We start from the raw sequence: 111,658 nt of genomic DNA on the forward strand, positions 1-111,658 counted from the left end.
GCGTCTCCACCGAGGTCGATGCCGATCTCTCCTTCGACACGCAGGCGAGCATTGAGAAGGCTCGCGCCATTATCGCGGCCTACAAGGAGCGCGGCGTCGGCAAGGATCGCATCCTGATCAAGATCGCCTCGACCTGGGAAGGGCTGCAGGCGGCCAAGGTGCTGCAGGCGGAAGGCATCGACTGCAACCTGACCCTGTTGTTCGCCTTGCCGCAGGCGGTTGCGGCCGCCGATGCCAAGGCCTTCCTGATCTCGCCCTTCGTCGGGCGCATCCTCGACTGGCACGTCAAGGCGGGCGGCGGCCCCTACACGGCCGAGACCGATCCCGGCGTCGTCTCGGTGAAGAGCATCTACGCCTACTACAAGACGTTCGGCATCAAGACCGTGGTCATGGGGGCGTCCTTCCGCAATATCGGGGAGATCGAGGCGCTGGCTGGCTGCGACCGGCTGACCATCGGCCCCAGCCTGCTGGACGAACTCGCCGCTGCGACCGGAGATCTCCCGCGCAAGCTGTCGCCGGCGGCGTCCCCGCAGTCGGTATCGAGCTACACCAAGCCGATCGTGCTCGACGAGAAGGCCTTCCGCTTCGCGATGAACGAGGATGCGATGGGCACCGAGAAGCTGGCGGAAGGCATCCGCGGCTTCGTCAAGGACCTGCGCGGCCTGCGCAGGCTCGTCGCCGAAAAGCTCGGCTGAAGCCGACGGAGCGGAAGCGCGATTTCCGAGGGGAGCGACGTCTCGCGCGCCAGGCTTGCGGCAAATCATTGACGCAACCGCCGCGCGGGGTTCTCATGCGCAGCAGTCCAACGAAGCGGTTCCCGCTATCGCGGCCCGCCCGGAACGGAGTCGGCCGACATGAGCACACCGTCGCAGGTTTCCAGCCCGCCCTCCCTGGGCACGCATCTCATTCCGCTCCGGCGGAACTGGGGCTGGCTGATGGCCGCGGGCATCGCGCTCGTCATTCTCGGCGTGCTCGGGCTCGGCGCGGTGGCGCTGCTCAGCGTCGCCAGCGCGATCTGGTTCGGCGCGATGATCTTCGTCGGCGGCATCGTCGTGCTGATCGACGCCTTCCGCCATCAGGCCTGGAAAAGCCGCCTGCTGCATATCCTGATCGGCGTGCTCTATGTCGCGGTCGGCGTAGTCACCTTCGTCAACCCGCTGGTCGCCACCGCCTCGCTGACGCTGCTGGCTGGCGCCGCGCTGGTCGCGACCGGCGTGCTGCGCCTCGTCGTCGCCTTCCAGAATCGGCAACTGCCCTATTGGGGCTGGATCGCCTTTTCGGGAGCCTTGTCCCTGCTGCTCGGCGGGATGATCCTGGCGCAATGGCCCGGCTCGAGCCTGTGGGTGCTCGGCACCTTCTTCGCGATCGAGCTCATCTTCCAGGGCTGGGCGGCGATCGCGCTGGCCCGCGCCATACGCTCGACCTTCGACGGTGTCAGTCCGCGGAAGCCGTAGCGCTGGCGGTCGCCTCGGTGCGCTTCCCTGTCGATGGGACGACAGCCTGCCCATTGTCGAACATGTTGCGTCCGCCGGCCGCGGCAGCCTGCAACTGCTGCTTCCAGCCCTTCGAATCGCCGCCGCCCAGCGCCACGAAATCGGCGGCGTGCAGCGCGTCGGCATCACGCCCCTGATAGACCAGCACGCCGCCCGCGGTGACGACGATATCGCCACGCCGCAGCGTCGGGTCCTTGAGATACCATTGGCGGTCGGTCTGGGGATCGAGCTGGACGACCGGCGGCTTCGGCTTGGAGGCGGCTTCCGGGGCGCGCGGCCGCGGCGCACGCATCCGCGGCGCCTCGTCCATTTCATAGATCGGTGAAGCCCGCAGGCGCGGCCCGCCACCGAAGATCGCACGCGCCAGTTCGTCGAACAGGCCGGCCGCTTGCGCGCCGGGAGCAGCCGAGACGACGAGCGCCGCGGCCATTGCCCATCGCATCATCCTTGCCCGTGCCATCGCCTTGTCCTCCGCATCGTCGCCGTATCAACGACGAGTGGTCGCAAAAGGTTCGGTTCGGGTTCACCGATGCGGCTAAGAATCTTTGCCGCCGATCACGCGCCTTACTCACAACCGCGTGTTCGCCACTGCTCCGCCGCGAAGTCGCGCCTAAGATGCCGGCGCATCGGCAGCGAAGGATCTCATGCCATGACGAAGCGTGCGCTCCTTTCATTGGCCTTCCTCGGACCGCTCTCCGCCATGGCCACCGCGCAGGAAAGCTGGTCATTGTCGAAAGGGGCTGGCGAGGTCGCCTTTGTGGCGCGGCGCTTCGGCGTGCAGACCGCGACCGGCCTCTTCGACCGTGTCGACGGCGCTATCGCGCTCGACTTCGACCGGCCCGAACGCAGCCGCATCCGGATGACGATCCAGACGGCGTCGCTGCATACGGGTACCGATCTCGTCGACGGCTTCATCAAGGGGCAAAGCATGCTCGATGTCGCCCGCTATCCGGTGGCGAGCTTCGTCTCGCAGGAGGTCGTGCGGACCGGTGAGCGCGGCCTCTCCATCCGGGGACAACTGACGATCCGGGGGACATCGCAGCCGGTCACGGTGAACGCCATTGCCGACCGCGATCCGGCTGCGGCACGTGGCAGCGGTAATCTTCCCTTCCGCGCCACCGCAACCTTTTCGCGCGCTGCTTTCGAGATCGGCCGCGACGTGAACATCATCGACGATCAGGTCGAGATCGACATCAAGGGCGTGATCTCGCGCTAGGATACGCAGCGATGCGGCCTCGCAACTGGCATCCGCTCCTCATCCTGCTGCATTGGGCCACCGTGGGGCTCATCGGGGTGCAGTACGGGCTTTCCCGCCTGATGGGCGACGAGACGCGCGACCTGCTCAGTCGTTTCGCCCTCTATCAGTGGCACAAGTCGTTCGGGCTGACCCTCGGCGGGCTCGTTCTGCTGCGGCTTGCCGCTCGGTTCGTGCTGCCGACGCCGGAACCCGTCCCGATGCCGCGCTGGCAGCGCGCCACGGCCGCCGCAGTGCAGGCCGCGCTCTATCTCTGCCTGCTGGCGCTGCCGGTCACCGGCTTCCTGATGACGGCGGCGGCGCCGATCCAGATTCCAACGCTGTTCTTCGGGGCCTTCTCAGTGCCCCATCCGATCGGCCCGGACCCGAAGATCTACCAGGCGATGCTGCAGGCGCATGCGACGCTTTTCGACGTCATGGCCGCGCTCGCCTTCATCCATGCGGGCGCGGCTTTGCTGCACCAGTTCGTCCTGAAGGACGGACTGCTGCGGCGGATCTGGTTTGGCCGCCCTCAGTCCTTGCGTTGAGCAGCGAAAGCCTCGGCTCGGATCGTCGAAAGCGACTTGGCGGGAGTGATCGCCTCGGGATCGAGCAGGCAGTGGATGATCGCGGGCTTGCCGCTCTTCACCGCGCGCTCGAAGGCCGGCGCGAACTCGGCCGTTGTCTCGACGCGCTCGCCATGGCCGCCGAAGGCCTTGGCGTAAGCAGCGAAATCCGGGTTCTTCAGCGTCGTCGCCGAGACACGGCCGGGATATTCGCGCTCCTGGTGCATGCGGATCGTGCCGTACATGCCGTTATCGACCACGACGACGATGACGGGCAGGTCGTATTGCACGGCCGTCGCGAAATCCTGGCCGTTCATCAGGAAGCAGCCGTCGCCGGCGAAGGCGATGACCGTGCGCTCGGGAAAGATCCGCTTGGCGCCGATCGCCGCGGGCACACCATAGCCCATCGAGCCGCAGGTCGGCGCGAGCTGCGTCGCAAACTTGTTGAAGCGGTGGAAGCGGTGCACCCAGGTGGCGTAGTTGCCGGCGCCGTTGCACAGGATGGCATCATCAGGCAGCTGGCTGCGCAGCCAGCGCACCATCTCGCCGGGATGGAATTCGCCCGGCACCGGCGCCGGCTGCTCGCTCCAGGCGATATAATTCTCATGCGCAGCCGCAGCCGCAGCCGCTCCAGCCCAGGCCGGCGCCTGCGGCGGCTCGATCGCTTTCAGCGCGGCACAGAAGCCGGCCGGCGAAGCGTTGATCGAAAGCGCCGGGCGATAGACCCGGCCGAGCTCTTCCGGATCGGCATGGACATGCACCAGCGGCCGGCCCGGATTGGGAATGCCGAACAGGGTGTAGGACTGGCTCGGCATCTCCGAGAGGCGCCCGCCAACCAACAGGACGAGATCGCTCTCCTTGATGCGGGCGAGCAGCTTCGGGTTCGGGCCGATGCCGAGATCGCCGGCGAAATTCGGGTGGTCGGCCGGGAACAGCATCTGCCGGCGGAACGAGACCGCCACCGGCAGGTCGAAACGCTCGGCGAAAGCCTGGAACTGCGCGATCGTCTCCGGGCTCCAGCGCGAACCGCCGAGGATGGCGATCGGCGCCTTGGCCGCGGCGAAGCGCTTGGCGAGCTCGTCGATCTGGACCGCCGAGGGGTGTTGCTCGGTGACCTGATAGGGCTCGGCGTCGGCGACATCCGCGAGATCGGTCAGCACGTCCTCGGGCAGCGCGATCACCACCGGGCCGGGGCGGCCCGAGGTCGCGACATGAAAGGCGCGGCTGATGATTTCGGGGATGCGCGCGGCATCATCGATCTCGGTCGCCCATTTCGTCATGGTGCCGAAGACGGCGCGGTAGTCGAGCTCCTGAAAGGCCTCGCGCTCGCGCATGCTGCCGTCGATCTGGCCGACGAAGAGGATCAGCGGCGTCGAATCCTGGTCCGCGATATGGACGCCGGGCGAGGCATTGGTGGCGCCGGGGCCGCGCGTGACGAAGCAGATGCCGGGCTTGCCGGTGAGCTTGCCGGCAGCTTCCGCCATCATGCAGGCGCCGCCTTCGGCCCGGCAGATGGTGACCTTCATCGAGGCGTCGTGCAGCGCGTCGAGCACGGCGAGATAGCTCTCGCCCGGCACGCAGAAGGCGTCTGTGGCGCCATGGAGGATAAGCTGGTCGACGAGGATCTGCCCGCCAGTGCGATTAGCCATGCTGCGGCCCTCCCCAGGCCGGATCGTTCAAAACTTCGTCTGCGTGCTCGCCTAGCCCGGGACTCGGCCGCCCGGCCACCTGCCGCACGCCGTTCATGACGATCGGCGAGGCGACGGTCGGGATCGCGCCCGCCTTCGCCGCCGCGCTCGGCAGGTCGACCTTGACGCCGCGCGCGATGACCTGCGGGTCGTCGAAGACCTCGCCGATGTCGTTGATCGGCCCGGCGGGAACGCCGACCTTTTCCAAAGCCGCCAACAGATCGAGCTTGGCGTAGCGCTGGCAGAGCAGGTGCAGCCTGGCCGTCAGGGCGACGCGGTTCTTCACGCGCGACTTGTTGTCGAAATAGTCCGGCTGCTCGGCCAGCCCCGGCTCACCGAGCACCTCGCAGAGCTTGCGCCACTGCCCGTCATTGCCGGTGGCGATGATGATATGGCCGTCCGCGACCGGGAAGACGTCATAGGGCACGATGTTGGGGTGCGCGTTGCCGAGCCTCGGCGGCGGATTGCCCGAGACGAGGTAGTTCATCGCCTGGTTGCCGAGAACCGCGACCTGCGAATCGAGCAAGGCAAGATCGAGCGTCGCGCCTTCGCCGGTCGTGTCGCGCTGGCGCAGCGCAGAGAGGATGCCGACCGACGCATAGAGCCCGGTGTAGATGTCGGCGACCGCATAGCCAGCCTTCATCGGTGCGCCCGCAGGCTCGCCGGTGATCGACATCGCCCCGCCCATGCCCTGGACCAGGAAGTCGTAGCCGGCGCGCGGCGCATAGGGTCCGTCCTGCCCGAAGCCGGTGACGGAGCAGTAGACGAGGCGCGGGAATTCCCGGCGCAGCGAGGCGGAGTCGAGCCCGTATTTGCTGAGGCCGCCGACCTTGAAGTTCTCGATGACGACATCGGCATGGGCTGCGAGCCGCTTCACCAGCGCCTGCCCCTCCGCGGTGCGGAAATCGGCCGTGATCGAGCGCTTGCCGCGATTGGCGGCGTGGAAATAGGCGGCGGAGAGATGCTCGTCGCCAATACCCTCGACGAAGGGCGGGCCCCATTTGCGGGTGTCGTCGCCCTCGGGCGCCTCGACCTTGACGACATCGGCGCCGAGATCGGCCAGGAGCTGGCCGATCCAGGGACCTGCGAGGATGCGCGCCAGTTCGAGGACGCGCAGGCCGGCGAGGGGAGGGGTGGGGGGCGTGGGAAGGGACATGGACACAGCCTGAGCGCCGTCATTCCGGGCTTGTTCCGGGATCCATCGTAAGGCGACGAGCTCTACGATGGATCCCGGCGCTTCGCTTCGCTGCGGCCGGGATGACGGGCGGGTTTCAGAAGAACGCCTGCAGGCCGGTGATCGCCCGGCCGAGGATCAGCGCATGAACGTCATGCGTGCCCTCATAGGTGTTCACCGTCTCGAGGTTCGCCGCATGGCGCATCACATGGTACTCGATCTGGATGCCGTTGCCGCCGTGCATGTCGCGGGCCTGGCGAGCGATGTCGAGCGCCTTGCCGCAATTGTTGCGCTTGACGAGGCTGATCATCTCCGGGGCCATCTTGCCGTCGTCGAGCAGGCGCCCGACGCGCAAGCTGCCCTGCAGGCCGAGCGTGATCTCGGTCAGCATGTCCGCCAGCTTCTTCTGGTAGAGCTGTGTCTGGGCGAGCGGCTTGTTGAACTGCTTGCGGTCGAGCCCGTACTGGCGGGCACGGTGGAAGCAGTCCTCGGCGGCGCCCATCACGCCCCAGGAGATGCCGTAGCGGGCGCGGTTGAGGCAGCCGAAAGGACCCGACAGGCCCGAGACGTTCGGCAGCAGATTCTCTTCCGGAACGATGACGCCGTCCATCACGACCTCGCCGGTGATCGAGGCGCGCAGCGAAAGCTTGCCGCCGATCTTCGGCGCGGAGAGGCCCTTCATGCCCTTTTCGAGGATGAAGCCGCGAATCTGGTTGTCATGCGCGGCCGATTTCGCCCAGACGACGAAGACGTCGGCGATCGGCGAGTTCGAGATCCACATCTTCGAACCGGTCAGCCTGTAGCCATCGGCGACCTTCTCGGCGCGGGTCTTCATGCCGCCGGGGTCGGAGCCGGCATCCGGCTCGGTCAGGCCGAAGCAGCCGACCCATTCGCCGGAGCCCAGTTTCGGCAGGTACTTCTTGCGCTGCTCCTCGCTGCCATAGGCGAAGATCGGATACATCACGAGCGAGGACTGCACCGACATCATCGAGCGGTAGCCGGAGTCGATGCGCTCGACCTCACGCGCGACGAGGCCGTAGGAGACGTAGTTGGCGCCAGCGCAGCCATATTCCTCCGGCACGGTGACGCCGAGCAGGCCGAGCTCGCCCATCTCGTTGAAGATCGAGCGGTCGGTCTTCTCGTCGAGATAGGCGTCGTGGATGCGGGGAGCGAGCTTCTCCTGCGCATAGGCGCGGGCCGTGTCGCGGATCAGCCGCTCGTCCTCGTTCAGCTGCTCGTCGAGCAGATAGGCATCGTCCCAGGTGAACTGCGCGAGCTTGTGGCTGCCGGCCATGGTTTTCGTCTCCCTCAGATTCCAGAGCCGTCATTCCGGGGCTTCGCGGAGCGAAGAGCCCGGAATCCAGAGCCGCGGAACAGAATCCAGATCAGTGGAACGGTTCGACCCTCTTGGAGAGGGCATCGGTTCTGGGTTCCGGGCTCGCCGCTCACGCGGCGCCCCGGAATGACGGTGGTGTTTCCTTATCTATCGATCACGCATCCACGTCGAAGCTGACGCCCTGCGCCAGCGGCAGCGTGGTGCCGTAGTTCACGGTGTTGGTGGCGCGGCGCATATAGGCCTTCCAGGCGTCCGAGCCGGCCTCGCGGCCGCCGCCCGTTTCCTTCTCGCCGCCGAACGCGCCGCCGATCTCGGCGCCCGAGGGGCCGATATTGACGTTGGCGATGCCGCAATCCGAGCCCTCATCGGAGACGAAGAGTTCGGCCTCGCGCATGTTCAGCGTGAAGATCGAGGAGGACAGGCCGGCGCCGACCGCGTTCTGCAGCGCGATCGCCTGCTCGATGGTCTGGTACTTCATGACGTAGAGGATCGGGGCGAAGGTCTCGCGCTCGACCGGGCCGCACTGCTTGGGCATCTCGACGAGCGCCGGACGGACATAGAAACCGCCCGAGCCGACATCGACCTTCTCGCCGCCATGGACCTTGCCGCCCTCGGCCTTGGCCTCGGACAGCGCCTTCTGCATGCCGTGATAGGCGGCTTCGTCGACCAGCGGGCCGACCAACACGCCGGCTTCGCGGGGATCGCCGATCTTCACCGAGCCGTAGACCTTGGCGAGCTTCGGCACGAGCGCGTCATAGACGCTCTCATGAACGATCAGGCGGCGCAGCGTGGTGCAGCGCTGGCCGGCCGTGCCCATCGCGGCGAAGGCGATGCCGCGCAGCGCGATGTCGAGGTCGGCAGAGGGGGCGACGATCGCGGCATTGTTGCCGCCGAGCTCGAGAATGGCGCGGGCGAAACGCGCGGCGAGCTTCTGGCCGACTTCCTTGCCCATGCGGGTCGAGCCGGTGGCCGAGACGACCGGGACGCGATGGTCCTGGACAAGGATGTCGCCGAGCTCGCGGCCACCGATCAGGATTTCCGAGAGGCCGATCGGCGCTTCCGGGCCGAAGCGCTTCATCGTCTTCTCGACGATGGCCTGCACGGCGAGCGCGGTCAGTGGGGTCTTCTCGGAAGGCTTCCAGACGACGCTGTCGCCGCAGACGAAGGCGAGCGCGGCGTTCCACGACCAGACGGCGACCGGGAAGTTGAACGCCGAGATCACGCCGCAGATGCCAATCGGGTGCCAGGTCTCCATCATGCGATGGTTCGGGCGCTCGGTGGCGATGGTCAGGCCGTAGAGCTGGCGCGACAGGCCGACCGCGAAGTCGCAGATGTCGATCATCTCCTGCACTTCGCCGAGGCCCTCGGAGGTCACCTTGCCGGCTTCCAGCGTCACCAGCAGGCCGAGATCGGCCTTGGCGGCGCGCAGCTCCTCGCCGAGCAGGCGGACGAACTCGCCGCGCCGCGGCGCCGGCACCTTGCGCCAGGCCAGGAAGGCCGACTGCGCCCGGCCGATCGCGGCCTCCGCTTCCGCCGGTGACGTCTCGCGCAGGGTCGTCACGGTCTCGCCGGTGATCGGCGAGCGGGCAGACAGGCCGGCATCGGCATAGGCCGAGTTGGAGACGCCGAGGCGCTTGAGCAGGGCGAGCGTGTCTTTCGGCAGGGATGTGGCCATCTTTGTCTTCCAGCGGTCGCGAGCGGATGCCCTGGGGGCGCATGACAGAAGGGCGCGGAAACCAGGTCGCCACGCTTTGGGGCGGGAGAATGCCCTCTTTCATGGGCGGACGGCAACCGATATGTTCTCACCACTTGGTGAGTAATTGTCATGGATGATGCACTGGTTCCCGGCCGCCTCTCGGTCCCCTCCCTCTCGGCGCTCGCAGCTTTCGAGGCTGCTGCCCGGCATGGCAGCTTCACCCGCGCGGCTGAGGAACTCAGCCTGACGCAGGGCGCGGTCAGCCGTCAGGTGGCCCATCTGGAAAAGACGCTCGGCGTCAGCCTGTTCGAGCGTGTGAAGAAGCGCGTCAGCCTGACCGCCGCGGGCGCTGCCTATGCCGCCGATATCCGCGACGGCCTGTCCCGACTCGCCGCGGCGACCGTCTCCGCCATGGCCTTCCGCGGGGCCGCCGGCGTGCTCCACCTCGCCACCTTGCCGACCTTCGGCACGCGCTGGCTGATTCCGCGCCTGCCGCGTTTCACCGAGGCGCATCCCGGCATCACCATCAACTTCACCACGCGGCTCGTCCCCTTCGACTTCGCCCGCGAGCAGGTCGATGCCGCCGTGCATTTCGGCGCCGAGAATTGGCCCGGCGCGCGGCTGCACCGGCTGATGGGAGAAGAGGTCGTGCCCGTCGCCGCGCCGTCCCTGATAGCGCGCGCCGGCATCGTCGCCCCGGCCGACATGCTGCGCGTGCCGCTGCTCCAGCAATCGACGCGGCCGCGCGCCTGGGCGAACTGGCTGGAGCAGCAGGGGTTGGCGCCCGAGCGGGCGTTGATGGGGCCGCGCTTCGAGCAGTTCGCCATGATCGCGCAGGCGGCGGTGGCGGGGCTCGGGCTCGCCATCGTGCCGCGTTTCCTCGTCGAGGAGGAACTGCGCTCGGGCTCGCTGGTCATCCCCATCGATCGGCCGGTGACGGGCAGGGACGGCTATTATCTCGTCTATCCCGAAGAGAAGGCGAACCTGCCGACCGTGGTGGCTTTCCGCGACTGGCTGCTCGGAGAATGTGCTCCGGCGACTTAGAGCACCTCTCGACAAGCGCGCGAGCCTCAGTCATTCATGCGCGAAATTCACCAACCCGGCTTTCCGTCACGGAGCCGGTCCGCGCGAGGCCTGCCATGCCGCCCGTCTCCGAAAGCGCCGATGTCGTGATCTGCGGCGGTGCCGCGATCGGCTCCTCCGTCGCCTATCATCTCGCAGCCGATCCCGGCTTCACAGGCCGTGTCGTGGTGATCGAGAAGGACCCGACCTACCGTTTCTCGGCGTCCGCGCTCTCGGCCGCCTCGATCCGCCAGCAGTTTTCCAGCGCGGTGAACATCCGCATCTCGCTCTTCGGCATCGATTTCCTGCGCAGGATCGGCAGCCATCTGGCTGTTGACGGCGACGTGCCGGCGATCGACCTGCATGAGGGCGGTTATCTCTATCTCGCGAGCGAAGCCGGCGCGCCGATCCTCACGGCCAACCAGAAGCTGCAGGCGGCAGAGGGGGCCGACATCGCTCTCTACGATCCCACTGTCCTGAAGCAGCGCTTCCCCTGGCTCAATGTCGATGATCTCGCCTGCGGCACCTTCGGCGTCAGCGGCGAGGGCTGGTTCGACGGCTGGGCCCTGCTCCAGGCCTTCCGCAAGAAGGCGCGCAGCCTCGGCGTCGAATATCGGCAAGGCGAAGTAGCCCGCTACATCAGCGAAGCTGGGCGCGTCACCGCGGTCGAACTCGCGGATGGCAGCCGCATCGCCTGCGGCGCTGTGGTCAACGCCAGCGGTACCCATGGCGCTCTGCTTGCTGCCACCGCCGGCGTCGACATCCCCGTGAAGTCGATGAAGCGCTACGTCTTCACTTTCACCTGTAGGGGCGATGTGGGGAACTGCCCGCTGCTGATCGACGCGACCGGCGCGTGGTGCCGGCCTGAGGGTCAGCGCGGCAGCGACGGCCAGCTCTTCATCGGCAGTTGCTCGCCGCTGACACCGGAGCAGGACGTCGAATGGATCGAGACCGATCCCGGCGCCGAGGACATAGACTGGGCCTTCTTCGAGGAGGTGGTCTGGCCATCGCTCGCTCATCGCATTCCGGCTTTCGAGCAGATCAAGCCCGGCCGCGCCTGGGCCGGCCCCTATGACATGTGCGGGCTCGACCATAACGCCATCGTCGGCCCTGCCGTCGGCCTGCCGAATCTTTACCTCGCCAACGGCTTCTCGGGGCACGGCCTGCAGCAGTCGCCGGCCGTCGGGCGCGGCCTCGCCGAGCATATCGCGCATGGCCGCTATCGCTCGCTCGACCTTGCCGATCTCGGCCACGAGCGCATCGTTGCGGGCAGGCCGCTGAAGGAGGCCAACGTCATCTGACGAGGAGGCAGCCATGGTCGACCCCGCTTTTGTCCAGACCTTGGCCCGCTACAATGCCTGGCAGAACCGGAGCCTGACGACCGCGGCCGACGGGCTGAGCGACGAGGCGCGCAAGCTCGACCGCGGCGCCTTCTTCAAGTCGATCCACGGCACCTTCAATCATCTGCTCTGGGCCGACGAGACCTGGCTCAGCCGTCTGACGGGCAGCGAGAAGCCGGCCGTTGGCGGGCGCGATTCCGCTGCCTATTTCGAGGACTGAACCCAGTTCTGCGCGCGTCGCCGCCAGCGCGACGAGGCGATCCTCTCCTGGGCGGAGAGCATCGAGGCCGATTGGCTGCGCGGCACGCTGATCTGGTACTCGGGTGCCGCCGGCCGCGAGATGGGCAAGCCACGCGCCTTCGCGATCGCCCATCTGTTCAATCACCAGACCCATCACCGCGGCCAGATCCACGCGATGCTAACCGCCGCCGGCGCCAAGCCGGATGATACCGACCTCTTCCTCGTCGATGAGCCGCGGTGAGGGCGTTTCGTTTCAGGCGCGCGTCATCCCGGGCGACCTCAGGGAGACCCGGGATTCATGCCTGAACGCCTATCGGATGGGCTCAGGCATGGATCCCGGCTCTGCGCTTCGCTTCGGCTGGGATGACCCGCGTTTGGGGCCTTGCGTCGAGAGCCTCGATTCAACGCTCTCGGCTTCGCCCTCGCTCTCCTCGCGATCCGGCGGCACGGCAGCCGTCGCATTCTGGCTGAGCCTCTGGAACAGACCCAGCCCCACAAGCGCCAGCACGGCGAGCAACACCAAGAGGCCGGGATAGACGAGGTCGCGCATGGTTTCGCGCGAAGTCTTGGCGATCAGCACCAGCGATTCCAGCGAGAGCGCCACAATCATGATCGACATGAACTTGGTCAGCGATCCCCGCGCTTCCGCCGGTTGGCGCATCTCGCGATCGGCGATCACCTCTTCCTCGAACAGGAACTTGCCGACATCGGCGACGGCGACCGCGATGATCACGAGGCCGATCGCGTCGAGCATGGTGTCGAGCGCGCCGTCGCCGGTCCAGAAGCCGTTGGACGTCCGCCAGACCGCGACGCCGATCAATATGATCGACGCGCCAAGCAGCGCGAAGGAGATGATCGTGTAGAGCAGCCGGCTGAACAGCGTCATGTTTCCCCCCAATCCGCTTGCAGGCGACAACCGCTGGCACCTTCTCCGGTTCCGCCACGGCGCTTCAGGCCGCTGCCCAAATCCATCGAAAGGCTGCATGGCCGCTCCTGCGGCGATGCCGATTGTCGGTCTTTCCGATCCATGCTCCAAGCGCTCGACATCGCAGGAGCGTTTCGCCATGCCTGAGACGACGACACTCGTCACCTTCGCCCTGATCGCTCTCGGCATGGTGCTCACGCCCGGCCCCAACATGATCTACCTGATCTCGCGCTCGATCGCGCAGGGCAGGGGCGCCGGGCTGATCTCCCTCTGCGGCGTGATCCTGGGTTTCTTCGTCTACATGTTCTGCGCCGCCTTCGGCATCACGGCGCTGCTTTTCGCCGTCCCCTACGCCTATGACGCGCTCAGGCTGGGCGGCGCGGCCTATCTGCTCTGGCTCGCCTGGCAGGCGGTGCGGCCGGGCGCACGCTCGCCCTTCCATGTCCGCGATCTGCCGCATGACGGGCCGCGCAAGCTCTTCGCCATGGGCTTCCTGACCAGCCTGCTCAACCCGAAGATCGCGATGTTCTACCTCGCGCTTCTCCCGCAGTTCATCGACCCGGCCGCTGGCCATGTGCTCGGCCAGTCGCTGGTGCTCGGTCTCGTCCAGATCCTGATCAGCGGCAGCGTCAACGCACTGATCGCGACGGCGGCGGGCAGCATCGCGCTCTTCCTGCGCACCCGGCCGTTCTGGTCTCTGGTGCAGCGCTGGCTGATGGGCACGGTGCTCGCTGGTTTCGCCCTGCGCATGGCGATGGAATCGCGGCGCTAGCAACCGTCGATGTCAGCCCTCGAAACCGCGACGGACGCGCCTCCGCCCTCCCTGTCGGCGCTGTTCACCGGTTTTCTCAAGATCGGATTGATGGGCTTCGGCGGCGTCGGGCCGGTGGCGCGCCATATCATCGTAGCCGAGCGCAACTGGCTGGATGATCGCGGCTATGCCGAGTTGATGGGCATCTGCCAGGCGCTGCCCGGCGCCAACACCGTCAATGCCGCCGTAATGCTCGGCGACCGCTTTCGCGGGACGATGGGGGCGCTGACCTGCGTCTTCGCCCTGATGGCGATGCCGCTGCTCTCGCTGGTCGCGATCGCGAACATCTACGACGCCGTTTCCGATCACCCGCTGGCGCAGGTGGCGTTGACGGGCGCGGCGGCGAGCGCCGCCGGGCTCATCCTCGGCACGGCCTTGCGCCTTCTGACGAAGGCCGGCCTCGCGCGCTGGGCCTGGGTGATGGCGGCTGCGGCCTTTCTCGCCATCGGCGTGCTGCGGCTGCCGATGCTGCCGACTTTGCTGGTGCTGGTGCCGCTCGGCCTCGCCGCGGCCTCATTGGGAGCGCGGCGGGTCTGATGGAACGCAGCGTCTTCGGCCAGCTCGTCATCACCTTCGGCACGATCTCGCTGATGGCGATCGGCGGCGCCAATGCCGTCGTGCCGGAAATCCATCGCCAGATCGTCGACATCCTCGGCTGGATGGACGCGCCGACCTTCGCCCGCCTCTTCGCCATCGCCCAGACGGCGCCGGGGCCGAACGTGATGCTCGCGAGCATCGTCGGCTGGCATGTCGCCGGGACGAGCGGCCTGCTGGTCGCGACGGCCGCCATGTTGATCCCATCCTCGCTGCTGGCGCTCGCCAGCAGCCGCGGGCTGCAGCGCTTCAGCGACAACCGCATCGTCCGGATCGTCACGCTGGCGCTGGTGCCGATTGCGCTCGGCCTGATGCTCGCGAGCGGCGCTGTCGCGACGATCGCCGCCGATGCCGGCCTCTTCGGTTTCGTCATCACGGCGGCGACCGCGTTCGTGACGTATCGCTCGAAAATCAACCCGCTCGTGCCGATGGCGGCGGGCACGGCCGTCTACGTTGCAGCCTGGTATGCCGGTCTGGTCTGAGCCGGGCGACTAGGCGCGATCAGCTTGATCGTGCCGGGTTCGGCGGCTGGCAGCCGGTCGCCGGTGAGCGTGGTGCCGACCTCCGCCAGGATCGCGCCGAGCGCTTCGAAATCGGCCTTGCGCGGCGAGGTCCGGCGCCAGGCGAGGCCGATCGAGCGGCTCGGCCCCGGGGCCGCGAAGCGGAAGAGCCTGACCGGCATGTCCGGCCTGAATTCGATCGGCAGGGCCATCGCCGGCATCAGCGTGGTGCCGAAGCCGTTGGCCACCATCTGCATGATGGTCGAGAGGCTGGAGGCGCCGTATTGCCGGCGCGAGCCGCCGGGCGTGGTGCGGCAGAAGCTCAGCGCCTGGTCGCGCAGGCAGTGGCCTTCCTCGAGCAGCAGCAGGTTCTCGCCGGCAAACGGCGCATCCGGCCGGAAGGGGGCGGCGTTGGGCTGGGCTTCAGCCGGCACGGCCAGCAGGAAGGGATCGTCGAACAGCGGCAGGGTTTCGATACCGGCGCGTTCGATCGGTAGCGAGAGCAGGGCGACGTCGAGCCCACCCTCTATCAGGTCATCGAGCAGGGTCGCCGTCTGTGTCTCGCGGAGTCTCAGGTCCAGGGCCGGGTAGCGCCGCTGCAGCAGGGGCAGCGTCGCCGGCAGCAGGTAGGGCGCGATCGAGGGAATGACGCCGAGATCGAGCTCGCCGCCGAGCAGGCTGCGGCGATGGCGGGCATGGTCGACGAGATCGCTCGTCTCCAGCAGGATTCGGCGGCCGCGCTCGGCGATCTCCGTGCCCATTTCGGTCAACGCGATGGCGCCGCGCCGCCGCTCGACGAGCTGGCAGCCGAGAAAGGCTTCGAGCTCCTGAATCTGGAGCGACAATGCCGGCTGGCTGACATGGCACTCCTGCGCAGCGCGGCCGAAATGGCGGTAGCGCGCGAGAGCGGCGAAATAGCGAAGCTGCTTCAGTGTGATCATGGAGATTTGATAAACTTATCGTGGACCGCCGTAAACGGTATTGGACATTGTCGTCACAAAGCGCTGTTACTTCCTCCAATTCCAAACCGCCGCGCGTGCTGTGCGGCGGCTGAATGCTCGTCAGGAGGGAAATGAGCCATGTCCGCCAATGATCCGAGGAACCCGAAGACCGGCGTCACCATGACGACGACGGCTGGCGCGCCGATTCCCGACAACCAGAATTCGATCACGGCCGGCGAGCGCGGCCCGGTTCTCCTCCAGGATTATCAGCTCATCGAGAAGCTGGCGCATCAGAACCGCGAGCGCATTCCGGAGCGTGCCGTCCATGCCAAGGGCTGGGGCGCGCATGGCACGCTGAAGATCACCGGCGACATCTCGAAATACACCAAGGCCAAGGCTCTGCAGCCGGGCACCGAGACCCCGCTGATCCTGCGCTTCTCCACGGTGGCGGGCGAGATGGGTGCGGCCGACGCCGAGCGCGACGTGCGCGGCTTCGCGATCAAGTTCTACACGCCGGAAGGCAACTGGGATCTCGTCGGCAACAACACGCCGGTCTTCTTCGTGCGCGATCCCGTGAAGTTCCCCGACTTCATCCACACCCAGAAGCGCCATCCCAAGACCAACATGCGCTCGCCCACCGCGATGTGGGATTTCTGGTCGCTGAGCCCTGAGAGCCTGCATCAGGTCACCATCCTGATGTCGGATCGCGGCCTGCCGACCGATGTGCGCCACATCAACGGCTACGGCTCGCACACCTATTCGTTCTGGAACGACAATGGCGAGCGCTATTGGGTGAAGTTCCACTTCAAGACCCTGCAGGGCCACAGGCACTGGACGAACGAGGAAGCCGAGAAGGTCATCGGCAAGACGCGTGAATCCACCCAGGAGGACCTGTTCAACGCGCTGGAGCGCGGCGAGTTTCCGAAGTGGAAGGTCCAGGTCCAGATCATGCCGGAGCTGGATGCCGAGAAGACCTCCTACAACCCCTTCGATCTCACCAAGGTCTGGCCGCATGCGGAGTATCCGCCGATCGACATCGGCGTGATGGAGCTCAACCGCAACCCGGAGAACTATTTCGCCGAGATCGAGAACGCGGCCTTTTCGCCGTCGAACATCGTGCCCGGCATCGGCTTCTCCCCCGACAAGATGCTGCAGGCCCGCGTCTTCTCCTATGCCGACGCCCATCGCCACCGGCTCGGCACGCATTACGAGAACATCCCGGTCAACCAGCCGCAATGCCCGGTGCATCACTATCACCGCGACGGCCAGATGAACACGTATGGCGGTATCCGCACCGGCCATCCGAATGCCTATTACGAGCCGAACTCCTTCAGCGGCCCGGTCGAGCAGCCCTCCGCCAAGGAGCCGCCGCTGAAGATCTCGGGTGATGCCGACCGCTACAACCACCGCATCGGCAACGACGATTACGGCCAGCCGCGCGCGCTGTTCAACCTGTTCGACGCCGGCCAGAAGGAGCGCCTGTTCTCCAACATCGCCGCGGCGATGGGCGGCATCCCGCAGGAAATCGAGGAGCGCCAGCTCGCGCATTTCGACAGGGTCCACCCGGATTACGGCAACGGCGTGCGCCGCGCGCTCGCCAGATCGGATGGCCGGGCTCGTCCGGCGATCTCGGTGACCGAGAACACGCCGCAGGAAGCGGCGGAGTAATTCGCTAACGCCGACCGAAAAAAGGGGCCGCGCTTTCTGCGCGGCCCCTTTTTGTTGCCCGCAATTGCTCGGAGCGGGCGGCATGCGCGGCATGAATGGCATCGCCGCGGCCATCTGCCATTGCCCATGTGGCCGCAGCCAGTAAGCTCGCTGCATTGTCCCATGCGGAACGACTGCGAGTGAGCCGATGAGCGCTTTGACCCCCGAGGAACAGAAAGTCACCGAGTGGCTGGCGAGCCGCAAGGAAGGGATGGTCGCGCTGCTGCGCGAGATGGTCGATACCGACTCGGGCTCCTACGACAAGGCCGGCGTCGACAGGGCCGGCGAGGTCGTCGCGCGCTTCCACAAGGCGAACGGGCTCGATGTCGAGATCGTGCCGGATACCCGCTTCGGCGACGCGGTGAAGGCGCGCCTGCCCAACCCCACCGCCAACGACCAGCGGCCGGTACTGCTGCTCGGCCATCGCGACACCGTCTTCCCGCAGGGCGAGCCGACGCGCCGGCCCTTCACCATCAAGGGCTCGCGCGCCTATGGGCCCGGCGTCGCCGACATGAAGGGCGGCATCGTCATCTCGGCCTTCGTCGCAGCTGCCTTCGCTGAATGCGGCGGAATTGCCGCGCCGATCCTGATGCTGACCACCAGCGACGAGGAGATCGGCTCGCCATCCTCGCGGCCGGTGATCGAGGCGGCGGCGCGCGAGTCGCGCTGCGTCTTCAACGCCGAGCCCAGCCGTCTGCCGGCGGGCACCGATTTCGCCAGGGATCACAAGCAGTCGGTGACCAGCGGTCGCAAGGGCGGCGTCTTCATGCGGGCCGAATTCACCGGCAAGCCGGCCCATTCCGGCGCGAACTACGAGAAGGGCGCCTCGGCCATCGTTGATCTCGGCCACAAGATCCCGAAGCTTCAGGGCCTCACCGATCTGGAAAAGGGCGTCACCGTCAATGTCGGCCTGATCGGCGGCGGCCAGACCGTCAACACCATCGCGCCTCACGCCTGGTGCGAGATCGACCTGCGCTATGTCACCGCCGCCCAGCGCGACGAGATGGTCGGCAAGATCAAGGCGATCGTCGAGGCACCCGAGGTTGCGGGCACCAGCGCCGTCCTTTCGATCAAGGGCGAATTCCTGCCGCTCGAGCGCTCGCCGGAATCGGCCGCGCTCTATGACACCTATCGCGAGGCGGCCGCCGCCTTCGGCATTGGCGTCACGGCGGAGTTCACCGGCGGCTGCGCCGATTCCGGCTTCACCGCCGCGCAGGGCACTCCGACGCTGTGCAGCGTCGGCCCGATCGGCGGCATGGCCCATACGCCCGACGAGTTCCTCGAGGTCGAGAGCCTCGTGCCGGCGGCGCAGGTGCTGGCACTCGCCGTGATGCGGGCTGCCGCCAGGGTGGAATAAGCGGCGCTCAGCGGCAGAGCAGGGCGATCTTGCGCGGGAGCGAGGGCTCGTCCTCGCTCAGCCGGTCGGTCAGCACATGCAGCCAGTTGAAGCCGACCCAGAGTTCGAGCCGGTCGTCGATCTCCTCAGCAGCGAACGCGCCGCGCTCGGCGGCGCGGACGAACATCTTGCGGGGTGAAGCCAACCTCTCCGGCATGAACTTGAAGCGCAGAGCGGCGAGGGCGGTCTCGCTGGTCTGGGCTTCGGCGATCAGCCCCCGGAAGACACGGCCCGCCGTATCCTCGCGCCAGAAGCGCCAGAGGTCCTTCGTGTAGCGTAAGAGATCGTCGCGAAGCGATCCCGTGTCCGGCACCGGGATCGCCGCGTCCTTGTCCGCTCCGTAGATCGCGATGAAGAGCTCGGCCTTGTTCGGCCACCAGCGATAGATCGTCGGCTTGCCGGCACCGGCGCGGCGGGCGACCTCCTCGATCGAGAAACCCGCATAGCCCTTCTCCGAGAGAAGGGCCCGCGCCGCCGCCTTCACGGCGGCCTCCGTCTCCGGGCTGCGTCGTGCGCCGATCGAGGCGCGGCGCTTCGTATTCGGCTCCGTCATGCTTTCCACCATTCCGGGCTTCGGTGCAGCCCGCTTCTTGACATAACGAAACGGGCCGTTTAATTCAATCAAATAGAAACGATACGTTTCGTTCCAGACAAGGTCACTCTCATGGGCACGCCTTCTTCTCTGTCGCGATTTCTCGCTCGGCTGCGCTTTCTGGTCGTCGCCACCCTCGGCGCCTATGCCGCGATCAACGTGCTGCTGATGGCGATCATGCCGTTCACGCAGGGCTGGCCGACATTGGGCGTCACGGCGCTGGCCGTGCCGCCGATGGTGCTGGTGATGGTCTATGCCGTGATCCCGGTGGCTTTCCGCGTCGGTTCGCCACGCTGATCCCTGCGCCAGCCGGGGCTCAGAAGGCCTCTTCCCAATTGCGGCTGAGGCGCATCGCCGAATTGATCAGCCCGACCATCGAATAGGTCTGCGGGAAATTGCCCCAGAGCTCGCCGGTCTTGAGATCGGCATCCTCGGATAGCAGGCCGAAGCTGTTGCGCCGCTTGAGGATGCGATCGAACAGCTCCTTGGCCTCCTCGCTGCGGCCGATGGCGTTCAGCGCATCGACATACCAGAAGGCGCAGATCAGGAAGCCGGTATGCATGAAGCCGAAATCGTCCTGCGTGGCGTAGCGCAACATCAGGTCGCCCCGCTTCAGATCGCGCCCGATCGCCTCGACGGTCGCGATGAAACGGGCGTCGTCCGGTTTGACGAAGCCGAGCTCGGCCAGCAGCAGCAGCGTCGCATCGAGCTCGGATCCGCCGAAGGTCGAGACGAAATGCCCCTTCTCCTCGTTCCAGATCTGCTCGGCGATGATGTTCTTGAGCCGTCTTGCCTCTCCCTTCCAGTACTCCTTCCGGTCGGCGCGCCCGAGCGTGCCGGCGATGCGGGCGAGCCGGTCGCAGGCGGCCCAGCACATCACACTGGAGAAGGAATGCACGGCCTCCTTCTCGCGCAGCTCCCAGGGGCCGGCATCGGGCTTGTCGAAGACGGCGATGGCGATCTCGCCCATGCGCTCGAGTTGGCCGAACAATGTATCCTTGCCCGGCTGGATCAGGCGCCGGTCGAAGAATGAATGCGTCGCCGCCAGCACGACCGCGCCGTAGCCGTCGTTCTGGATCTGCGTCGCCGCGCCGTTGCCGAAGCGCACCGGCTGGTGCCCGCGATAGCCCGCCAGGTTCGAGGCTTCGAATTCGAGCAGCGTCCCACCGCGCGTGATCGGGTAGAGCGGCGGCAGATGCTCGGCGCCGCTCTCCGAGAAGGTGTCGACGATGTTGGTGATGAAGCCGAGATAGTCCTCCATCGTCCGCGTCGTGCCGAGCCGGTTCAGCGCATGCACGACGAAATAGGCGTCGCGCAGCCAGCAATAGCGGTAATCCCAGTTGCGCTGCGTGCCCGGTGCTTCCGGGATCGAGGTCGTCAGCGCCGCCACGATCGCGCCGGTTTCCTCGAAGGAGCAGAGCTTGAGCGTGATCGCCGCGCGGATCACCTCGCGCTGATATTCGAAGGGGATCGAGAGCGAACGGACCCAATCGCGCCAGTAGTCGGTGGTCTTGTCGAGGAACTCGCGGGACGTGGTCTCGATCTCGGCGCGCAGCGCCTCGTCGGAGCCGATAAAGAAGGAATAGGACTGGTCGACGGCGAAGGGCGTGCTCTCCACGACATAGGAGAGCGGTGCGTTCGTGGTCAGCCGGATGGTCTGGTCGGCACCGACGAAGCGGACATGGTTGGAGCCGCGCGTGAATTCGTCCGGCTCCTCGCCGATGCCGAGGCAGGGCTTGACCAGGACGCGGATGCGCGGGCGGCCCGAAATCCGCCGCACGCGGCGCACGAGCTGCGGCGGACGGAAGGAGCGCTCGTAGCGCACGAAGCGCGGCGCGAAGTCGAGAATCTCGATGGCGTTGCCCTGGTCGTCCGAGAGCACCGAGGAGAGGATCGCGGTGTTGTCGAGATAGCCCTGCTCGCAGCGGGTCATGCCGACGAGTTCGATGCCGAAAAAGCCTTTCTCGGGCTCGGCGTTGCCGTCATCGGCCTGGTTGTCGATCAGCGAGCAGAACACCGGGTCGCGGTCGAAGCGCGGAAAGCAGCCCCACACGATGCGGGCGCGCCGGTCGATGAGCGCGGCGATCGAGCAGTTGCCGATCACGCCAAGGTCGAGCGAGGCGGAGTGCTGCCCCGCAGCCGAAGTCGTTACGGTCATGATCAGTCCTGGGAAAAGCTGGAGGCAGTGAGGCCGCCGTTCTCGGCAGCCTCGAGAAGGATATGCCGCAAGGCGGTGGGCGAAGCGAGCCGGATTGCCGCGAGGCTTTCCCGGTCGGCGCCGATCCGGATCGAGAGGCCGCCCATGGCGTTGACAGCCTCGAAGCCGTCCTCGTCGGTGATGTCGTCGCCAATGAAGACGGGGCGCCGCCCCGCATAAGCCGGCGTCGCCATCAGCCAGGCGATGGCGTTGCCCTTGCTCGCCCCGGCCGGAACCAGCTCCGCCACGGACTTGCCTTCCTGCAGGCGCACGCCCGGTCCGAGCTTGGCCGCGGCCTTGCGCATCAGATCGAGCGCCTCGTCCTTCAGTTCCGGCGCGAGCCGCCAATGCAGCGCAGCCGAGATGCGCTTGTCTTCGACGATGATGCCGACATGGCTGTTGGCGAACCGGACGAGGTCGCGCACGGCCTCGCGCATATTCTCCGGGACATCGGATTGGGAGCGGATCTCGTCGCCCTGCCTTATCTGCGCCCCGTGCAGGCCGGCGATGTCGAACCGATACGGCGTGAGCATCTCGTCGAGGAAGGCGATGGGGCGCCCGGAGACGAGCGCGAGCGCTCCGCCGAGCTGCTGGCGCAAGGCTTCGAGCGCCGGAGCAACGCGCCGATCGAGCTGAACGTCCTCCGGCGACGGCGCGATTTCGACGAGCGTTCCGTCGAAGTCCAAAAACAGAGCGATCTGCTGCGCCCCCGCATCGATATCGCGGGTGCCGGGAACAGTTTCCGTTTCGATCAATATCGTCATCGTTCTCTATCTGGACAGGGAAGACGGCAGAAGAACGGCTGCCTTCGCTGGCAATCCTTTCGCTCTGCGCCGTGCGGGCCCACGGCGCGGAAAAAACGTCCTTGGGGTTGCCTCGCTCTACTCATCGCCTGATAGTGGCGACCACGATTTCACCGCAGGGCTGCCCCCGCTTCGCCATGCGGCCAGCTCTGCACCCCGGAAACATTACGCCTTTGCGGGCGTTCTGTTCCTGCCGCCGATGGCGAAAATCGGGCGGCCCCCCTGGAGAAATTCGTCGCTATGCGCCTGATCGTCGTTTCGAACCGCGTCACCATCCCTGATCGTCACGAAAAGGCAACGGCAGGCGGGCTCGCGGTGGCGTTGCGCGAGGCTCTCGAGCAGCGCGGAGGGCTGTGGTTCGGCTGGAGCGGCAACATCAGCGAAACGGCGACGAACGAGATCAAGCAGGTCCAGCGCGGCAACGTGACCTACGCCGTGACCGATCTCAGCGAGGCGGAGCGGCAGAGCTATTATCTCGGCTTCTCGAACCGGGCCCTCTGGCCCCTGATGCACTACCGGCTCGGGCTGACGGATTTCCGGCGCAGCGATTACATGGGTTATCTCGGCGTCAACCGCCGCTTCGGCAAGGCGCTGGCGGCCATGATCCAGCCCGATGACATCATCTGGATCCACGACTATCACCTCATCCCGCTGGCCGCCGAGTTGCGCCGGCGCGGCGTCAACAATCGGATCGGCTATTTCCATCACATCCCCTGGCCGTCGGCAGACGTGATCGGGGCCTTGCCGTTCAGCGCGACGCTGATCCGCACGCTCGCCGCCTACGATCTGGTCGGCATGCAGACGGAGGTCGATGCCCGCAACCTGATCGGCGGGCTGGTGTCGTTGTGCGGCGGCCGCACCGACGGGCAGCGCGTCCGGCTCGGCACACGCGAAACTGCGGTGCAGGCGTTCCCGATCGGCATCGATGTCGAATCGTTTCGCCGCCTCGCCGCCGCCTCGACGCGGCAGGCGCCGACTCCGCTGCGCGCCACGCGGGAATCGCTCGGCGAGCGCAAGCTCGTCGTCGGCGTCGACCGGCTCGACTATTCGAAGGGCATCGTGCAGCGCCTCGAAGCCTTCGGCGATTTCATGCGCAGCCATCCCGAGCATCGTGGCAGGGTCAGCCTGTTGCAGATCGCCCCGCCTTCGCGCAGCGACGTGCCCGAATATGCCGAGCTCGACCGACTTTCGGACGAGGTCGCGGGCCGTTTGAACGCGCAGCTCGGCGAGTTCGACTGGACGCCGATCCGCGTCGTCAAGAAGGCCTATTCGCGCAGTGCGCTCGCCGGTTTCTATCGCCGCGCTCAGGTCGGGCTGGTCACGCCGATGCGCGACGGCATGAATCTCGTGGCGAAGGAGTATATCGCGGCGCAGGACCCAGCCGATCCGGGCGTGCTCGTGCTCTCGCGCTTCGCCGGCGCTGCTCATCAGATGCGCGAGGCGCTGATCGTCAATCCCTACGACACCCATGAGGTGGCGGAAGCGATCCGCACGGCCCTCGCTATGCCGAAATCGGAGCGCATACGCCGTTTCGAGGCGCTCTACGCGACGATCGCCGCCACGGATATCGATTGGTGGACGCAGCGCTATCTGGCCGTATTGGCGGGAGACGGCAACGTGCCGATTGAGGAAGCCGAGCCCAGGAAAGCGAAGGCGGGCGTGCGGCGGGGCGTGCGCGGCGACGCGGCCATTGTCCAGCGGCCGCCGCAAGTGGCCAAGGGGCGCAAGGTCTCGGCAGCATCACGGCGGAAAGGAACGGCGGCCGCCGCTCCTCATCTGGCGCTGGTGCAGTCATGAGACCTTTGCCCAACCATCGCAAAAGCGGTCGAAATCTTGGGGTGATGTTTCACAGCCTGCTCGCGGCTCTTGCCGAATAAGGTCTTTGGTCGCTAGAAGGCAGCAGGACCGGGTTGGGCGACTCAGGTCTGGACAGGCATCGTATCGTCGATGGCTGAGGAGGCGGGCGGAGGGCTGAGATCGATGCGAGGTGCTCTCGGAGGACCGGGCGTTCTGTTGCGCCGCCTCCGCGAGGTCATGGCGGCATCGATCAGCCCGCAGGAGCGGCTCGACAGGCTCGTCGTCCTGATCGCCGGCAATCTCGTCGCGGAAGTCTGCTCAGTCTATGTCCTGCGTGAGGACGGCTCGCTCGAGCTCTACGCCACCGAAGGCCTCAATCGCGAAGCCGTTCACCTCACAACCATGCGCGCCGGCGAGGGCCTCGTCGGCCTGATCGCGAGCGAGGCGGAGCCGCTGGCGCTCTCGGACGCGCAGGCGCATCCCTCCTTCTCCTACCGGCCGGAGACGGGCGAAGAGGTCTATCGCTCCTTCCTCGGCGTGCCGATCCTGCGCGGCGGCGCCGTCATGGGCGTGCTCGTCATCCAGAACCGGGCCACGCGGATCTACTCGGAAGAGGAGATCGAGACCCTCCAGACCACCGCCATGCTGATGGCGGAAATGATCGCGGCCGGCGGGCTGAAGTCCCTGGCCGCGCCCGGTGCCTCCATCGGCCTCGACCGGCCGATCCATGGCGTTGGCGTCGCGCTGGCGGATGGCGTCGGCCTTGGCCATGCCGTGCTGCACGAGCCGCGCGTCGCCATCACCAACCTCATCGCCGAGAATCCGGCCGCCGAGATCGGGCGCCTGGAAGCCGCGATCGGCGAGATGCGCGCCTCGATCGACGAACTGGTGGAGCGCGGCGACGTCGCCCATACCGGCGAGCACCGCGACGTGCTCGAGACCTTCCGCATGTTCGCTCACGACCAGGGCTGGCTGCGCCGCATGCGCGAGGTCGTGGTGACCGGCCTGACCGCCGAGGCCGCCGTCGAGCGCGTCCAATCCGACACCCGCGCCAAGATGCTGCGCCAGACCGATCCCTATCTGCGGGAGCGGCTGCATGATCTCGACGACCTCGCCAACCGGTTGCTGCGCACCCTCGTCGGCAAAGCGAACGGTGTCGCGCGCGAGAATCTGCCGGAAAATGCCATTCTCGTCGCCCGTTCGATGGGGCCTGCGGCGCTGCTCGACTATGACCGGTCGCATCTGCGCGGCCTCGTGCTGGAGGAGGGCGGCCCCACCAGCCATATCGCGATCGTCGCGCGGGCGCTCGGCATTCCGGCGGTCGGCGAGGTCGTGAACGCCACCGCCCTCGTCCAGGTGGGTGATGCCATCATCGTCGACGGCCAGGCCGGCGAGGTGCAGATCCGTCCCCAGCCGGACGTCGAGAACGCCTACAAGGACAAGGCCCGGCTGCGCGCCCGCAAGCAGAAGCAGTACGAGAAGCTGAAGCAGCTGCCGTCCGCCACCAGGGATGGCATCGAGATCACGCTGCAGATCAATGCCGGGCTGATCGTCGACATGCCGAACATTGAGGCGACCGCCGCCTCCGGCATCGGCCTCTTCCGCACCGAGCTGCAGTTCATGGTGGCGCAGCACATGCCGACCACCGCCGAGCAGCAGGCCCTCTACGCCGCGGTGCTGAACGCGGCGGGGGAACTGCCCGTGACCTTCCGCACGCTCGACATCGGCGGCGACAAGGTGCTGCCCTATATGGAGCGCGTCGAGGAGGAGAACCCGGCGCTGGGCTGGCGGGCGATCCGCATCGGCCTCGACAAGCCGCGGCTGCTACGCGCACAGCTCCGCGCGATGCTGCGCGCCGGCGCCGGGCGCGATCTCAAGATCATGCTGCCGATGGTGGCGACGACGGACGAGTTTCGCCGCGCCCGCATGATCATCCGCCGCGAGCAGGCGATGCTGGAGAAGCAGGGCGTTGCCCCGCCGCGCGACCTGCGCGTCGGCGTGATGGTCGAGGTTCCCTCGCTGTTGTTCGAGTTGCCGGAGATCGCGCGCGAGGCCGATTTCCTGTCGATCGGCACCAACGACCTCATGCAGTTCCTGTTTGCGGCCGATCGCGAGAACAAGCGCGTCGCGGATCGTTTCGATCCGCTCGGCGTCGGAGCGCTGAGGGCTCTGCGGCGGATCGTCGAAGCCGCTTCGGAAACCGGCTGCCCGGTGACCGTCTGCGGCGAGATGGGCGGCAAGCCGCTCGAGACCATGGCCCTGATAGGGCTGGGCTATCGCGGCTTCTCGATGTCGGCCGCGTCGATCGGCCCGGTCAAGGCGATGCTGCGCGTGCTCGATGTCGGCAAGCTGCGTGAGCGCATGGACTGGATGCTCGCTTCGCCCGAGGGCGCCACCAGCCTGCGCCCGCATCTCGCCGCCTTCGCTGCCGAGTTCAAGGTCCCGGTCTAGCGACGCTTGTTCTCGCTCCGCGGCCTTTTCCCCATCGTTTCAAGAGTTCTCCATGTCCCTTCAGCTTCCCCAGGATCGTCTCGACGGCATCGTGGCGCGCCATGCCGCTGCGACCGAGGAGATCAATCACGCGAGCGATCCCGTGCGGACCGTCGAACTCGCCAAGGAACTCTCCGAGCTCGATCCGGTCGTCGCGGCGATCGCCGCCTGGCGGCAGGCTCAGCTCTCGCTCGACGAAGCGGAGTCCCTGATCGCCGACCCCGCCACCGACGCCGAGTTCCGCGATCTAGCCTATGAGGAGCGCGACGCCGCCCGAGTCGAAATCGAGGCGCGCGCCCGCGAAATCCTGATCGCGCTGCTGCCGAAGGACGCCGCCGACGAGCGCGGCGTCATCCTCGAGATCCGCGCCGGCACGGGTGGGGACGAAGCCTCGCTCTTTGCGGGTGATCTGCTGCGCATGTACCAGCGCTACGCCGCCCAGAAGGGCTGGAGCGTCGATGTGCTGTCCGAGAGCGAAGGTACGGTCGGCGGTTACAAGGAAGTCATCGCCGAGATCAACGGCCGCGGCGTCTATGCCCGCCTCAAATTCGAATCCGGCGTCCATCGCGTCCAGCGCGTGCCGGACACCGAAACGAGCGGGCGCATCCATACCTCGGCTGCGACGGTGGCGACCCTGCCGCTCGCGAGCGAAGTCGATGTCACGCTCAACGACGCCGATATCCGCATCGACACGCTGCGTTCGGGCGGTGCCGGCGGCCAGCACGTCAACAAGACGGAATCGGCGGTACGCCTGACCCACATCCCGACCAACACCGTCGTGCTGGTCCAGGACGAGCGCTCGCAGCACAAGAACAAGGCAAGGGCCTATGAGTTGCTGCGCGCGAAGCTCTTCGACATGGAGCGCATGCGGATCGATGCCGAGCGGTCGGCGGACCGGCGCTCGCAGGTCGGCTCGGGCGATCGCTCGGAACGCATCCGGACCTATAATTTCCCGCAGGGGCGGGTCACCGACCATCGCATCAACCTGACGCTCTACAAGCTCGACGAGATGATGCAGGGTCTTGTTCTCGACGAGGTCGTCGATGCGCTGACCGCCGAGCATCAGGCAAGGCTGCTGGCGGAAGAAGGGTCGTCGTGAAAGCGTGGCGATGAAACCAAATCGCCCTGCCGGCGTTGATGTCGTATTGACACCAGCAAAGGGGGGACCCTCCCATGATCAAGACGATTTCGACAGTCGCGATGGCCGGCATGATGGCGCTCGCGATGAGCGGCGCCTCGCAGGCTCAGGAAAAGACCTTTCAGAAGATGACCTCCGGCCAGCCGGCAGCGATACAGGGTGCTATGACCCAGTCGCAGGCACGCAAGGCTTGCCAGATGGAGATGAAGGGTGCCCGCGAAAGCAAGGCTTCCATCAACACCAAGATGAAGCTGTGCGTCGACCAGAAGATGCAGGGCAACAGCTAATAGGCGATTCGGATCCGGCGCGCGGTTCGCCCGCCGGCATCGATTGGTCAGGGGAGGGCGCCGTGCCGACCGTAAGGGAGGCGCGGCGTCTTCTTGTGCAACGTCTCCTGCGGGCCGGCTCGGCGACGCCGGGACTGGACGCTCGTCTTCTCGTCGAAGGCAGCCTTGCCACCGAGAACCCCGATCCCGACATGCACCTGCCGGTTGAGGCACTTGCGCGGCTGGATGGCTTCGCAAGCCGGCGCCTCGCAGGCGAGCCGGTCTGGCGGATTCTCGGCGAGCGCGAATTCTGGGGCCTGCCGTTCCGACTCTCGCCCGCGACGCTGGAGCCGCGGCCCGATAGCGAAACAATCGTCGAAGCGACTTTGAAGCAGCTGGTCGACCGCCGCCACGAACCCCTGTCGCTTCTCGACCTTGGCACCGGCACGGGCTGCCTCCTCATTGCGCTCCTGAGCGAGTTGCCGCGTGCGACAGGGCTCGGCGTCGATCTGTCGGAGGAGGCCGCGCTTACGGCCGCCGGCAATGCGGCCCTCAATAGCATGGCGGAGCGTGCGACGTTCAGGCAAGGCGACTGGACGGAGGGTCTGGCCGGTCGCTTCGATGTGATTCTTTCCAATCCGCCCTATATCCCGTCGGCCGAGATCGCCACCTTGTCCGTCGAGGTGCGCGAGCACGACCCGCTTCTGGCGCTCGACGGCGGAAGTGACGGTCTGAAGCCCTATCGAATCTTCGCCCGGACCTTGCCTGCGTTGCTTGCGCCGGGCGGCATCATCGTCTTCGAGATCGGGGCCGGGCAGGGCACGGACGTCGTCGCTCTGATGCGCGAAGGCGGGCTCGAATTCCTGGGCAGCAGGAGCGATCTCGGTGGGCATGAAAGGGCGCTGATCTTCACGGTCGCTTGAGAATGCACAGGCTTTTGGTCGATTTCGCTTGGAGAGGCCGCCAAAAGCAGCTATGCAGCATTCAGCCGAAGCTGGTGGCGTCAGAGCCGAGCCTCTGGGCAGTTCCCGATCGTACAGGATTTGCTCGAACTCGGCATCGTTTGCAGGCGTCTTCCTGGAACGATGTAGCTGACAAGCCGGATGGAGCCCCGAAGGCGTTGTGGCGCCGATCGGCTCATGGGGTTAAGGCCCCTTTTTTGGAAAAGAGCGCGTGAAGACCAGAAACGGCGTATCGCCCCTTCGGGTCAACTCAAGCCGACGCAGCGTCGCAACCCGCTGTGTGTCGCAACGCGCATGACGGCACCACGGTTGCTTTGAGCAAAGAGCGCGAGACAGACGCGAATGAGACCAGGTCAGAACCGGCGTATGCGCGGCCGTAACAATAATAGTGGCAACAACAATAACGGTAACCGCAAATCTCCAAATCCACTGCAGCGTAGCTATGAGTCGAACGGTCCGGACGTAAAGGTCCGGGGCACGGCACAGCATGTCGCAGAGAAATATCTGCAGCTTGCGCGTGACGCCCAGTCTTCGGGCGATACGGTCGCGGCCGAAGGCTATTTCCAGCACGCCGAGCATTATTATCGCATCCTGCTCGCCGCGCAGGAGCAGATGGCCCAGCAGTTCGGCCATTCGTTCCCGCCGAACCGCGCCTTCAACGAGGATGCGGAAGAGGGCGACGAGGAAGGCGACGATGACGGCCAGTCCTTCCAGCCAGGCGCGTTCCAGCCCGGCAGCGGGCCGCAGCCTGATTTCCGCGCGCCGAACGGGCATAACGGCCAGAATGGCTACAACGGCCACAGCCAGCGTGTCGAAGGCGAGGCCGGCGACGGTCAGCAGCAGGGCGGCCAGCGTTTCGACCGGCCGAACCGCCGCGAGCGCTTCAATAACAACGACCGCAACAACACCAACACCAACAACAATAACGACCGTCGCTTCGATCGTCAGGATCGTGGCGAGCGCCGCTTCGATCGCAATGCCGAAGCGGGGCAGGGTGGTGTTCCCGGCGGTTACGCGCCACGTCCCGATGCGCCGCGTTCCGATATCCCTGTCGGTGGCGACGCTCCGGCCGAGGCTGCTCCCGAGCAGATCCAGAGCGAACGACGCCCCGAGCGTCCCCAGCGCGAGCGCCGTCCGCGTCGCGAGCGTGAGGTCGAGAGCGATGCGGGCGATGACGTCGCCGCCGCGCTGCCGTCCTTCCTGACCAACCCTGTGCGGGTCGCGGCGCCGGTCGAGACTGCTCCGGCCGAGCCGGTTGCTGCTCCGGCAGAACCTGCGACGGACGTTGCGGGGGAGGCGGCGCCCAAGCGCACGCGTCGCCGCCGTTCGCCGCGCGAGGTCATGGATGCACTCGGTTCCGAGACGGATGGTTCGGCCGAGTAAGCCGGAACGACTGATCGATACGTTTGGAAAGGGGCCCGCGAGGGCCCTTTTCTGTTGGGCTCTTGCTCAGGCGATGCCGAGTTCGGCCGGCACTTGTGCCGGCGCCAGCACGTCGCCTTCCTGCAGCGTCCCGCCGGCGACGATGCGGCAGTAGATGCCGCAATCGACATGGCCGTAATTCTTCATCAGCGCCTTCGGGATCTGCATGTCGCGCGCGCCGGTTTCGGGGTCGACATTGGTGGCGGCGCAGCGTTCGATCCGCTTGATCACATGCAGTTGCAGGCCGCCCGGGCCGGAGAGGTCGCGGCCGACGAGATCGTTCTCGGCCCAGGGTGCGAGCCCGCTCACCATCAGGTTGCCGCGAAAGCGCAGCGGATCGACGGGTCGACCGAGGCGCTGTTCGAGATCGGCGACGCTGGCGAGGTTGATGATCGAGACGAAGCCCGAACGGGAATCCGTGAAGCGGTAGGTCGGCGGCGCCGTCAGCAGCTTCGGCTCCCCGCGCAACTCGTCTGGCATGAAGCCCTCGAAGAAACGGGTGATGGCCGTGTGGCCGGCCTCGCTTCCCGTCGCGGCACGCAGGACCTCCTCGCCGTCCTGACTGATGACGAGATCGGCGCTCGCATCGTCATAGCGGCTGCGCAGCCGGGCCAGCGACTCGTTGCGCATCAGCATGAGGTACTTGATCTTCGGCTGGTGCACCGGCTCGGCAGGATCGAAGCCCGACACTCCGTTCTCGATGGCGAACAGCCTGTCGCCGGGGAAATACCCCTCCGTCGGCAGCTCGGCGCGCTGGAGTCGTTCCGGAGAGAGCCCCTTCACGGGGTAGCGATAGAGCGTTTCGATGCGCATGGTCCGGTCCGAGCGAAAAGATGGCGGACCATAGCCTCGCCGGCCGGCCCTGACAGATCAATTCTTGTATCCGTTTCGATCAATCCGGCTCGTCCTCTGCGTCGCTGACCGAGCGCTGGCAGCCCCAGCCGGCAAGCGCTGCATCGGTCTCGTCGGCGACGAAGAAGCGGGCGGCGTCGCGATCGTAGCCTTCCGCCAGCAGGCGCTCGTAGTCGGTATGGACGTGGCGGACATGGCTGCCCAGCGCGAGCCAGAGCGCGGTGGAAGGAGGCAGGCCCTTCATGTGCCGCCGTTCCGCCAGCGTGACCACCGCCTCGGCGTCGGACAACGGGATGCCGGGCGCCAGCGCCCTCAACGCCCGACGAATCGCCTGCTGTCGCTTGGTCCCGGCCATGCCCGATCTGTGCCTGCCGCATGCGCCAGGTCAATTGTGCGGAGGCCCTCTTCCGTTGCGCCAATGTCACACTATCTTGGAGGGCGAAGGGCGGCCCATCGCGGCGCCCTATCCTGATGAAAGGCAGCAGGTTCGCGTCGCCACGGGGCGCAGCCTGCGGGCGGAGTGATCTGAATGAATATCGAGAAATATACCGACCGGGCGAAAGGCTTCCTGCAGGCGGCCCAGACCATCGCGTTGCGCGAGGGGCACCAGCAGTTCACGCCCGAGCATTTGCTGAAGGCGCTGCTCGACGACAACGAAGGCATGGCGGCGGGTCTGATCGACCGGGCCGGCGGTCAGTCGCGTGTCGCGCTTCAACTCGTTGATCAGGCGCTGGCGAAGCTGCCGAAGGTTTCCGGCGGCTCGGGCGGACTCAACCTGACGCCGGGCCTCGCCCGCGTCTTCGACACCGCCGAGAAGGCGGCAGAGAAGGCCGGCGACAGCTTCGTCACGGTCGAGCGGTTGCTGCTTGCTCTGGCGATCGAGAAGGACACCGAGGCTGGCAAAGCGCTCTCCAAGGCCGGCGTCACGCCGCAGGCGCTCAACGCCGCAATCGAGGCGATCCGTAAGGGCCGTACCGCCGATTCCGCGTCGGCCGAGCAGGCCTATGATGCGCTGAAGAAATACGCGCGTGACCTGACCGCAGCGGCCCGCGACGGCAAGCTCGACCCGGTCATCGGCCGCGACGAGGAGATTCGCCGCACCATCCAGGTTCTCTCGCGCCGGACCAAGAACAACCCGGTCTTGATCGGCGAGCCCGGCGTCGGCAAGACCGCCATCGCCGAGGGCCTCGCGCTGCGCATCGTCAATGGCGACGTGCCCGAGAGCCTGAAGGACAAGGAACTGCTCGCGCTCGACATGGGCTCGCTGATCGCCGGCGCGAAATATCGCGGCGAGTTCGAGGAGCGGCTGAAGGCCGTGCTGACCGAGGTCTCCTCCTCGGATGGCGGCGTCATCCTGTTCATCGACGAGATGCACACCCTCGTCGGCGCCGGTAAGACCGACGGCGCGATGGATGCGTCGAACCTGCTGAAGCCGGCGCTGGCGCGCGGCGACCTGCATTGCGTCGGCGCGACCACGCTCGACGAGTACCGCAAATACGTCGAGAAGGACGCCGCATTGGCGCGGCGCTTCCAGCCCGTCTTCGTCGACGAGCCGACGGTCGAGGACACCATCTCGATCCTGCGCGGCCTGAAGGAGAAGTACGAGCAGCACCATCGCGTCCGCATCACCGACTCGGCGCTGGTCTCGGCCGCGACGCTGTCGAACCGCTACATCACCGACCGCTTCCTGCCCGACAAGGCGATCGACCTTGTCGACGAGGCCTCGGCCCGGCTGCGCATGCAGGTCGATTCCAAGCCCGAGGAGCTGGATTCGATCGACCGCGAGATCGTCCGGCTCAAGATCGAGCAGGAGGCGCTGAAGAAGGAAAGCGACGCGGGCTCGAAAGAGCGGCTGAAGCGGCTCGAATCCGAGCTGGCCGATCTGGAGACGCGCTCCGACACGATCACCACCAAGTGGAAGGCCGAGAAGGACAAGCTCGGCAAGGCCGCGGAGATCAAGACGAAGCTCGACAATGCCCGCAACGAGCTCGCCCAGGCCCAGCGCAAGGGTGAGTACCAGCGCGCCGGCGAGCTCGCCTATGGCGAGATCCCCGGGCTCGAAAAGCAGCTCGCGGAGGTCGAGGCGAAGGGCGACGATGCCGGCATGGTCGAGGAGGCCGTAACGCCGGACCATGTTGCGCAGGTCGTCAGTCGCTGGACCGGTGTGCCGGTCGACCGCATGCTCGAAGGCGAGAAGGAGAAGCTGCTGCGCATGGAGGAGGTTCTGGCCTCCCGCGTCGTCGGCCAGCGCGAGGCGGTGGAAGCGGTCTCGACCGCCGTCCGCAGGGCGCGTGCCGGCCTGCAGGATCCTAACCGCCCGATCGGTTCCTTCATGTTCCTCGGCCCCACCGGCGTCGGCAAGACCGAGCTGACCAAGGCGCTGGCTTCGTTCCTGTTCGACGACGACACGGCGCTCGTGCGCATCGACATGTCCGAATACATGGAGAAGCACTCGGTCGCCCGGCTGATCGGCGCGCCTCCCGGCTATGTCGGCTATGAGGAGGGCGGGGCGTTGACCGAGGCGGTGCGCCGCCGGCCCTATCAGGTCGTGCTCTTCGACGAGGTCGAGAAGGCGCATCCGGACGTGTTCAACGTCCTGTTGCAGGTCCTCGACGACGGGCGCCTGACCGACGGGCAGGGTCGCACGGTCGATTTCCGCAACGTGCTGATCATCATGACCTCGAACCTCGGTTCGGAGTATCTGGTGAACCAGCCCGAGGGGCAGGACAGCGACGCGGTTCGCGACGAGGTCATGGGCGTGGTCCGCCATGCTTTCCGGCCGGAATTCCTGAACCGGATCGACGACATCATCCTGTTCCACCGCCTGCGGCGGCAGGACATGGGCGCGATCGTCGATATCCAGATGGCGCGCCTCGCGAAGCTGCTGACCGATCGCAAGATCACGCTCGAGCTCTCCAAGGAAGCGCGCGAGTGGCTGGCGGAGAAGGGCTACGACCCGGCCTATGGCGCGCGCCCGCTGAAGCGCGTGATCCAGAAGTCGGTCCAGGACCCGCTGGCGGAAGCGATCCTCGCTGGCGACATAGTGGACGGCGAGACGGTCCCTGTCACCGTCGGTCCGGGCTCGCTGATGCTGGGCTCGGTCCCGGCCGTGAAGGAGAAGCGGCCCGTCGGCGTCGCGCTGAACTGAGGATCACGGCGCCGGGGCGGATACGCTTCGGCGCATCCCGCTCGTCGGGCTCGCGGCTGTGAGCGCCGCCGGCCCGGAGCTTGGCGGCGGCGGCCCTTCTCTGCTAACGCCTTGCGGCGGCTTTGAGCGCGAAGGGGAGAGTTCTTGCTGCGGGAAACCTTGAAACGGCTGGAAATGCGGGTGCGTACGCGCCTGCCGGCTCCGGTGCGCCGTGCCTATCGCGTCGCGCGAAGCCTCGGCGATGTGCCGTGCTCCGGGCCGTTGCCGGACGCACTGCTCGCCGATTGCCGTTTCTGTGCCTCGCGTCAGGCGATCCTCGACCTTTTGCCGAAGGGAGGGCGGATCGCCGAGCTCGGCACTTATCGCGGCGATTTCGCCCGCGATATCCTGGCCCGCAGCAACCCCGCTGAGTTGCATCTCATCGACATCGATGATTCCTGGTTCGATCCGCGAGGCTTGGCCGGGCCCGAGGTCGTCCGCCACCTGGGCTTGACCAACGAGGTGATCGCGACCTTTCCGGACGGGCATTTCGATTTCATCTACATCGACGCCGACCATTCCTACGAAGGCTGCCACCGCGATGCGCTCGCCGCGGCACCCAAGGTCAAGCCGGGCGGCTATCTGGCCTTCAACGACTTCGCCCATATCGACCCGTGGCTCGGCCGATACGGCGTCCACCGAGCGGCGACCGATTTCGCCCGCGCGGCGAATTGGCCCATGGCCTTCTTCGCCTTTCAGCCGGCCGGGCTGTACGATGTCGCGTTCCGGCGTCCGTCTCAGGCTTGACGGGAGCGCTTCAGCAGGAACACCGCCTGCGCGCCGAACAGGTTCCAGAACCACCAGGGCGCGTTGACGCCGACCTTGCCGCCGGCGGCATCAAGCGCCACGGCGCGCTCCTTCTTGGCGCCGATCACGTCGCAGAGCGTAACGAAATCGCGGATCGTGCAGAAATGGATGTTGGGCGTGTCCCACCACGTATAGGGCAGGGCGTCCGTCACCGGCATCCGCCCCTGGAAGAACACCTGGCTGCGCATCCGCCAATGCCCGAAATTCGGGAAGGAGATGATGGCGTGCCGGCCGATCCGCAGCATCTGCTCCAGCACTAGCCGCGGATTGCGCGTCGCCTGGATCGTCTGGGAGAGGATGACGTAGTCGAAGCTGTCGTCCGGGTAGTCGGCGAGGTCGGTATCGGCATCGCCCTGGATCACCGAGAGTCCGCGCGTCACGCAATCGGCCACGCCTTCGCGCGACAGTTCGATGCCGCGCGCATCGACGTTGCGGGTCTCGGCCAGCAGGGCGAGCAGCGCGCCGTCGCCGCAGCCGACATCGAGCACGCGTGTGCCTGGCTGCACCATCTCGGCGACGAGCTTAAGGTCGATTCGGTTGGTCTGGGTGTCGGGGAGAGTCATCCGGAAAGGCTTTCTTGCGCGCGGGATCCGCCGCCGTCATTCCGGGGCGCCCCGCCGGGGCGAGCCCGGAACCCAGAACCGCGGTTTTCGGTCATCAAGCCGCCTGCCGGCCGACGCCCTCTGAATGAACGGCATCGGTTCTGGGTTCCGGGCTCATCGCTGCGCGATGCCCCGGAATGACGGAGTTTCCGCATCCTCACAGTCCGCGTGCCCGTGCCGCCGCGCCGATGAAGCCGCGTGTCGTCGCGAAAAGATTGGGCTCTTCCAGCAGGAAGGCGTCGTGTCCCTTGTCGCTTTCCAGTTCGACGAAGGAGACCGAGGCGCCGGCCGCATTGAGCGCATGCACGATCGCGCGCGAGTCGGCAGTGGGGAACAGCCAGTCCGACGTGAAGGACGCCACACAGAAGCGCGTCTTGATGCCGGCGAAGGCGCGTGCGAGCACGCCGTCATGGTCGGCGGCGAGATCGAAATAATCCATCGCCCGCGTGACGTAGAGATAGGAGTTGGCGTCGAAGCGCTCGACGAAGCTCAAGCCCTGATGGCGCAGATAGCTCTCCACCTGGAAGTCCGCGTCGAAGGAGAAGGTCGGTGCCTCCCGGTCCTGCAGCTTGCGGCCGAACTTGCGGTGCAGCGCCTGCTCCGAGAGATAGGTGATGTGCGCGCCCATCCGCGCCACCGAGAGGCCTTTGGAGGGTCGCGTGCCCTCTTCGAGATAGCGCCCCTGCCGCCAGTCGGGATCGGCCATCACCGCCTGCCGGCCGACCTCGTGGAAGGCGATGTTCTGGGCCGAATGCTTGGCGCCGGTCGCCAGCGGCAGCGCCGAAAACACGCGGCTCGGATAGCTCGCCGCCCATTGCAGCACCTGCATGCCGCCCATCGAGCCGCCGGCGACGCAGAACAGCGTCTCGATGCCGAAGGAGTCGACCAGCGCCGCCTGCGCCCGCACCATGTCGCGAATGGTGACGACCGGGAAGGAGAGGCCCCAGGGCTGGCCGGTCTCTGGGTTCGTAGAGGCCGGCCCGGTCGTGCCGGTGCAGCCGCCGACGACATTGGCGCAGATCACGAAGAAACGGTCGGTGTCGATCGGCTTGCCCGGACCGATCATCGCGGTCCACCAGCCGCCCTTGCCGGTGATCGGATTGCGGCTCGCGACATACTGGTCGCCGGTCAGGGCGTGGCAGACCAGGACCGCGTTCGTTTTGTCGGCATTCAATTCGCCATAGGTCTGGTAGGCGATCTGCCACTGGTCGAGCACGACACCGCAATCCATCAGCAGCGGCGTGTCTGAACCGAAACGAGCGACCGGGCTCGAAGGCTCGTTGGCCTCCTTTTGCGGATCGGCCAGGCTGGGGGAGAGATCGCTCATTTCGTCCGCATCGACAGTCTGATTTGTCTTGCCGGTCCAGGCGTTCGGAAAATCGAACTCTAGCGATGCCGCGCCGGCGCGCCGCTGTCAACGCGGGACTGTGCAGCCGGCTTTGCCAAGGCCGCGCCGGGGCGCTAAGGAGCGTGGCCTTGCCGGAAAGCGCGTCCTTGCCCATGACCGAAGCCGCCCCCACGACCCTCGCCGACCTGCGCGCCGGGATCGACCGTATCGACAGCGAGATGCATGCGCTGCTGATGGAGCGCTCGCAGATCATCGAGACGCTGATTTCGGTCAAGAAGACCCAGGCCTCCGGCTCCGCCTTCCGCCCCGGCCGCGAGGCCGACATGATGAAGCGTCTCGCCTTGAGGCATAAGGGGTTGCTGCCGCTCGACACGGTCGAGAGTATCTGGCGCATCATCATCGCGACCTTCACCTATGTGCAGGCGAATTACTCCGTCCACGCCGATGTCTCCGGCGGCGATGCGGCGATGCGGGATTCCGCCCGCTTCCATTTCGGCTTCACCGTGCCCTTCGTCCCGCATGAGGATGCGCGTGCGGTCATCCGCACCGTGGCGGAGTCGGCCGGCGATCTCGGTATCTTCCGCATGGACCAGGGCGCCAGCGCCGGCATCTGGTGGCGCGACCTGATCGGGCCTGACCGCCCGAAGATCATCGCGCGCCTGCCCTTCATCGAGCGGCCGGACCATCCGGCCGGCACGCCGGTCTACTGCATCGCCAAGCCGCTGACCGATGCCGCCGTGCGCGAGATCGTGCTCTACGCCGCCCGCGTCGAGCGCTGGTCGGAGGCATTGCGCCATGGCCTCGCCGAACATCTGGCCGAGGTCTCGGCCTCGGCCGCCGATGGTTCGCATCTCTCGCTGCTGGTGGCCGCCTCCGGTGAGGTCGATCAAGCCGTGATCCGCAATGCGCTGGCGCCGGCCGGTCTCAGCGACTTCTCCGAGGTTGGCAGCCACGCCGCCCGCTTCGCCGTCAAATCCGCCCGCTGAGCGGGCTCGGTACTGCTTTCCGCTGCAAGGTCCATCACCATGACGAGCGCTTCCCGCCCCGTTCCCCGTACCGGCGTCCTCGACATCGAGGCCTATGTTCCCGGCAAGTCGGCCGCGCCTGCCGGCGTGAAGCTGCACAAGCTTTCCTCCAATGAGACCCCGCTCGGCCCGAGCCCGAAGGCGATTGCCGCTTTTGAGGGCCTCGCCGCCAAGCTGGAGCTCTATCCCGACGGCACGTCGAGCAAGCTCAAGCAGGCGATCGCCGGCCGCTACGGCCTCGACCCCGCGCGGATCATCTGCGGCAATGGCTCGGATGAACTGCTGGAGCTCGTCACCAAGGCCTATCTCGGCGCGGGCGACGAGGGCATCTACAGCCAGTACGGCTTCCTGGTTTATCGCATCGCCATCCTTGCCATGGGCGGCAAGGCGGTCGTCGTGCCCGAGAAGAACTACACGGCCGATGTCGACGGCATCCTCGCGGCGATAACACCGAAGACGAAGATCGTCTTCCTCGCCAACCCCAACAACCCGACCGGCACCTATCTGCCCTTCGACGAGGTCAAGCGCCTGCAGGCCGGCCTGCCGCCGCATGTCCTGCTCGTTCTCGACGCTGCCTATGCCGAATATGTCCGCCGCAACGACTACGCCTCCGGCATCGAGCTCGTGGCCGAGAGCGAGAATGTCGTGATGACCCGCACCTTCTCGAAGATCTACGGCCTCGCCAATCTCCGCATCGGCTGGATCTATGCCCCGGCCCATATCATCGACGCACTCGAGCGCATCCGCGGCCCCTTCAACGTCAACGGCGCCGCTATCGAGGCGGGAGCCGCCGCCGTCGCCGACGAGGCCCATGTCGCCGCCGCGCTCGAGCACAACGAGAAGTGGCTGGCCTGGACGACGGCCGAGCTGGAGAAGCTCGGCCTCACCGTCACCCCCTCGGTCGGCAATTTCGTCCTGGTCCATTTCACCAAGACGCCCGGCAAGACCGCGAAGGAGGCCGACGCCTTCTTGACCCAACGCGGCCTCATCCTGCGCGCCGTCGGCGGCTATGGCCTGCCGGACGCGCTGCGCATGACCATCGGCTCCGAGGAGGCGAACCGCCTCGTCGTCGCCGCGCTCGCCGATTTCCTCAAGGCTTGATCGAAATGGCGGAAAGCTTCGCGCCGCGTCGCTCCGAACCGGTCTTCGCCCGTCTCGCCATCATCGGCATCGGGCTGATCGGCTCCTCGATCGCGCGCGCGGCGAAGGAGCTGAACCTCGCCGCCACGATCGTGCTGGCCGATCGCGACGAGGCCGTCCGCAAGCGGGCGCGCGAGCTCGGCCTTGGCCATGCCGTCGCTGACACAGCGGCGGAGGCAGCCCGCGATGCCGATCACATCATTCTCTCCGTGCCGGTCGGCGCTTGCGGAGCGATCGCGGCCGAGATCGCTCCGGAGCTGAAGCCGGGCGCGGTCCTGTCCGATGTCGGGTCGGTCAAGGGCTCGGTCGTCGACGCCGTGCTGCCGCATCTGCCGGAAGGCGTCTCCTTCGTCCCGGCCCATCCTGTCGCGGGCACGGAAAATTCCGGCCCCGATGCCGGCTTCCCCAGCCTCTTCCTCAACCGCTGGTGCATCCTGACCCCGCCCGAGGGAACCGACCCCGCGGCAATCGCCAGAACGCGCCAGTTTTGGGAGGGGATGGGCGCGCTCGTGGAGGTGATGAGCGCCCAGCATCATGATCTGGTGCTCGCCGTCACCAGCCACCTGCCGCATCTCATCGCCTACAACATCGTCGGCACGGCCGAGGATCTGGAGGCAGTGACGCAATCCGAGGTGATCAAGTTCTCGGCCGGCGGCTTCCGTGATTTCACCCGCATCGCCGCTTCTGACCCGACGATGTGGCGCGACGTTTTCCTGCACAACAAGGAAGCCGTGCTGGAGATGCTCGGCCGCTTCAACGAGGACCTGGCGCTGCTGACCCGCGCGATACGCTACGGCGACGGCGAGACGCTGCACAAGCACTTCACCCGCACCCGCGCCATCCGCCGCGGCATCGTCGCGCTCGGCCAGGAGAAGCCGGAGACGGAGAAGCTGCGCAAGGATTGACGGCTGCTGTGCGCAGCCACGTCGAGACGGTGTGCATGACGGTGAGTTTGGCTTGCCAAGCCCCCCGCCTGCTGGTACAGCGCCACCCGTTGCCGCTTTAGCTCAGCTGGTAGAGCACCTCATTCGTAATGAGGGGGTCGGGGGTTCGAATCCCTCAAGCGGCACCATTTACCCCTCCGAGAATGTGCGAAATAGCTGAACCATCCGATCAAGTCGGATGACCGGTTCGTGTGCTTGGCTGTCCGGGCCGGCCCATTGGCCTCCCAACCCATCGTCGGTAAATTGCGTCGACCGCATGGCTCGGCAGAGAACCTTGCCTGGTTGGTTCATGAGCGTGGGATCCAGCCGCAAATCCCGGCCTTCGACAAAACGCAGCGCAGCGATGGCACCTTCAGGCGCTCCGAGTTTGCCAACGGCGGCGACCGCGATCTCCACACCTGCGCAAGGGGAGCTTCGGCAGTTCCGCCGCCCGTTCGGCGCGCCGCGCGACGGCGTCGATCGCGAAGGCCCGATGCGCTGCCAAGCGTCCGCCCTGTCCCTAAGGTCAATTGTCGCCCGGATTGATCGCTGCTCTGATCACGCGCTGAATGGCCCCTTTGTTTGGGTCGCTGCCGGCGGCAGTTCCTCCCAAAGAAATCCTCGCCGGCAGTGCGCTTGGCCCTGCGGGCATTTGGAGGTGTCCGTGTCGGCTCAGCTTCCGTCTCGATCCATTCGCTCCGGTTTCCCGCCGGCCCACCTCGGCGGCGACCATCTGGGCCGCCTCGCTCGTGAGATACTGAAAAGCGATTGATTGACCAGGCGGCGGCCGCGGAGTCGGTCAGCCCATTGAAGCGGGAGCAGGCCTATGTGGATTCTGATGTATGTCTTCTCTTACTCGGTCAATCCTGCGGCTTCGAACGACAGGGCGGAATGGAGGTTGATGCCGACTGTCGTATTTCAGGAATTCTCGAGCGAAGATCGATGCAAAGTGGCCAAGTCAAAGCTGGAAGAAAGCTTGAAAGAAGCAGGCACCAAACTGAAGAGCGGCTTGGAAGACCTGAGAAGCATCGGCAAGGGCGGTCCCGGCGAAATCATCATCGCCTATAATGTCGACTGCCTTCCCAAGTAGCGTGGGTTCAGCAGCTCGCCGCCCGGCGGATTCCCCCGGATGCGGTGGGCCTCATGACGACGCTCGGGCTGGCGGCCTTCGTGGGGCTCACCGGAATCCAGGCGGGACCCAGTTTCGTTTCGGCGCTGCGTGAAGCGGGGATAGGTCTGCTGCGCTTCGCCCCGCAGCCTGCCGGCCAATATCGTTTTGACTTGGGGTAACGCGCGTTGACGAAAAAGATCAGCAACTTCGACGGGATGAGAATTTCTGAGACGACAGTTGGGTGGCACATGATCGAAATCGAACTGCGACGCGACGAGGGAATTGCCATTCTGTCGCCGCATGGACCGCTCGGACAATCCGATTTTGAGAGACTATCGGAGGAGATCGACCCGTATATCGCAGCCAGTGGTCGACTTACCGGGCTGATGCTGCTCGCGAAGGCTTTCCCGGGTTGGGAAAGCTTCGGCGCATTGGTATCGCACCTTCGTTTCGTAAAGGATCATCACCGCAAAATCGCTCGTATCGCCATAGTTACGGACAGCGAGCTCCTTCAAATCATGCCGCATATAGCGAAGCACTTCGTAGCGGCAGAAATTCGGCAATTCCCGTCTGGCGAAAAAGCGCAGGCCTTGGTGTGGTTGGCGGCCGGCTAGATAAAGTGGCCCCGCAACGCCATCGTTTGTCGCCTGACCTTTCGTCAATCTCACGCGATCAGGAACTCAGATCAAGACTCATCAAAGTAAACACTCTATAACGAGGCGTTAAGGATTTCATCGAGATGCCGCGCGGATCAGGTCCGTCAGCCGCGCGACAGCGATCTGGTGGCGGGCTTTGTAAAGGTGAAGCTATGACCAAGCTGCTTCCCATACATGTCGCCGCCTTAATCGGCCTTGGTTGTTTTGCCCTCACATCGAGTGACGCCGAAGCCCAATACCGACGTGGTATCGGGGTAGGTTATTACGGAGGTTACCGAGGCGGGTACTACGGCGGATACCGAGGTGGTTACTATGGCGGCCGGGCCGTCGCAGCCGGGATCGGGTTCGTGGCGGGGGCGCTCGCAACAGCGCCTGCCTATGGTTATGGCTACGCAGCACAGCCTACCTACGGCTACTATGGCAATGGCGGCTACAGCACCACCTCCTACCGCACCATCTATAGCGGCAGCGAATACTGCCAACCCGCAACCGTCACCGGCTATCCGCAAGCCGTCTACTACAACACCTCGGCCCCCACCTATTATGGAGGTGGCGGCTACTATGGCCGCGGCTACTACGGCCGAGGCTATTATGGCCGGCCGGTCGTTCGGCACTACGCCTATCAGAATCGGCGTGCCGCCATCGGTCGCGCCGCATATTACAATAACCGACCAGTTGTCGGGCATTATGGTCGGCGCTGGTAAACCTCCCATCCGTGCAGGGCTGCTCGGCACGCTCGCAGCCGATACCATCGGCGGAGCAGCGTCAGCATTGTTTCGGGAGATGGGGCGCTGGTCGTCTGCATCGCGCATGTGAGCGCTGTAGCAGTTCGATGGCGGTCCCGAGCCACTGCTGCCGCCCGTCTTTTCGCGAGCCGCCGATCGAGCAGCCTTTTTTGACTTTGGCTCTGACATTGGTGCGCTGGGCGAAAGGCGAGGGCATCTGCCGATAGGAAAAACGGGGCTGACGGGACCACTCCTCGGAAGCCGGTTTGGGTCTGAGCCCATTGCCGGACACTGTCCTTCAAATGCCTTGGATGGACCCGCTCACGTCCTGCCCCGGTCGCGCAGCGCAGGTCTGCTTTTGGGCGGCGCTCCAAGTGCCGCTTATGGCGCATTGTGCTGACTTCAAGCAGCCGACCGATCCGGTAGCTGCCTTCGACGGGGAACAGAGGCGGATCCGCCGTTCGTAAGCCCGGTTCAGGTTGCCAATCTGAGCGCTGGCGCAAAGGCGTCTTGCATCGTCGCCATTATGTCGATAAGTCTCGACATATGGAAAATGAATACGTCATCCTTTCGCTGGCCGCCCTGGCGCAGGGCACCCGCCTCGATGTTTTTCGCCTGTTGGTAACGGCCGAGCCTGAGGGCCTGCCTGCCGGCGAGGTCGCCCGGCGCCTGAATGTTCCGCACAACACGATGTCGTCGCATCTCGGCATTCTCAGCCGAGCGGGGCTTATCCGTTCAGAGCGCTTCAGCCGCTCCGTCGTCTACCGGGCCAACCTCGACGGTCTGCGTTCCGTCGTCGCGTTCCTCCTCAAGGATTGCTGCGGCGGCCGCGCGGAGATCTGCGCGCCACTGCTGGCCGAACTCAGCCCTTGCTGCCCTACAAAGGTCACAACCGATGCCTGACCGCGTTCACAACGTGCTCTTTCTCTGCACTCACAACTCCGCGCGCTCGATCATGGCGGAAGCTCTGCTCAATCATCTTGGCGAGGGTCGCTTTCGCGCCTTTTCCGCCGGCAGCGAAGGTGGTCCCGGTCCAAAGCCGTTGGCGCTCAAGGTACTCGAGGCCGAGGGCATCGGGACCATGGGCCTGTCTTCGAAGACCTGGGACGTGTTTGCGGCGGCTGACGCACCGGTCATGGATATGGTCATCACGGTTTGCGACCAGGCGGCCGGCGAAGCCTGCCCTTTCTGGCCGGGGCAGCCGATCACCGCACACTGGGGCATCGAAGACCCCTCGAATGTCGAAGGCACCGAGATCGAGCGCGAGCGCGCCTTCGTGACGGCGCTGCGCTACCTGCGCAATCGCATCAATGTGCTTCTCGCACTGCCGGTCGCCAGCCTCGACGCGATGGCGTTGGCACAGCGCATTCGGCAGATCGGCGCGCTGGAAGGCGCCAGCAACCGCGCAAACGGCGCCTGAGGCCACATGTCTACTTTCGAACGCTACCTCACGGTGTGGGTCGCACTGTGCATCGTCGTCGGCATCGCGCTCGGGCATGTCATGCCCGGCTTGTTTCATGCGATCGGTGCGGCCGAGATCGCCAGGGTCAACCTGCCGGTCGCCGTGCTCATCTGGTTGATGGTCATTCCCATGCTGCTGAAGATCGACTTCGCGGCACTTGGACAAGTTGGCAGGCATTGGCGCGGGATCGGCGTCACGCTCTTCATCAACTGGGCGGTGAAGCCGTTCTCGATGGCTGCGCTGGGCTGGCTCTTCATCGCCTGGCTGTTCCGGCCCTGGCTGCCGGCCGACCAGATCAACAGCTATATTGCCGGGCTCATCATCCTGGCGGCGGCGCCTTGCACCGCCATGGTCTTCGTCTGGTCGAATCTGACGAAAGGCGAGCCGCATTTCACCCTCAGCCAGGTCGCGCTCAATGACGCGATCATGGTCGTCGCCTTCGCCCCGATCGTCGGACTGCTGCTCGGCCTGTCGGCGATCACGGTGCCGTGGGGGACGCTCATTCTCTCCGTCATCCTCTACATCGTCATCCCGGTGATGGTCGCACAAGTCGTCCGCAGCCGTGTTCTGGCGGGTGGCGGACAGGCGGCGCTGGATCGCCTGCTCGGTTGGCTTGGCCCGGCCTCGCTCGTGGCGCTGCTCGCCACCCTCGTCTTGCTCTTCGGTTTTCAGGGCGAGCAGATCCTGGCGCAGCCGATGGTGATCGCGCTCCTGGCGGTGCCGATCCTGATCCAGGTCTATTTCAATGCCGGTCTCGCCTACCTGCTGAACCGGGTTGCCGGCGAGCAGCACTGCGTCGCCGGTCCATCGGCGCTGATCGGCGCGTCGAACTTCTTTGAGCTGGCGGTCGCTGCCGCGATCAGCCTCTTTGGCTTCAACTCCGGCGCGGCGCTCGCCACCGTCGTCGGCGTGCTGATCGAGGTCCCCGCCATGCTCACCGTGGTCTGGATCGTGAACGGGTCGAAAGGCTGGTACGAGCGCGGAAGCAGAGTTCGAAAGGCGCAGGCCGCCGAATGATTCGACAATTGTCGAAATATGGCTTGACGGCTTCTCAAGAGCGGCGCAGTCTACTTCCATGAAAGTCGAAGAAGCAGCAAAGCAGCTTGAGGCGCTCGGCAATCCGACCCGCCTTGAACTCTACCGGGTCCTCGTCCGTGCCGGTCATGGCGGCCTGCCGGTCAACCAGGTGCAGGAGCGTTTGGGCATTCCCGCCTCGACCCTCTCGCACCATCTTCAGCGCCTCGTGCACAACGGATTGGTCTCACAGGAGCGGCAGGCCACGACACTGATCTGCCGAGCCGAATACCCTGCAATGACCGCCTTGCTGGGCTTCCTCGCGGACGAATGCTGCGCCGATGAAGCCTGCTCGGCCTCCGATCGGGCCGCGTGAGCCGCTTTTTATTTGTCTTATAATTCCATCATTCTAGAATAACGGGATATAGTGTCATGATGAAACTGCCTGTGGCCGTCATCGGTGCCGGCCCTGTCGGCCTTGCCGCTGCGGCCAACCTCATCGCGCGCGGCCTTTCCGTGAAGGTCTACGAAGCCGGCGCTGCGGCTGGCGCGAGCGTCAGCGATTGGGGTCATGTTCGGCTCTTCTCGCCGTGGGCCTACAATGTCGATCCGGCTGCGCGTTCGCTGCTGGACAAGGCAGGATGGCGGGAGCCTGACGCAACGGTCTATCCGACGGGCGCCGACCTCGTCGGCGAATACCTTGCTCCGCTTTGGCAGACGCCTGAGCTGGCGCCGGTCATCGAATATGGAGCGCGCGTCAAGGGCATCGGGCGGCGCGGCGTCGATAAGGTGGTCAGCCGTGACCGTGAGCTGCGCCCCTTCCAGCTGACGATCGTCGACGCCGAAGGGCGCGTCCGCCGCGAGCTCGCGAGGGCGGTGATCGACGCCTCGGGGACCTGGACGTCACCAAACCCGCTCGGAGCAGGTGGCATCGCTGCTGAAGGCGAGGAGACCTTTGCCGATCGGATCGCCTACAGCATCCCGGATGTGTTCGGCCGCGACCGGGCACGCTATGCCGGGCGCACCACGGTCGTCGTCGGCGCCGGGCATTCCGCCGCAAACGTCTTGCTCGACCTGACCGCGCTCGCGGCCACCGAACCTGCCACCAAAGCGATCTGGCTGACTCGCAGCAACAACCTGTCCCGTGTCTATGGCGGCGGCGCCAACGATCAGCTCGCCGCGCGAGGCGACCTGGGGCAAAGGCTGCGGCAGCTCGTCGAAGGGCGCAGCATCGAGCTCGTCGCCAGTTTCGCAGTCACCGCGGTGCGCGAGGCGAGCGGCCAACTCGTTCTCGATGGCGAGACGCCTGATGGCCTTCGCACGGTCGGGTCCGTCGACCAGATCGTGGTGTGTACGGGGCAGCGTCCCGATCTGGCATTGACCCGTGAATTGCGCATCGAGCTCGATCCGTGGCTGGAGAGCGCAAAGGCGCTCGGCCCGATGATCGATCCAAACCTGCACTCTTGCGGTTCGGTGCCCCCGCACGGGCATCGCGAGCTGTCCCACCCGGAGCCGGGCTTCTACACCGTGGGGATCAAAAGCTATGGCCGCGCGCCGACGTTCCTGATGCTGACCGGCTATGAGCAGGTCCGGTCGGTCGTTGCCGCGATCGCCGGCGACATGGCGGCGGCCGACGATGTCCAGCTCGTTCTGCCGGAAACGGGCGTATGCGCGGCTGCGCCTGAAAGCACCGGCGGTTGCTGCGGAGGTCCGGCTCCGGACGGTGCGGACGCCTGCTGCGTCGACGACGCTTCCGCCAAAACGCAGGGCAAGGCGGGTTGCGGCTGTGACAGCTCGTCGAAGATCGGCGAGGCCGTTCAAACGCAATAACGACACTTGCCGATTGGGAAACGAGCCCGGTCCCTGCTGCAAGGATCGGGCTCATCCTCGCTCTGGGCGTTACCCAGGTTCTTTGCGCTACGGCAGGATCAGGAGGCCGGCCCTTCCGCTACGACATCGTCGAACAGCGGCCGAAGCTCTCCTTCAGCAAGTTGCGGCCCATCATCAAGGCGCTCAGGCTGATAGCGGCTGCCAGCATCACGTACCAGGCCGGCGCGAGGGCGCTTCCCGTCTGGACGATCAGCCAGGTGGTGATGAAAGGCGCGAATCCGTCGAAAACGGTGACAGCGAGATTGTAGGCGATGGACACGCCCGTCGAGCGCATGGCGTGCGGGTAGAGTTCGGCCTCGTCGGAGACGAACACCACTTGCTCGTGATCGGCGAAGGACTCATGGGAGAAGACGGTCATGACTTGAGGGCTCCGGAGGGGCGGGAGGCGGAAGGCCGGACGCTGGTCGCCGCGAGGCCGAAGCCGCACAGGATCAGCGCGGCGCCGACGAAGTGGAACGGACGCACGGGCTCGCCCAGCAGCAGGAAGGCAAGCACGGCGGTGAACAGGGCGACGAGGTGGAAGGAGGCCCCGGTGACGCTCGGCCCCAGCGTTGCGACGCAGCGGTTCCAGATGACGAAGGCCAGCAGCGAGGCGAAGACGCCGATATAGAGCACGGCGGCGAGCGGGCCGGGCGCGGTCGGGATCGTCGCGCCCCGCGCCAGTTCCCAGATCCAGAACGGCAGCAGCACGAAAAGCCCCGCCACCATCGTCGCCGCCAGGAAGACGAGCGGATCGAGATCGGGGGCGCGGCGGCGCAGCAGCACCGAGTACACCGCGTAATTGGCGACCGCGACCAGAACCAGCGGCTCGCCGCCGCTGATACCCAGCCGCGACAGGGTCGACGGCTCGCCGCGCGCGACGATCCACGCCACACCCGCGAAGGAGATGGCGACGCCGGCGAGCGTGCGGGCCGAGACGCGCTCGACCCCGAGCGCGAAAGCCGCCAGCGGCACCATCAGCGGCAGGGTCGAGTTGAGGAAGGCGACACTGGCAGCGGGAGCGCTCTGCAAGGCGAGATAGCCGAGCGCATTGTAGCCGGCGATGCCGAAGGCGCCGCAGGCCAGGACAAGCCAGCGGGCGCGAAAGAGCGCCTGCCGCTGCGCACTGAGCGCGCCGAGCACGAAGGGCGCCAGGCAGGCGAGCGCGACGAGCCAGCGTCCGACCGCGAGCGAGACCGGCGGGAACGAGTCTGCGAGCGCCCGTCCGAGCACGAGGTTGCCGGCCCAGAACAGGGGCGGCAGGGGAAGCAGCAACAGCGGCTGGCCCCAGAGGCGCCTGAGGATCGACATCGCCGGCCTCACGGAGTGCCTGCGAGGCCAATCCGCAGGCGGCGGTTGTGGCGGCCTTTGTTGTCGATCTTCAGGATGCGGATCGGCGGCGAGCCGCCGGTCGTGGCGAGATGGGTGCCGCCGCAGGCCTGACGGTCGAGCCCGACGATCTCGACGATGCGCACCTGCCCGTCCGCGGTCGGCGGCGGGGCGACCGAGCGCGAGCGGATCAGCCCCGGTTCAGCGAAGGCCGCAGCCTCGGGGAGATAGTCCTGCCGGACGGCGAGGTCTTGCCGGATGAGCGCGTTGACCGGCTCCTCAATCGCGCGCAGGCGGTCGTTTTCGGCATCCGGCAGGTCGAAATCGATGCGCGCCGTGCCGTCCTCGTTCATCTGGACGCCGGTGACGAGCGCGCCGTCGAAACCCTGGAAGACCACCGCGTTGACGATGTGCAGATCCGTGTGGAGCGCACGCATCAGCTTGCGAAAAGCCGGGTCGACCCGGGCTTCCACGGGGCCGGCCGGCAGTTCGACGGGGTCGGCGAGCAGGTGCCGAAACCGGCCTCCCTCGTTCTCGAAGCCGGCGACCGCCACCTCGCCGCCGGCCCACGCCAGCGCGCCGCGATCGGGCAATTGCCCGCCGCCGCCCGGATAGAACGGGCTTTCCGCGAGAACCGCCCAGCCCGGCCCCGCCTCGACGACATGAGTCGCGAGTGTCAGGACCTCCGGATTGTCGAGGCAGAAATGGCGGGACATGCGTCTCATCCTTTCCGCAGTGCCGACAGGGCATCTGCTCGAGGACGAGATTGGCGCGTTGAACCGCGCGGCTATTGGCGAAAATTGAGAAAGGGGATCAGCCGGCGGTCGCGCGCACCCATTGCAGCGGGGTGATGCCGTAGCTGCGCTTGAAATGCCGCGTCAGCGCGCTCTGGTCGTAGAAGCCGGCATCGAGGGCCGCGGCGGCGATGTTCGTGCCGCGGCCAAGCGCGGCGATCGCAGCCCTCAGGCGCAGTTGTGTCAGATATGAGTGCGGCGTCAGGCCCGTGGTGCGCTTGAACACCGCGATCAACTGGAACGGAGTGAGGCCGACCGAGGCGCCGAGCTCCTCCAGGGTGAGCTCCTCCATGTGACGTTCGCGCATGACATCGCGGACATGGGTCACCTTGCTGGCATCGCGCGCCGGCAGCGAAAGACTGGGCTCGCCTGCGGCGTGGCGCCGGATCAGGGTTCCGAAACTGCGCAGCAGCAACTCGCGCTCCTCGAAAGGATCGTTGCCGTCGTCGAGAACGCGGTGCAATCCGAGGAAGGCCTCGATCAGATCGGCGTCGTGAAAGGTGTTGCGGCAGAAATAGGCCGTCGCGTCGAGCCCGAGCGCGGCATTGAGCGTCTCGATCGCGGATGGTGTCAGATAGAGCCCGCGATAGAGCCAGCGTTCGCTCCGGCCCATCCGTCCGGAATGAGGCTCGTCAGGGTTGAACACGAGCAGCGTCGAAGTTCGGGCTTCGTCGCTCCGTCCCCGGCTCTTGAACTCGGCGCCGCCGACCTCTGTCACCGCAACGACGAAGGCCTCGTGGCTGTGGGGCGCGTAGTCGTGGCTGGTGAAGTCGGCGACGAGACAACTCAGGCCCGGAACCCGAGGGTCGCGCCAGTAGCGGGACGAATTGCGCAGGTCCGTACGGGCCAAGATCCGATCCGGTCGTCAGGAGAGCCTCGATCGTGCAACGATCGTGCCGAGATCGCAACGCCGGAGGATAACCAAGGGCACGATGGGCAGGGCTTCGGGCGTTGGGTGCTGAACGCACTGGCATCGTTCTCGCAGTGGCAACGAGATCATCAAGGGCGCCTCGTGCGATCGCGACCGAACGCGCTTGGTTCCCGATTCCATCTTGCGCGACATTTCACATTTGCAGCGTCGGCGCCTCGATCGGCTGTCCGATGTCAGGGGTTGATCATCGAGGCAGCGTCCTTTCGATCCGCGCGAACCGGCGTCTGCTAATAGACATCGGCCTGGTAGCGCCCCAGTTTCCGCAGGGACGCGACATAGGCGACGGCCTCGTCGCTCGAGCGCCCGCCATGCTCGGCGACGATATCCACCAGGGCGCGCTCGACATCCTTGGCCATGCGCTTGGCATCGCCGCAGACATAGAAATGCGCGCCCTGTTCCAACCAGGCGAAGAGTTCCGCCCCGCGCTCGCGCATGCGATCCTGGACGTAGATCTTGTCGGTGCCGTCGCGCGACCAGGCAAGGGTGAGGTTGGTCAGCACTCCCTCCTGCTTCATTGCGTTGAGCTCCTCCTCGTAGAAGAAATCGCTGGCGCGGCGCTGATGGCCGAAGAACAGCCAATTCCTGCCAGAGGCTTTCGTCGCCTTGCGGTCATGCAGGAAGGCGCGGAACGGCGCGACGCCGGTGCCCGGGCCGCACATGATGACCGGCGTCTCGGGGCTGGCCGGCAGGCCGAAGCCATGCGCCCGCTGGACATAGACCGGCACCTTGTCGCCGGGACGCACGCGCTCGCCCAGGAAGGTGGACGCCACGCCCCAGCGCGGGCGGGTGCCGATCTTGTAGCGCACCGTGTCCACCGTCAGCGAGATGCGGCCGGGCGTCGCGACATGCGAGGATGAGATCGAATAGAGCCGCGGCTGCAGGAGATCGAGCGCCTCGACGAAGGCTTCCGCAGAGAGCCTGGCTTGCGAGAATTTGTGCAGCGTGCCGAGCACGTCGAGGCGGTCGAGATCGCCATCGGGATCCTCGCCGGCCGCGAGGCGCTTGGCCTTGGTGCGGGTCTCTCCGCCGGTGACATAGGAGATCAGCTGGAACAGCGCGTCGGGCGCGGGGCCGAGAGCACGGTCGGCGATCAGGATGTCGCGCAGGCTCTTGCCGTCGATGATCGCGTCTGGCCGGGCGCCGAGCAGCGCGATGACCGCATCCGCCAGACGCGGATCGTTCTGCGCGACGATGCCAAAGGCGTCGCCGACGATGTAGTCGAGCCCGCATTCGGTGAGATCGAACTCGACATGCCAGGTCTCCTTCTCGGAACCCTCGCCATTGAGCTTGCGGCGCGACAGGAAGGTGGCGAAGGCCGGGTTCTCGCGGCAGCGGCCGAGCGGGCCAAGCGGCGCCGCCGGAGCATCCTCGGCCGGAGCGGCGGCAGGCGCGGAACCCGCCTCCTCCGTCAGCGTCTTCAGCATCCGCAGCGTGTCCTTGCCGCCGGGCGCGCAGAGGTTCAGCCGCCGCTCCTTGCCGTCTGCGATCGCAGCCGAATAGGTCTCGCAGACATAGCCACACTGGCCGCAATCCTGCTGCGCCATCGCGGCAAAGAGCTTGCGTGGGAATGGCTTGCCCTCGGCCAGCTTCATGCGCTCGGCCATCTCCATCGACGGATCGTGCCAGGGCGCGCCGTCATCGGCCTCGCCCATCACGGCGGCATTCTCGGCCGGCGACAGCGCGGTGACGCCGGCATTGTCGAGCGAGAGCAGGCCGGCGAAGAAGCCATTCAGCCAGGAGCGCTGTTCCTCGCTGAAGGGCGCGGTCTCCGGCAGGACCTGGACGATCGGATTGGCAGTCTGGACGGTCATGCCGCTTCTCCCGTCTGCGCGACCAGCGCCTGTAGCGCCTCGATCTCGTGGCGGCGGGCGAAGGCGACGAAGCTCTCGTCGGGCGCGGCACGATGCGTCTGCCAGGCACGCAGGATCGACTCGACCAGCGCCGGCGCGTCTTCCGCCTTCACATCGGTGCGGAATTCGCGGCCGATGCCGCCCTCGACGCCGAAGCCGCCACCGACGAAGACGTGATAGCCCGGCACCGTGTCGCCCTCGTCGCTGACCGGCACCTTGGCACCGATCAGCCCGAGATCGCCGATGTAATGCTGGGCGCAGGAGTTGTGGCAGCCGGTCAGGTGGATGTTGACGGGCGTATCCAGCGTGATCCGCGGCTCGCAATGGGCGGCGATCGCCAGCGCATCCTCCTTGGTGTGGGCACCGGCGAATTTGCACCCCGTGGCGCCGGTGCAGGCAATCAGCCCGGCACGCAGGATCGAGGTCTCCGCCGAGAGGCCGATCGCCTGGAGATTGGCGATGACGTCCTCGACCTTGCTGTCCGGCACGCCCGAGATCAGCAGGTTCTGCCAGACGGTGAGGCGGATATCGCCATCGCCGCAGGCTTGCGAGATCGAGGCGATGACACGCATCTGCTGGACGGTGAGCTTGCCGACCGGCAGCGCCACGCCGATCCAGTTGCGGCCGGCTTGCGCCTGCGCATGCACGCCGATATGGCCGAGCCGATCATAGACCGGGCGCGGCTTGACGAAGGCCGTATCGAGCCGGACCAGCTTGCGGCCGAGCTTCTCCTCGACCGCCTTCAGGAAGGTCTCGAAGCCCCAGGCGTCGAGCACATATTTCAGACGTGACTTGTTGCGGTCGGTGCGGTTGCCGTTGGCGATGAAGACGCGGACGATCGCGTCCGAGACCGCGATCGCGTCGGACGGGGCGACGATGACGCCGGTATCGCGGGCGAGGTCCTTGTGGCCGGTGATGCCGCCGAGCGCGAGGCGATACCAGATGCCGGGCTCGACCGGCTGGCCCTCGAAGACGGCGCCCTCGCCGACCTCGATCGCCTGGAAGCCGATGTCGTTGGTGTCCTCCAGCGTCGCGATCGAGCCGGCGCCGTCGAAGGCGACGTTGAACTTGCGCGGCAGCCCGTAGAGCGAGCGGTCGTTCAGGATGTGGTGGTGCCAGGCGCGGGCATGCGGCCGGGTATCCAGCAGTTCGAGCGGGTCGATGCCGGCCGTGGCCGAGCCCGTGACGTTGCGGATGTTGTCGGCGCCGGAGCCCTTGGCGGTCAGCCCGAGATCGGCGAGGCCTTCCAGGAGCGCAGCCGCGCTCTCGGCCGGGATCTCGCGCACCTGCAGATTGGCGCGGGTGGTGACATGGGAGTACGGGCCGCAAAGCGTCTCGGCGAGATCGGCGACGCCCGCAAACTGCCAGGCCTTGAGGATGCCGTTGGGGATGCGCAGGCGGCACATATAGCTGTTCTGCGCCGGGGCGACATAGAACAGGCCGTGATAGCGCCAGCGGAAATTGTCCTCAGGCTTCGGATAGATGCCGGCATTCGCCTGGTCCTTGAAGCGGGCATAGGCATCAAAGGGATGCTCGGCCGCCTTCCACTTCTCCTGATCGACGAGCTTCCCGCCGGCCGCGACGGTCTTTGCCTGCGCTTCCTGATGCTCCTTATCCGGCCCCGAGGGCGCGGCCTTGCCGCCCGCGCCGGGCGTACCGCCGAGCGGCCCCAGCCCGCGCGCCGTGCGGGCCGACTGCATGCCGCTCGTGAAACCTTCGAGATAGCGCTTCTGGTCGGGGGTGAAATCGTCACTCATCATTGTGCTCCGGCTGACGGATCAGGCCGTTGTGTTCTGGCCGGCAGCCGCGATCATCGCGCCGGACAGGGTGCCGTAAGCATTCGTCCAGGCGTCCCTGACGGCAGGGGTGAAGCCCTCGCCGAGCCCCTGCTCCAGCGTCCAGAGCAGCGCCGCGCCGACCGGCGCGTAATGGGCCGCGGTCACGCCATAGCCGTTGTGCTTGACCGCCAGCGCATTCACCGCCGGCATCAGGGCGGGCAGGTCGTCGAGCCCCTTCACCACGACGGCGAGCGTGCCCATGAGCTTGCGGCCCTGCTCCTTCATGTCGCTCGCTTTGAACAGCGGGCGGACTTCGGGCGCGATCTCGAACAGGCGGCCGTAGAACAAGGCGGCGGCCTGTTCGGCAATGGGGGCGACCTTGGAGAAGCTCGCCCTGATCTCGGAAACCTGGTCGGGGGTCATGACTGGCTTCCTCAGGCGGCTTCGACGAAGCGGTGGCGCTCGTAGAGGAACCTCAGCACCGCCTCGCGAGCGGCGATGTAGGTGCGGTCGGAGACAAGCTCGAGGCGCTTGCGCGGCCGGGCGAGGCGCACGTCGAGCACCTCGCCGATGCGGGCGGAGGGGCCGTTGGTCATCATCACGATCCGGTCGGAGAGCAGCACTGCCTCGTCGACGTCATGGGTGATCATGATCATCGTGTTTCCCAGCGCGGCATGGATCTGCATCACCGAATCCTGCAGATGCGCGCGGGTCAGCGCGTCCAGCGCGCCGAAGGGCTCGTCGAGCAGCAGGATCTTCGGCTCCATGGAAAGTCCGCGTGCGATGCCGACGCGCTGCTTCATGCCGCCGGAGATTTCGCCGGGCCGCTTGTCCTTCGCATGGGCCATCTGGACGAGATCGAGATTGTGCATGATCCAGTCATGCCGCTCGGCCCGGTTCTTCACGCGGCCGAAGACCTTGTTCACGGCGAGCGCGATGTTGTCGTAGACGGTGAGCCAGGGCAGCAGCGAATGGTTCTGGAAGACCACGGCCCGGTCCGGCCCCGGCGAATTGACCTCCTTGCCTTCCAGCAGGATGCCGCCGGTGCTCGCGGGGGTGAGCCCCGCGATGATGTTCAGCAAGGTCGACTTGCCGCAGCCGGAATGGCCGATGATCGAGACGAACTCGCCCTTGTCGATGACGAGGCTGATGTCCTTCAGGACCTCCGTCGTGGCGGTGCCGCGCTGGAAGCGTTTGTCGACATGGTCGATCTTGAGATAGCTCATCGTTTCGCCCTCAATTCGTCGCGGTGCCGCGGGTGACGACATGGCCGACGAGAGCGACGAGGCGGTCGAGCAGGAAGCCGACCACGCCGATATAGACGAGGGCCACGATGATGTCGGACAGGCGCGAGGAGTTCCACGCATCCCAGATGAAGAAGCCGATGCCGACGCCGCCGGTCAGCATCTCCGCGGCGACGATGGCGAGCCAGGACAGGCCGGCGCCGATCCTCAGGCCCGTGAAGATGTAGGGCGCGGCCGAGGGCACCATGATCTTGTAGAAGAACTCGATCTGGTTCAGCCGCAGAACCTTGGCGACGTTCCGGTAGTCCTGCGGGATGTTGCGGATGCCGACTGCCGTGTTGATGATCACCGGCCAGATCGCGGTGATGAAGATCACGAAGATCGCCGAGGGCTGGCTGTCGCGGAAGGCGGCCAGCGAAAGCGGCAGCCAGGCGAGCGGCGGCACGGTGCGCAGCACCTGGAAGACCGGATCGAGGCCACGCATCGCCCAGACGGATTGACCGACCAGCGTGCCGAGCAGCACGCCGACCACGGCTGCCAGGCTGAAGCCGATGGCGACACGCTGCAGCGAGACGAGGATGCGCCAGCCCAACCCGATATCCTGCGAGCCCGCCCAGTAGAACGGCTCGGTGATCAGGTCCTTCGCCTCCTCCCAGATCTTCGTAGGCGGCGGCAGCGAGGATTGCGGCCCGTGCGCGGCGAGCTGCCAGAACAGCAGGATCAGCGCGACCGTGATCAGGGGCGGCAGCAGGTTGACGAGGGCGCTTTTTCCCCATGGAAGAAGCTTCGCCGCGAAGGGCTGTGAGCGCCCGGCCGGCAAGGCCACCACGTCCGGCGTCTTGCCCGGGAGCGCGACCACCGTCGCGCCCGCGATCGTGCTTTTCAAGGCAGGCTGAGCCATGTTCCAGTCTCTCCTCTGACCGAGCTGTTCCGTCGCGTGCGTCATGCCGCTTCGCTCGCGCGTGCCTGCGCGCCGATGCGGCCGATTTCGGGAAGGCAGGACCCGCAATTGGTCCCCGCTTTGAGCTGAATTCCGATCTCTTCGGCTGTCGCGGCGCCGGCCTCGAAGGCAGCGCGGATCGCATTCAGGCCCACGCCGAAGCAGGCACAGACGGTCGGTCCGGGGTCAGGCCCGCCGGGGCGGCGCCCGGAGAGCAGGGCGAACCGGCTCTCCACGGTCGCTGTCGGATCGGCGAAGGCGGTCTTGACCGTGTCCCAGAGCGGTGCGCAGCCCGTGGGCGCAAGGAAAAGCGCGGCCGCGAGCCGGCCCTCGCGCAGCACGGCGCAGCGATAGCTGCCGCCGTCACGGTCGATCAGCTCGGTCAGCCCCTCGGCGCCGAAACGGTCGCGTATGAGCGCCATTATCGTGTCGATGGCGGCGTCGGTGGCGAAAAGCCGGCCTTCGCCGCCTTGCACGGCAAGCCGTGCCCACCAGCTCCCGGCCGGCAGGGCAAAGGGTTCGCGCGACAGGACGAAGCCCTCGGAGCGATAGGTGACCGGCGCCATGGAAACCGGGGTCGCCTTCATCTCGGGCTGGCCGGAGAAGGGATCGCAGAGCGGCTGCGTCAATGCCCCGATCCGGGCGTTGGAGGCTGTTTCCCCGGACCAATGGATCGGCGCGAAAAGTGATCCCTGGGCGACGCCCTTGTCCGCGACCACTTTTAGCACTGCGTTGCCCTGCACTCCGGCGATGCGCGCGAAACCGCCCTCATTCAACCCGAAGCGGGCGATGTCGGCCGGATGGACCGAGACGGAGGGCTCGGCGATATGGGCACTGAGCCGGGGGCTCAGGCCCGTGCGGGTCATCGTGTGCCAGTGGTCGCGGACGCGGCCGGTGTTGAGCAACAGCGGGAAGGCCTCGCTGGTTTCGGAGGCGAGCTTCGGTACCGCGAGCCTGCGCATCTGCGCGCGGCGTGCGGGGCCGAAGAAGCCTCCCTCAGCGAAGAGCCTTGCCGTGCCTTTGGGTCGATGCGCCGGCACGGGCCATTGTACCGGCTGGAGCGCATCGTAATCCGCGTGATCGAGGCTGGCATGGGCGCCGATGTCGAAGTCGCGCGTACCGTCGTTTTCGAAGGCTGAGAGGGCCGCGTGCTCGGCATAGATTTCGTGAGGCCCTGCGTAAGCGAACGCCTCGCCGAAACCCAGCCGTTTCGCGACCTCGCAGACGATCCACCAATCCGGCTTCACCTCACCCGGCAGCGGCAGGAAGGCACGCTGACGGGAGATGCGGCGTTCGGAATTGGTGACGGTGCCGTCCTTCTCGCCCCAGGCCGCCGCCGGCAGGATGTAGTGCGGCCTGGCTGATAGCGTGTCGTTCGAGAGCACGTTCTCGGAGACGATGAAGAGGTCGAGCCCGGCGAGCGCGGCGCGCACCTTGTCGGCCTGCGGCAGGGAGACGGCGGGGTTCGTCGCCATCACCCACATCCCGCGGATGCGGCCTTCCGCGACGGCATCCAGCATCTGGACGGCTTTCAGCCCCTCGCGGCGGGCCATGTTCGGCCCCCTCCAGAAGCGGCGGATGCGGTCGATCTCCTCGGGCGCGTAGCCCATATGGGCGGCCAGCATGTTCGCGAGCCCACCGACCTCGCGCCCACCCATCGCATTGGGCTGACCGGTCAGCGAGAAGGGGCCGCAGCCGGGGCGGCCGATCCGGCCGGTGGCGAGATGGCAGTGCAGGATTGCCGCGACTTTGTCGGTGCCCTGTGCCGACTGGTTGACGCCCTGGCTCCAGGCGGTGACGACATGCGGCGTGCTGGCCCAGAGGTCGTAGAAAGCTGCGATCCGCTCCTCGGAGAGGCCGGTGGCGGCGGAAACGGCGGCGATGTCGGGCGCGATTTCTTGCGCATTGGCTAGCGCCTCGTCGAAGCCCGCGACATGGCGCGTGACGTAAGTGCGGTCGATGAGGCCGCGATCGGCGAGATGGACAAGGAGCCCCGCGAAGAGCGCGGCGTCGGAGCCGGGCTTCAACGCCAGCACCATGTCGGAGTCATCAGCCGTGGCGGTGACGCGCGGATCGAGCACGACGAGGCGTGCGCCGCGCTGCCGCCGATTGTCCTGCATGCGGCGGAACAGGATCGGATGGCACCAGGCGGTGTTGGAACCGACGAGGACGATCAGGTCGGCGCTGTCGAAATCCTCATAGGCGCCGGGCACCGTGTCCGAGCCGAAGACCCGGCGCTGCGCGGCGACGGTCGAGGCCATGCACAGGCGCGAATTGGTGTCGACATGGGGCGAGCCGATGAAGCCCTTCATCAGCTTGTTGGCGACGTAATAGTCCTCGGTCAGGAGCTGGCCGGAGAGATAGAAGGCGATCGCCTCGGGGCCATGCGAGGCGGCGATGGTCCGAAGACCAGCGGCGACCGCGTCGAGCGCCTCGTCCCAACCGACCCGATCGTACTCCCCGGCGGCATTGCGCTTCAGCGGATGTAGCACCCGGCTGCCGAGCCCCAGCGTCTCGCCGAGGGCCGAGCCCTTGGAGCAGAGCCGCCCCCGATTGGCCGGATGATCCGTGTCTCCCGCGATGGCTGCGCCTCCCAGCCCATCCGGAGTCGCCAGCACGCCGCAGCCGACCCCGCAATAGGGGCAGGTCGTGCGTACGGCGGTTGGGGAGAGGGGGGCGTCGTGGCGCATCAGGCGGCTTCCCCGATGCAGTAGCCTTCTCCGAAGGGCAGTTCGGCGCGGATCGCGCTGATGTCCTGCCCCGAGCGGATCAGGCCGAGATAGAACAGCGCGCCCTGCGTATCGCCGACGAGCACGCAGCCGGCGAGCCTGTCATCGCGCAGCACGAACTTGCGATAGACCCCGGCAGCGGGATCGCGCAGCACCACCGTCTCGGTGCCCACGCCACCCTCGAATTCGCCGGCGGAGAAGACGCCAACGCCGGACACCTTGAGATTGGTCGAGAGCAGCGAACCCCGATAGGCGCCCTCGCGGCCGGCAAGCCGCAAGGCGAGCGCCCGCGCCTGCTCATAGGCCGGCTCGACCAGCCCGTAGGCGAGGCCGCGATGCTCCGCGCATTCACCGATGGCGAAGATGGCGGGGTCGTCGGTGGCGAGGCCGTCATCGACGAGGATGCCGCGATTGGTGCCGAGACCGGCAGCGCGGGCGAGCCCGGTATTCGGCCGCACGCCGATGGCGATCACGACGAGATCGGCGGCGATCGTCGTGCCGTCAGCTAGCTCGACCGCCTCGACATGGCCGTTGCCGGCAAAGCCCTTCGTCTCCGCCTGCAGGCGTACATCGATGCCCCGCGCCGCCATCGCGGCGGCGAGCAGCCCAGCGCCCTCATGGTCGAGCTGGCGTTCCATCAGCCGATCGACGAGGTGCAGCAGCGTGACCTCGCCTCCGGCCTGCGCCAGACCATAGGCGGCTTCGAGCCCGAGCAGTCCGCCGCCGATGACGACGATGCGCGCGCCGCGTTCGGCATAGGTCCGCATCATCCCGACATCGGCGGTGTCGCGAAAGGTGACGACGCCCTTGAGTTCGCCCCCCGGGAACGGCGGTCGCAACGGTGTCGAGCCGGTTGCGAGCACGAGCTTGCCATAGGGCAGCGTCGGCCCGCCCTGGAGCGTGACCGTCCGCGCCGCGCGATCGATCGCCTCGACTGGCCGGCCGTAGAAGGTCGACACCCCCCGCGCCCGCCACCATGCGGCCGGTTTCAGCTCGATGTCCGGCTCGCCGATCTCGCCCGCCAGCAGCGGTGAGAGCAGGACCCGGTTATAGGCAAGCCGCGGCTCGTCCCCGATCACCGCGACGGAATAGCGGCCGAGCGCGCGCTGGCTGAGCTCGTCGACCAGCCGCGTCGCGGCCATACCGTTGCCGACGATGATCAGGGGCTCGGCCATGGTTCAGGCCACCCGCTTGATCTTGAGTGCCTTGAGGTATTCGAGCGGTGCGGCGGGATCGAATGTCACGCCGTCGAAGAAGGTCTCCACGCCGCGGGAGTCTGCGGTCGGCGCGCCGGCGATGCCGAGCGTCTTCGCGGCCTCCCGCCAGAGATCGGCGCGGTTGGTCTTGTCGACCAGCGCCTTGATGTCGATCGTCGGCTCGAACTTGCCCCAGCGGATGTTCTCGGTGACGAACCAGGTGTCGAGGCTCTTCCAGGGATAGGAGGTCGAGCCGCCTTCGCCCCAGAACTTCATGTAGAGATTGGTGCCCTTCGCCTCGCGGCCGTTGCCGTAGTTGATGTCGCCGAGCAGGCGCTTGTTGATGTCGCCGGTGGGGACGTTGAACCACTGGCGCCGGCCGACGATCTCGGCGAGCTCCTGACGGTTCTCCATCTTGTCGGCCCACATCTGGGCCTCCATCACGGCCATCAGGATCGCCTGCGTCGCCCTGGGGTTGGCATCGACGAAGTCGGCGCGCATGCCGAGGATCTTCTCGGGATGGCGGGCCCAGAGCTCGCCGGTCGTCAGCGCGGTGTAGCCGATGTTCTGGTTGACGAGCTGTTCGTTCCAGGGCTCGCCGACGCAGAAACAGTCCATGGTGCCGACCTTCATGTTCGCCACCATCTGCGGCGGCGGCACGGTGATGACCTTGATGTCGGTGTCGGGGTCGATGCCGCCGGCGGCGAGCCAGTAGCGGATCCAGAGGTCGTGGGTGCCGCCCGGGAAGGTCATCGCGGCGGTGAGTTCCTTGCCGGCAGCCTTCTTGCGTTCGAAGGCCTGCTTCAGCGGCGAGGAATCCTTCTGGACGTTGAGGTCCTTGTACTCGTTGGAGACCGAGATCGCCTGGCCGTCCTCGTTGAGGTTCAGCAGCGTGTACATGGGCAGGGGCTGGCCGTTCTGCATCACCTTGCCGGTCGAATAGAGATGCGTCTTCGGCCGCAGGATGTGGCCGCCGTCGATGCCGTTGTTCTTGAAGCCGAGCGCCATGTTGTCGCGCGTCGCACCCCAGGAGGCCTGCTTGGAGATGTCCATGTCGGGCAGGCCGTATTTGGCGAAGAGGCCCTTCTCCTTCGCGATGATCAGCGGCGAGGCATCGGTGAGGGCGATGTAGCCGAGGCGCGTGCCCTTGACCTCGGGGCCGGCTCCCTGCGCGAAGGCGCCGGAGGGCAGGGCGGCCTTCGCCGCTGCGAGCAGCCCGGCCGTGCCGGACAGCTGCAGGAAACGGCGGCGGCTCGGGCGGGCCTGCTTCGCGGCGGCCTGGCTGATGCCGGTATCGGTGGTGTTCGTCATCGATCGCCTCTCGGTTGCTGGAAAGCCACTCGTTCCGCACCAGCCCGAACGCGAAAAACGCCGCGCGAAAGACGCCTTGGCAGGCGCATTCCGACAGCGACGTTGCTGTATCTTCCGGATCAGGGGCGGCGCGGGCAGCATTGGCCGCGTCGCAGCAATCCTTACAAGGACCGTGCCAACTGGCTGACCTCAGGTGAAACTTTGAATTGCAACAGCTTGCGAGTTTCCGGCTCGCCGCTCGACCCACGCGAACGCCTTGTTGCGTCGCACAAGAGAGGCGCGGTCGCCTATTCTTTGGGCATGATCCGATTGGCTGCCAGAATGCCTTCGAAAGAGGCGGGGAGGAATACGCCTCGAGCGATCTCCTGCATCTGCGGCTGCGCGACGATCTGGCCTGCGCGCTCCATCCCCGCGAGCACCCAGCCGGCATCGTCGGGATCGGGACGCAGCGCCTCCCGGTCGAAGCGGATGAAGAGTTCGATAAGGCGCGGTGGCCGATCGGCACCCTGGATCAGTTCCCCATGCAGGATGCGCTCGATCAGCGCGGCGGGGAGGGCGAGCCGGTCTTGGGCCGAGAGGTGATGCGCCATGCGGCCGAAATTCTCGGGCCGACAGGCCCAATCGCTGGCCTTGAGGAGCGCTGTGCCGAGCTTTGAGACCGCCGCGGGGCGTCGCTCCACGTCGTCGGCACGCCAGGCTAGGACCTTGTCGTGACAGTTGCGCCGTAGATCGACGCTGGCATGCACCATCGCGCCGACACCCGCGGCCACGGCAGCCGAATTCCAGGGCGCGCCTGCGCAGAATCCATCGACCCGGCCGCTGGCCAATGCTTCCACGGTCTGCGGCGGCGGCACCACCTCGAAGCGGATGTCCTCGCCGAGCTTGAGCCCGCCCTTCTCCAGCCATTCGCACAGAAGGTAGATATGCATCGAGAAGCCGAAGACCGCGGCGAATGTCAGGGGAGGCAGGCCGGAGGCCTTGCGGCGCGCGACCATGGCGGCGAGCGCCCGGGCCGAGACGGCGGTATCGGCCAGGTCGCCATCGGCAAGGCGCGACAATTCCTCGAAACGCCGCAGCGACAGGGTGATCGCGGCGCCATCCCGGTTGAGCGCGATCGGAACCGCCATCGGAGCCTTCACCCCGCCGATACCCAGCGTCGCGGCAATGGCGGCGGGTCCGAGCATATGGGCAGCGTCGAACAGCCTCACGTTCAGCTTGTCGCGGAGGTTCGACCAGGAGACCTCGCGGACCAGTTCGAGATTGAGCCCTTCGGCCTCGGCGAAGCCCTCGTCCTTCGCCAGCACCACCAGCGCGCAATCGACCAGCGGCATGAAGCCGACCCGCAGGTGCAGCGTCGTCATTTGAGCATCTCCGCGGCGGTGATGAGGGAGCGGGCGATGTCGACGAGTTTTCTCTTCTCGTTCATCGCGGTGCGGCGCATCAGCGCGTAGGCCTCTTCCTCCGAGAGGCCCTTCAGCCGCATGACGATGCTCTTGGCGCGATCGATCGTCTTGCGGTCCTCCAGCTGCGAGCGGGCGTCGTCGAGTTCCTCGCGCAGCTTGCGGAAGGCGTTGAAGCGGCTGATGCAGGTCTGCAGGATTGGCTGCATCCGCTCCTTCTTCAGCCCGTCGACGATATAGGCGGACACGCCGGCTTCCACCGCCGCCTCGATCGACGCGGAGTCCGACTGGTCCACGAACATGGTGATCGGCCGCCGGATGTGCTTGCTCACCAGAAACATGTCGGCCAGCGCGTCGCGGCTGGGGTCCTCCAGGTCGATCACGACGACATCGGGATCGTGAGCCTCTATCGCCGCGACCAGCCCGGTGGTCACCGAGACGCGGATGAGGTGCTGGTAGCCTGCGTCCCGCAGGCCGTCCTCGATGATGGCGGCCCGAACCTGGTTTGCATCGACGATGAGGATCCGCAGATTTGGCACCATGCCTGTTCAGTGGTTCCCGGTGGACGACCCGGAATCATGCCAATCAGGAATCGTGCCACTGCGGTCGGAACCGGCCAGTGTACGAGGCTGTGCCGGTTGACCATGAGTTGGCTGGGTCAGGCGAAACGCTTGGCCCCGGCGACGCAGAGCACCACCACGCCCGTTGCGGCGATCATCGTCCAGGCGACGGGCTCGTGCAGCAGCAGGCCGGCGAGCATCAGGCCGAAGAAGGGCTGGAGGAGCTGAAGCTGCCCCACCCCGGCGATGCCGCCGAGCGCCAGCCCGCGATACCAGAAGACGAAGCCCACCAGCATGCTGAAGACCGAGACATAGGCGAGCCCAAGCCAGGCCGGCGTCCCGATCCCTTGCCAGGAGGCCGGCAGGAATAGCAGCGCGAGCAGGCCCATCGCCGGCAGCGACAGCAGCAATGCCCAGGAGATCACCTGCCAGCCTCCGAGCCGTCGCGAGAGCCCGGCACCTTCGGCATAGCCGAGCCCGCAGAGCAGGACGGCGGCGATCATCAGCAGGTCACCGGTCAGTGAACCGCCCTCGCTATGGACGAGAGCGAAGCCGGCGACGGTCGCCGCGCCGACCACCGAGAACAGCCAGAAGGCCGGTTTCGGTCGCTCGCCGCCGCGCAGCACGCCGAAGAGTGCGGTCGCCAGCGGCAGCAGGCCGATGAACACGATCGAGCGCGCGGCATTGATGTGCTGCAGCGCCAGCGCCGTCAGTAGCGGAAAGCCAAGGACGACGCCGATCGACACGATGGCAAGCGGGCCGAGATCGGAGCCGCTCGGCCGCTTTTGCCGCAGCAGGACGAGGAAGGCGCCGCCCAGCAGCGCCGCGATCACGGCGCGGGCGGAGGTGAGGAAGAGTGGCGAGAAGCTGCCGACGGCGACGCGCGTCGCCGGCAGGGAGCCGCTGAAGATCAACACGCCCAGAAGGCCGCTGCCCCAGCCCTTGCCGGCCCATCCCTGCTGCATCGTCGTCATCCAGTCCTGTTCCGTCGACGGCTTAGGCGGCTTCGGACCACGACGATAGCGACAATCTGATACAATCATGGCAAACTGTATGGCTATGGACAGCATGACAGTTGTGGCAACGGAAGAAACGACGAGCCGGCCCGGACGCACGGCGGCCGTCATGGCGGCCGTTCGGGACAGGCTCGCGGCGCGGTCGCTGGCTCCCGGCGACCGGCTGCCGTCGATCCGCCGTTTCGCCGCAACGATGCGGGTTTCGCCATCGACCATCGTCGAGGCCTATGACCGGTTGGCGGCCGAAGGCCTGATCCGTGCCCGCCATGGCTCGGGTTTCTATGTCACCGGCAATGGCCTGCCGCCCTTGACGCTGACGCAGGCCGCATCGCCGCGCGAGCGCGCTGTCGATCCGTTCTGGGTTTCCCGGCAGTCGCTCGATGCGGAGAACACCGCCCTCAAGCCTGGCTGTGGCTGGTTGCCGGCCGACTGGATGCCGGGGGAGGCGCTTCGTCGGGGCTTTCGCGCGCTGGCACGGGCCCCGGATGCGCTGCTGTCCGATTATGGCAGCACGCGCGGGTCATCGGATTTGCGCCGCCATCTGCTCGGCCGCTTCGTCGAGCAGGGGCTGGCAGTCGGCCCGGAGCAGTTGATGCTGACCGGCTCGGGCACGCAGGCTCTCGATCTGGTCTGCCGTTTTCTGCTGCGGCCGGGCGATACGGTCCTGGTCGACGATCCCTGCTATTTCAATTTCCAGGCCCTCTTGCGGGCGCATCAGCTCCGCGTTCTCGGCGTGCCCTATACCCCGTCCGGGCCCGATGCCGTCGCGTTCGAGGCGTTGGCCGCTGCCGAGCGACCGCGTCTCTACATCACCAATTCCGGGCTGCACAATCCGACCGGCGCGAGCCTCTCGCCGCAGACGGCCTTCCGCATCCTGCAAGCTGCAGCTGCTCATGGCCTGACGATCGTCGAGGATGAGATCTTCGCCGATTTCGAACCGGAGCCTTCGCCGCGCCTCGCTTTGTTGGATGGACTCGATCGGGTCATACGGATCGGTAGCTTCTCGAAGACGCTCTCGGCCTCCGTGCGTTGCGGCTACATTGCCGCAAGATCCGACTGGATCGAAGGCCTCATCGATTTCCAGCTCGCCACGAATTTCGGCGGGCCGAGCCCGGTCGCGGCCGATCTGATCGCGGGCGTCCTCGCTGGAGGCGGTTACCGCAAGCATATGGAGGAGGTGCGCCGCCGCCTCACGCAGGCACGGCGCGAGATCGCGGGCCGGCTGGAGGAGCTCGGCATCCGGCCCTGGCTGATGCCGCGCGGCGGCTTCTATCTCTGGTGCAGCCTGCCCGAAGGCGTCGATTCCGCCGAGCTGGCCCGGCTGGCCGTGGCGCAGGAGGTCGTTCTGGCGCCCGGCAACGTCTTCAGCGTCTCGCAGAGCGCCGGTGGCTTCATGCGCTTCAACGTGGCCCAATCGCGCGATCCGCGCGTCATGGAAGTGCTGCGGCAAGGGTTCGAGCAGTTGCGGCAGGGCGAAGCCGCCACAGGCTGAGCCGGCGCAGCGCTTGCCTGCATGAGTCGCTCTCGTCAGCCCGCGGCCCCCCTGTTATAGACCCCGCAACCGGCCCGGCCGGATAGGATCGAAAGTTTCAAGGCATGCATCTGAGGATCGGCACGCGCCGCAGCCCGCTGGCGATGGCCCAGACCAACCACGTCATGGGGCTGATCCGGGAGAAGTTCCCGGAGACGGAATTCACCCTCTGCCAGATCGCGACGATCGCGGATCGCGACCGCGTCTCCGAATTCCATCAATTCGGCATGGTCGGCGTCTTCGCCGTCGAGCACGAGCAGCAGCTCGTGCGCCGTGAGGTCGATTTCGTCGTCCATTCGCTGAAGGATCTGCCGACGACCCTGCATGATGGGCTCGTTCTCGCTTCCGTGCCGCCGCGGGAGGACCCGCGCGATGCGCTTTGCGGTGTGACGATGGCCTCGCTCCGCCAGGGCGCGCGGGTCGGCACCGGTTCGCTGCGGCGCCGCGCCCAGATCCTGAATCTGCGGCCCGATGTCACCGTCGTTCCCATTCGGGGCAATGTCGGGCCGCGCCTCGCCAAGATCGGGGGCGAGGATGCTCTTGATGCCGTGATTCTCGCCCAAGCCGGCCTACGCCGCCTCGGACTGGACGAGGCTTCGTCGGAGGTTCTGGCCTCGTCGCTGTTTCCCTATGCCGTGGGGCAGGGAGCGCTTGGACTTGAAGCCCGCGCCGACGATGCTGCGGTGATCGAGATCCTGCAGGCGATCCAGTGCCCGAAAACGCGTGCCGAGGTGGAAGCCGAGCGCGAGATGATGCATGCGCTGGGGGCAGGCTGCAGCCTGCCGGTCGGCGCCTGCGCGAGTTGGGAAGGCGATCGCCTGACGCTCCACGCGCAGGTCACCTCCGTCGACGGCGCGGAACGCGTCGTCGCCAGCGACAGCGCCGCGCCTGAACAGGCACGGGAACTCGGCCTCGCCGTTGCAGAAATCCTGAAAGAGCGCGGCGGCGGAGCGATTCTCGAGAAGAGCTATCGCGGCTACTATCCGACCTTCAAGACGCTCTAGAGCGTGCTGGTTTTGTCCGGAACCCAGGCGTCATCCCGGGCTTGACCCGGGATCCATGCCGGAGCGCGTCCGGTCGAGGTTCAACATGGATCCCGGATCTGCGCTTCGCTCCGTCCGGGATGACGAGCCTTTCCACGAAAATGCAGAGGCTCTCGTTCCGGCAACGCGAGAGCAGCTGTTGCCGACAGAAAAGGCCCGGCCTCCTGATCGGAGTACCGGGCCTTGTCATGGCCACCTTCGCCTGCAGGCGAGCGACCGCTTGGGGTTTTCTTAGAGCCTTACCGCGACATCGCGGTGACGGGCGGCAAACAGCGCCGCCTCCTGGCGGAACAGCATCCAGGCCGGCTGCGGGCTTTCATAACCGGGTTCCCGCATCGAAATCGTATAGGGCCCCTTGTTGCCGGCCGGCTTGTCGGGGTCCAGGCGCGCTGCCCGGCACATCGCACGAGCGATCCGCTTGATTCTGTCTTCGTCCATGTCCGTCTCCGCCGCGAAGATTCAGCGGCGACGGAACGTCGAATCGGCCCGGCAGGTTCCCCAAAAATGCGAGAAATTTAATAACGTCGCGATCTCAAGTGCTTAGATCGGGTCACGCGGATCGTCGGCGCCGGGCTTGTCGAGCATGGCCGCACCGGGCCCGCGCGAGCGCGCCCAAAAGGCTGAGAAGCCGATTCCAAGCGGAATCGCGATTACGACGATCCAAACGATGAAACTCCAGTCTCCCGCCATGGAACTCATCTCCGCTGCGTTGTCCCGACGGGTTTTTGCGAACCGATGAGGTTGGCCACGTCATTCTCCTCCGCTGCCGCTCAGACCTTGGGCGGAAGCGAGCCGCGATCGAAAACCGGCACCGACTCGGTCGGTCCGCTGGGCGAGCTGCCGGTCGGGATGTCTTCGGCGGCCTGCCGAACGGCCTCTTCCGATTCCGTCAGCCCGTCCGGCGTGTCGTTGGCGTCGCTGCCGGCATCATGGACATTTGTCCGGTCGCTGACGCGGTGGCTGGCTGGATCGGTGTCGATGCCGGCCTCGGCCGGATTGGAGACCTTGCGCTCATCGTCGAGCAGGGCAGGGTTTTCACGCTTTCTGTCGGGCTCGGCCATGTCGGCTCTCCTGTGGAAGGGCTTTCCCGACCAAGCCCCGAGCCGCGGCATTGTTCCCGGCAGGTCAGGCCGCGAGCAGCCCGAGCGCGCGCTCGATCCGCGAACAGCCCGGCCGGGCACGCGCCTTCGCGTAGCTGCGCTGCAGCCGGCCGCTGGCATAGGCCTCGATGACGATGGCGTGGACATAGCTCTTGCGGACCACAGCAGGCGTGTTGACCAGCCGCTCCGAGATCGCGCGCATGATGTCGGCGAGCTGGCGCTTGCGCCCGGTTTCGGTCGCCATCACTTCGCCGGCCAGCAGAAGCTCCGCCGCGGCGGCGTTGGCGGCGAGCATTCGCAGGTCCTTGCTGCTGATCGGGAGGCTGCAGGCGGTCTTGAGATAGGCGTTGATATCGGTCGCATGGATCGCCGCCACCGAGCCGTCCTCGCGGCGATATTGCAGCAGCCGCCGCCCCGGCAACGCGGCGATGCGCGCCAGCGCTCGCGCGAGCGGCGCCTCGTCGATCGCGCAGGCGATGTCCTTGCCGCTCTTGCCGCGGAAATGGAGCGCGACCCGCGTCCCCGTCAGCGTCACATGCCGCTTGAGCAGCGTCGAGGTGCCGTGGCTGCCATTGGCCTTGGCGTAGGCCTCGTTGCCGACGCGCAGATGGCCGCGGTCGATGATGGCCGCGGCGCAAGCGAGGGCTTTTTCCTGCGATAGCGTGCGCGCCTTCATGTCGGCTACGATCCGGGCGCGCAGCTTCGGCAGGGCCGCGATCAGCTGGGTGAGGCGTTTCAGTTTGCGCCGCTCGCGCACCTTCTCCCACTCCGGGTGGTAGCGATGCTGAATACGCCCGGCTTCGTCATGGCCGACGGCCTGCAGGTGCGCGCGTGGATCGGCGGCGATGCGGACACCCTGATAGGCCGGGGGAATGGCGAGGGAGCGGATGCGGGCCAGCGTGCTCTCATCCGTGATCTTCGCGTCGTCCTCATCGCGATAGCCGAAGGAGCGGCCATGCCGGACGCGCCGGATCGTCAGTTCGTCCGACGAAACACGCCGCAGTCGCGTCGAGGGCGGGCGTGGTTTAGCGTGCTGGGAAGCCGGCATGGCGGTGCTCGCAGATTTCTGCTGCGGAGAATGCGCCATCGCCGGGTTGGTTCCGCCAAGTCGAGCATATTCACCACAATTCGGCAAGCGCTCCCGCCAGAGGACGCATATGCGCGGAAATCGGTAGAAATGGCCGGGCGGCTCGCCAAGAGTGTCAAAAAATTTGAACGGGGAGTCTGAGGGGACAATGGCGCGGCGCGTACTGATCGCTGAGTTCATGCACGAGACGAACACCTTCAGTGTTCAGCTCACGGACGAGGCCACCTTCCGGGCGCATGGCGTCTTTCTGGGCAACGCGATTCCCGGGGCTTTCCGCGGCACGCGTACCTCGATGGGTGCTGCCTTCGAGGCAGCCGACAAGTTCGGCTGGAGCCTCACGCATCCGCTCGTGACCGGCGCCAACCCTTCCGGCCGCGTGACCGATGCCGCCTTCGATGTCTTCGCCGCTCACATCGTCGATGCCGCCGATGGTGTCGACGGCGTGCTGCTGCATCTGCACGGCGCCATGGCGACGGAAAGCTCCGATGATGGCGAGGGCGAATTGCTGGCGCGCCTGCGCAAGCGCATCGGCCCTGATGTGCCGGTCGTCGCGGTGCTCGACCTGCACGCCACGGTCACGCAGCTCATGGCTGACAATGCCAATGCGCTGATTTCCTACCGAACCTATCCGCATATCGACCAGTACGAGCGGACCTGGCAGGCGGCGGAACTGCTGGAGCGCGCCATGAAGGGTGAGATCCGGCCGAAGGTCGCGCTTGCCCGGCGCCCGATCCTCTATGCGCTCGATGGCGGGCGCACCACCTCGCCGCCTTTCCTGGAGTTGCTGCGCCGTGGCGATGTGCTGGAAGCCGCGGGAGACGCGCTCGTGGTCAGCGTCCAGGCCGGCTTCTCTTCTGCCGATGTTCACGACATCGGCCCTTCCATCGCAGTGACAGCCGATGATCGCGGCAAGGCGCAGGCCATCGCCGAAGAACTGATGGACTACGCCTGGGAGCAGCGCCGCTTTTCCTCGATCCATTTCACGCCGCTCGCGGAAGCCATCGCTGCAGCCAAGGCCGGCGAGGCCGATGCCGGCAAACCCGGCTACAAGCCGCTGGTGATCTCGGACTATTCCGATAACCCCGGCTCCGGCGCCTATGGCGACGCGACCAACCTGCTGCGCGCTGTTCTCGACGCACGACTGAAGAATGTCGGCTTCCATGCGATCTGCGACCCAGAAGCGGCGCTGGCCGCGCAGGCGGCCGGTGTCGGCAACCGCGTCAAGCTCAGGCTGGGTGGCAAGGTCGATCCGAGCATGGGCGGCGGTCCGCTCGATCTTGACGCCCATGTCGTCGCGATCACGGACGGACATTTCATCTGCTACGGCCCGATGGCAGGCGGCGTCTGGCGCAACTACGGCCTCTCGGCGCTGCTGCGGGTCGATGATGTTGAGATCGTCGTCATCACCCATAACGGCCAGGCGACCGACCTCGCCCAGTTCACCTCGCTCGGTGTCGATCCGACCCGGAAATCGACCGTGATCGTCAAGTCGATGCAGCATTTCCGAGCCGCCTTCGAGCCGATCGCGCACGAGGTGCTGGAGGTCGACACCGGCGCGCTTTCGACCCGCAATTTCAAGGAGCGGCCCTACCGCAAGGTGCGCAGGCCGATCTTCCCGCTCGATGATATCTGACGCCGGGCTGCGAAAAGCCGGCGACGACAAGACTGGATGAGGAGAGAAACCATGGCGGTTCATGCCGATATCGTGCTGCGCAACGGGCCGATCTGGTGCGGGCGCGAGGATGGCGTCGTCGAGGCGCTGGCGATCTGGCAGGGCAGGGTGCTCGCAGCCGGCCCCGATGCCGAGATCGCACCTCTGGTCGGGCCGAAGACCCGCGTGATCGATCTGAAGGGCCGGCTGGCGACGCCGGGTCTCAACGACTCGCATCTGCATCTCGTCTCGCTCGGCATGACCATGGGCTGGGTCGATTCCAAGCCTGAGATGGCGCCGACGCTGGAGGCGCTGCTCGGCGCCATCTCGGCCCGCGCCGCGACGCTGAAGCCCGGCGAATGGATCCTCTCGCGCGGCTACGACCAGACCAAGCTCGATACCGGCCGCCACCCCTATCGCGAGGAACTCGACCGCGCGGCCCCGAACAACCCGGTGATGCTGGTGCGGGCCTGCGGCCATATCGCGATCTGCAACTCCGAGGCGCTCCGTCTCGGCGGCATCGACGAGAAGTCCCCGACACCGCAGGGCGGGCTGATCGAGCAGCAGAACGGCCGCCTCACCGGGCTGCTTGCCGAAAATGCCCGCGCTCCGGTGCAGGCTGCGGTCCCCGCCGCGACCGAGGAGGATATCATCGCCGGCATCGAGCGCGGCGGCCGCTATCTGCTCTCGCTCGGCATCACCAGCTGCATGGATGCCGCTGTCGGCCAAAAGGGCGGCTTCCGCGAGATCGGCGCTTATCATCGGGCCAAGCGCGACGGGCGCCTGCCGGTCCGCACCTGGCTGACATTGCTGGGCGATGACGGCCGCTCGATCGTGCCCCAATGCTACGACGCCGGGCTGATCTCGGGCACCGGCGACGACATGTTGATGGTCGGCGCGGTCAAGCTCTTCCTCGACGGCTCGGCCGGCGGGCGCACCGCCTGGATGACGGAGCCCTATCTCGGCGAGGACAAGACCACCGGCGTGTGGATGTGGGACGATGCCGAGCTCGAGCGCATGGTGCTCGACGCCCACAGGAAGGGCTACCAGCTCGCCTGTCACGCCATCGGCGACGCTGCGATCGAGCAGCTCATCACCGCCTATGAGAAAGCGCTTGCCGCCTATCCGGACCCCGACCGGCGCCACCGCATCGAGCATTGCGGCTTCTCGACGCCGGCCCAGCACGAGCGCATGGTCAAGGCCGGCATCTATCCCTGCCCGCAGCAGGTCTTCATCCATGATTTCGGCGATGCCTACGTCAAGGTGCTCGGGCCGGAGCGCGCGCTGCCGAGCTATCCTTTCCGTACCTGGTTCGATCTCGGCCTGAAGCCTGCTACCGGCAGCGACGCGCCGGTCTGCGACCCCAATCCCTTCCCGAACTTCCACACCATGCTGACCCGCCAGACCTGGAAGGGCACGGTGATGGATGCCGGCCAGCGCGTCTCGATCGAGGAAGCCCTTCAGGCCTACACCGAGTTCGGCGCCTTCTCGCAGAAGCAGGAGAACGTGAAGGGGCGTCTCGCTCCGGGCTTCCTTGCCGACGTCGCAGTGTTCTCGCGGAACCTGCTCGAAGCCGATCCGGCCGACATCCTCAAGGATACGCGCTGCGATCTGACCATCCTCGGCGGCGAAGTGGTCTACGAGCGTTGATGGAAGTCATGCCAAAAAATTGAGCGGACGGGGAAGACATGCGCGGCTCAGCCGCTATGGTTCCACTTGGAAGCAAAAAACTCCGGATCAGCCGGAGCGGATAAAACGGGAGGAATAATCGTGTTGTTGAAGAAACTTGCCTTCGCCACAGCGCTGACGCTGGCGGCCTTTACGGTGCAGGCGCAGGCCCAGGAGCCGCGCCACGGCGGGACGATCCGCTTCACGGCGCCTTATGGCGCGTCTTTCGTCAGCAATGACAGCCACGTCTCGAACCAGATCCAGGACGAGATCTACGGCTACGCGCTGCATGGCATGCTGTTCCGCTGGGATTCGAACGCCGGCAAGCCGATGCCGGAAGTCGCAGAAAGCGTCACGGCTTCGGCCGACGGCCTGACCTATACCCTCAAGCTGCGCGAGGCCTTTTTCCATAATGGTCGCAAGCTCACTGCTGACGATGTGATCTGGTCCTTCACCCGCATCATGGACGGATCGAAGAACTATCCGGGCGCCCTCTACGTCGCCCGTATCAAGGGTGCGACGGAGGTTCAGAAGGGCCAGGCCAAGGAGATCTCGGGCCTGAAGAAGGTGGACGATTCCACCGTCGAGATGACGATGACCGACAAGGTCGATCCGGGCTTCCTGTTCTACAGCGCGACCACTGCGATCCTGCCGGCCAAGGAGGCGCAGGAGCCGGACTTCTTCAACAAGCCGATCGGCCTGGGGCCGTTCAAGTTCGTCGAGCACGTGCCCGGTTCGCGCATGGTCTTCGATCGCTGGGAGAAGTACTACAAGCCCGGCAAGCCCTATGCCGACAAGCTGGTGATTTCGCCGATGGGCGAGGCAGCTGCACGCGACGTTGCCTTCCGCAACAAGGAGATCGACGTCTCGATCCTCGGTTCGACCCAGTATGTCGCCTACAAGGCCGATCCGAACCTCTCCAAGGGCATCCTGGAGGTCGCCGAGGTCTTCACCCGCAACATGGGCATGAACCCGGAGTTCAAGCCCTTCTCCGACAAGCGGGTGCGCCAGGCGATCAACCATGCGATCGACAGCGAACTCATCATCAAGCGCCTCGTCCGCGACAAGGCCTATCGCGCGGTAAGCTGGCTGCCGAGTTCGGTCCCGGCTTTCGACAAGGACGCCAAGCCCTACGCTTTCGATCCCGAGAAGGCCAAGAAGCTGCTCGTCGAAGCCGGCTATCCCGACGGTTTCGAGTTCGAGTGGACCGCGACGCCGAACGAAAGCTGGGGTATCCCGATCGTCGAGGCGACGATCCCGATGCTCGCCAAGGTCGGCATTAAGGTGAAGGTCAAGCCGGTCGAGACCTCGGCGCTCGGTGGCGTCGTCGCGAAGGGCGATTTTCAGGCCTATATCTGGTCCAACACCTCCGGCCCGGATGCGTTGACGCGGCTGAAGTGCTTCCATTCCGCCACGCCACGTTCCTCCTGCAACTACACCACCTTCAAGAACGCCGAATACGACAAGCTGATCGACGCGGCCGCGGCCGAGAGCGATCCGGCCAAGCAGCTCGGCATGCTCAGGAAGGCCAACGCCATGCTGCAGGACGAGGCTCCGGTCTGGTTCTTCAACTACAACAAGGCGGTGCTGGCCTATCAGCCCTGGCTGCGCGGCCTGCAGCCGAACGCGACCGAGCTCGCGCTCCAGCGCTACGAGGATCTCTGGGTCGACGCGTCTTCGCCCGCGGCGAAGTAAGCGCCTCCGCGGAGGTTCCCGCCAGCTCGAAGACATCCGTCATCCCGGATCGGTGCGGCCTCGCCGTCCGCCCGGGGTGACGGAGACTTTCGAGCCTTGACCTGAGTCCGCCTTGCGGCGGCGATCAGGAGTTGATCATGCTGCCCTATGTCGTCCGCCGTCTGCTGCAGGCCATCCCGATCCTGCTTGCGGTAGCGGGGCTTGTCTTCGTGATGTTCAGCGTCATTCCCGGCGATTTCGCCTCGACCCAGATGTCCGATGGCCGTTCGGTCGTCGATGCAGAGCAGGTCGCGCGCATGAACAAGCAATTCGGCCTCGACGATCCCCTCCATGTGCGTTTTGCGAAATACGCCGCGAAGCTTGCGACGCTCGATCTCGGCACCTCGTTCCGCACCCGCCAGCCGGTGATCAATTCCCTGCTCGAGCGGATCTGGCCCAGTCTGCAGCTGGCCGTCGCCGCAATGGTGTTCGCCATCGCCCTCGGCATTCCGCTCGGCTTCCTGGCGGCGCTGAAACCGGGCGGCTGGCTCGACATGCAATCGATGTTCGTCGCCGTGTCGGGCCTGTCCCTGCCGCAGTTCTGGCTCGGGCTGATGTTGATGTATGCCTTCGCGCTGGTTCTCGGCTGGTTTCCGAGCTTCGGCTATGGCGACGGCAATCCACGCTATATCGTGCTGCCTGCGGTCGCGCTCGGCGTGGCGCCACTCGCGCTGCTGGCCCGCACGACGCGGGCTGCCGTGCTCGAGGTCATGAACGCGGACTTCGTCCGCACTGCTCGCGCCAAGGGCAACAGCGAGGTCCGGGTGATGCGCTGGCATGTGGCGCGCAACGCGATGGTCATCGTGCTGACGACGCTGGGCCTGCAGTTCGGCTCGATCATGGGCGGCGCCGTCGTGATCGAGAAGCTTTTCGCTTGGCCGGGCATCGGCTCGCTGCTGGTCGACAGCGTGTCGCTGCGCGACATTCCCGTTGTCCAGGCCTGCATCCTGCTGCTCGTGCTTTTCTTCCTCGTCGTGAACATCATCGTGGACGTGCTCTGCGCTCTGATCGATCCGCGCATCAAATATACCTAGAGGTTGGGCAGCAGATGAAATTCCGAGCCAATCTCTGGATCGGTGGCGTGCTCTTCGCCGCCGTCGTGGTCGGCGGGACGCTGGCGCCCTGGCTGGCGCATACCGATCCCGTCATGGATGCCAATCTGATGAATGCCGAGGTTCCGCCCGGCGCCGAGTTCTGGTTCGGCACGGATGCGCAGGGTCGCGACATCTACAGCCGGGTGCTCCACGGCGCCCGCATCTCGCTGACGGTCGGCATCGTCTCGCAGATGATCAACACGGTGATCGGCGTGGCGTTGGGCATGTCGGCGGGGTATTTCGGCGGCTGGTGGGACGATTTCGTCAACGGCCTGACCAACCTCATGCTGTCGATCCCCTCGCTGGTCTTCGCGCTCGCCATCATGGCGATCCTCCAGCCGGGCCTGACCAGCCTTCTGATCGCGCTCGGCCTGACCAACTGGTCCTATACCTGCCGGCTGTCGCGGGCTGCGACGCTGTCGATCAAGCAGCAGGGCTATGTCGAGGCGGCGCGCTCCTTCGGCTCGAGCAACCTGCGGATCATGCTGCTGCAGATCCTGCCCAACATCGCCGGCCCGATCATCGTCATCGGCACGCTCGGCATGGGCGGCGCCGTGCTGGCGGAGGCCGCGCTGTCCTTCCTGGGACTCGGCATCCGCCCGCCTTTCCCGAGCTGGGGCAGCATGCTCTCGGATGCGCGCGACCAGATCACCACAGCGCCCTGGATCTCGGTTTTTCCGGGTCTCGCCATCTTCATGACCGTGCTCGGCCTCAACCTTCTGGGTGACGGTCTGCGCGACATCCTCGACCCCCACTCGCAGCTTCGCAAAGCCTGATAGCAGAGCCTATGACCACGCCAGACCTGATCGATCCGCCGCTCGAGACCATTCGCTTCCATGGGCTGAAGGCCGGGCCGAAGCTCCTCGTGCTCGGTGCCGTCCATGGCAACGAAACCTGCGGGCCGAATGCGATCGCCCGCGTCGTCGAGGATTGCCGTGCCGGCCGCGTCTCGATTCAGCGCGGCGAGGTCACATTCCTGCCCGTCGCCAATCCGAAGGCCTATCGGCAGGATACCCGCGAGGGGGATCGCAACCTCAACCGCGACCTGCGCGAGCGGCCGCAACCGGTCGACAACGAGGACCGGATCGGCAATCGCCTCTCCGCCATCCTGCGCCAGCACGACATCCTGCTCGACGTCCACTCCTTCACCGGGGAGGGCGTGCCCTTCGTCTTCTTCGGACCGGAGGACAATCGCGGCGATCTCGAGCCGTTCCGCCATGGCCCGGCCGAGGCAGCCTTTGCCGCCAGCCTCGGCGTCGACCTGATGATCCATGGCTGGCTCGACATCTATGTCCGCCTGATCGCGGCGCGCGAGCGCCTGAACCTGCCCAGGCTGGCCGTGACGGAAGGCTACGGCACCACCGAGTTCATGCGCTTTGCCGGCGGCTATGGCGTGACGCTGGAATGCGGCCGCCATGACGACCCGACCTCGGTCGATGTCGGTTACAAGGCGATCCGCAACGTGCTCGCGCATGTCGGGCTGACGGACGAGGCCGCTCCGGCCGCCGAGAAGCGCCTCGTCGTCCATATGGACGATCTCGTCATCTGCGAGGCGGAGGGCGATCGCGTCGAGGGAACGTGGAAGACAGGCGACCGGGTCGCGAAGGGCACGCCCATCGCCCGCCGCGCCGACGGCAGCATCGTGGCGATGCCGCGCGACGGTTTCATCATCTTCCCCAATCCCAAGGCCAAGCCCGGCGAGGGCATCTGCTATCTCGGCAGCGCAAGCCACCGCCGGCCGTGAGATCAGGTCGCGTCGGTCACTGGACGACGCCGCGCTTCTGTCCGAAGCCGGGATGTAGCAGCCGCAGCCTGCGCCATAGGGCAGCGGCGGCGTCGGGCATTCTCCCCGGCCGGTGACGCAAATATTGCCGTAACGCGGCCTGTAGCGCGGCCGGTCGTATCCGTAACCGTAGGATGGCGGAGGCGGCCTGTCGTAGCCATAGGGCGGTGGCGGCCGGTCATAGCCGTAGGGCGGCGGGGGGCGATAGGGGTCGTAATACTGAGCGCCGGCCGGAATGGCCGACAGCAGCATGGCCCCGGCGAATGCCGAGAGGACCAGCCCGTGGCGCGACATGGTCTTCCCTTTCCATTGTCTCGCCGCGGCCAGTGGCCGGCGACGAGAGTGCGGCCGTTCTAGCCTGCGAGCGATGAACGGAAGCTGAGCCGCTTTCCGCCGGATCGTTAAAAGGCCCGGGATCGGGCTGACGGAGTCTTAGGCCCGTAGAGCTATTAAATAATACTATGCACCTGCTGATGAGGCCCCGCAGGCGAGCGACGCGGTTGCCCGCCGAAATCGAGATCGAGATCATCTCGCGTCTCTTCGCCGCCTTGCCGCAAATCCTCTGCATCGCGGCCGGCCTGATCATCGGCTCCGCCATCATGGCCGTTCAGACGGCCGAGCCGATCTTCTGGTGGCTCACCGGCGCCGGCGTGCTGACGACGATCGCGCGCATCGTCAACATCATCGGCTTCAAGCGTCGCGACCCCGCGCAGAAGCTGACGCTGGAAGAGGCGCGGCGCTGGGAGAAGGGCTACGCCTACACGGCCTTCGCGTTCACCGGCGTCATCGCGACCTTGACCATCACGGCCGCCTATCTCGGCCATCCCGGCGGCTTCGTGCTCAGCCTCGGCCTCAACATGGCGCTGACGGCCGGCTCATACCTGCGCACGCTGCGCTACTGGATCTGCGCCGGGCTTTCCTCGCTCGCCATCGGGGCTCAGATCGCCGCCTTCCTGCTCTCGGGCGATGCGCTGTACCAGGCGCTCAGCATCCTGCTCGCCGTCTATCTCTATTCGATCTTCGAAAGCTCCGATCACATCATCGGCCAGTTCGAGGAGCTGATGATGGTGCGGCGCGAGCTGGATTTCGCGGCCAGCCACGATCCGCTCACCGGGCTCGCCAATCGCAGGGGGCTGGACCGCGTCCTCGACGAAGCCTGCGCCGGGGGACAGGCGCTCGGCCTGCTCCTGCTCGATCTCGACGGCTTCAAGCAGGTCAACGACCGGCATGGCCATCATGGCGGTGACGATCTGCTCAAGCAGGTCGCTGCGCGGCTCCAGGGCGTCACGCGGCCGGGCGACGTCGTGGCGCGCCTCGGCGGAGACGAATTCGCGATCGTCGTGCGCGGAACCGACGATGTCGCGGTGCTGTCGGATGTGGCCGACCGGGCCTTGTCCGTTCTCCAGGCGCCGTTCACGGTGCTCGGCCAGTTCGCATCTGTCGGTGCCAGCGTCGGCGTCGCGGTCATGTCGGCGCAGGATTCGGAACGCTGGACGGTCGAGACCCTCAAGCGCTCGGCCGATCAGGCCCTCTACGGCGCCAAGCGCGCCGGCAAGGGGCGCAGCATGATCGCTGCCTAGGACGATGTCGCCCTGACCGGTGACGTCAGGCGGCCGATCAGGCAGGGTCTAGCGCGATCAGCAGTTCGCCGGCTGCCGCCGTCGCTCCCGCCTTCGTCGCGATGCGGGCGACCGTTCCGGCTATCGGGCTCTTCAGCTCCATGAAGAGCTTCATCGATTCGAGCACGGCGACGACCTGACCGGCGATGACGCTGTCTCCTTCGCCGACATGGATGGCCGCGACGGTGCCGGGCATGGTCGCACGGATGGAGTCTCCGCCATGTCCCTGCGCATCGCGCGCGGCTGCGGCTGCCACTACCGCGAGCATGATGTCGATGCGCCCCTCGAAGGTGCCGTGACGCAGGAAAATCCCGGTGCGATCGAGCACCGCATCGATCGACCGGCGCTGGCCGTCGAGCAGCACGGATCGCGATGTTCCACCGGCCGCGTCGTCGATGACGGCGATATCGAACTGTCGTTCGCCGATCGTCATGCGGAAGCCGCTGTCAAGCGCCTCTGCGCGCAACGGTCGTGCCTCGCCCGCCGACGTCAGTACGAGATGGCAGGCGCCAAGCCTGCCCGCCGGAGCGAGGACGCGGAAATTCGTCAGCGTGCCCCACGGTCCGGCCGGAACCTGCCCCCGGGTCGAAAGCCAGATCGCGGCGGCGATGGCGTCCCGTTCCGCGGCGTCGCCGGCCGAGGGCTGCCAGCCGCCAGGCCAGGTTTCCCCGATGAAGAGCGTCGTCGCCTCGCCATCCGCGAAAGCCGGCTCCCTCAACGCGTCGATCAGGAAGGGCCGGATCGTCGCCGGGCCGAGCACCGTCATTCGCTCGAGGCCATCGGCGAGCAGCCGCCGGGCGGCGTCACGGTCGGGGCCGTAGGCGATGACCTTGGCGAGCATCGAATCGTAGAAGGGCGAGACGGTGCTTCCGGTCTCGACGCCGCTGTCGACGCGCAGGCCCTCCGGCTCGCGCCAGAGCGCAATCGTGCCGGTATCCGGTCGAAAGCCTTCATCCGCCCGTTCGGCCGTCAGCCGCGCCTCGATGGCGTGGCCGGCGCAGGTGATCTCCTCCTGACAGCGCGGCAGGGTTTCGCCGGCCGCGATCCGGATCTGCCATTCGACCAGATCGAGCCCCGTGATCGCCTCCGTCACGGGATGCTCGACCTGAAGCCGCGTGTTCATCTCGAGGAAGAACACCTCCTGCGTCACGGCATCGACCAGAAACTCCACCGTGCCGAGATTGTCGTAGGAAATGGCACGCGAGAGTTTCAGCGCGTGCGCATGCAGCGCGGCGCGCGCCTCCGGCTTGAGGTTCGGCGCCGGCGCCTCCTCGAGCAGCTTCTGGTTCGAGCGCTGCACCGAGCAGTCGCGCTCGAACAGATGGACGATGTTGCCGTACCTGTCGCCGGCGACCTGCACCTCGACATGGCGCGGCCGCGTCACGAATTTCTCGATCAGCAGGCGCCCATCGCCGAAGGCGGCCTCTGCCTCGCGGCTGGCGGTAACGATGGCGCTGTCCAGCTCGGCTTCGGACTCGACCTTGCGGATGCCCTTGCCGCCACCGCCGGCCGAAGCCTTGACCATCACCGGCAGGCCGACGCGCAATGCCTCGCGCTTCAGCGTCTCGGGCGACTGGTCGGCTCCGTCATAGCCGGGAACGCCCGGCACGCCGGCTTCGCGCGCGATCTGCTTGGAGCGGATCTTGTCGCCCATCGCTTCGATGGCGCCGGCCGAGGGGCCGACGAAGGCGATGCCGTTCGCCTCGCAGGCGGCGATCAGGTCGAGACGCTCGGAGAGGAAGCCATAGCCCGGGTGGATCGCCTGCGTGCCCGTCGCGAGCGCCGCTTCGATGATGCGGTCGGCGCGGAGATAGGAATCGCGCGCAGGCGCCGGGCCGATACGCACGGCCCGATCGGCGAGTCGCACATGCAGCGCATCCTTGTCGGCGTCCGAATAGACCGCGACGGTGCGGATGCCGAGCTTGCGGCAGGTCCGGATGATCCGGCAGGCGATCTCGCCGCGATTGGCGATGAGGAGGGTGTCGAACATCAGATGCCTCGCCGGAAGCGCGCTGGAGCCGCATCCGTCATTCCGGGGCGCCGCGTAGCGGCGAGCCCGGAACCCAGAACCGATGCGGGAACAAGAAGGAGCGACGGGCCGATAGGCCTCGTTCTGTGAAGGCGTCGATTCTGGGTTCCGGGCTCATTGCTATGCAATGCCCCGGAATGACGGCGGAGGTTCCCGAGCATCGTCATCACATCCGGTAGACCGGCCGGGGGCCGGTGTCGCGGGCCTCGCCCGCCGAAAGAGCGAGGCACAGGCCGAGCACGTCGCGCGTCTGCTGGGGCTCGATGATGCCGTCGTCCCAGAGCCGGGCCGTGGCGTAATAGGGATCGCTCTGCTCCTCGAACTGCGCGCGCGTGCGCTTGTCGAGTTCGGCGATGGCGGCTTCGTCGCCCGAGCCCTTCAGGGACTGCCGGCGCAGCTCCGTCACCACCGTCGCCGCCACCTCCGGGCTCATCGTCGCGATGCGGGCATTCGGCCAGGAGAACAGGAAGCGCGGCCGGAAACCGCGACCGCACATGCCGTAATTGCCGGCGCCATACGATCCGCCGATCAGCACGGTGTATTTCGGCACGCGCGCATTCGAGACGGCATAGACCAGCTTGGCCGAGTGCTTGGCGATGCCGCCACGCTCGGCCTCGGTGCCGACCATGAAGCCGGTGATGTTCTGCAGGAAGAGGATCGGGATCTGGCGCTGGTCGCAAAGCTCGATGAAATGCGCGCCCTTGATCGCGGACTCGGAGAACAGCACGCCGTTATTGGCGAGGATGCCGACCGGGTAGCCGTGAATATGGGCGAAGCCGGTGACGAGCGTTGCACCGTAATCGGGCTTGAAGGCGCTGAAGGCGCTGTTGTCGACGATGCGGGCGATGACCTCGCTGATGTCGTAGGGCCGGCGCAGATCGGTCGGCACGATGTCGACGAGCTCCGCCGGATCGAGCCTCGGCGCGGCGGCCGGCTGTGGAGGCGGCGCGATGCGTCCGATCTCGCTGAGCGCACCGACGATCTCGCGCAGTTTGGCGAGGCCTTCCATCTCGCTCTCGACGAGATGATCGCTGACGCCGGAGACGAGCGTGTGCATCTCGGCGCCGCCCAGCGTCTCGCCATCGACGATCTCATGGATCGCTGCCTTCACGATCGGCGGGCCGCCGAGGTGGATGCGGCCGGTGCCCTTGACCATGATGACCTGGTCGGACAGCGCCGGGATATAGGCGCCCCCGGCCGTCGCGCCGCCGAAGACGATCGATATCTGCGGGATGCCCGCTGCCGACATCCGGCACTGGTTGTAGAAGCTGCCGCCGAAATGGTCGCGATCGGGGAAGACACGGTCTTGCTCGGGCAGGAATGCGCCGCCGCAATCCACGAGATAGAGGCAGGGCAGCCGATGTTCCTCGGCGATCTCTTGCGCGCGCAGATGCTTGCGGACCGTCTCCGCAAAAAAGGAGCCGCCCTTCACCGTCGCGTCGTTCGCGATCAGCATGCAGGCGCGCCCCGCGACTATCCCGATCCCGATGACGATGCCGGCGCCCGGTACTTCGTTGCCATAAAGGCCGTGGGCCGCCAGTGGCGACAATTCGAGGAAAGGCGTCTGTGGATCGAGCAGCAGATCGATGCGCTCGCGCACCATGATCTTGCCGCGAGACTCGTGGCGGGCGCGGAGCTTCTCGCCGCCGCCTTGGGCAGCGAGGCTATGGCGCTCGCGCAATGTCTCCAGCATGGCGGATAGCGGGGGAGGGGCCGTTGCAGCTTGCGATGCTGTCTCAGACATGGGCGCACTCCTCCAAAGCCGCCGTCATTCCTGGCGCAGCGAAGCGGAGACTCGGAATCCATCGAAGGGCATCGTGCTCTATGATGGATTCCGGATCAGCGCCGCTGTCGCGGCTTGTCCGGAATGACGGGTTTCCATCGATCCAAGGTAGAATGGGCGTCTTGATCTCGCTGCGACATTCACCTACCGTCCGGTAGGTAGTCAGATCGCGGCGCCGCGGTCAAGCAGGAGGACGTGATGTCGGCAGTCGAGAAGCTTGCAGGCGAAGGCGCCCGTCGTTCGCCCTATTTCACCGAGGAGCACGAGGCGCTGCGCGATCAGGTCCGCCGCTTCGTCGAGACCGAGATCAAGCCGCACGCCCTGCAATGGGAGGAGGACGGCTTCGTCCCGCGCGCCGTGCTGCGCAAGATGGGCGAGCTCGGCTTCTTCGGCATCCGCTACCCCGCCGAATATGGCGGCTCCGAGATGGACACGATGGCGACCGTCGTGCTGGCGGAGGAACTGGGACGCTCGACCTTCTCGGGCGTCGCCATCACGGCGCTGGTCCACACCGACATGGCCTCGGTCCATATCGCCAATGCCGCGAGCCAGGCCCAGAAGGACAAGTACCTGCCCGCCATCATCGCCGGCGAGAAGATCGTCGCTGTCGCCGTCACCGAGCCCGATGCCGGCTCGGACGTGAAGGGCATCCGCACCACCGCGCGGCGCGAGGGCGACCACTACGTCCTCAACGGCGCCAAGATGTTCATCACCAACGGCGTCCATGCCGATCTCTACTGCGTCGCCGCCAAGACCGATCCGCAGGGCCGGCCCTCGCAGTCGGTCTCGATCTTCCTCGTCGAGAAGGGCACGCCCGGCTTCTCGGTCTCTCGCGCGCTCGACAAGCATGGCTGGCGCTCGTCGGATACGGCCGAGCTGTCCTTCGTCGATTGCCGCGTGCCGGCCGAGAACCTGCTTGGCCAGGAAGGGCGCGGCTTCTACGCGATCATGAGCAATTTCCAGAACGAGCGCACCGTAATCGGCGCCATGGCGATCGGCGAGTCGCAGGCCGCCCTCGACCTGACACTGGACTATGTGAAGACGCGCAAGGCCTTCGGCGCGCCGCTCTGGGAGAAGCAGGCGATCCGCCAGCGCCTTGCGGAACTGGCGGGCAAGGTCGAGGCCGGCCGCCAGCTCGTTTACCATGCCGCCTGGCTCGATGCGCAGGGCTTCGACGCCACCCGCGAGGTTTCGATGGTCAAGGCCTACTGCGGCGAGCTGGTCAATGAAGTCATGTATGACTGCCTGCAGTTCCACGGCGGCATGGGCTACATGCGCGAAAGCGCTATCGAGCGCATGACCCGCGACGCCCGCGTCCAGTCCATTGGCGGCGGCGCGACCGAGGTCATGCTGGAAGAGGTCGCGAAGCGGCTGTGAGCGAAGCCCAAATCGCGCGGGCAGCACCCGAAGGTGGCTCGCGCCGCCTGATCCTCGACCACGCCGCGCGTCTGCTGCGCAATGGCGGCTATCACCAGACCACGTTGCGCGAGATCGCCGAGGCCGTCGGCATCCGCAAGGCGAGCCTCTATTACCATTTCGCCTCGAAGGAGGAGATCGTCGAGGCAGTGGTGAATGACGGCGTCCGCTTCGTGCATGAGGGCGTCGTCGCAGCGCTCGTTGCGACGGAGGGTGCGCCGCCGCGGCAAAGGCTGGAGGCGGCCATTCGCGGCCATCTCGCGGCGCTGCACGGCCATGGCGACTACACCACCGCCAGCATCAAGGTGTTCAATTTCGGCGCGGCGCCGGCGCCGGCGAGCGTGCGGGCCGTGCGCCGCGCCTACGAGGATGTCTGGAGCGAGTTGATCGCCGAACTGCAGCAGGCCGGCACGCTGCCGGCCGGGCGCTCGCCGGACGTCCTGCGCAATTTCCTGCTGGGCGCGCTCAACGGCTCGACCGACTGGTACCGGCCGGAGCGTTTCGAGATCGATGCGCTCGCGTGCGAGTTCGCGGCGTTGTTGTCGCCGATCTCATGAACGGGCCGTTCCGCCGTCCACGCAGAGGCGGGCCGCGCCGATGCTGCTGACGGGCGCCGCTGCCGTGCTAGCATCGCTCCGCGAGGCCGTTGGTTGCCTCGTTGTCTGACGAGGATGCTTCGCCTGATGCGCGCCTTCTACCACCCCGATCAAGCTCTTCATGATCCGCAGCAATATATGCGCTTCGGCAAGGTCGTCGCTCCCAAGGACCTGCCGGAACGGACCGAGCGGCTCCTCGGCGCGCTGGCGAAGCATGGCATCACGCCGGAGCAGCCGGCGGCTCATGGCGTCGATCCGATCCTGAAAATCCATGACGAGGGGTTCGTGCGCTTCCTCGAGGGACTGTGGGACCGCTGGAAGGACCTGCCCGAGCGCGGTCCTGAAGCCTGGCCCAACACCTTCCCCTATTGGAGCGGCCGTTCCGACGAGGATGTCCGCCCGCCCTGCCGCCCGACCGGCATCGTCGGACAGATGGGCTGGTATCTCGGCGATCTCTCGGTGCCGGTCGGCGAGCATTGCTGGCATTCCACGCTGCGCTCGGCCGAGACCGCGGTCTCCGGTGCCGATGCGGTCCTGTCGGGCGAGCGCGCGGTCTATTCGCTCTGCCGGCCCTCAGGCCACCATGCCCGTGCCGACCGGGCCTCGGGCTTCTGCTACATCAACAACTCGGCCGTCGCCGCACAGCACCTGCGCTCCAAATTCGGCAAGGTCGCGATTCTCGACGTCGATGCCCATCACGGCGACGGCACGCAGCAGATCTTCTATCGCCGCGACGATGTGCTGACGATCTCGGTCCATGCCGATCCGGTGAACTACTATCCCTTCTTCACCGGCTATGAGGACGAGCGCGGCAACGGGCCGGGCGAGGGCTTCAACCTCAACCTGCCGCTCGCGCATGGAGCGGGCGGGGCCGAGATGCAGGCTGCCGTCGACCGCGCCGGCAAGGTGATCCGCGATTTCGGCGCCGAGGTGCTGGTCGTCGCGCTCGGCTACGACGCGCACAAGGACGATCCGATCGGCGTGCTGAAGCTTGAGGCAGGCGATTTCGGCAGGATCGGCCGGCAGGTGAAGGGCCTGGGCCTGCCGACGCTCGTCGTGCAGGAAGGCGGCTACGCCATCGAGGCGATCGGCGATTGCCTCGATGCGTTCCTTGGCGGGTTCAAGGAATAGGGCTTCGGCGTCACTCCGCCAGGTAGTCGTGCAGCACCCGGCCAAAAGGCAGGGTGAAGTCGACGACCTGGTGGCGTGCGCTCACGATCCTCCGCACCGGAAAATCGGCGACCCGGCAGTTGACATGCGGGATGAGGTGCAGTCGCGCCTCGCCCTCCCAGGCGCCGTGGACCGTGATGTCGGTGAGGTTATAGCCGACGAGTTGCGCCACCTTTGGCGAGCCGTCGACATCGGGCAGCAGCTTCAGGTTGACGTTCAGCCCGGCAATGCCGTCGCGGACCTTGTCGAGCTGGTCCTCGAGGCTCCGATGCTTGTAGGTCATCGTGCCCATCGCCACGCGTTCGCCGTCATAATGCAGCGTTCCGGTCAGGGTATCTTTCATCACGCCGAGGCGCGGCACGCCGTATTTCTTGGGAAAGCCCCAGATCTCGCGTCCGCCGGTGATGGGCGGCTCGTCGTCGAGATACATCTGGACGGAGAAATTGCAGGGCTCGCCGTTGTAGATCGCCCGGATGCCGGTGCCGCTTTCCTCGTAATCGCCGAAGCCGGAAGAATCCGGCATCTTCATCCATTCATAAAAGACGAGGTTGCCGGGTGCGGGTTCGAGTGGCTCCGGCAGCGCGGCGCGGATGATCTCGAGGTCGGTCTCGTAGGTGATGATCAGATATTCCCGCTTGATGAAGCGGTTTGGCGGATGCGGGTAGCTCGGGCTGAAGACCGGCATCGACGGCGCCTTGAGGATCTCGTCCCGATTCATGCTGGTCGCTCCTTCTGGAAATCAGCGGCAACTCTGGCAGGGGCCCCGCGACAGATTGATGGTGACCGGATGAATAGGGAAGCTTCTCCTCACGGCTCGCGCAAAGATCACCCTCCACCCGTGTTCCTCGGGTGGAGGGTGCTTTGTCCCGAACGGCTTCTCAGATCACCGCTTCGATCAGGAACGGCCCCTTCTTCGCCAGCGCCGCCTTGAACAGGCTGGTGAACTCCTCGGCCGTCGTGGCACGCGCTGCTTCCACGCCCATGCCCTTGGCCATAGAGACCCAGTCCAGCGCCGGCTCGTCGATGTTCAGCATCAGCGTGGCGTTGCGGCCGAAATCGTTGACGCCGACGGCGCGCATCTCGCCGTGCAGGATCTGGTAGGTCCGGTTGGCGAAGACGACGGTGACGATGTCGAGGTTCTCGCGCGCCTGCGTCCAAAGCCCCTGCACCGTGTACATGCCCGAGCCGTCGGCCTGCATGCCGATGACCTTGCGGTCCGGGCAGGCCACGGCCGCGCCGATGGCGAGCGGGATGCCTTCGCCGATCGCGCCGCCGGTGAGCTGGATGTAGTCGTGCTGCGGCGCGCTGTGGCAGTCATAGTAGAAGCTGCGGCCCGAGGAGACCGACTCGTCGCAGACGATGCAGTTCTCCGGCAGCAGCGCCGAGACGATGGCGCAGGCCTTGTCGGCATCGAGCTTGCCGGTCGGCAGCGCCGGCTGCTCCTTGCGTGCCGGGGCGATGTAGGCGGGGGCGATCTTTGTCGCACCCATCTCCTCGGCGAGCGCGGTGATCGATGCCGGCAGGTCGTCGCCGGGGCTGGCCAGCGTCGCGACCTCGCAGCCGTCATGGATCAGGCGGCCCGGCTTGCCCGGATAGGCGAAGAAGCCGACCGGCGTCTGCGCGCCGACCAGCACGAGATAGTCGATGTCCTTCAGCTGCTCGAGCGCCTTGTCGATCGGATAGAAGACCTTGGGCATGGCGACGCGGCCGGCGCCGCGCTGGATCCGCCCGTTCGACATCTGGCTGAAGACCTTGGCACCCGTCGAAGCGCAGATGCGGGCCGCCATCTCCATCGGCTTCTCGCGCAGGGCAAGGCCCGTCAGCATGATCGCGGCGCGCGCGCCGTGTTTGCGCAGACCGGCCGCGACCGCGCGGATCGCGGCGGAATCGACGCTCTTCAATGCCGGCAAGGTCGTCGGCTTGAGATCGGCCGGCTCGACGCTGCCCCAGGCACAGTCGGCCGGCAGGATCACGGTGGTGACGCCCGGCAGCGTCAGCGAGGCGACATAGGCCTCGCCGATTGCCGGGCCGACATCCTCCGCCGTGGCGATGCGCCGGACGAAATGCGACATCGGATGTGCCAGGCTCTCGATGTCGCTGGTCAGCGGCGCGTCATGGACGAGATGGTAGGTCGCATGGTCGCCGACGACGTTGATCATCGGCGTGCGGGCGCGCCGCGCATTGTGCATGTTGGCCAGCGCATTCGCCATGCCCGGCCCGCAATGCAGCAGCGTGGCGGCGGGCTTGTCGGCCATGCGGGCATAGCCGTCGGCTGCGCCGGTCACCACGCCCTCGAACAGGCCGAGCACGCAGCGCATCTGCGGCTTGCGGTCGAGCGCCGCGACGAAATGCATCTCGGACGTGCCGGGATTGGCGAAGCAGGTATCGACGCCGTTGATCAGGAGCGTGTCGCAAAGGCGGTCGGCGCCGTTCATACTGGAAACCTCGACTCGAAAGGGCGCCCTTGCGCCAGCGGGCGAGAGGGGAGGAAATTCCTCCCGCCCTGTCAAACGAGAGAATGTCATGGCTTTCCCAAGCGACGCTGATCGGCCGCTTTACGGATTTGCATATGCATTTAACCTGATTTGGAACGAAGGTTGCATCCCGCCGCGAATGACGCTGTCTAGCGTCCTGAGTGGCGCGTTCGCCGCAGAACAGGGGAAGGGTTTCGATCATGGCAGCATTCAAGCGCATGGGCGCCGCAGTCGGCTTTGGCCTCGCCGCGCTCCTGGCGGCGGGCGGCGCTCAGGCGCAGACCAAGGTGAATATCGGCATCTCCGGCTGGACCGGCTTCGCGCCGCTGGTTCTCGCCAAGGAAGCCGGCATCTTCGCGAAGAACGGCCTCGACGTGACGATCAAGAAAATCCCGCAGAAGGATCGCCACCTCGCCATCGCCTCGGGCGACATCCAGTGCGCCGCGACGACGGTCGAGACCTGGATCGTCTGGGATGCGGCCGGCATCAAGACCAAGCAGATCTTCCAGCTCGACAAGAGCTACGGCGCCGACGGCATGGCCGTGCGCAGCGGCGTCGGCTCGATCAAGGACCTCAAGGGCAAGACGGTGGCGGCCTCGGCGCCGGGCACCTCGCCCTATTTCGCGCTGGCCTGGTTCCTCAAGGAGAACGGCCTGTCGGTGAAGGATGTCAGCGTCGTCAACATGGAGCCCGGCCCGGCCGCGCAGGCCTTCATCGCCGGCCAGAACGACGCCGCCATGACCTATGAGCCCTATCTCTCCTCCGTCCGCGACAAGCCCGACGCCGGCAAGATCATCGCGACCACGCTCGAGTACCCGATGGTGATGGACACCTTCGGCTGCACGCCGGCCTTCCTCGTCAACGACAAGGCCGCGGCAGCGCTGACCCAGAGCTATTTCGAGGCGCTGGAGATGATCAAGAAGGACCCGGCCAAGGCCTATGAGATCATGGGCGCGGATGTGAAGCAGACCGGCGAGCAGTTCGGCAAGTCGGCCGCGTTCCTGCGCTGGTCGGATGCCGAGGGCAACAAGGCATTCTTCTCCGGCGACTGGCAGGCCTTCTCGACCAAGGCCGCCGACCTGCTGCTCGAGATCGGCCTGATCAAGGCCAAGCCTGATCTCGCCTCGCTGGTCGACACGAAGTTCGTCGCCGGCAAGTGAACGCCGACGCGTGACGGAAGACATCCTTCCGGACGTCCTCGAACCCGGCCTGCGCGTCGTCTTCTGCGGCACGCAGGCCGGGGCCGTCTCGGCCCGCCGGAGAGCCTACTATGCCGGCCCCGGCAACAAGTTCTGGACGGTGCTTCACCAGACCGGGCTGATGCCGGTGAAGCTGGCGCCTGAAGAGTTCCGGAGCCTGCCGCGCTACGGCATCGGCCTCACCGATGTCGCCAAGCGAACCTCCGGCCCCGACTCGGCGCTGCGAGGCGGCCATTTCGACGTGGCTGGCTTCACGGCGCGGATTGCAGCCAGCACGCCCGGTATCGTCGCCTTCAACGGCAAGCGCGCCGCGCAGGCCGCGCTCGGAATTCGCGAAGGCCGTCTCGCCTACGGGGTTCAGCCCGGAAACCTGGCGGGCGCCAAAATCTATATCCTCCCCTCGACCTCCGGCGCTGCCGCCGGCTTCTGGTCGATCGAACCCTGGAAGCAACTGGCCATGGCCGTGACCGGAACGACAGCGCGATGAGACCTTTGCAACCCGTCTCCGCCACGGCCCGCATCGGCTATGGCCTGGCCTTCTTCGTGCTCTTCGTCGCGCTTTGGTCGGTCGCGACCTTCGGCGGCTACGTCCAGCGCCTCTTCCTGGCCGATCCGCTGACCATGGTCGCCGAGGGCTACAACCTGCTGGTGCGCTACGGCTTCAGCTTCGACATCATGATGACGATCTGGCGCGTCCTCGGCGGCTTCATCATCGCCGTCATCGTCGCCCTGCCTCTCGGCATCCTGATGGGTGCCTACAAGCCGATCGAGGCGTTCCTGGAGCCCTTCGTTTCCTTTGCGCGCTATCTGCCGGCCTCCGCCTTCATCCCGCTGCTGATCCTGTGGGCCGGCATCGGCGAGACGCAGAAGCTGCTCGTCATCTTCATCGGCTCGGTCTTCCAGCTCATCCTGATGATCGCGGTCTCGGTCGGCTCGATCCGGCGCGATCTCGTAGATGCCGCCTATACGCTGGGCGCGACCGACAGCTCGGTGGTGCGCCGCGTGATGTTGCCGAATGCGGCGCCCGAGATCGCCGAAATCTTCCGCCTCGTGCTCGGCTGGGCTTGGACCTATGTCATCGTCGCCGAGCTGATCGGCTCCTCGTCGGGCATCGGCCACATGATCACCGACAGCCAGGCGCTGCTGAACACCGGGCAGATCATCTTCGGCATCATCGTGATCGGCCTGATCGGGCTGGTCTCGGATTTCCTCTTCAAGGCGGTCAACCAGCGCCTCTTTCCATGGGCGCGCGCATGAGCAAGCTAGTCATCGAGAACGTCGGCAAGGTCTTCCCGGGCCAGCGCGGCGGCGAGCCGACGCGCGCGCTGATGCCGACCTCGCTCACCGTCGCGGACAACGATTTCATCACCATCCTCGGCCCCTCCGGCTGCGGCAAGTCGACCTTACTGCGCATCATCGGCGGGCTGGAGACGGCGAGCGAGGGGCGCATCATGCTGGACGGCGCCCCGGTCTTGGGGCCCGGCGCCGATCGCGGCTTCGTTTTCCAAAGCTACACGCTCTTTCCCTGGCTCACCGTGCAGCAGAACATCGCCTTCGGCCTGCGCGAGAAGGGCGTTTCCGAAACGCAGCGGCTGAAGATCGCTCGCGACTGGGCGGCGCGCGTCGGGCTTTCCGGCTTCGTCGACCATTTCCCGAAGCAGCTTTCGGGCGGCATGCAGCAGCGCACGGCGATTGCCCGTGCGCTCGCCAACGACCCCAAGATCCTGCTGCTCGACGAGCCCTTCGGCGCGCTCGACAACCAGACGCGTGCGCTGATGCAGGAGATGCTGCTCGGCATCTGGGAACGCGAGCAGAAGACGGTCCTCTTTGTGACCCATGACATCGAGGAGGCGATCTTCGTCGGCTCCCGCGTCGTGGTGATGAGCGCGCGTCCGGGGCGGATCAAGGCCGACATCCCGGTCAACCTGCCGCATCCGCGGCCCTACACGATCAAGACCACGCCGGAATTCGTCTCCCTCAAGGAACGGCTGGTCGAGGAAATCCGGGCCGAGGTCATCGCCGCCGACCACTAAGCCGGTTGACAGATTGTCGCACCTTTGTTTCCCTCGCCTGAATTGGCCTGACCACATGGCCAAAACGACCCCGGCACGAACCGGGGTCATCGAGAGGGAACCGGGGAGCCGTCCGTGCCGATCGAGGCCGTCGAGACGTCACGCCTGTATCGTCAGATAGCCGACCAGCTTCGCCATCTCATCGAGAGCGGCGAGTTCCCGGTCGGTAGCCGGTTGCCGTCCGAGCGCGAGCTTGCCGACAAGCTCGGCGTCTCGCGCCCATCGGTCCGCGAGGCGCTGATCGCGCTGGAGGTCGAGGGCCGGGTCCGTATCCGGATGGGATCGGGCGTCTATGTCGTCGATCCGCCGGTTCAGGCCATCGCCCGGCTCTGGAGCGACCGGCCTCCCGAAGGCCCGTTCGAGGTCCTGAAGGCGCGCGAGCTGATCGAGAGCGCGATCTGCTCGGACGCCGTGGGCCTTGTCGAGCCCGCCGATATCGCGGCTCTCGACATGGTCCTGGAGCAGATGGCCGCATCGGGACTGAGCAGCGACAATCTCGTCGCACTCGACCGCTCCTTCCACGTCGCGCTGGCCGGCATTCTCCGCAACGGCGTGCTGGTCCGTTGCGTCGGCGATCTCTTCGACCAGCGCATCAGCCCGTATTTCCGGCAGCTTGCCCGCTATTTCGAAAGCCCCGACTCGTGGCGCCGCGCGGTGGCCGAGCACCGGGCGATCCGCGATGCTTTGGCGCGCGGCGACGGGGCGGCGGCGCGCGAGGCGATGCGCCGGCATCTGCAGAACTCACAGGAACGCTTTTCGCAGAGCTTCGGCGATGCAGGAAAGAGCAACGGGCCGGCCGGCGCCAAGGCCGGCCCGAACCAGAAGAACGGGCGCATCACGGGATTGAAACGCAAACAGGGAGAAGCCCGATGAAGACCTATCTCACCGTGGCCGCGCTCGCCGCCGGCCTCGGCCTGCTCGGCGCGCCCGCGCAGGCGCAGACCAAACTGAAATGGGCCCATGTCTACGAGACGTCGGAGCCGTTCCACACCGAGTCCGTCTGGGCGGCCGACGAGTTCAAGAAGCGCACCAACGGCAAATACGAGATCACGGTCTATCCCGCCTCGCAGCTCGGCAAGGAGACCGACATCAACCAGGGCCTGACGCTCGGCACCGTCGACATCATCATTTCCGGATCGAGCTTCGCGGCACGCGCCTATCCGCCGATCGGCGTGACCTACTACCCCTTCACCTTCCGCAATCCCGAGCATCTCCTCGCCTACACCAAGACCGACATCTTCAAGGAGATGGCGAAGGGCTATCAGGAGAAGAGCGGGCACCAGATCGTCGCTGTCAGCTATTACGGCACGCGCCACACCACCTCGAACAAGCCGATCAAGGCCTGCGCCGACATGAAGGGGCTCAAGATCCGCGTGCCCGACGTGCCGGCCTATCTCGCCATGCCGCGCGCCTGCGGCGCCAACACCGCGCCGATCGCCTTCGCCGAGGTCTATCTCGCGCTGCAGAACGGCACGGTGGAGGCGCAGGAGAACCCGCTGACGACCATCGAGGCCAAGAAGTTCTACGAGGTGCAGAAGCACATCGTCCTGACCGGCCACATCGTCGACCACCTCAACACGGTCGTCGCCAAGCAGCTCTGGGACAAGCTCTCGCCTGAGGATCGCAAGATCTTCACGGACGTTGCGCAGGAGGCGGCCGAGCGCACGACCAAGAAGATCCAGGCCGATGAGGTGAAGCTGGTCCAGCTCTTCAAGGACAAGGGCCTGACCGTGACCGAGATCGACAAGGCCGACTTCCTCGCCAACGTCCAGAAGAACGTCACCTTCGAGCAGTTCGGCTACCGCAAGGCCGACTGGGATCGCATCCAGGCGATCAAGTAAGGCGGCTGTCGCCCAGCTCCGCGGCCCGGCGGCGACTGCCGGGCCGTCTCTCACCCTTGTCGATCCGACGCGCCTGACGTGCGAGAGGTTCCCCGTGACGAGCGCCAGCCAGCCGGAAATCCATACTCAGGTGACGATCGAGGAGATCGCTCACGTCTTCGACGAGCCGCCTCCGCCGGCCGATCTTTCGGGCTACGGGGTTGAGGATTGGGCGACGCTCGCCGTCTTCTGGTTGATGGTCACTTGCGTCGTGGCGCAGTTCTTCACGCGCTACGTCCTCAACAACAGCCTGGCCTGGACGGAGGAGATCGCGATCTACGCCCTGATCGTCGTCGTCTTCCTCGGCTCCTCGCTCTGCGTGCGCGCTTCGCGCCATATCCAGGTCGATTTCCTCTATCGCTACGTGCCGAAACCGGTTGGCCGTGCCTTGGCGACGGCGGTCGATGCCATCCGCATCGGCTTCCTCGGTTATGCCACCTGGCTGGTCTGGAAATACGCCTCCCTCATTCCGGACGAGATGATGACCACGGTCGATCTGCCGAAATCGATCGTCTTCTATTCCGTGCTCGCCGCCTTCGCGCTGATGACGCTGCGAGCCCTGCAGGTCGCCTGGCAGAACTGGCGCCGCGGCTACTCCGTCCTCGAAAACCCCGCCGCTTTCGACGGATCGGAGGCCTGATCCATGCTGATCCTCGTCGGAACCTTCCTCGCCCTGATGATCTTCGGCGTTCCCGTCGCCATCTCGATGGCGGTCGCTTCGCTCACCTACATCATCGCGACCGGCACCGTGCCGGACGTCATCATGGCCCAGCGCATGATCGCCGGTGTCGAGAGCTTCCCGTTGCTGGCGGTGCCGTTCTTCATCCTCGCCGGCAACCTGATGAACATCGCCGGCGTGACCGGCCGGATCTACGCCTTCGCCGTGGCGCTGGTCGGCTGGATGCGCGGCGGCCTCGCCCAGGTGAACATCATCGGCTCGGTGATCTTCTCCGGCATGTCGGGCACCGCGATCGCCGATGCGGCCGGCATCGGCACCATCGAGATCAAGGCGATGAAGGACCACGGCTATCCGATGGACGTCGCGGTCGGCGTCACCGCCGCTTCCGCGACGCTGGGCCCGATCATCCCGCCTTCGCTGCCCTTCGTCATCTACGGCATGATGGCCAATACCTCGATCGGCGCGCTCTTCCTCGGCGGCGTGATCCCCGGCGTGGTGATGACGCTGTTCATGATGGCGACGGTCACGATCTTCGCCCGACTGCGCAACTGGGGCTCGGATTCGCCGTTCTCGCTGAAGCAGATCGGCAATGCCGGGCTCGAGGTGCTCGTCGTGATGGGCTTCCCGATCCTCGCCTATCTCCTGGTCTGGGCCGGGCTTTCGGAGAATGTCGCGATCGGGCTCGCGCTCGCCGCCCTGCTCGCGCTCGACTACTACTTCGACTTCTCGGCGGTTATGGCGCTGATGACGCCGGTGATCCTGATCGGCGGCATGACCCTGGGCTGGTTCACGCCGACCGAGGCCGCCGCCGCAGCCGTGATCTGGTCGCTCTTCCTCGGCCTCGTGCGCTATCGCTCGATGACCATGCGCTCGCTCGCCAAGGCGACGTTCGACACCATCGAGACGACCGCCTCGGTGCTCTTCATCGTCACGGCCGCCTCGATCTTCGCCTGGCTGCTCACGGTCTCGAACACAGCGCAGATCCTCTCCGACGCGATCCTCGGCCTGACCCAGAACAAATGGGTCTTCCTGATCCTGGTGAACCTGCTGCTGCTCTTCATCGGCTGCTTCCTCGACACCATCGCGGCGATCACAATCGTCGTGCCGATCCTGCTGCCGATCGCGCTCAAGCTCGGCGTCGACCCGATCCATTTCGGGCTGATCATGACGCTGAACCTGATGATCGGCCTGCTCCACCCGCCGCTCGGCATGGTGCTGTTCGTGCTCTCGCGGGTGGCCAAGCTATCCGTCGAGCAGACGACGATGGCGATCTTGCCATGGCTGATACCGCTCTTCGCGGCCCTCATCGCCATCACTTTCATCCCGGAGCTGACGCTCTGGCTGCCGCGGACGATGGGCATGCTTCGCTAGGATCGGGAAACGCATGGCGGCGACCTGACGCCGATGCAGAACTGATATACCTCGCCTGCGCGGTCATGCCGCAGGCGTAGGGCTGCCTTGCACGAAGGCCTCGTTACGAACACATAGAGGCTTGCCATCTTTTGGCGAAAGGGGCGCTGCCGAAGGTGGGGCCAATGCATTCGCTGATTGCCAGGATGTTGTCTCGGCTCGCGATCGAGCCACGTATCGATGTTGTTTTTCCCGATGGCACGCTGCAGTCGATCGGGCAGGGCGCCGCACCGCGATTGCGCATGCGGATCGTGGATGCGCCGACTGAACTGAAACTTGCGCTCAATCCCGAACTCGCTTTGGGCGAGGCCGTGATGGACGGGCGCGTCGTGGTCGAGCAAGGCTCGCTCTACGATCTGCTGGATGCGCTGGTCGCGGCTATGCACAAGGCCCGCCCGCAGGGCTGGGGCAAGGTGCTGACGGGCTTGCGCACCGCGGTGCGGCGCTTCCATCAGCACAACACGCCCGCGCTGGCGAAGCGCAACGTCGCGCATCACTACGACCTGAAGAGCGATTTCTTCCGGCTCTTCCTCGACAGGGACATGCAGTATTCCTGCGCCTATTTCGAGCGGCCCGGCGTCGCGCTGGCCGAGGCGCAGCTCGCCAAGAAGCGCCACATCATAGCGAAGCTCGATGTGCAGCCGGGCCAGCGCGTGCTCGATATCGGCTGCGGCTGGGGCGGCATGGCCTTGTCGATCGCCGGCGAGACCGGCGCCGCGGTCACTGGCATCACTCTGTCCGAAGAACAGCTCGCCATCTCCAAGCAGCGCGGCGCGGATTCCGGCCTGCCGGTGGAATTCCGTCTGCAGGATTATCGCCACCTGGCCGAGCCCTTCGACCGTATCGTCTCGGTCGGCATGTTCGAGCATGTCGGCGTCGGCTATTATCGCGACTACTTCCGCAAGATCCGCGAATTGCTGAGCGATGACGGCGTGGCGCTGATCCACACCATTGGCCGCTCGTCGCCGCCCGGCGCGACCAACCCCTTCATCGCCAAGTATATTTTCCCCGGAGGCTACATCCCCGCCATGTCGGAGGTTTCGGCGGCGATCGAGAAGGAAGGGCTTGTAATCACCGATGTCGAGGTGCTGCGCATCCACTATGCCGAAACGCTGAAGGCCTGGCGCGAGAACTTCCTCGCCCGGCGCAATGAGGCGGTGGCGATGTATGACGAGCGCTTTGCCCGCATGTGGGAGTTCTATCTCGCCGCCTGCGAGGCGAGCTTCCGGCATGACGATCTCGTCGTCTTCCAGTTCCAGCTGGCCAAGAAGCTCGACGGCTTGCCGATCACGCGCGGATATATCGCGGAGCGAGAGGGCGCGCTCGGCAGGGTGGCGTAGAGCCCACGGTGCTCGTGTTGAAACGCGGGTCATCCCGGACGCAGCGAAGCGGAGATCCGGGATCCATGCCTGAACCTTCGCCGGACGCGCTCCGGAATGGATCCCGGGTCAAGCCCGGGATGACCCCGTAGTTGCCCAGAAAATGAATGGGCTTCAAGCCGGCTCCGGGCCGACATAACGGGCGCGGGGGCGGATCAGCCGCCCCGTCTCGTTCTGCTCCAGCGCATGGGCGATCCAGCCCGTGCAGCGCGCGGCGGCGAAGATCTGGAAGGGAACGTCGGCCGAGAGCCTCAACGCGGTGGCGATCGCCGTCAGCACGAAGTCGATATTGGGCTCCTCGCCGGTGAGTGCGGTAACGGCGCGGCGAGCCTCTTCATAGGCCGGAGGCAGCGTGAACACGGCGAGCAACCCTCGCGCTCGCGGGTCGCCGTCCGGATAGAGCGGATGGCCGAAACCGGGCAGCGGCATGCCGGCCGCGAGGCGGGCGGAAATCGCGGGCTCGGCGCCCTCGCTCGCGATCTCCCGCATCAGCCCGAGCACGCGCGGCGTCATGCCGCCATGCAGCGGTCCCGACAGCGTCGCGAGCCCGGCCAGAACGCAGGCTGCGAGGGATGCGCGGGTCGAGGCGGCGACGCGCACCGCGAAGGTCGAGGCGTTGAGTTCGTGGTCGGCGAGCAGCACCAGCGCCCGGCGGATCAGGTCGGCGCCAGCCGCATCGCATCCCCAGGCCTGCGCCAACCGGTGATGGATGGGACCCTGTCCAGGCCGTCCGGCGATGGCATCGACCAGCGCGTCGAGAACCGAGGCCGCTTCGAGATAAAGCGCCTTTCTGGCACGCCCCGCCATGGCGGTGTCGCCTGCGGCCCGCGTGGCGATCACGCCGAAGATCCGCTGCAGGGCAGGAGCCTCCGGGACGAGCGTGAACAGCGGTGGAAAGCGCTGCGAGCCGCAATCCCACAGCAGCCTCGCGACATCCTCCAGCTTAGCCGTCTGCGCGAGCTGTTCGGCATCCTGCCCGCGATACCAGAGCTTGCCGCGCTGGATCGTGGCGATGGAGGAGGCCAGGATCGGCTCCCCGAAGGCGATCGCATCCTCGGCGATCGCGGCGGGCTTGCGCCCGCGCGCCTTGCGGTGCTCCAGCCGCGCCACATCCTCGGCCCGGTAGAGCCGGCGGCGCGAATCGTCCGCATTGCCGCGGGCCTCGATCAGCCCGCGGCTGACATAGGCATAGAGGGTCTGCGGCTTCAGCCCGAGTCGCGCCATCACCTGTTGCGCCGTCAGCCAGTCGGTCATCGAAATACATTGATTATATTGTTCAAGATTGATTCTAGCGATGAAGCTCCCAATCCTCAAGCCATCGTTTGTAGGAGAGATCGCCATGTCCGATGGCCTTGAAGACGTCGTTGCCGCCCACACCGTGCTCTCGGAGGTTGATGGAGCAGCGGGCCGGCTGGTGGTGCGCGGCCACAGCCTGGATGAGCTGGCGGGCCACACCTCCTTCGAGGAGATGGCTGCGCTGATGCTCGACGGCTTCGTGCCGGACCTGCCCGCCATGAAGGACCTGCCGGCGGCGCTGGGCTCGGCCCGGCAGGAGCTGTTCGAGACGGTCGTCGCCAAGGCGGCGGTGCCCGTTACACTCGGCCCGGTCGAGATGATCCGGGCGATGACTGCGCTGATTCCCGATGGCGAGGACGCCGGCACGGTGCTGCGGCTTCTGGCTGCGCCTGCCGTCTTCACCGCCGCGTCCCTGCGCTTGCGGCAGGGGCTGCTGCCAGTCGCGCCCGATCCGTCCCTGTCGCAGGCCGCCGATACGCTGCGCATGCTGACGGGCACGGCGCCGACGAAGCAGCAGGCCGCCGCGCTCGATACCTATCTCGTCACGGTCGCCGATCACGGTCTAAACGCCTCGACCTTCGCCGCTCGCGTCGTAGCCTCGACCCGCGCCGGGTTGGTTTCGGCGGTGCTCGCCGGCGTCAGTGCGCTGAAGGGCCCGCTCCATGGCGGCGCGCCCGGCCCGGTGATCGAGATGCTCGATGCGATCGGCACGCCCGCCAATGCTCGGGCCTGGCTGGAAACGGCGCTCGATCGCGGTGACCGGCTGATGGGCTTCGGCCACCGCATCTACCGTGTGCGCGATCCGCGCGCCGATGCGCTGAAGGGCGCGATCCGCCGGCTCGGCGCCGATAGCGGGCGTCTCGCACTCGCCGAGGCAGTCGAACAGGCGGCGCTCGCCATCCTGCGCGAGCGCAAACCGAACCGGACGCTCGAGACCAATGTCGAGTTCTACACGGCGCTGCTGCTGGAAGCGCTCGGCTTCACGCCGGATTCCTTCACCTGCGTCTTCGCGCTCGGTCGCACGATGGGCTGGCTCGCCCATGCCAAGGAGCAGATCGCCGGCGGTAAGCTGATCCGCCCGCAATCGGTCTATGTCGGCCCGCAGCCGCGGCAGGCGGCGTGAGGTGAGGGAAGGGCGTCATGCTCGGGCTTGACCCGAGCATCTCTTGAACCAGTGCCTTCTGTGGCAAGAGGTTCTCGGGTCGGAGCCGCGCTCCGCCCGAGAATGACGGCATAGGTCATGCCCGGGAAAGGCGGATGGCGAAGAGTTCGCCGCCGCTTTCGGCGCGCAACGAGACGGTTGTGGGTGCCGGGAGGACCGCGCTGTCCCCGGCAGCCAAAGCCGAGCCGTTCACTTGCCAAACGCCGCGGCGCGCGACCAGAACCAGCAATCCACGCTCGTTCGCGATCTCGTGCGATCCGCCGGGCAGGCGCTCGACTTTGTGGCTCCACGCCCCGCGCCGGCTCATCACGTTGAGATCGTCGATCGGCCCATCGACCAGCACGCCATGGACGGCTTGGTCGGCAGCGAAGAAGAAGGGTTCGGTCCCCTTGTCGAGCGCGACGGTCTCGCCATCGCGGAAGGCGAGGCGGATGCCGTTGCCGGTCAGCAGCGACAGGGTCCGGTCGATGCCGGGAAAGGACGAGAACGGCCCGTCTGTGCCCACATGGGCCATCGAGATGCGCCAGTCGAAATCGCTGAGGGGGGCTCCCTCGGGAAAAACCGCGATTTCTGTGGTGGTGCCGCCGCCGTTCTTCCACGGCATGACCTTGCAGTCGGCGGCGCGGATGATGCGCATGTTGCTTGTTCTCCGCTCGGAACCACAGCGTCATTCCGGGGATGGCGAAGCCATGAGCCTGGAACCCAGAACCGATACCCTACCCGAAAAAGCCGGTAGGTAGGCCGAGCTCACGGGAAAACCGGTCTCGGTTCTGGGTTCCGGGCTCGGCGCTGACGCGCCGCCCCGGAATGACAGTGAGGCTGGCTCAGCCCAGAATACCCGGCAGGTTCAGCCCCTTCTCGCGGGCGCAATCCAGCGCGATGTCGTAGCCGGCATCGGCATGGCGCATCACGCCGGTCGCGGGGTCGTTCCACAGCACACGCCCGAGGCGGGCGGCGGCATCGTCCGTGCCATCCGCGCAGATGACGACGCCCGAATGCTGCGAGAAGCCCATGCCGACGCCGCCGCCATGGTGCAGCGAGACCCAGGTTGCGCCGGACGCCGTGTTGAGCAGGGCGTTCAGCAGCGGCCAGTCGGAGACGGCATCCGAACCGTCCTTCATCGCTTCCGTCTCGCGGTTCGGCGAGGCGACCGAGCCGGAGTCGAGGTGGTCGCGGCCGATCACGACCGGGGCCTTGAGCTCGCCGTTCCGGACCATCTCGTTGAAGGCGAGGCCCAGCCGGTGGCGGTCGCCGAGGCCGACCCAGCAGATGCGCGCCGGCACGCCCTGGAAGGCGATGCGCTCGCGCGCCATGTCGAGCCAGTTGTGCAGATGCGTGTTGCCGGGGGTCAGCTCCTTCACCTTGGCGTCGGTTTTGTAGATGTCCTCCGGATCACCCGAGAGCGCGGCCCAGCGGAAGGGGCCGACGCCACGGCAGAACAGCGGGCGGATATAGGCCGGCACGAAGCCGGGGAAGGCGAAGGCGTTCTCCAGCCCCTCCTCCTTGGCCACCTGGCGGATATTGTTGCCGTAGTCGAAGGTCGGGATGCCCATGTCCTGGAAGGCGATCATCGCCTCGACATGCTCGCGCATCGAGGCGCGGGCCGCCTTCTCGACCGCCTTCGGGTTGCCCTCGCGCCGCTGCTTCCACTCGCCCATGGTCCAGCCCTTCGGCAGGTAGCCGTTGACGGGGTCGTGGGCCGATGTCTGGTCGGTGACCATGTCGGGCCGGATGCCGCGGCGAACCATCTCGGGCAGGATCTCGGCGCAGTTGCCGAGCAGGCCGACGGACTTCGCCTCGCCGGCCTTGGTCCAGCGGGCGATCATCTCCAGCGCCTCGTCGAGCGTCTCCGCCTTTTCGTCGAGGTAGCGGGTGCGCAGGCGAAAATCGATCGAGTCGGGGTTGCACTCGACGGCGAGGCAGGAGGCGCCGGCCATCACCGCCGCCAGCGGCTGCGCGCCGCCCATGCCGCCGAGCCCGCCGGTCAGCACCCATTTGCCCTTGAGGCTGCCATTGTAGTGCTGGCGCCCGGCCTCGACGAAGGTCTCGTAGGTGCCCTGAACGATGCCCTGGGTGCCGATATAGATCCAGGAACCGGCCGTCATCTGGCCGTACATCGCGAGCCCCTTCTTATCGAGCTCGTTGAAATGGTCCCAGTTCGCCCAATGCGGCACGAGGTTGGAATTGGCGATCAGCACGCGCGGCGCATCCTTGTGCGTGCGGAAGACGCCGACCGGCTTGCCGGATTGGACGAGCAGCGTCTCGTCCGCTTCGAGCTGGCGCAGCGTCGCGACGATGCGGTCGAAATCCTCCCAGCTGCGCGCGGCCCGGCCGATACCGCCATAGACGACGAGCTCATGCGGGTTCTCGGCGACGTCGGGGTCGAGATTGTTCATCAGCATGCGCAGCGGCGCTTCGGTCAGCCAGCTCTTGGCAGTGAGGTCGGTGCCGGTCGCGGCGCGGATGGTGCGGGTGTTGTCGAGGCGGGTCATGAGCGGCTCCGTTCGAGGGCAGCGGCCGCGCCGAGGGCGGCTTCGATGGTGGCGGACAAGGCGGTCTGAAGCAGGGCGGCCTTCGGCGCGTCGAAGGTCCAGGGAGCCGCCTCTTCGGTGAGATAGGCCGAGAGCGCGATTTCCATCTGCAGCGCATGCACGCGACTATGCGGGCGCCCGTAATGGCGCGTGATCCAGCCGCCCTTGAAGCGGCCGTTGACGATCTGCGTGAAGGGCTGGCCCGCCATGGCGGCGACGGCTGCGGCCTCGACCGAATGGGCGGCGCTTTCGCCGGAATTGGTGCCGAGGTTCAGCGTCGGCAGCGTGCCCTCGAACAGCCGCGGGATCTCCGACTTGATCGAGTGGCAGTCCCAGAGCAGGCAGTATCCGTGCTCAGCTTTCACCCGCTCGATCTCGGCCGCGAGCGCCTGATGATAGGGCTGGAAATAGGCAGCCTTGCGCCGCTCGATCTCGGCGGCGTCCGGTGTCATCAGCCAGATCGGCGCGCCGTCGAAGGTCGTGCCCGGCACGAGCTCGGTCGTCGCCTGCCCCGGATAGAGCGAGACGCCGGCGGGGTCGCGGTTGAGGTCGATCACGAAGCGCGAGAGCTGCGCTTCGACGATGGTGGGCGCGAAACGATCTGCGCAACCGTAGAGCTGGCGCATATGCCAGTCGGTGTCCTCGACCTGCCGACCGCGCTCGTTCAGCGCCGCCGCGACCTCCGGCGGCAGCGCCGTGCCGGGATGCGGCATGGAGAGGATGAGCGGGGAGGAGCCTCGCGTGACCGCGACGACATCCGCACTCACGCCCCGAACTCCGCGAAGCTGTCGAGGCCGGCCGCCTGGCCGACGGCTCCTGAGAGAACGAACTCGGTTGCCGCGGCGAGGTCTGGCGCAAGGTAGCGATCCTCGGTCAGCGGCGCGATCTTCTCGCGCAGCAGCGTCAGCACCGGCTCCAGCCGCGCGCTGGTCTTGAGCGGGCGGTGATGCTCGATGGCCTCGGCAGCCGCCATCAGCTCGACGCCGATGATGCTCGCGGCATTGCGAGCCATGTCGATCAGGCGGAAGGCGCCATGCGTCGCCATCGAGACATGATCTTCTTGGTTGGCGGAGGTCGGGATGGTGTCGACCGAGGCCGGATAGGCCTTCTGCTTGTTCTCGGAAGCCAGCGCCGCGGCTGTGACCTGCGCGATCATGAAGCCCGAGTTGAGGCCGGCGTCGCGGGCGAGGAAGGGCGGCAGCCCGCTCATGACGGGGTCGACCAGCAGCGCCATGCGCCGCTCGGAGAGGTTGCCGATCTCGCAGACGCCCATCGCCAGCATGTCGGCGGCGAAGGCGACAGGCTCGGCGTGGAAATTGCCGCCCGAGACGATCTCGCCGGGGCCGAGCACCAAGGGGTTGTCGGTGACGGCATTGGCCTCGATCCCGAGCGTCGCCGCGACGCTACCCAGCAAGCCGTGAACCGCGCCCATCACCTGTGGCTGGCAGCGCAGCGAGTAGGGATCCTGCACCTTGCTGTCGCCATGGCGGTGGCTCTCGCGGATCGCGCTGCCGGCAATGAGCTCGAGCAGGATCCTGGCGACCTTGATCTGGCCCGGCTGGCCGCGCAGGCTCTGGATGCGCGGATCGAACGGTGTGTCCGAGCCCTTCAGCGCATCGACCGAAAGTGCGCCGGCCACCAGCGCCGCGTCGAAGACGCGGGTGATGGCGGCAAGGCCGGTCAGCGCGAGTGTCGTCGAAACCTGCGTGCCGTTGATGAGCGCGAGCCCTTCCTTGGCGCCGAGCGTCAGCGGCGCCAGGCCGGCGCGCTTCAGCGCCTCGGCGGCGGGCAGCGTCTCGCCCTTCAGCCTGACCTCGCCGACGCCCATCAGGGCTGCGGTCATATGGGCGAGCGGGGCGAGGTCGCCGGAGGCGCCGACCGAGCCCTTGGCGGGGATGACCGGCAGGGCATCGGCCTTGAGCGCGGCGACCAGCGCTTCGACCACGATCGGCCGCACGCCGGAGGCGCCGCGCGCCAGGCTCGCCGCCTTCATTGCCAGCAGCAGGCGCACGACGCCGTCGGGCAAGGCGGGGCCGGTGCCGACTGCGTGCGAGAGAATGAGGTTGCGCTGGAGCGTGGCGAGGTCGGCATCTGCGATGCGAACGCTGGCGAGCTTGCCGAAGCCGGTGTTGACGCCATAGGTCACGGTGCCGGCCGCGACGATCTCCTCGACGATCTTCTGTCCCGACGCGATGGAGGCGGCGCTGTCTCCGGCGAGCGAAGCGACGGCGCCGTCGAGGATGGCACGCCAGTCGGTGAGGCCGGCGGCGCCGGGGATCAGGGAAAGCGTCGTCATTGTCCGTTCCAGATGCGGGTGTGAAGCGGGTTGAAACCGATGCGGTAGGCGAGCTCGGCCGGGCGTTCGATGTCCCAGATCGCGAGGTCGCAGCGCTTGCCGGCCTCCAGCGTGCCGATCTCGTCCTGCAGGCCGAGCGCCTTGGCGGCGTGGCGGGTCAGGCCGGCCAGCGCTTCCTCCGGCGTCATGCGGAAGAGGGTGCAGGCCATGTTCAGCACGAGCAGCGGCGAGGTCAGCGGCGAGGAGCCGGGATTGGCATCGGTCGCGAGCGCGATGGCGACGCCGTGCTTCCGCAGCAGCGCGATCGGCGGCACCTGCGTCTCGCGCAGGAAATAGAAGGCGCCGGGCAACACGACCGCGACCGTGCCGGCCTTGGCCATCGCTTCGACGCCGGCCTCGTCGAGATATTCGAGATGGTCGGCGGAGAGCGCCCCCATCTCGGCGGCGAGCTTGGCGCCGTTGAGGTTGGAGAGCTGCTCGGCATGGACCTTGATCGCGATGCCCTTGGCCTTGGCGGCGGCGAGGACCTGGCGGGTTTCGTCGGGCGAGAAGGCGATGCCCTCGCAGAAGGCGTCGACCGCATCGGCCAGCCCCTCGGCCGCGACGGCATCGAGGATCGGCCCGGCAACGAGCGCGGTGTAGTCGCTCGAGCGGCCTTTGTACTCTGGCGGCACGGCGTGGGCGCCGAGGAATGTCGTGCGCACCGTCACCGGCCGCTCGCGGCCGATCCGGCGTGCGACACGAAGCTGCTTCAGCTCGGCGGCCTGCTCCAGCCCGTAACCGGATTTGATCTCGACGGTGGTGGTGCCCTCGGCGATCAGCGCGGCAAGGCGCCGGTCGGCCGAGGCGAAAAGCTCGTCCTCGCTCGCATCGCGGGTCGCGGTGACCGTGGAGAGGATGCCGCCACCGGCGCGTGCGATCTCCTCATAGGTCGCACCCTGCAGGCGCAGTTCGAACTCATGGGCGCGGTCGCCGCCATAGACGAGATGGGTGTGGCAATCGATCAGCCCGGGCGTGATCCAGCGTCCCGCGCAATCGATCGTCTCGGCCGCCACGAAGGCCGGCGCCTCCGAGCGCGGGCCGGCATGGATGATGCGCCCGTCGCTGGCTGCGATCACGCCATCCTCGATGGCGCCGTAGGGTGCGCCGGTCGTGAGCGACATCGTCGCCAGCCGTGCATTCGTCCAGAGCTTGTCGCAAGCCAGCGTTTCGCCCGGCGCCTTCGCCACGTCGCATCCTCCCCGCTATCCTTCGATTTCGAATATGCTATCTAATTGCATATGCAAATGGCAAGTGCTTAATTGCATATGCAATTGATCCATGGAGCGTTGGCGTGACCAAAACCCTGCATCTGGCCGAGGCGCTTCTGCCGCAAGGCTTTGCCAGCAATGTGAAAATCACCATCGAAGGCGGCGTCACCACGGCCGTCGAGCCGGGCGCCGCGCCGGGGGAGCCAGCGCATAGCTTCGCCGGAATCGCGCTGCCGGGCATGCCGAACCTCCACAGCCACGCCTTCCAGCGCGGCATGGCGGGCCTGTCCGAGCAGCGCGGCGCGCCGGAGGATTCCTTCTGGACCTGGCGCGAGGTGATGTATCGCTTCCTCGACCGGCTCGATCCCGACGATGTGCAGGCCATCGCCGCTCAGGCTTTCGTCGAGATGCTCGAAGGCGGCTTCACGGCGCTCGCCGAATTCCACTACCTCCACCACGACAAGGATGGGCGCCCTTACGCCACCATCGCGGCGATGGGGCAGGCGGTCGCCGCAGCCGCCGCTGAAACCGGGCTCGGCCTCACGCTGCTGCCGGTGCTCTATCGCTTCGGCAATTTCGGTGAGGCGCCTTCGGTCCACGGCCAGCGCCGCTTCGTCAACGACCGCGAGTCTTACCAGCGCCTGTTGGAGGCGAGCGCGGTCGCGTTGCGCGATCTGCCGGATGCGCGGCTCGGCGTCGCGCCGCATTCGCTGCGCGCGGTTGCGCTCGACGATCTCGGCTGGGTTTCCTCGCTCCGGCCGGGCGAGCCGGTGCATATCCACATCGCCGAGCAGATGCGCGAGGTCGACGACAGCGTGAAGATCATGGGCAAGCGCCCGGTCGAACTGCTGATCGACACGATCCCGCTCGACCGCCGCTGGTGCCTGATCCACGCCACCCATCTGACCGATGCCGAGCGCGACGGCATTGCTTGCAGCGGTGCGGTGGCCGGCCTGTGCCCGATCACCGAATCGAGCCTCGGCGACGGCATCTTTGACGGTATCCGCTACCGCGATGCGGGCGGTGCGTTTGGCGTCGGCAGCGATTCCAACATCCAGATCGATGCCGGCGCGGAATTGCGGCAGCTCGAATATTCGCAGCGCCTGCGTGATCGCCGCCGCGCGCTCTACGCCGAGGAGGGCGCCTCGACGGGTGTCGCGCTCTGGCAGGCGGCCTGCGCCGGCGGCGCGCAGGCCTGCGGCCGCGCGATCGGCGCGATCGCCCCGGGTTGCCGTGCCGACTTCATCACGCTCGATACCGACCACCCGGCCATCGTCGGGAAGTCCGGCGCGGAGGCGCTCGACAGCGCGATCTTCGCCGCCAACGCGCTGCCTTTGCGCGATGTCGTCGTCGGTGGCAGGAGGGTGGTGACCGAGGGTAGGCATACCGCCCGCGATTCGGTGCGTGCGCGCTTTGCCGGCGTGATGCGCCGCCTGCTCGCGGCAGCTTAGGAAGCACGATGACCGAGACCCGGCTCGACGCGGTGAAACTGGACGGCGCCGGGCCGGTCTACGACCAGATCCGGCGCGCTATCCGCGATCTCGTGCTCAGCGGGGAATGGCCACCCGGCACCAGCGTGCCGCCCGAACATGCCCTGATGGAACAGCTCGGCGCCTCGCGGATGACCGTGCACCGCGCCTTGGTGCAGCTGGCGCGCGAAGGGCTCATCGTACGCCGCCGCCGCTCCGGAACCATCGTCGCGAGCCCTCCGGCGAGCCACGCCATGCTCGACATCCTCTCGATCCCGGAGGAGGTGAGCCAGCTCGGCCAGGCCTATGCCTACGACGTGCTCTCGCGTGAAGATGGGCGTCCTTCGTCCGAGGTCGCGGAGCGGTTCGGGTTGAAGCGTTCCGACAAGGTGGCTCACCTCGTCGTGCTGCATCGCGCCGGCGGAAAGCCGCATGTGCTGGAGGAGCGCATCATCCACGCCGCCGGCATCCCGGGGGTGTCGGAGGAAGACTTCGCTGAAACGCCGCCGGGCGACTGGCTGCTCCGGCACAGCCTGTGGTCGCAGGCCGAGCATGCGATCAGCGCCGTCGGAGCGGGGTCCGAGGAGGCGGCCTTGCTGGATGTCGCAGTCGGCGAACCCTGCCTGCTGGTCGAGCGTCGCACCTGGAACCAGGCGCAGCCGGTCACCGCCGTGCGCCTGCTCTATCCGGGCTTCCGCCATCGTTTCGTCGGGCGTTTCGGCCCCTATGGACAGGTCTGAGACGCTCGCAGCAGCAGACCCTCCTCGAAAGAAAAAAAGGCCCGCCGGATTGGCGAGCCTTCCCTTCATGCGATCGGGAAATAGTTCAGCACTCGTAAGCGAAGCGCCGGCCCCACTCGTCGCGGCCGTAGCAGGTCTGACGCGTCGCCGCGCCGCCGATGAGCGCACCGCTCGCGCCACCGATGGCCGCGCCTGCCAGGGCGCCGCCCGCCCGGCCCGTTGCTGCGCCGCCGATGATGGCGCCTGCGCCTGCGCCGATCAGAGCACCAGTGCCCGCATTCTGTTCACGCGGGGTGCAGGCGCCGATGGCGGCGGCGAGACCCACGATGACCATGAACTTTTTCATGCTGCCTGTTCCTCTTCTTCACAAAACGGCGATCGAACTTCGGAACCCCAAACCCGTCACGCGGGCAAAGGTTCCCGGCGCGCGCGGGGACCGCGCCCGTACGAGTTAAGAGCAGGACGTTCGCTGCAGGAGGATTGCACAGAAACTCGCCGAAAAAGCCGGAACCTTTCGCTTCGGCGAGACGTTGAGAAGGCAAGTTTCAGCGCTGCAGCGATGTGCGCTCCGACCACTTGGAGGAACCGACATGACGATGTCCACCACGTCCACCACGACGTCCAATCCGCTGATTGCCGGCGCCCGCGTCGCAGGCACCGACGTCTACAATGCGGGTGGCGACCATCTCGGCGAAATCTACGACGTGATGCTCGACAAGCAGACCGGCAAGGTCGCCTACGCCATCATGTCTTTCGGCGGCTTTCTCGGGCTCGGCGAAAAGTACCATCCGATCCCGTGGAGCGTTCTCGACTATGACCCGCAGCGCGGCGGCTACGTCGTGCCTCTCACCAAGGAAAAGCTGGAAGCCGCCCCGATGTACGACAGCGAGGGCGAGCCCGACTGGGAGGACAAGGCTTACGGCAAGCGTGTCCACGACTATTACGGCACGATGCCCTACTGGATGATGTAGCGGCTGCCAGACGCAGGTCGCGGCGGTTGCTATCCCCCCAGCCGAACCGCCGTGGCGGCGGGATGCGGGCCGAAAGGCCCGCATCTTCTTTTTTGACGGCGCCTTTTATCGGCCGCGAAGCCGACTCGGCGTCGCGTTTTTTCGCCTGAACCCGGGAACCCGAGCCCGCCCCAGCGCGTCTTTTGCGTGGGGGAATTCGAGACCCGATGAGCTGCTGTGACGCTGTCGCGATGTAGCCGTCCCTCACATCAGGAGAGACCGAGATGCGCATCCGTTATGGCTATCGGATCGAGTTGGTTTGCGCTCATGAGATGCCGTTGGTGACGCTGCTGGACGTTCATCCGTCGCGCCGTCATGATCTGACGATGCCCGACGAGATGCGGGTGAGCGCGCTCGCCGATCAGTCGCTTCCGATCACCGTCACTCAGCATCTCGACGCCTTCGGCAATATCTGCCGGCGCATGGTCGCGCCGCCCGGCGGCATCCGCCTGGAGTCGGAAGGCGTCATGCATGATTCCGGCGAGGTGGACCCCGTCAACCCGGCCGCGCGCGAAGTGCAGCCCTCGCGCCTGCCCGATGATGTGCTCGTCTATCTGCTGGGCAGCCGCTACTGCGAAACCGACAAGCTCTTCGGGCAGGCCTGGTCCCTGTTCGGCCAGATCCAGCCGGGCTGGCAGCGTGTCCAAGCGATCGTGGACTTCGTCCACAATCACCTGAGCTTCGGCTATCATTTCGCCCGCAACACGCGCACGGCGGCCGAGGCGTTCGAGGAGCGGATCGGCGTCTGCCGGGATTTCGCCCATCTCGCCGTCGCGCTCTGCCGCTGCATGAACATCCCGGCGCGCTACTGCAACGGCTATCTCGGCGATATCGGCGTGCCGCCCGATCCGGCGCCCATGGACTTCAACGCCTGGTTCGAAGTCTTCCTCGGCGGGCGCTGGTACACCTTCGACGCCCGCCACAACGAGCCGCGCATCGGCCGCATCGTCATCGCGCGCGGCCGCGACGCGACAGACGTGGCGATGATCAGCTCCTTCGGCAGCCACACGCTGCAGCGTTTCGAGGTGATCACCGAAGAGGTCCAGGAAACGCCGATGCCGTTGAGGCGTCCAATGCCGGCGCAGTTCGACGCCCACCCGGCGGCGGCATAGGGCTGCCCTTGTGTCCGCGGGGCAGGCGCCTATCTTCGCCTGCACCATGCGTCACACCGTTGTCGTCAACGCTCGCGCCGGCGCGGTCCTGGAGGCCGGTGCCGATGCTTTTGCGGCGCGTCTTCAGGCGGCCTTCGCCGCTCATAGCTGCCATGCAGAGGTCAAGCTGGTTCTGCCGCGCGAGATCGGCAGCGCGCTGTCCCTGGCGATCGAGAAGGATCAGACGATACCGGTCCTCGCTGGCGGCGATGGCACGATCAACGGTGCTTTACCCATTCTGATTCAGGCGGATCGCCCGGTCGGCATTCTTCCGATGGGGACCGTCAACGTGCTCGGCCGCGATCTCGGCCTGTTCGGCTCGCTGGAGCAGCAGGTCGAGGCGCTCTGCCATGGCGAGCCCGTGGCGATGGATGTGGGCAGGGTCAACGACCGGCTCTTCCATTCGATCTCGGGCATGGGTTTCTTCAGTCTCATGGCTCGCGAGCGCGAATATGCGCGCCGCCGCTTCCCGTTCAGCCGGGCCGCCGCCTTCGGTGTGGCCGCAACACGCTCGATCCTGTTCACCCGCCCCATCACCGTCGAGATCGCCGTCGGCGAGGAGAGCCACGTCGTCGAGGCCGATGCGGTGCTGGTAACCGTCAACCGCTTCGACGGGTCCGAGTGGCGGCGCGACAAGCTCGATGGCGGCATCTTCGAGGTCCATGTGTTGAATGCCGGTGGCCTCTATTCGCGCAGCAAGGCGGCTTTGTCCGTCGCCTCCGGCCGCTGGCGATCCTCGCAGAATCTGAGCTCCTTCACCGGTAACGCCGTGACGCTCGCCCGCCGCGACAAGCGGCGCGGGCACATCACCTTCGACGGTGAAGTGGAGCGCAAGGTCGGCCCGTTGGCCTATGGCTTGCTACCCCGGGCGTTGACCGTCATTGCTGCGCGGCCGACCAGCCTCCGGAGTGAAAGCCACCATGTCTGAGCCTGCGCACGCCTTGTCCTGGGCATCGTCGTCCTGGTGGCAGCCGCGCGTCCTCGTGCCGGTCGCGGCGGCGTTGGCGTTTCTCGGTCTCGCCGCCTTCATCGCGTCGGACCGTAGCTTCGCCTTCGACACCAGGTTGATCATGCTGTTCCGCGATCCGGCCAATCCGGCCGTGCCGATCGGCCCGGCCTGGTTCCAGGAAGCCGTGCGGGACATGACCGCGCTCGGCAGCTTCGTCGGCCTGTTCTTCATGGCGACGACGGCGACGCTGGCGCTCTGGCTGTGCGGCTTCCGCCACCTCGCCATCGGCCTTGTCGTCAGCCTGCTCGCGGCCCTGCTGGCCAGCAACGGCCTGAAGATCGTGATCGGACGCGAGCGCCCCGATGTCGTCACCCACGCGGCGCTCACCTTCACCGCCAGCTTCCCGAGCGGGCACGCCTTCCTTTCGGCGGTGACGCTGCTCAGCATCGCGGGCTTCGTCGGCCTCGCCTCGCGGCGCGAGGACATCAAGCGCCTGTGCATCGTTTTGGCGTGGGTGATGATCGTGCTGATCGGCCTGAGCCGGATCTATCTCGGCGTTCACTGGCCGACAGATGTCATCGGCGGCTGGTGCCTCGGCATCGCCTGGTCGAGCATCGCGATCGCCTGGCTCGGCCGCAAGATGGCGGCCTCCGACCCGGCCTGACCCGCGCCGCGGTCGGGTTCAGCGCATGTCGATGGTCGCGTTGACGCCGAGATCGGGCGTACGGCCCAGGATTTTCGCCGTCGCCAGCTTGAAGGCGACCAGCACGCTGCTCGAAGGGCCGTCCCAGATCTCGGCCGAGATCGGCGTCAGCGCCAGCAGCGTGGCGTCGGGGTCGTCCGGGCCGTTGGGGAACCAGGCGCTGGCCATCGGCGTCCAGAGCTGGCGCAGCGTCTCCCGGCTGGGCACCTCGGAAGCCGAGCACGAGATCGCGGCATAGAAGTTCCGGTCCTCGTGGCTGATCGCGATCGAGACGGAGGGCGAGCGGAGCGCTGCCCCGACGATGCCGGTGTGGCGGTGGCTGATGAAGAGCAGCCGATGGTGATCGCGGTCGAGATGCCCCGACATCGGCCGCGTCTTGATGTCGTTCTCGGCCAGCAGCGAGACCATGTAGACGGGATGCGCGGCCAGCGCCGTCCAGATTCTCTCTTGCAGTTCGGTCTCGGCCATCGCTCCCTCCAGCGCGCGATTATTCCACGGCCCGCGCCGAATGGGAACGCCGGCGGCGTAGCAACGT

At 66.6% G+C, this 111,658-nt stretch carries 104 protein-coding genes, 1 tRNA gene and 1 pseudogene (1 of these 106 only partly in view); 62 read left to right on the forward strand and 44 right to left on the reverse strand.

What is annotated here, in order from left to right:
• On the forward strand, nt 1-695 hold the 3' portion of the coding sequence (gene tal / locus AC2FAN_RS11400) for a transaldolase (protein ID WP_485174090.1). It extends 271 nt beyond the left edge of the window; 695 of the gene's 966 nt are visible here — the last part of the coding sequence; its start codon lies off the left edge, out of view; the stop codon is at nt 693-695.
• Nucleotides 696-854: 159 nt separating this feature from the next.
• Nucleotides 855-1,454 carry an HdeD family acid-resistance protein gene (locus AC2FAN_RS11405; RefSeq protein WP_485174092.1) on the forward strand — a complete coding sequence of 200 codons (600 nt, stop codon included), beginning with the start codon at nt 855-857 and terminating at the stop codon, nt 1,452-1,454.
• Here AC2FAN_RS11405 and AC2FAN_RS11410 read toward each other — a convergent pair.
• Nucleotides 1,435-1,923: a hypothetical protein gene (locus AC2FAN_RS11410; protein WP_485174094.1), complete on the reverse strand. Its 489-nt coding sequence runs from the start codon at nt 1,921-1,923 to the stop codon at nt 1,435-1,437. The genes AC2FAN_RS11405 and AC2FAN_RS11410 overlap by 20 nt on opposite strands.
• 219 nt (nt 1,924-2,142) lie before the next feature.
• Between AC2FAN_RS11410 and AC2FAN_RS11415 the strand changes: the two genes are divergently transcribed.
• A complete protein-coding gene (locus AC2FAN_RS11415; protein ID WP_485174096.1) occupies nt 2,143-2,709 on the forward strand; it encodes a YceI family protein in 567 nt (188 codons plus the stop codon).
• Between the two features lie 11 nt (nt 2,710-2,720).
• Complete coding sequence (locus AC2FAN_RS11420; RefSeq protein ID WP_485174098.1) at nt 2,721-3,275, forward strand: cytochrome b; 555 nt, start codon at nt 2,721-2,723, stop codon at nt 3,273-3,275.
• Here AC2FAN_RS11420 and AC2FAN_RS11425 read toward each other — a convergent pair.
• The 4 genes from AC2FAN_RS11425 to amaB all read right to left on the reverse strand — a co-directional run bounded on the left by AC2FAN_RS11425 (nt 3,260) and on the right by amaB (nt 9,166).
• Entirely contained in the window at nt 3,260-4,942 is a 1,683-nt protein-coding gene (locus tag AC2FAN_RS11425; protein ID WP_485174100.1) for a thiamine pyrophosphate-binding protein, read from the reverse strand. The two genes, AC2FAN_RS11420 and AC2FAN_RS11425, sit on opposite strands and share 16 nt — an antisense overlap.
• Nucleotides 4,935-6,137, reverse strand: coding sequence for a CaiB/BaiF CoA transferase family protein (locus tag AC2FAN_RS11430; RefSeq protein WP_485174102.1), 1,203 nt, complete (start codon nt 6,135-6,137; stop codon nt 4,935-4,937). The genes AC2FAN_RS11425 and AC2FAN_RS11430 overlap by 8 nt, the downstream gene beginning before the upstream one ends.
• A 115-nt stretch (nt 6,138-6,252) precedes the next feature.
• A complete protein-coding gene (locus AC2FAN_RS11435) occupies nt 6,253-7,449 on the reverse strand; it encodes an acyl-CoA dehydrogenase (RefSeq protein ID WP_265052037.1) in 1,197 nt (398 codons plus the stop codon).
• Between the two features lie 196 nt (nt 7,450-7,645).
• On the reverse strand, nt 7,646-9,166 hold the full coding sequence (gene amaB / locus AC2FAN_RS11440) for an L-piperidine-6-carboxylate dehydrogenase (RefSeq protein ID WP_485174104.1): 1,521 nt from the start codon (nt 9,164-9,166) through the stop codon (nt 7,646-7,648).
• 150 nt (nt 9,167-9,316) lie between these two features.
• Here amaB and AC2FAN_RS11445 point away from each other — a divergent pair, with 150 nt between their 5' ends.
• From AC2FAN_RS11445 to AC2FAN_RS11455, 3 genes and pseudogenes are all read left to right on the forward strand, one after another.
• Nucleotides 9,317-10,231 (forward strand): LysR family transcriptional regulator, encoded by a 915-nt coding sequence (locus AC2FAN_RS11445; RefSeq protein WP_265052039.1) that lies wholly within the window; start codon nt 9,317-9,319, stop codon nt 10,229-10,231.
• 95 nt (nt 10,232-10,326) lie between these two features.
• Nucleotides 10,327-11,550 (forward strand): NAD(P)/FAD-dependent oxidoreductase, encoded by a 1,224-nt coding sequence (locus tag AC2FAN_RS11450; RefSeq protein WP_485174107.1) that lies wholly within the window; start codon nt 10,327-10,329, stop codon nt 11,548-11,550.
• 13 nt (nt 11,551-11,563) lie between these two features.
• A pseudogene (locus tag AC2FAN_RS11455) lies at nt 11,564-12,070 on the forward strand (DinB family protein).
• Between the two features lie 69 nt (nt 12,071-12,139).
• On the opposite strand, the gene AC2FAN_RS11460 reads toward AC2FAN_RS11455, so the two are convergent.
• Nucleotides 12,140-12,715 carry a GNAT family acetyltransferase gene (locus AC2FAN_RS11460; protein ID WP_485174109.1) on the reverse strand — a complete coding sequence of 192 codons (576 nt, stop codon included), beginning with the start codon at nt 12,713-12,715 and terminating at the stop codon, nt 12,140-12,142.
• Between the two features lie 178 nt (nt 12,716-12,893).
• On the opposite strand from AC2FAN_RS11460, the gene AC2FAN_RS11465 reads away from it, so the two are divergent.
• From AC2FAN_RS11465 to AC2FAN_RS11475, 3 genes are read left to right on the forward strand one after another with little or no spacing between them, the layout of a single operon-like run.
• Entirely contained in the window at nt 12,894-13,526 is a 633-nt protein-coding gene (locus AC2FAN_RS11465; RefSeq protein WP_485174111.1) for a LysE family translocator, read from the forward strand.
• A 9-nt stretch (nt 13,527-13,535) separates the two neighbouring features.
• Nucleotides 13,536-14,102, forward strand: coding sequence for a chromate transporter (locus AC2FAN_RS11470; protein WP_265052043.1), 567 nt, complete (start codon nt 13,536-13,538; stop codon nt 14,100-14,102).
• Nucleotides 14,102-14,641: a chromate transporter gene (locus AC2FAN_RS11475; protein ID WP_265052044.1), complete on the forward strand. Its 540-nt coding sequence runs from the start codon at nt 14,102-14,104 to the stop codon at nt 14,639-14,641. The genes AC2FAN_RS11470 and AC2FAN_RS11475 overlap by 1 nt, the downstream gene beginning before the upstream one ends.
• Here AC2FAN_RS11475 and AC2FAN_RS11480 read toward each other — a convergent pair.
• Nucleotides 14,608-15,600, reverse strand: coding sequence for a hydrogen peroxide-inducible genes activator (locus AC2FAN_RS11480; protein WP_485174113.1), 993 nt, complete (start codon nt 15,598-15,600; stop codon nt 14,608-14,610). The genes AC2FAN_RS11475 and AC2FAN_RS11480 overlap by 34 nt on opposite strands.
• A 138-nt stretch (nt 15,601-15,738) precedes the next feature.
• On the opposite strand from AC2FAN_RS11480, the gene katA reads away from it, so the two are divergent.
• Both katA and AC2FAN_RS11490 read left to right on the forward strand, forming a co-directional pair.
• Nucleotides 15,739-17,268, forward strand: coding sequence for a catalase KatA (gene katA / locus AC2FAN_RS11485; RefSeq protein ID WP_485174115.1), 1,530 nt, complete (start codon nt 15,739-15,741; stop codon nt 17,266-17,268).
• A gap of 187 nt (nt 17,269-17,455) precedes the next feature.
• Entirely contained in the window at nt 17,456-18,664 is a 1,209-nt protein-coding gene (locus AC2FAN_RS11490) for a M20 family metallopeptidase (RefSeq protein WP_485174117.1), read from the forward strand.
• A gap of 7 nt (nt 18,665-18,671) precedes the next feature.
• Here AC2FAN_RS11490 and AC2FAN_RS11495 read toward each other — a convergent pair whose 3' ends face one another.
• Complete coding sequence (locus AC2FAN_RS11495) at nt 18,672-19,256, reverse strand: TetR/AcrR family transcriptional regulator (RefSeq protein WP_476804644.1); 585 nt, start codon at nt 19,254-19,256, stop codon at nt 18,672-18,674.
• A 111-nt stretch (nt 19,257-19,367) separates the two neighbouring features.
• On the opposite strand from AC2FAN_RS11495, the gene AC2FAN_RS11500 reads away from it, so the two are divergent.
• The gene (locus AC2FAN_RS11500; RefSeq protein WP_476804645.1) at nt 19,368-19,592 is read left to right on the forward strand and encodes a hypothetical protein; all 225 of its coding nucleotides are present in this window, start codon (nt 19,368-19,370) and stop codon (nt 19,590-19,592) included.
• 19 nt (nt 19,593-19,611) lie between these two features.
• On the opposite strand, the gene AC2FAN_RS11505 is transcribed toward AC2FAN_RS11500, so the two are convergent.
• Together AC2FAN_RS11505 and otsB are read right to left on the reverse strand one after the other, a co-directional pair.
• Nucleotides 19,612-21,453, reverse strand: a complete 1,842-nt coding sequence (locus AC2FAN_RS11505; protein WP_265052049.1) for a glycoside hydrolase family 15 protein — start codon at nt 21,451-21,453, stop codon at nt 19,612-19,614.
• 2 nt (nt 21,454-21,455) lie between these two features.
• Nucleotides 21,456-22,256 carry a trehalose-phosphatase gene (otsB, locus tag AC2FAN_RS11510; RefSeq protein WP_265052050.1) on the reverse strand — a complete coding sequence of 267 codons (801 nt, stop codon included), beginning with the start codon at nt 22,254-22,256 and terminating at the stop codon, nt 21,456-21,458.
• A gap of 279 nt (nt 22,257-22,535) precedes the next feature.
• Between otsB and otsA the strand changes: the two genes are divergently transcribed.
• The 6 genes from otsA (at nt 22,536) to AC2FAN_RS11540 (ending at nt 30,331) form a co-directional block, all read left to right on the forward strand.
• Nucleotides 22,536-24,092, forward strand: coding sequence for an alpha,alpha-trehalose-phosphate synthase (UDP-forming) (otsA, locus tag AC2FAN_RS11515; RefSeq protein WP_476804647.1), 1,557 nt, complete (start codon nt 22,536-22,538; stop codon nt 24,090-24,092).
• Nucleotides 24,093-24,275: 183 nt separating this feature from the next.
• Nucleotides 24,276-26,543, forward strand: coding sequence for a phosphoenolpyruvate--protein phosphotransferase (ptsP, locus tag AC2FAN_RS11520; RefSeq protein WP_265052052.1), 2,268 nt, complete (start codon nt 24,276-24,278; stop codon nt 26,541-26,543).
• A 52-nt stretch (nt 26,544-26,595) separates the two neighbouring features.
• The gene (gene prfA / locus AC2FAN_RS11525) at nt 26,596-27,681 is read left to right on the forward strand and encodes a peptide chain release factor 1 (RefSeq protein ID WP_476804648.1); all 1,086 of its coding nucleotides are present in this window, start codon (nt 26,596-26,598) and stop codon (nt 27,679-27,681) included.
• 74 nt (nt 27,682-27,755) lie between these two features.
• A complete protein-coding gene (locus tag AC2FAN_RS11530) occupies nt 27,756-28,007 on the forward strand; it encodes a hypothetical protein (protein ID WP_265052054.1) in 252 nt (83 codons plus the stop codon).
• A 62-nt stretch (nt 28,008-28,069) separates the two neighbouring features.
• The gene (prmC, locus tag AC2FAN_RS11535; protein ID WP_485174122.1) at nt 28,070-28,909 is read left to right on the forward strand and encodes a peptide chain release factor N(5)-glutamine methyltransferase; all 840 of its coding nucleotides are present in this window, start codon (nt 28,070-28,072) and stop codon (nt 28,907-28,909) included.
• A 405-nt stretch (nt 28,910-29,314) separates the two neighbouring features.
• Nucleotides 29,315-30,331: a DUF4167 domain-containing protein gene (locus AC2FAN_RS11540; protein ID WP_476804651.1), complete on the forward strand. Its 1,017-nt coding sequence runs from the start codon at nt 29,315-29,317 to the stop codon at nt 30,329-30,331.
• Nucleotides 30,332-30,397: 66 nt separating this feature from the next.
• Here the strand turns inward: AC2FAN_RS11540 and AC2FAN_RS11545 are convergent, their stop codons facing one another.
• Together AC2FAN_RS11545 and AC2FAN_RS11550 are read right to left on the reverse strand one after the other, a co-directional pair.
• Nucleotides 30,398-31,183, reverse strand: coding sequence for an MOSC domain-containing protein (locus AC2FAN_RS11545; RefSeq protein ID WP_265052057.1), 786 nt, complete (start codon nt 31,181-31,183; stop codon nt 30,398-30,400).
• A gap of 79 nt (nt 31,184-31,262) precedes the next feature.
• Complete coding sequence (locus AC2FAN_RS11550) at nt 31,263-31,577, reverse strand: DUF2293 domain-containing protein (RefSeq protein ID WP_265052058.1); 315 nt, start codon at nt 31,575-31,577, stop codon at nt 31,263-31,265.
• Nucleotides 31,578-31,751: 174 nt separating this feature from the next.
• Between AC2FAN_RS11550 and clpB the strand changes: the two genes are divergently transcribed.
• Nucleotides 31,752-34,370, forward strand: coding sequence for an ATP-dependent chaperone ClpB (gene clpB / locus AC2FAN_RS11555; RefSeq protein WP_485174125.1), 2,619 nt, complete (start codon nt 31,752-31,754; stop codon nt 34,368-34,370).
• A gap of 180 nt (nt 34,371-34,550) precedes the next feature.
• Nucleotides 34,551-35,156, forward strand: a complete 606-nt coding sequence (locus AC2FAN_RS11560; RefSeq protein WP_485174127.1) for a class I SAM-dependent methyltransferase — start codon at nt 34,551-34,553, stop codon at nt 35,154-35,156.
• Here AC2FAN_RS11560 and metW read toward each other — a convergent pair.
• Both metW and metX read right to left on the reverse strand, forming a co-directional pair.
• On the reverse strand, nt 35,147-35,779 hold the full coding sequence (gene metW, locus AC2FAN_RS11565) for a methionine biosynthesis protein MetW (protein ID WP_476804655.1): 633 nt from the start codon (nt 35,777-35,779) through the stop codon (nt 35,147-35,149). The two genes, AC2FAN_RS11560 and metW, sit on opposite strands and share 10 nt — an antisense overlap.
• Nucleotides 35,780-35,975: 196 nt before the next feature.
• Entirely contained in the window at nt 35,976-37,145 is a 1,170-nt protein-coding gene (gene metX, locus AC2FAN_RS11570) for a homoserine O-acetyltransferase MetX (protein WP_485174129.1), read from the reverse strand.
• Between the two features lie 173 nt (nt 37,146-37,318).
• On the opposite strand from metX, the gene AC2FAN_RS11575 reads away from it, so the two are divergent.
• The 13 genes from AC2FAN_RS11575 (at nt 37,319) to AC2FAN_RS11635 (ending at nt 47,052) form a co-directional block, all read left to right on the forward strand.
• On the forward strand, nt 37,319-38,152 hold the full coding sequence (locus tag AC2FAN_RS11575) for a chorismate mutase (protein ID WP_476804657.1): 834 nt from the start codon (nt 37,319-37,321) through the stop codon (nt 38,150-38,152).
• A 39-nt stretch (nt 38,153-38,191) separates the two neighbouring features.
• Nucleotides 38,192-39,292, forward strand: a complete 1,101-nt coding sequence (gene hisC, locus AC2FAN_RS11580) for a histidinol-phosphate transaminase (protein WP_485174131.1) — start codon at nt 38,192-38,194, stop codon at nt 39,290-39,292.
• 5 nt (nt 39,293-39,297) lie between these two features.
• Entirely contained in the window at nt 39,298-40,236 is a 939-nt protein-coding gene (locus AC2FAN_RS11585) for a prephenate/arogenate dehydrogenase family protein (protein WP_485174133.1), read from the forward strand.
• A 91-nt stretch (nt 40,237-40,327) separates the two neighbouring features.
• Nucleotides 40,328-40,403: transfer RNA gene (locus AC2FAN_RS11590), tRNA-Thr, on the forward strand.
• 677 nt (nt 40,404-41,080) lie between these two features.
• Nucleotides 41,081-41,344, forward strand: a complete 264-nt coding sequence (locus AC2FAN_RS11595; RefSeq protein ID WP_265052066.1) for a hypothetical protein — start codon at nt 41,081-41,083, stop codon at nt 41,342-41,344.
• Between the two features lie 29 nt (nt 41,345-41,373).
• On the forward strand, nt 41,374-41,544 hold the full coding sequence (locus AC2FAN_RS11600; protein ID WP_265055021.1) for an aspartate-alanine antiporter-like transporter: 171 nt from the start codon (nt 41,374-41,376) through the stop codon (nt 41,542-41,544).
• A gap of 6 nt (nt 41,545-41,550) precedes the next feature.
• Nucleotides 41,551-41,979, forward strand: coding sequence for a SpoIIAA family protein (locus AC2FAN_RS11605; protein WP_485174135.1), 429 nt, complete (start codon nt 41,551-41,553; stop codon nt 41,977-41,979).
• A 194-nt stretch (nt 41,980-42,173) separates the two neighbouring features.
• On the forward strand, nt 42,174-42,725 hold the full coding sequence (locus AC2FAN_RS11610) for a hypothetical protein (RefSeq protein ID WP_485174137.1): 552 nt from the start codon (nt 42,174-42,176) through the stop codon (nt 42,723-42,725).
• Nucleotides 42,726-43,292: 567 nt separating this feature from the next.
• Nucleotides 43,293-43,649: an ArsR/SmtB family transcription factor gene (locus AC2FAN_RS11615; protein WP_265055022.1), complete on the forward strand. Its 357-nt coding sequence runs from the start codon at nt 43,293-43,295 to the stop codon at nt 43,647-43,649.
• A complete protein-coding gene (locus AC2FAN_RS11620) occupies nt 43,642-44,166 on the forward strand; it encodes an arsenate reductase ArsC (protein ID WP_485174139.1) in 525 nt (174 codons plus the stop codon). The genes AC2FAN_RS11615 and AC2FAN_RS11620 overlap by 8 nt, the downstream gene beginning before the upstream one ends.
• A gap of 6 nt (nt 44,167-44,172) precedes the next feature.
• Nucleotides 44,173-45,225 carry an ACR3 family arsenite efflux transporter gene (gene arsB, locus AC2FAN_RS11625; RefSeq protein ID WP_485174141.1) on the forward strand — a complete coding sequence of 351 codons (1,053 nt, stop codon included), beginning with the start codon at nt 44,173-44,175 and terminating at the stop codon, nt 45,223-45,225.
• A 58-nt stretch (nt 45,226-45,283) separates the two neighbouring features.
• Nucleotides 45,284-45,598, forward strand: a complete 315-nt coding sequence (locus AC2FAN_RS11630; RefSeq protein WP_485174143.1) for an ArsR/SmtB family transcription factor — start codon at nt 45,284-45,286, stop codon at nt 45,596-45,598.
• A gap of 56 nt (nt 45,599-45,654) precedes the next feature.
• A complete protein-coding gene (locus AC2FAN_RS11635; protein ID WP_485174145.1) occupies nt 45,655-47,052 on the forward strand; it encodes an FAD-dependent oxidoreductase in 1,398 nt (465 codons plus the stop codon).
• Between the two features lie 118 nt (nt 47,053-47,170).
• Here AC2FAN_RS11635 and AC2FAN_RS11640 read toward each other — a convergent pair whose 3' ends face one another.
• The 15 genes from AC2FAN_RS11640 to AC2FAN_RS11710 form a co-directional block, all read right to left on the reverse strand.
• Nucleotides 47,171-47,470 carry a hypothetical protein gene (locus AC2FAN_RS11640; protein ID WP_485174147.1) on the reverse strand — a complete coding sequence of 100 codons (300 nt, stop codon included), beginning with the start codon at nt 47,468-47,470 and terminating at the stop codon, nt 47,171-47,173.
• On the reverse strand, nt 47,467-48,402 hold the full coding sequence (locus tag AC2FAN_RS11645) for a DMT family transporter (protein WP_485174149.1): 936 nt from the start codon (nt 48,400-48,402) through the stop codon (nt 47,467-47,469). The genes AC2FAN_RS11640 and AC2FAN_RS11645 overlap by 4 nt, the downstream gene beginning before the upstream one ends.
• A gap of 8 nt (nt 48,403-48,410) precedes the next feature.
• Nucleotides 48,411-49,136: an alanyl-tRNA editing protein gene (locus AC2FAN_RS11650; RefSeq protein WP_485174151.1), complete on the reverse strand. Its 726-nt coding sequence runs from the start codon at nt 49,134-49,136 to the stop codon at nt 48,411-48,413.
• Nucleotides 49,137-49,233: 97 nt separating this feature from the next.
• Nucleotides 49,234-50,064 (reverse strand): AraC family transcriptional regulator, encoded by an 831-nt coding sequence (locus tag AC2FAN_RS11655; protein WP_485174153.1) that lies wholly within the window; start codon nt 50,062-50,064, stop codon nt 49,234-49,236.
• 308 nt (nt 50,065-50,372) lie between these two features.
• A complete protein-coding gene (locus AC2FAN_RS11660) occupies nt 50,373-51,956 on the reverse strand; it encodes a sulfite reductase subunit alpha (protein WP_265052076.1) in 1,584 nt (527 codons plus the stop codon).
• On the reverse strand, nt 51,953-53,752 hold the full coding sequence (locus AC2FAN_RS11665; RefSeq protein ID WP_485174156.1) for a NirA family protein: 1,800 nt from the start codon (nt 53,750-53,752) through the stop codon (nt 51,953-51,955). The genes AC2FAN_RS11660 and AC2FAN_RS11665 overlap by 4 nt, the downstream gene beginning before the upstream one ends.
• 21 nt (nt 53,753-53,773) lie before the next feature.
• A complete protein-coding gene (locus AC2FAN_RS11670; protein WP_476804672.1) occupies nt 53,774-54,196 on the reverse strand; it encodes a globin family protein in 423 nt (140 codons plus the stop codon).
• Between the two features lie 11 nt (nt 54,197-54,207).
• Nucleotides 54,208-54,999: an ABC transporter ATP-binding protein gene (locus tag AC2FAN_RS11675; RefSeq protein WP_485174158.1), complete on the reverse strand. Its 792-nt coding sequence runs from the start codon at nt 54,997-54,999 to the stop codon at nt 54,208-54,210.
• Nucleotides 55,000-55,009: 10 nt separating this feature from the next.
• A complete protein-coding gene (gene ntrB, locus AC2FAN_RS11680) occupies nt 55,010-55,918 on the reverse strand; it encodes a nitrate ABC transporter permease (protein ID WP_476804674.1) in 909 nt (302 codons plus the stop codon).
• Nucleotides 55,919-55,959: 41 nt separating this feature from the next.
• Nucleotides 55,960-58,647 carry a molybdopterin-dependent oxidoreductase gene (locus AC2FAN_RS11685; RefSeq protein WP_485174160.1) on the reverse strand — a complete coding sequence of 896 codons (2,688 nt, stop codon included), beginning with the start codon at nt 58,645-58,647 and terminating at the stop codon, nt 55,960-55,962.
• Entirely contained in the window at nt 58,647-59,861 is a 1,215-nt protein-coding gene (locus AC2FAN_RS11690) for an NAD(P)/FAD-dependent oxidoreductase (RefSeq protein ID WP_485174162.1), read from the reverse strand. Before AC2FAN_RS11690 ends, AC2FAN_RS11685 begins: the two co-directional genes overlap by 1 nt.
• Nucleotides 59,862-59,864: 3 nt before the next feature.
• Complete coding sequence (locus AC2FAN_RS11695) at nt 59,865-61,193, reverse strand: CmpA/NrtA family ABC transporter substrate-binding protein (RefSeq protein ID WP_485174164.1); 1,329 nt, start codon at nt 61,191-61,193, stop codon at nt 59,865-59,867.
• A 287-nt stretch (nt 61,194-61,480) separates the two neighbouring features.
• On the reverse strand, nt 61,481-62,554 hold the full coding sequence (locus AC2FAN_RS11700; RefSeq protein WP_485174166.1) for a CmpA/NrtA family ABC transporter substrate-binding protein: 1,074 nt from the start codon (nt 62,552-62,554) through the stop codon (nt 61,481-61,483).
• Nucleotides 62,551-63,135 carry an ANTAR domain-containing response regulator gene (locus tag AC2FAN_RS11705; protein ID WP_265052085.1) on the reverse strand — a complete coding sequence of 195 codons (585 nt, stop codon included), beginning with the start codon at nt 63,133-63,135 and terminating at the stop codon, nt 62,551-62,553. The genes AC2FAN_RS11700 and AC2FAN_RS11705 overlap by 4 nt, the downstream gene beginning before the upstream one ends.
• Before the next feature lie 116 nt (nt 63,136-63,251).
• The gene (locus AC2FAN_RS11710; protein WP_476804679.1) at nt 63,252-64,127 is read right to left on the reverse strand and encodes a DMT family transporter; all 876 of its coding nucleotides are present in this window, start codon (nt 64,125-64,127) and stop codon (nt 63,252-63,254) included.
• A gap of 151 nt (nt 64,128-64,278) precedes the next feature.
• Here AC2FAN_RS11710 and AC2FAN_RS11715 point away from each other — a divergent pair, with 151 nt between their 5' ends.
• Nucleotides 64,279-65,661 carry an aminotransferase-like domain-containing protein gene (locus AC2FAN_RS11715; RefSeq protein WP_485174168.1) on the forward strand — a complete coding sequence of 461 codons (1,383 nt, stop codon included), beginning with the start codon at nt 64,279-64,281 and terminating at the stop codon, nt 65,659-65,661.
• A 104-nt stretch (nt 65,662-65,765) separates the two neighbouring features.
• A complete protein-coding gene (gene hemC, locus AC2FAN_RS11720) occupies nt 65,766-66,704 on the forward strand; it encodes a hydroxymethylbilane synthase (protein WP_265052087.1) in 939 nt (312 codons plus the stop codon).
• A 270-nt stretch (nt 66,705-66,974) separates the two neighbouring features.
• On the opposite strand, the gene AC2FAN_RS11725 is transcribed toward hemC, so the two are convergent.
• From AC2FAN_RS11725 to AC2FAN_RS11735, 3 genes are all read right to left on the reverse strand, one after another.
• Nucleotides 66,975-67,181, reverse strand: coding sequence for a hypothetical protein (locus tag AC2FAN_RS11725; RefSeq protein WP_265052088.1), 207 nt, complete (start codon nt 67,179-67,181; stop codon nt 66,975-66,977).
• 332 nt (nt 67,182-67,513) lie between these two features.
• Complete coding sequence (locus AC2FAN_RS11730; RefSeq protein WP_476804681.1) at nt 67,514-67,804, reverse strand: hypothetical protein; 291 nt, start codon at nt 67,802-67,804, stop codon at nt 67,514-67,516.
• A 64-nt stretch (nt 67,805-67,868) separates the two neighbouring features.
• The gene (locus tag AC2FAN_RS11735) at nt 67,869-68,891 is read right to left on the reverse strand and encodes a DNA topoisomerase IB (RefSeq protein WP_485174171.1); all 1,023 of its coding nucleotides are present in this window, start codon (nt 68,889-68,891) and stop codon (nt 67,869-67,871) included.
• A 187-nt stretch (nt 68,892-69,078) separates the two neighbouring features.
• On the opposite strand from AC2FAN_RS11735, the gene AC2FAN_RS11740 reads away from it, so the two are divergent.
• The 7 genes from AC2FAN_RS11740 (at nt 69,079) to AC2FAN_RS11770 (ending at nt 78,440) form a co-directional block, all read left to right on the forward strand.
• Entirely contained in the window at nt 69,079-70,563 is a 1,485-nt protein-coding gene (locus tag AC2FAN_RS11740; protein ID WP_265052091.1) for a M81 family metallopeptidase, read from the forward strand.
• Nucleotides 70,564-70,614: 51 nt separating this feature from the next.
• Nucleotides 70,615-72,231: an amidohydrolase gene (locus AC2FAN_RS11745; protein ID WP_485174174.1), complete on the forward strand. Its 1,617-nt coding sequence runs from the start codon at nt 70,615-70,617 to the stop codon at nt 72,229-72,231.
• Between the two features lie 126 nt (nt 72,232-72,357).
• Nucleotides 72,358-73,944 (forward strand): ABC transporter substrate-binding protein, encoded by a 1,587-nt coding sequence (locus AC2FAN_RS11750; RefSeq protein WP_485174572.1) that lies wholly within the window; start codon nt 72,358-72,360, stop codon nt 73,942-73,944.
• Between the two features lie 137 nt (nt 73,945-74,081).
• Complete coding sequence (locus AC2FAN_RS11755; RefSeq protein ID WP_265052093.1) at nt 74,082-75,017, forward strand: ABC transporter permease; 936 nt, start codon at nt 74,082-74,084, stop codon at nt 75,015-75,017.
• Between the two features lie 14 nt (nt 75,018-75,031).
• Nucleotides 75,032-75,853, forward strand: coding sequence for an ABC transporter permease (locus AC2FAN_RS11760; RefSeq protein ID WP_476804684.1), 822 nt, complete (start codon nt 75,032-75,034; stop codon nt 75,851-75,853).
• A gap of 11 nt (nt 75,854-75,864) precedes the next feature.
• Nucleotides 75,865-76,821, forward strand: a complete 957-nt coding sequence (locus AC2FAN_RS11765) for a succinylglutamate desuccinylase/aspartoacylase family protein (protein ID WP_476804685.1) — start codon at nt 75,865-75,867, stop codon at nt 76,819-76,821.
• 539 nt (nt 76,822-77,360) lie between these two features.
• The gene (locus AC2FAN_RS11770; RefSeq protein WP_476804686.1) at nt 77,361-78,440 is read left to right on the forward strand and encodes a diguanylate cyclase domain-containing protein; all 1,080 of its coding nucleotides are present in this window, start codon (nt 77,361-77,363) and stop codon (nt 78,438-78,440) included.
• Nucleotides 78,441-78,477: 37 nt separating this feature from the next.
• Here AC2FAN_RS11770 and AC2FAN_RS11775 read toward each other — a convergent pair whose 3' ends face one another.
• Both AC2FAN_RS11775 and AC2FAN_RS11780 read right to left on the reverse strand, forming a co-directional pair.
• Nucleotides 78,478-80,469, reverse strand: a complete 1,992-nt coding sequence (locus tag AC2FAN_RS11775; protein WP_485174177.1) for an acetyl/propionyl/methylcrotonyl-CoA carboxylase subunit alpha — start codon at nt 80,467-80,469, stop codon at nt 78,478-78,480.
• Between the two features lie 205 nt (nt 80,470-80,674).
• Nucleotides 80,675-82,252: an acyl-CoA carboxylase subunit beta gene (locus AC2FAN_RS11780; RefSeq protein WP_485174179.1), complete on the reverse strand. Its 1,578-nt coding sequence runs from the start codon at nt 82,250-82,252 to the stop codon at nt 80,675-80,677.
• A gap of 237 nt (nt 82,253-82,489) precedes the next feature.
• Between AC2FAN_RS11780 and AC2FAN_RS11785 the strand changes: the two genes are divergently transcribed.
• The 3 genes from AC2FAN_RS11785 to AC2FAN_RS11795 all read left to right on the forward strand — a co-directional run bounded on the left by AC2FAN_RS11785 (nt 82,490) and on the right by AC2FAN_RS11795 (nt 85,434).
• Complete coding sequence (locus AC2FAN_RS11785; RefSeq protein ID WP_485174181.1) at nt 82,490-83,668, forward strand: acyl-CoA dehydrogenase family protein; 1,179 nt, start codon at nt 82,490-82,492, stop codon at nt 83,666-83,668.
• Entirely contained in the window at nt 83,665-84,264 is a 600-nt protein-coding gene (locus AC2FAN_RS11790; RefSeq protein ID WP_485174183.1) for a TetR/AcrR family transcriptional regulator, read from the forward strand. Before AC2FAN_RS11785 ends, AC2FAN_RS11790 begins: the two co-directional genes overlap by 4 nt.
• Nucleotides 84,265-84,390: 126 nt before the next feature.
• Nucleotides 84,391-85,434 (forward strand): histone deacetylase family protein, encoded by a 1,044-nt coding sequence (locus AC2FAN_RS11795; RefSeq protein WP_485174185.1) that lies wholly within the window; start codon nt 84,391-84,393, stop codon nt 85,432-85,434.
• A gap of 10 nt (nt 85,435-85,444) precedes the next feature.
• Here AC2FAN_RS11795 and AC2FAN_RS11800 read toward each other — a convergent pair whose 3' ends face one another.
• Nucleotides 85,445-86,191: an acetoacetate decarboxylase gene (locus AC2FAN_RS11800; protein ID WP_476804691.1), complete on the reverse strand. Its 747-nt coding sequence runs from the start codon at nt 86,189-86,191 to the stop codon at nt 85,445-85,447.
• A 160-nt stretch (nt 86,192-86,351) separates the two neighbouring features.
• Nucleotides 86,352-87,908: an acetolactate synthase large subunit gene (locus AC2FAN_RS11805; protein ID WP_485174187.1), complete on the reverse strand. Its 1,557-nt coding sequence runs from the start codon at nt 87,906-87,908 to the stop codon at nt 86,352-86,354.
• 239 nt (nt 87,909-88,147) lie between these two features.
• Here AC2FAN_RS11805 and AC2FAN_RS11810 point away from each other — a divergent pair, with 239 nt between their 5' ends.
• The 9 genes from AC2FAN_RS11810 (at nt 88,148) to AC2FAN_RS11850 (ending at nt 96,527) form a co-directional block, all read left to right on the forward strand.
• Nucleotides 88,148-89,107: an ABC transporter substrate-binding protein gene (locus tag AC2FAN_RS11810; protein ID WP_485174189.1), complete on the forward strand. Its 960-nt coding sequence runs from the start codon at nt 88,148-88,150 to the stop codon at nt 89,105-89,107.
• A 10-nt stretch (nt 89,108-89,117) separates the two neighbouring features.
• Nucleotides 89,118-89,633, forward strand: coding sequence for a mismatch-specific DNA-glycosylase (locus AC2FAN_RS11815; RefSeq protein ID WP_485174191.1), 516 nt, complete (start codon nt 89,118-89,120; stop codon nt 89,631-89,633).
• Entirely contained in the window at nt 89,630-90,403 is a 774-nt protein-coding gene (locus AC2FAN_RS11820; protein ID WP_476804693.1) for an ABC transporter permease, read from the forward strand. The genes AC2FAN_RS11815 and AC2FAN_RS11820 overlap by 4 nt, the downstream gene beginning before the upstream one ends.
• Complete coding sequence (locus AC2FAN_RS11825; RefSeq protein WP_265052108.1) at nt 90,400-91,179, forward strand: ABC transporter ATP-binding protein; 780 nt, start codon at nt 90,400-90,402, stop codon at nt 91,177-91,179. Before AC2FAN_RS11820 ends, AC2FAN_RS11825 begins: the two co-directional genes overlap by 4 nt.
• Nucleotides 91,180-91,293: 114 nt before the next feature.
• Nucleotides 91,294-92,091 carry a FadR/GntR family transcriptional regulator gene (locus tag AC2FAN_RS11830; protein WP_485174194.1) on the forward strand — a complete coding sequence of 266 codons (798 nt, stop codon included), beginning with the start codon at nt 91,294-91,296 and terminating at the stop codon, nt 92,089-92,091.
• On the forward strand, nt 92,088-93,059 hold the full coding sequence (locus tag AC2FAN_RS11835; protein WP_265052110.1) for a sialic acid TRAP transporter substrate-binding protein SiaP: 972 nt from the start codon (nt 92,088-92,090) through the stop codon (nt 93,057-93,059). Before AC2FAN_RS11830 ends, AC2FAN_RS11835 begins: the two co-directional genes overlap by 4 nt.
• A gap of 94 nt (nt 93,060-93,153) precedes the next feature.
• The gene (locus tag AC2FAN_RS11840) at nt 93,154-93,738 is read left to right on the forward strand and encodes a TRAP transporter small permease (RefSeq protein WP_485174196.1); all 585 of its coding nucleotides are present in this window, start codon (nt 93,154-93,156) and stop codon (nt 93,736-93,738) included.
• A 3-nt stretch (nt 93,739-93,741) separates the two neighbouring features.
• Nucleotides 93,742-95,148, forward strand: coding sequence for a TRAP transporter large permease (locus tag AC2FAN_RS11845; protein ID WP_485174198.1), 1,407 nt, complete (start codon nt 93,742-93,744; stop codon nt 95,146-95,148).
• A gap of 164 nt (nt 95,149-95,312) precedes the next feature.
• Nucleotides 95,313-96,527, forward strand: coding sequence for a class I SAM-dependent methyltransferase (locus tag AC2FAN_RS11850; protein WP_485174200.1), 1,215 nt, complete (start codon nt 95,313-95,315; stop codon nt 96,525-96,527).
• A gap of 153 nt (nt 96,528-96,680) precedes the next feature.
• Here the strand turns inward: AC2FAN_RS11850 and AC2FAN_RS11855 are convergent, their stop codons facing one another.
• Nucleotides 96,681-97,820, reverse strand: a complete 1,140-nt coding sequence (locus tag AC2FAN_RS11855) for a citrate/2-methylcitrate synthase (protein ID WP_485174202.1) — start codon at nt 97,818-97,820, stop codon at nt 96,681-96,683.
• Nucleotides 97,821-97,905: 85 nt separating this feature from the next.
• Here AC2FAN_RS11855 and AC2FAN_RS11860 point away from each other — a divergent pair, with 85 nt between their 5' ends.
• Nucleotides 97,906-98,985, forward strand: coding sequence for a citrate synthase/methylcitrate synthase (locus tag AC2FAN_RS11860; RefSeq protein WP_485174204.1), 1,080 nt, complete (start codon nt 97,906-97,908; stop codon nt 98,983-98,985).
• A 115-nt stretch (nt 98,986-99,100) separates the two neighbouring features.
• On the opposite strand, the gene AC2FAN_RS11865 is transcribed toward AC2FAN_RS11860, so the two are convergent.
• From AC2FAN_RS11865 to hutI, 5 genes are all read right to left on the reverse strand, one after another.
• The gene (locus AC2FAN_RS11865; protein WP_485174206.1) at nt 99,101-99,661 is read right to left on the reverse strand and encodes a HutD/Ves family protein; all 561 of its coding nucleotides are present in this window, start codon (nt 99,659-99,661) and stop codon (nt 99,101-99,103) included.
• 187 nt (nt 99,662-99,848) lie between these two features.
• Nucleotides 99,849-101,516 (reverse strand): urocanate hydratase, encoded by a 1,668-nt coding sequence (hutU, locus tag AC2FAN_RS11870; protein ID WP_485174208.1) that lies wholly within the window; start codon nt 101,514-101,516, stop codon nt 99,849-99,851.
• Nucleotides 101,513-102,322 carry an N-formylglutamate deformylase gene (gene hutG / locus AC2FAN_RS11875; protein ID WP_485174210.1) on the reverse strand — a complete coding sequence of 270 codons (810 nt, stop codon included), beginning with the start codon at nt 102,320-102,322 and terminating at the stop codon, nt 101,513-101,515. Before hutG ends, hutU begins: the two co-directional genes overlap by 4 nt.
• Nucleotides 102,319-103,851, reverse strand: coding sequence for a histidine ammonia-lyase (hutH, locus tag AC2FAN_RS11880; protein WP_485174212.1), 1,533 nt, complete (start codon nt 103,849-103,851; stop codon nt 102,319-102,321). Before hutH ends, hutG begins: the two co-directional genes overlap by 4 nt.
• Entirely contained in the window at nt 103,848-105,014 is a 1,167-nt protein-coding gene (hutI, locus tag AC2FAN_RS11885) for an imidazolonepropionase (RefSeq protein ID WP_485174574.1), read from the reverse strand. Before hutI ends, hutH begins: the two co-directional genes overlap by 4 nt.
• A gap of 170 nt (nt 105,015-105,184) precedes the next feature.
• Between hutI and AC2FAN_RS11890 the strand changes: the two genes are divergently transcribed.
• Nucleotides 105,185-106,552: a formimidoylglutamate deiminase gene (locus AC2FAN_RS11890; RefSeq protein WP_485174214.1), complete on the forward strand. Its 1,368-nt coding sequence runs from the start codon at nt 105,185-105,187 to the stop codon at nt 106,550-106,552.
• 8 nt (nt 106,553-106,560) lie between these two features.
• The gene (gene hutC / locus AC2FAN_RS11895; RefSeq protein ID WP_485174216.1) at nt 106,561-107,310 is read left to right on the forward strand and encodes a histidine utilization repressor; all 750 of its coding nucleotides are present in this window, start codon (nt 106,561-106,563) and stop codon (nt 107,308-107,310) included.
• Between the two features lie 85 nt (nt 107,311-107,395).
• Here hutC and AC2FAN_RS11900 read toward each other — a convergent pair whose 3' ends face one another.
• On the reverse strand, nt 107,396-107,656 hold the full coding sequence (locus AC2FAN_RS11900; RefSeq protein WP_265052122.1) for a glycine zipper domain-containing protein: 261 nt from the start codon (nt 107,654-107,656) through the stop codon (nt 107,396-107,398).
• 244 nt (nt 107,657-107,900) lie between these two features.
• On the opposite strand from AC2FAN_RS11900, the gene AC2FAN_RS11905 reads away from it, so the two are divergent.
• The 4 genes from AC2FAN_RS11905 (at nt 107,901) to AC2FAN_RS11920 (ending at nt 111,084) form a co-directional block, all read left to right on the forward strand.
• Entirely contained in the window at nt 107,901-108,281 is a 381-nt protein-coding gene (locus tag AC2FAN_RS11905; protein WP_320109537.1) for a PRC-barrel domain-containing protein, read from the forward strand.
• A gap of 263 nt (nt 108,282-108,544) precedes the next feature.
• Nucleotides 108,545-109,432, forward strand: coding sequence for a transglutaminase-like domain-containing protein (locus tag AC2FAN_RS11910; protein ID WP_485174218.1), 888 nt, complete (start codon nt 108,545-108,547; stop codon nt 109,430-109,432).
• 46 nt (nt 109,433-109,478) lie between these two features.
• A complete protein-coding gene (locus tag AC2FAN_RS11915) occupies nt 109,479-110,399 on the forward strand; it encodes a diacylglycerol/lipid kinase family protein (RefSeq protein WP_476804704.1) in 921 nt (306 codons plus the stop codon).
• Nucleotides 110,392-111,084 (forward strand): phosphatase PAP2 family protein, encoded by a 693-nt coding sequence (locus AC2FAN_RS11920; RefSeq protein WP_476804705.1) that lies wholly within the window; start codon nt 110,392-110,394, stop codon nt 111,082-111,084. The genes AC2FAN_RS11915 and AC2FAN_RS11920 overlap by 8 nt, the downstream gene beginning before the upstream one ends.
• Nucleotides 111,085-111,102: 18 nt before the next feature.
• Here AC2FAN_RS11920 and AC2FAN_RS11925 read toward each other — a convergent pair whose 3' ends face one another.
• Nucleotides 111,103-111,591: a pyridoxamine 5'-phosphate oxidase family protein gene (locus tag AC2FAN_RS11925; RefSeq protein WP_265052126.1), complete on the reverse strand. Its 489-nt coding sequence runs from the start codon at nt 111,589-111,591 to the stop codon at nt 111,103-111,105.
• Nucleotides 111,592-111,658: the final 67 nt, after the last annotated feature.

This window comes from Allobosea sp. RIT-PG3_2, from assembly GCF_057321085.1.

Bases quoted from the DNA above. Each gene is read 5' to 3' on its own strand.
- AC2FAN_RS11585 (WP_485174133.1), top strand. From the start codon at position 39,298: ATGGCGGAAAGCTTCGCGCCGCGTCGCTCCGAACCGGTCTTCGCCCGT.
- AC2FAN_RS11900 (WP_265052122.1), bottom strand. From the start codon at position 107,656: ATGAAAAAGTTCATGGTCATCGTGGGTCTCGCCGCCGCCATCGGCGCC.
- arsB (WP_485174141.1), top strand. From the start codon at position 44,173: ATGTCTACTTTCGAACGCTACCTCACGGTGTGGGTCGCACTGTGCATC.
- AC2FAN_RS11645 (WP_485174149.1), bottom strand. From the start codon at position 48,402: ATGTCGATCCTCAGGCGCCTCTGGGGCCAGCCGCTGTTGCTGCTTCCC.
- AC2FAN_RS11550 (WP_265052058.1), bottom strand. From the start codon at position 31,577: ATGGCCGGGACCAAGCGACAGCAGGCGATTCGTCGGGCGTTGAGGGCG.
- hemC (WP_265052087.1), top strand. From the start codon at position 65,766: ATGCATCTGAGGATCGGCACGCGCCGCAGCCCGCTGGCGATGGCCCAG.
- AC2FAN_RS11835 (WP_265052110.1), top strand. From the start codon at position 92,088: ATGAAGACCTATCTCACCGTGGCCGCGCTCGCCGCCGGCCTCGGCCTG.
- metW (WP_476804655.1), bottom strand. From the start codon at position 35,779: ATGACTCTCCCCGACACCCAGACCAACCGAATCGACCTTAAGCTCGTC.
- AC2FAN_RS11405 (WP_485174092.1), top strand. From the start codon at position 855: ATGAGCACACCGTCGCAGGTTTCCAGCCCGCCCTCCCTGGGCACGCAT.
- hutU (WP_485174208.1), bottom strand. From the start codon at position 101,516: ATGACCCGCCTCGACAACACCCGCACCATCCGCGCCGCGACCGGCACC.
- AC2FAN_RS11715 (WP_485174168.1), top strand. From the start codon at position 64,279: ATGGCGGCCGTTCGGGACAGGCTCGCGGCGCGGTCGCTGGCTCCCGGC.
- hutC (WP_485174216.1), top strand. From the start codon at position 106,561: ATGACCGAGACCCGGCTCGACGCGGTGAAACTGGACGGCGCCGGGCCG.
- AC2FAN_RS11845 (WP_485174198.1), top strand. From the start codon at position 93,742: ATGCTGATCCTCGTCGGAACCTTCCTCGCCCTGATGATCTTCGGCGTT.
- AC2FAN_RS11800 (WP_476804691.1), bottom strand. From the start codon at position 86,191: ATGAATCGGGACGAGATCCTCAAGGCGCCGTCGATGCCGGTCTTCAGC.
- AC2FAN_RS11685 (WP_485174160.1), bottom strand. From the start codon at position 58,647: ATGCGCCACGACGCCCCCCTCTCCCCAACCGCCGTACGCACGACCTGC.
- AC2FAN_RS11785 (WP_485174181.1), top strand. From the start codon at position 82,490: ATGTCGGCAGTCGAGAAGCTTGCAGGCGAAGGCGCCCGTCGTTCGCCC.
- AC2FAN_RS11595 (WP_265052066.1), top strand. From the start codon at position 41,081: ATGTGGATTCTGATGTATGTCTTCTCTTACTCGGTCAATCCTGCGGCT.
- AC2FAN_RS11545 (WP_265052057.1), bottom strand. From the start codon at position 31,183: ATGCGCATCGAAACGCTCTATCGCTACCCCGTGAAGGGGCTCTCTCCG.
- AC2FAN_RS11505 (WP_265052049.1), bottom strand. From the start codon at position 21,453: ATGACCGTAACGACTTCGGCTGCGGGGCAGCACTCCGCCTCGCTCGAC.
- AC2FAN_RS11615 (WP_265055022.1), top strand. From the start codon at position 43,293: ATGGAAAATGAATACGTCATCCTTTCGCTGGCCGCCCTGGCGCAGGGC.
- AC2FAN_RS11450 (WP_485174107.1), top strand. From the start codon at position 10,327: ATGCCGCCCGTCTCCGAAAGCGCCGATGTCGTGATCTGCGGCGGTGCC.
- AC2FAN_RS11920 (WP_476804705.1), top strand. From the start codon at position 110,392: ATGTCTGAGCCTGCGCACGCCTTGTCCTGGGCATCGTCGTCCTGGTGG.
- AC2FAN_RS11810 (WP_485174189.1), top strand. From the start codon at position 88,148: ATGGCAGCATTCAAGCGCATGGGCGCCGCAGTCGGCTTTGGCCTCGCC.
- hutI (WP_485174574.1), bottom strand. From the start codon at position 105,014: ATGTCGCTCACGACCGGCGCACCCTACGGCGCCATCGAGGATGGCGTG.
- AC2FAN_RS11735 (WP_485174171.1), bottom strand. From the start codon at position 68,891: ATGCCGGCTTCCCAGCACGCTAAACCACGCCCGCCCTCGACGCGACTG.
- AC2FAN_RS11640 (WP_485174147.1), bottom strand. From the start codon at position 47,470: ATGACCGTCTTCTCCCATGAGTCCTTCGCCGATCACGAGCAAGTGGTG.
- AC2FAN_RS11465 (WP_485174111.1), top strand. From the start codon at position 12,894: ATGCCTGAGACGACGACACTCGTCACCTTCGCCCTGATCGCTCTCGGC.
- AC2FAN_RS11755 (WP_265052093.1), top strand. From the start codon at position 74,082: ATGCTGCCCTATGTCGTCCGCCGTCTGCTGCAGGCCATCCCGATCCTG.
- AC2FAN_RS11695 (WP_485174164.1), bottom strand. From the start codon at position 61,193: ATGACGAACACCACCGATACCGGCATCAGCCAGGCCGCCGCGAAGCAG.
- AC2FAN_RS11445 (WP_265052039.1), top strand. From the start codon at position 9,317: ATGGATGATGCACTGGTTCCCGGCCGCCTCTCGGTCCCCTCCCTCTCG.
- prfA (WP_476804648.1), top strand. From the start codon at position 26,596: ATGTCCCTTCAGCTTCCCCAGGATCGTCTCGACGGCATCGTGGCGCGC.
- AC2FAN_RS11865 (WP_485174206.1), bottom strand. From the start codon at position 99,661: ATGCGCATCATCCGCGCCGCCGACTGCAAGGTCATGCCGTGGAAGAAC.
- AC2FAN_RS11850 (WP_485174200.1), top strand. From the start codon at position 95,313: ATGCATTCGCTGATTGCCAGGATGTTGTCTCGGCTCGCGATCGAGCCA.
- AC2FAN_RS11905 (WP_320109537.1), top strand. From the start codon at position 107,901: ATGACGATGTCCACCACGTCCACCACGACGTCCAATCCGCTGATTGCC.
- AC2FAN_RS11860 (WP_485174204.1), top strand. From the start codon at position 97,906: ATGTCCGATGGCCTTGAAGACGTCGTTGCCGCCCACACCGTGCTCTCG.
- AC2FAN_RS11700 (WP_485174166.1), bottom strand. From the start codon at position 62,554: ATGACGACGCTGCACCTGCGGGTCGGCTTCATGCCGCTGGTCGATTGC.
- hisC (WP_485174131.1), top strand. From the start codon at position 38,192: ATGACGAGCGCTTCCCGCCCCGTTCCCCGTACCGGCGTCCTCGACATC.
- AC2FAN_RS11635 (WP_485174145.1), top strand. From the start codon at position 45,655: ATGATGAAACTGCCTGTGGCCGTCATCGGTGCCGGCCCTGTCGGCCTT.
- AC2FAN_RS11705 (WP_265052085.1), bottom strand. From the start codon at position 63,135: ATGGTGCCAAATCTGCGGATCCTCATCGTCGATGCAAACCAGGTTCGG.
- AC2FAN_RS11730 (WP_476804681.1), bottom strand. From the start codon at position 67,804: ATGGCCGAGCCCGACAGAAAGCGTGAAAACCCTGCCCTGCTCGACGAT.
- AC2FAN_RS11430 (WP_485174102.1), bottom strand. From the start codon at position 6,137: ATGTCCCTTCCCACGCCCCCCACCCCTCCCCTCGCCGGCCTGCGCGTC.
- AC2FAN_RS11415 (WP_485174096.1), top strand. From the start codon at position 2,143: ATGACGAAGCGTGCGCTCCTTTCATTGGCCTTCCTCGGACCGCTCTCC.
- AC2FAN_RS11710 (WP_476804679.1), bottom strand. From the start codon at position 64,127: ATGACGACGATGCAGCAGGGATGGGCCGGCAAGGGCTGGGGCAGCGGC.
- AC2FAN_RS11690 (WP_485174162.1), bottom strand. From the start codon at position 59,861: ATGGCCGAGCCCCTGATCATCGTCGGCAACGGTATGGCCGCGACGCGG.
- AC2FAN_RS11460 (WP_485174109.1), bottom strand. From the start codon at position 12,715: ATGACGCTGTTCAGCCGGCTGCTCTACACGATCATCTCCTTCGCGCTG.
- AC2FAN_RS11675 (WP_485174158.1), bottom strand. From the start codon at position 54,999: ATGAGCTATCTCAAGATCGACCATGTCGACAAACGCTTCCAGCGCGGC.
- AC2FAN_RS11410 (WP_485174094.1), bottom strand. From the start codon at position 1,923: ATGGCCGCGGCGCTCGTCGTCTCGGCTGCTCCCGGCGCGCAAGCGGCC.
- otsB (WP_265052050.1), bottom strand. From the start codon at position 22,256: ATGACGATATTGATCGAAACGGAAACTGTTCCCGGCACCCGCGATATC.
- AC2FAN_RS11820 (WP_476804693.1), top strand. From the start codon at position 89,630: ATGAGACCTTTGCAACCCGTCTCCGCCACGGCCCGCATCGGCTATGGC.
- metX (WP_485174129.1), bottom strand. From the start codon at position 37,145: ATGAGCGATCTCTCCCCCAGCCTGGCCGATCCGCAAAAGGAGGCCAAC.
- otsA (WP_476804647.1), top strand. From the start codon at position 22,536: ATGCGCCTGATCGTCGTTTCGAACCGCGTCACCATCCCTGATCGTCAC.
- hutH (WP_485174212.1), bottom strand. From the start codon at position 103,851: ATGACGACGCTTTCCCTGATCCCCGGCGCCGCCGGCCTCACCGACTGG.
- AC2FAN_RS11670 (WP_476804672.1), bottom strand. From the start codon at position 54,196: ATGACCCCCGACCAGGTTTCCGAGATCAGGGCGAGCTTCTCCAAGGTC.
- AC2FAN_RS11660 (WP_265052076.1), bottom strand. From the start codon at position 51,956: ATGACCGTCCAGACTGCCAATCCGATCGTCCAGGTCCTGCCGGAGACC.
- AC2FAN_RS11650 (WP_485174151.1), bottom strand. From the start codon at position 49,136: ATGTCCCGCCATTTCTGCCTCGACAATCCGGAGGTCCTGACACTCGCG.
- AC2FAN_RS11575 (WP_476804657.1), top strand. From the start codon at position 37,319: ATGACCGAAGCCGCCCCCACGACCCTCGCCGACCTGCGCGCCGGGATC.
- AC2FAN_RS11435 (WP_265052037.1), bottom strand. From the start codon at position 7,449: ATGGCCGGCAGCCACAAGCTCGCGCAGTTCACCTGGGACGATGCCTAT.
- AC2FAN_RS11420 (WP_485174098.1), top strand. From the start codon at position 2,721: ATGCGGCCTCGCAACTGGCATCCGCTCCTCATCCTGCTGCATTGGGCC.
- AC2FAN_RS11910 (WP_485174218.1), top strand. From the start codon at position 108,545: ATGCGCATCCGTTATGGCTATCGGATCGAGTTGGTTTGCGCTCATGAG.
- AC2FAN_RS11745 (WP_485174174.1), top strand. From the start codon at position 70,615: ATGGCGGTTCATGCCGATATCGTGCTGCGCAACGGGCCGATCTGGTGC.
- AC2FAN_RS11530 (WP_265052054.1), top strand. From the start codon at position 27,756: ATGATCAAGACGATTTCGACAGTCGCGATGGCCGGCATGATGGCGCTC.
- AC2FAN_RS11425 (WP_485174100.1), bottom strand. From the start codon at position 4,942: ATGGCTAATCGCACTGGCGGGCAGATCCTCGTCGACCAGCTTATCCTC.
- AC2FAN_RS11795 (WP_485174185.1), top strand. From the start codon at position 84,391: ATGCGCGCCTTCTACCACCCCGATCAAGCTCTTCATGATCCGCAGCAA.
- AC2FAN_RS11805 (WP_485174187.1), bottom strand. From the start codon at position 87,908: ATGAACGGCGCCGACCGCCTTTGCGACACGCTCCTGATCAACGGCGTC.
- AC2FAN_RS11665 (WP_485174156.1), bottom strand. From the start codon at position 53,752: ATGAGTGACGATTTCACCCCCGACCAGAAGCGCTATCTCGAAGGTTTC.
- AC2FAN_RS11620 (WP_485174139.1), top strand. From the start codon at position 43,642: ATGCCTGACCGCGTTCACAACGTGCTCTTTCTCTGCACTCACAACTCC.
- AC2FAN_RS11490 (WP_485174117.1), top strand. From the start codon at position 17,456: ATGAGCGCTTTGACCCCCGAGGAACAGAAAGTCACCGAGTGGCTGGCG.
- AC2FAN_RS11630 (WP_485174143.1), top strand. From the start codon at position 45,284: ATGAAAGTCGAAGAAGCAGCAAAGCAGCTTGAGGCGCTCGGCAATCCG.
- AC2FAN_RS11925 (WP_265052126.1), bottom strand. From the start codon at position 111,591: ATGGCCGAGACCGAACTGCAAGAGAGAATCTGGACGGCGCTGGCCGCG.
- AC2FAN_RS11825 (WP_265052108.1), top strand. From the start codon at position 90,400: ATGAGCAAGCTAGTCATCGAGAACGTCGGCAAGGTCTTCCCGGGCCAG.
- AC2FAN_RS11775 (WP_485174177.1), bottom strand. From the start codon at position 80,469: ATGTTCGACACCCTCCTCATCGCCAATCGCGGCGAGATCGCCTGCCGG.
- AC2FAN_RS11480 (WP_485174113.1), bottom strand. From the start codon at position 15,600: ATGATCACACTGAAGCAGCTTCGCTATTTCGCCGCTCTCGCGCGCTAC.
- AC2FAN_RS11915 (WP_476804704.1), top strand. From the start codon at position 109,479: ATGCGTCACACCGTTGTCGTCAACGCTCGCGCCGGCGCGGTCCTGGAG.
- ptsP (WP_265052052.1), top strand. From the start codon at position 24,276: ATGCGAGGTGCTCTCGGAGGACCGGGCGTTCTGTTGCGCCGCCTCCGC.
- AC2FAN_RS11740 (WP_265052091.1), top strand. From the start codon at position 69,079: ATGGCGCGGCGCGTACTGATCGCTGAGTTCATGCACGAGACGAACACC.
- ntrB (WP_476804674.1), bottom strand. From the start codon at position 55,918: ATGGCTCAGCCTGCCTTGAAAAGCACGATCGCGGGCGCGACGGTGGTC.
- AC2FAN_RS11610 (WP_485174137.1), top strand. From the start codon at position 42,174: ATGACCAAGCTGCTTCCCATACATGTCGCCGCCTTAATCGGCCTTGGT.
- katA (WP_485174115.1), top strand. From the start codon at position 15,739: ATGTCCGCCAATGATCCGAGGAACCCGAAGACCGGCGTCACCATGACG.
- AC2FAN_RS11725 (WP_265052088.1), bottom strand. From the start codon at position 67,181: ATGGACGAAGACAGAATCAAGCGGATCGCTCGTGCGATGTGCCGGGCA.
- AC2FAN_RS11470 (WP_265052043.1), top strand. From the start codon at position 13,536: ATGTCAGCCCTCGAAACCGCGACGGACGCGCCTCCGCCCTCCCTGTCG.
- amaB (WP_485174104.1), bottom strand. From the start codon at position 9,166: ATGGCCACATCCCTGCCGAAAGACACGCTCGCCCTGCTCAAGCGCCTC.
- clpB (WP_485174125.1), top strand. From the start codon at position 31,752: ATGAATATCGAGAAATATACCGACCGGGCGAAAGGCTTCCTGCAGGCG.
- AC2FAN_RS11495 (WP_476804644.1), bottom strand. From the start codon at position 19,256: ATGACGGAGCCGAATACGAAGCGCCGCGCCTCGATCGGCGCACGACGC.
- AC2FAN_RS11540 (WP_476804651.1), top strand. From the start codon at position 29,315: ATGCGCGGCCGTAACAATAATAGTGGCAACAACAATAACGGTAACCGC.
- AC2FAN_RS11500 (WP_476804645.1), top strand. From the start codon at position 19,368: ATGGGCACGCCTTCTTCTCTGTCGCGATTTCTCGCTCGGCTGCGCTTT.
- AC2FAN_RS11760 (WP_476804684.1), top strand. From the start codon at position 75,032: ATGAAATTCCGAGCCAATCTCTGGATCGGTGGCGTGCTCTTCGCCGCC.
- AC2FAN_RS11765 (WP_476804685.1), top strand. From the start codon at position 75,865: ATGACCACGCCAGACCTGATCGATCCGCCGCTCGAGACCATTCGCTTC.
- AC2FAN_RS11780 (WP_485174179.1), bottom strand. From the start codon at position 82,252: ATGTCTGAGACAGCATCGCAAGCTGCAACGGCCCCTCCCCCGCTATCC.
- AC2FAN_RS11855 (WP_485174202.1), bottom strand. From the start codon at position 97,820: ATGACCGACTGGCTGACGGCGCAACAGGTGATGGCGCGACTCGGGCTG.
- AC2FAN_RS11475 (WP_265052044.1), top strand. From the start codon at position 14,102: ATGGAACGCAGCGTCTTCGGCCAGCTCGTCATCACCTTCGGCACGATC.